General features: G+C 70.7%; 112 protein-coding genes and 1 tRNA gene (2 of these 113 cut by a window edge). 49 read left to right on the top strand and 64 right to left on the bottom strand.

Annotation, left to right across the window (positions count from 1 at the left end):
- Together nagA and ACFVJQ_RS18245 are read left to right on the top strand one after the other, a co-directional pair.
- On the top strand, positions 1-910 hold the 3' portion of the coding sequence (gene nagA, locus ACFVJQ_RS18240) for an N-acetylglucosamine-6-phosphate deacetylase (protein ID WP_385511272.1). Its footprint begins 197 nt before the window's first position; the window shows 910 of its 1107 coding nt (coding positions 198-1107); its start codon lies off the left edge, out of view; the stop codon is at positions 908-910.
- Between the two features lie 129 nt (positions 911-1039).
- Positions 1040-1969: a 1-phosphofructokinase family hexose kinase gene (locus tag ACFVJQ_RS18245; protein ID WP_385784987.1), complete on the top strand. Its 930-nt coding sequence runs from the start codon at positions 1040-1042 to the stop codon at positions 1967-1969.
- Positions 1970-1984: 15 nt separating this feature from the next.
- Here the strand turns inward: ACFVJQ_RS18245 and ACFVJQ_RS18250 are convergent, their stop codons facing one another.
- A complete protein-coding gene (locus ACFVJQ_RS18250; protein ID WP_385784990.1) occupies positions 1985-2905 on the bottom strand; it encodes a CBM35 domain-containing protein in 921 nt (306 codons plus the stop codon).
- Positions 2906-3023: 118 nt separating this feature from the next.
- Complete coding sequence (cdgB, locus tag ACFVJQ_RS18255) at positions 3024-4676, bottom strand: diguanylate cyclase CdgB (RefSeq protein WP_385511136.1); 1653 nt, start codon at positions 4674-4676, stop codon at positions 3024-3026.
- A gap of 293 nt (positions 4677-4969) precedes the next feature.
- Between cdgB and ACFVJQ_RS18260 the strand changes: the two genes are divergently transcribed.
- Entirely contained in the window at positions 4970-5575 is a 606-nt protein-coding gene (locus tag ACFVJQ_RS18260; protein WP_385784993.1) for a flavin reductase family protein, read from the top strand.
- Positions 5576-5591: 16 nt separating this feature from the next.
- Here the strand turns inward: ACFVJQ_RS18260 and ACFVJQ_RS18265 are convergent, their stop codons facing one another.
- Both ACFVJQ_RS18265 and arfB read right to left on the bottom strand, forming a co-directional pair.
- A complete protein-coding gene (locus ACFVJQ_RS18265) occupies positions 5592-6434 on the bottom strand; it encodes a sigma-70 family RNA polymerase sigma factor (RefSeq protein ID WP_385784996.1) in 843 nt (280 codons plus the stop codon).
- Positions 6435-6533: 99 nt separating this feature from the next.
- The gene (arfB, locus tag ACFVJQ_RS18270; RefSeq protein WP_385511139.1) at positions 6534-6971 is read right to left on the bottom strand and encodes an alternative ribosome rescue aminoacyl-tRNA hydrolase ArfB; all 438 of its coding nucleotides are present in this window, start codon (positions 6969-6971) and stop codon (positions 6534-6536) included.
- A gap of 160 nt (positions 6972-7131) precedes the next feature.
- Between arfB and ACFVJQ_RS18275 the strand changes: the two genes are divergently transcribed.
- Entirely contained in the window at positions 7132-7707 is a 576-nt protein-coding gene (locus ACFVJQ_RS18275; RefSeq protein ID WP_129802063.1) for a TerD family protein, read from the top strand.
- A 78-nt stretch (positions 7708-7785) separates the two neighbouring features.
- Here ACFVJQ_RS18275 and ACFVJQ_RS18280 read toward each other — a convergent pair whose 3' ends face one another.
- Entirely contained in the window at positions 7786-9192 is a 1407-nt protein-coding gene (locus tag ACFVJQ_RS18280; RefSeq protein ID WP_385784999.1) for a M1 family metallopeptidase, read from the bottom strand.
- A 38-nt stretch (positions 9193-9230) separates the two neighbouring features.
- Between ACFVJQ_RS18280 and ACFVJQ_RS18285 the strand changes: the two genes are divergently transcribed.
- Positions 9231-9731 carry a hypothetical protein gene (locus ACFVJQ_RS18285; RefSeq protein WP_385511142.1) on the top strand — a complete coding sequence of 167 codons (501 nt, stop codon included), beginning with the start codon at positions 9231-9233 and terminating at the stop codon, positions 9729-9731.
- 44 nt (positions 9732-9775) lie between these two features.
- On the opposite strand, the gene ACFVJQ_RS18290 is transcribed toward ACFVJQ_RS18285, so the two are convergent.
- The gene (locus ACFVJQ_RS18290; protein WP_385511143.1) at positions 9776-10477 is read right to left on the bottom strand and encodes a pentapeptide repeat-containing protein; all 702 of its coding nucleotides are present in this window, start codon (positions 10475-10477) and stop codon (positions 9776-9778) included.
- A gap of 151 nt (positions 10478-10628) precedes the next feature.
- Here ACFVJQ_RS18290 and ACFVJQ_RS18295 point away from each other — a divergent pair, with 151 nt between their 5' ends.
- The 4 genes from ACFVJQ_RS18295 to ACFVJQ_RS18310 all read left to right on the top strand — a co-directional run bounded on the left by ACFVJQ_RS18295 (position 10629) and on the right by ACFVJQ_RS18310 (position 15307).
- Positions 10629-11798, top strand: coding sequence for an FAD-dependent oxidoreductase (locus ACFVJQ_RS18295; RefSeq protein WP_385785003.1), 1170 nt, complete (start codon positions 10629-10631; stop codon positions 11796-11798).
- A gap of 56 nt (positions 11799-11854) precedes the next feature.
- On the top strand, positions 11855-12826 hold the full coding sequence (locus tag ACFVJQ_RS18300) for a zinc-binding dehydrogenase (protein ID WP_385511146.1): 972 nt from the start codon (positions 11855-11857) through the stop codon (positions 12824-12826).
- 65 nt (positions 12827-12891) lie between these two features.
- Complete coding sequence (locus ACFVJQ_RS18305; RefSeq protein WP_385511148.1) at positions 12892-14394, top strand: MFS transporter; 1503 nt, start codon at positions 12892-12894, stop codon at positions 14392-14394.
- A 34-nt stretch (positions 14395-14428) separates the two neighbouring features.
- Positions 14429-15307, top strand: a complete 879-nt coding sequence (locus tag ACFVJQ_RS18310; RefSeq protein WP_385511149.1) for an aminoglycoside phosphotransferase family protein — start codon at positions 14429-14431, stop codon at positions 15305-15307.
- Here ACFVJQ_RS18310 and ACFVJQ_RS18315 read toward each other — a convergent pair.
- On the bottom strand, positions 15304-17028 hold the full coding sequence (locus tag ACFVJQ_RS18315) for an HEXXH motif domain-containing protein (RefSeq protein ID WP_385511151.1): 1725 nt from the start codon (positions 17026-17028) through the stop codon (positions 15304-15306). The two genes, ACFVJQ_RS18310 and ACFVJQ_RS18315, sit on opposite strands and share 4 nt — an antisense overlap.
- A gap of 10 nt (positions 17029-17038) precedes the next feature.
- On the bottom strand, positions 17039-17209 hold the full coding sequence (locus ACFVJQ_RS18320; RefSeq protein WP_224736703.1) for a hypothetical protein: 171 nt from the start codon (positions 17207-17209) through the stop codon (positions 17039-17041).
- 186 nt (positions 17210-17395) lie between these two features.
- On the opposite strand from ACFVJQ_RS18320, the gene ACFVJQ_RS18325 reads away from it, so the two are divergent.
- From ACFVJQ_RS18325 to ACFVJQ_RS18340, 4 genes are all read left to right on the top strand, one after another.
- Positions 17396-17698 carry a trypco2 family protein gene (locus ACFVJQ_RS18325; RefSeq protein ID WP_224736702.1) on the top strand — a complete coding sequence of 101 codons (303 nt, stop codon included), beginning with the start codon at positions 17396-17398 and terminating at the stop codon, positions 17696-17698.
- Between the two features lie 5 nt (positions 17699-17703).
- Complete coding sequence (locus ACFVJQ_RS18330; protein ID WP_385785009.1) at positions 17704-18810, top strand: trypsin-like peptidase domain-containing protein; 1107 nt, start codon at positions 17704-17706, stop codon at positions 18808-18810.
- A 131-nt stretch (positions 18811-18941) separates the two neighbouring features.
- A complete protein-coding gene (locus ACFVJQ_RS18335) occupies positions 18942-19127 on the top strand; it encodes a hypothetical protein (RefSeq protein ID WP_385511155.1) in 186 nt (61 codons plus the stop codon).
- A gap of 14 nt (positions 19128-19141) precedes the next feature.
- Positions 19142-20965 carry an HEXXH motif domain-containing protein gene (locus tag ACFVJQ_RS18340; RefSeq protein ID WP_385785012.1) on the top strand — a complete coding sequence of 608 codons (1824 nt, stop codon included), beginning with the start codon at positions 19142-19144 and terminating at the stop codon, positions 20963-20965.
- A gap of 63 nt (positions 20966-21028) precedes the next feature.
- Here the strand turns inward: ACFVJQ_RS18340 and fxsT are convergent, their stop codons facing one another.
- The 3 genes from fxsT to ACFVJQ_RS18355 all read right to left on the bottom strand — a co-directional run bounded on the left by fxsT (position 21029) and on the right by ACFVJQ_RS18355 (position 26951).
- A complete protein-coding gene (gene fxsT / locus ACFVJQ_RS18345; protein ID WP_385511157.1) occupies positions 21029-24865 on the bottom strand; it encodes an FxSxx-COOH system tetratricopeptide repeat protein in 3837 nt (1278 codons plus the stop codon).
- Positions 24866-25275: 410 nt separating this feature from the next.
- A complete protein-coding gene (locus ACFVJQ_RS18350; protein ID WP_385511159.1) occupies positions 25276-26751 on the bottom strand; it encodes a hypothetical protein in 1476 nt (491 codons plus the stop codon).
- A 126-nt stretch (positions 26752-26877) separates the two neighbouring features.
- Positions 26878-26951 (bottom strand) — tRNA-Thr (locus ACFVJQ_RS18355).
- Between the two features lie 217 nt (positions 26952-27168).
- On the opposite strand from ACFVJQ_RS18355, the gene ACFVJQ_RS18360 reads away from it, so the two are divergent.
- The 3 genes from ACFVJQ_RS18360 to ACFVJQ_RS18370 all read left to right on the top strand — a co-directional run bounded on the left by ACFVJQ_RS18360 (position 27169) and on the right by ACFVJQ_RS18370 (position 30010).
- On the top strand, positions 27169-28305 hold the full coding sequence (locus ACFVJQ_RS18360) for an ABC transporter ATP-binding protein (RefSeq protein WP_385511160.1): 1137 nt from the start codon (positions 27169-27171) through the stop codon (positions 28303-28305).
- A gap of 216 nt (positions 28306-28521) precedes the next feature.
- Complete coding sequence (locus tag ACFVJQ_RS18365; RefSeq protein WP_385511161.1) at positions 28522-28977, top strand: hypothetical protein; 456 nt, start codon at positions 28522-28524, stop codon at positions 28975-28977.
- A gap of 301 nt (positions 28978-29278) precedes the next feature.
- A complete protein-coding gene (locus tag ACFVJQ_RS18370; RefSeq protein WP_385511163.1) occupies positions 29279-30010 on the top strand; it encodes an NDP-sugar synthase in 732 nt (243 codons plus the stop codon).
- Positions 30011-30088: 78 nt separating this feature from the next.
- On the opposite strand, the gene ACFVJQ_RS18375 is transcribed toward ACFVJQ_RS18370, so the two are convergent.
- The 6 genes from ACFVJQ_RS18375 to ACFVJQ_RS18400 all read right to left on the bottom strand — a co-directional run bounded on the left by ACFVJQ_RS18375 (position 30089) and on the right by ACFVJQ_RS18400 (position 36544).
- Entirely contained in the window at positions 30089-31837 is a 1749-nt protein-coding gene (locus ACFVJQ_RS18375) for a DoxX family protein (protein ID WP_385785018.1), read from the bottom strand.
- A 118-nt stretch (positions 31838-31955) separates the two neighbouring features.
- On the bottom strand, positions 31956-32894 hold the full coding sequence (gene rlmB, locus ACFVJQ_RS18380) for a 23S rRNA (guanosine(2251)-2'-O)-methyltransferase RlmB (RefSeq protein ID WP_385511166.1): 939 nt from the start codon (positions 32892-32894) through the stop codon (positions 31956-31958).
- A gap of 85 nt (positions 32895-32979) precedes the next feature.
- Positions 32980-34380 (bottom strand): cysteine--tRNA ligase, encoded by a 1401-nt coding sequence (gene cysS / locus ACFVJQ_RS18385; RefSeq protein ID WP_385511167.1) that lies wholly within the window; start codon positions 34378-34380, stop codon positions 32980-32982.
- A 156-nt stretch (positions 34381-34536) separates the two neighbouring features.
- Positions 34537-35031, bottom strand: a complete 495-nt coding sequence (ispF, locus tag ACFVJQ_RS18390) for a 2-C-methyl-D-erythritol 2,4-cyclodiphosphate synthase (protein ID WP_385785022.1) — start codon at positions 35029-35031, stop codon at positions 34537-34539.
- Positions 35021-35761 (bottom strand): 2-C-methyl-D-erythritol 4-phosphate cytidylyltransferase, encoded by a 741-nt coding sequence (gene ispD / locus ACFVJQ_RS18395; protein ID WP_385511170.1) that lies wholly within the window; start codon positions 35759-35761, stop codon positions 35021-35023. Before ispD ends, ispF begins: the two co-directional genes overlap by 11 nt.
- Positions 35762-36061: 300 nt before the next feature.
- On the bottom strand, positions 36062-36544 hold the full coding sequence (locus tag ACFVJQ_RS18400) for a CarD family transcriptional regulator (protein ID WP_003953493.1): 483 nt from the start codon (positions 36542-36544) through the stop codon (positions 36062-36064).
- Between the two features lie 584 nt (positions 36545-37128).
- On the opposite strand from ACFVJQ_RS18400, the gene ACFVJQ_RS18405 reads away from it, so the two are divergent.
- A complete protein-coding gene (locus tag ACFVJQ_RS18405) occupies positions 37129-37827 on the top strand; it encodes a DUF461 domain-containing protein (RefSeq protein WP_385785025.1) in 699 nt (232 codons plus the stop codon).
- Positions 37828-37899: 72 nt separating this feature from the next.
- Here the strand turns inward: ACFVJQ_RS18405 and ACFVJQ_RS18410 are convergent, their stop codons facing one another.
- Both ACFVJQ_RS18410 and ACFVJQ_RS18415 read right to left on the bottom strand, forming a co-directional pair.
- Positions 37900-38580, bottom strand: coding sequence for a response regulator transcription factor (locus tag ACFVJQ_RS18410; RefSeq protein ID WP_129798507.1), 681 nt, complete (start codon positions 38578-38580; stop codon positions 37900-37902).
- Complete coding sequence (locus ACFVJQ_RS18415; protein ID WP_224734861.1) at positions 38577-39839, bottom strand: cell wall metabolism sensor histidine kinase WalK; 1263 nt, start codon at positions 39837-39839, stop codon at positions 38577-38579. The genes ACFVJQ_RS18410 and ACFVJQ_RS18415 overlap by 4 nt, the downstream gene beginning before the upstream one ends.
- 237 nt (positions 39840-40076) lie before the next feature.
- Here ACFVJQ_RS18415 and phoU point away from each other — a divergent pair, with 237 nt between their 5' ends.
- From phoU to ACFVJQ_RS18430, 3 genes are all read left to right on the top strand, one after another.
- On the top strand, positions 40077-40754 hold the full coding sequence (gene phoU / locus ACFVJQ_RS18420) for a phosphate signaling complex protein PhoU (RefSeq protein ID WP_385511173.1): 678 nt from the start codon (positions 40077-40079) through the stop codon (positions 40752-40754).
- 125 nt (positions 40755-40879) lie between these two features.
- A complete protein-coding gene (locus ACFVJQ_RS18425) occupies positions 40880-41041 on the top strand; it encodes a hypothetical protein (protein ID WP_385511174.1) in 162 nt (53 codons plus the stop codon).
- A gap of 114 nt (positions 41042-41155) precedes the next feature.
- Positions 41156-41404 carry an SCO4226 family nickel-binding protein gene (locus tag ACFVJQ_RS18430; RefSeq protein WP_224734858.1) on the top strand — a complete coding sequence of 83 codons (249 nt, stop codon included), beginning with the start codon at positions 41156-41158 and terminating at the stop codon, positions 41402-41404.
- 393 nt (positions 41405-41797) lie between these two features.
- On the opposite strand, the gene ACFVJQ_RS18435 is transcribed toward ACFVJQ_RS18430, so the two are convergent.
- Together ACFVJQ_RS18435 and ACFVJQ_RS18440 are read right to left on the bottom strand one after the other, a co-directional pair.
- Positions 41798-41947 carry a hypothetical protein gene (locus tag ACFVJQ_RS18435; RefSeq protein ID WP_385785030.1) on the bottom strand — a complete coding sequence of 50 codons (150 nt, stop codon included), beginning with the start codon at positions 41945-41947 and terminating at the stop codon, positions 41798-41800.
- Between the two features lie 136 nt (positions 41948-42083).
- Positions 42084-42845, bottom strand: a complete 762-nt coding sequence (locus ACFVJQ_RS18440; RefSeq protein ID WP_224734856.1) for a phosphoglyceromutase — start codon at positions 42843-42845, stop codon at positions 42084-42086.
- A gap of 167 nt (positions 42846-43012) precedes the next feature.
- Between ACFVJQ_RS18440 and ACFVJQ_RS18445 the strand changes: the two genes are divergently transcribed.
- Positions 43013-44272 (top strand): MDR family MFS transporter, encoded by a 1260-nt coding sequence (locus ACFVJQ_RS18445; RefSeq protein ID WP_385785033.1) that lies wholly within the window; start codon positions 43013-43015, stop codon positions 44270-44272.
- Positions 44273-44278: 6 nt separating this feature from the next.
- On the opposite strand, the gene ACFVJQ_RS18450 is transcribed toward ACFVJQ_RS18445, so the two are convergent.
- Entirely contained in the window at positions 44279-44755 is a 477-nt protein-coding gene (locus tag ACFVJQ_RS18450; protein ID WP_385785132.1) for a DUF2000 family protein, read from the bottom strand.
- Here ACFVJQ_RS18450 and ACFVJQ_RS18455 point away from each other — a divergent pair.
- Positions 44754-45587 carry a helix-turn-helix domain-containing protein gene (locus tag ACFVJQ_RS18455; RefSeq protein ID WP_385511179.1) on the top strand — a complete coding sequence of 278 codons (834 nt, stop codon included), beginning with the start codon at positions 44754-44756 and terminating at the stop codon, positions 45585-45587. The two genes, ACFVJQ_RS18450 and ACFVJQ_RS18455, sit on opposite strands and share 2 nt — an antisense overlap.
- 32 nt (positions 45588-45619) lie before the next feature.
- Here the strand turns inward: ACFVJQ_RS18455 and ACFVJQ_RS18460 are convergent, their stop codons facing one another.
- From ACFVJQ_RS18460 to mshA, 3 genes are all read right to left on the bottom strand, one after another.
- Positions 45620-46426 (bottom strand): hypothetical protein, encoded by an 807-nt coding sequence (locus ACFVJQ_RS18460; protein WP_385511181.1) that lies wholly within the window; start codon positions 46424-46426, stop codon positions 45620-45622.
- 96 nt (positions 46427-46522) lie between these two features.
- Complete coding sequence (locus ACFVJQ_RS18465; protein WP_385511182.1) at positions 46523-47026, bottom strand: YbjN domain-containing protein; 504 nt, start codon at positions 47024-47026, stop codon at positions 46523-46525.
- A 14-nt stretch (positions 47027-47040) separates the two neighbouring features.
- Positions 47041-48381: a D-inositol-3-phosphate glycosyltransferase gene (gene mshA / locus ACFVJQ_RS18470; RefSeq protein ID WP_385511183.1), complete on the bottom strand. Its 1341-nt coding sequence runs from the start codon at positions 48379-48381 to the stop codon at positions 47041-47043.
- A 278-nt stretch (positions 48382-48659) separates the two neighbouring features.
- Here mshA and ACFVJQ_RS18475 point away from each other — a divergent pair, with 278 nt between their 5' ends.
- From ACFVJQ_RS18475 to ACFVJQ_RS18485, 3 genes are all read left to right on the top strand, one after another.
- A complete protein-coding gene (locus tag ACFVJQ_RS18475) occupies positions 48660-49451 on the top strand; it encodes a class I SAM-dependent methyltransferase (protein ID WP_385785038.1) in 792 nt (263 codons plus the stop codon).
- 208 nt (positions 49452-49659) lie between these two features.
- Entirely contained in the window at positions 49660-50739 is a 1080-nt protein-coding gene (locus tag ACFVJQ_RS18480) for an NlpC/P60 family protein (protein ID WP_385785041.1), read from the top strand.
- Between the two features lie 309 nt (positions 50740-51048).
- Positions 51049-52410, top strand: coding sequence for a PP2C family protein-serine/threonine phosphatase (locus ACFVJQ_RS18485; RefSeq protein WP_385511187.1), 1362 nt, complete (start codon positions 51049-51051; stop codon positions 52408-52410).
- A 90-nt stretch (positions 52411-52500) separates the two neighbouring features.
- On the opposite strand, the gene ACFVJQ_RS18490 is transcribed toward ACFVJQ_RS18485, so the two are convergent.
- The 3 genes from ACFVJQ_RS18490 to ACFVJQ_RS18500 form a co-directional block, all read right to left on the bottom strand.
- Positions 52501-52839, bottom strand: a complete 339-nt coding sequence (locus tag ACFVJQ_RS18490) for a DUF2516 family protein (protein ID WP_224737277.1) — start codon at positions 52837-52839, stop codon at positions 52501-52503.
- A gap of 149 nt (positions 52840-52988) precedes the next feature.
- A complete protein-coding gene (locus ACFVJQ_RS18495) occupies positions 52989-53666 on the bottom strand; it encodes a hypothetical protein (protein ID WP_385785044.1) in 678 nt (225 codons plus the stop codon).
- Positions 53667-53748: 82 nt separating this feature from the next.
- Positions 53749-54258, bottom strand: coding sequence for a helix-turn-helix domain-containing protein (locus ACFVJQ_RS18500; protein ID WP_129798526.1), 510 nt, complete (start codon positions 54256-54258; stop codon positions 53749-53751).
- A gap of 397 nt (positions 54259-54655) precedes the next feature.
- On the opposite strand from ACFVJQ_RS18500, the gene ACFVJQ_RS18505 reads away from it, so the two are divergent.
- Positions 54656-55537 carry a GNAT family N-acetyltransferase gene (locus tag ACFVJQ_RS18505; protein WP_385785047.1) on the top strand — a complete coding sequence of 294 codons (882 nt, stop codon included), beginning with the start codon at positions 54656-54658 and terminating at the stop codon, positions 55535-55537.
- 147 nt (positions 55538-55684) lie between these two features.
- Here the strand turns inward: ACFVJQ_RS18505 and ACFVJQ_RS18510 are convergent, their stop codons facing one another.
- Positions 55685-56518, bottom strand: a complete 834-nt coding sequence (locus tag ACFVJQ_RS18510) for an NAD(P)H-binding protein (RefSeq protein WP_385785135.1) — start codon at positions 56516-56518, stop codon at positions 55685-55687.
- Positions 56519-56714: 196 nt separating this feature from the next.
- Positions 56715-57110 carry a winged helix-turn-helix transcriptional regulator gene (locus ACFVJQ_RS18515; RefSeq protein WP_385511276.1) on the bottom strand — a complete coding sequence of 132 codons (396 nt, stop codon included), beginning with the start codon at positions 57108-57110 and terminating at the stop codon, positions 56715-56717.
- A gap of 78 nt (positions 57111-57188) precedes the next feature.
- Here ACFVJQ_RS18515 and ACFVJQ_RS18520 point away from each other — a divergent pair, with 78 nt between their 5' ends.
- Complete coding sequence (locus ACFVJQ_RS18520; RefSeq protein ID WP_385511192.1) at positions 57189-58130, top strand: NAD(P)-dependent oxidoreductase; 942 nt, start codon at positions 57189-57191, stop codon at positions 58128-58130.
- A gap of 11 nt (positions 58131-58141) precedes the next feature.
- On the opposite strand, the gene ACFVJQ_RS18525 is transcribed toward ACFVJQ_RS18520, so the two are convergent.
- Positions 58142-58624, bottom strand: coding sequence for an HAD domain-containing protein (locus ACFVJQ_RS18525; protein ID WP_385785050.1), 483 nt, complete (start codon positions 58622-58624; stop codon positions 58142-58144).
- A gap of 215 nt (positions 58625-58839) precedes the next feature.
- On the opposite strand from ACFVJQ_RS18525, the gene ACFVJQ_RS18530 reads away from it, so the two are divergent.
- Positions 58840-59697, top strand: coding sequence for a nitroreductase/quinone reductase family protein (locus ACFVJQ_RS18530; protein ID WP_385785052.1), 858 nt, complete (start codon positions 58840-58842; stop codon positions 59695-59697).
- Between the two features lie 48 nt (positions 59698-59745).
- Here the strand turns inward: ACFVJQ_RS18530 and ACFVJQ_RS18535 are convergent, their stop codons facing one another.
- On the bottom strand, positions 59746-61968 hold the full coding sequence (locus ACFVJQ_RS18535; protein ID WP_385785055.1) for a phosphotransferase: 2223 nt from the start codon (positions 61966-61968) through the stop codon (positions 59746-59748).
- Positions 61969-62151: 183 nt separating this feature from the next.
- The gene (locus ACFVJQ_RS18540) at positions 62152-63078 is read right to left on the bottom strand and encodes a winged helix-turn-helix domain-containing protein (protein WP_385785139.1); all 927 of its coding nucleotides are present in this window, start codon (positions 63076-63078) and stop codon (positions 62152-62154) included.
- Positions 63079-63223: 145 nt separating this feature from the next.
- Here ACFVJQ_RS18540 and ACFVJQ_RS18545 point away from each other — a divergent pair, with 145 nt between their 5' ends.
- Entirely contained in the window at positions 63224-63406 is a 183-nt protein-coding gene (locus ACFVJQ_RS18545) for a hypothetical protein (RefSeq protein ID WP_385511196.1), read from the top strand.
- On the opposite strand, the gene ACFVJQ_RS18550 is transcribed toward ACFVJQ_RS18545, so the two are convergent.
- Together ACFVJQ_RS18550 and ACFVJQ_RS18555 are read right to left on the bottom strand one after the other, a co-directional pair.
- Positions 63397-64146: an HAD family hydrolase gene (locus tag ACFVJQ_RS18550; RefSeq protein WP_385511198.1), complete on the bottom strand. Its 750-nt coding sequence runs from the start codon at positions 64144-64146 to the stop codon at positions 63397-63399. The genes ACFVJQ_RS18545 and ACFVJQ_RS18550 overlap by 10 nt on opposite strands.
- Complete coding sequence (locus ACFVJQ_RS18555) at positions 64146-65024, bottom strand: GntR family transcriptional regulator (RefSeq protein WP_385511199.1); 879 nt, start codon at positions 65022-65024, stop codon at positions 64146-64148. Before ACFVJQ_RS18555 ends, ACFVJQ_RS18550 begins: the two co-directional genes overlap by 1 nt.
- A gap of 159 nt (positions 65025-65183) precedes the next feature.
- Between ACFVJQ_RS18555 and ACFVJQ_RS18560 the strand changes: the two genes are divergently transcribed.
- A complete protein-coding gene (locus ACFVJQ_RS18560) occupies positions 65184-65372 on the top strand; it encodes a hypothetical protein (protein WP_385511200.1) in 189 nt (62 codons plus the stop codon).
- Positions 65373-65410: 38 nt separating this feature from the next.
- Here the strand turns inward: ACFVJQ_RS18560 and ACFVJQ_RS18565 are convergent, their stop codons facing one another.
- A complete protein-coding gene (locus ACFVJQ_RS18565) occupies positions 65411-66319 on the bottom strand; it encodes a FadR/GntR family transcriptional regulator (protein ID WP_385511280.1) in 909 nt (302 codons plus the stop codon).
- Positions 66320-66482: 163 nt separating this feature from the next.
- On the opposite strand from ACFVJQ_RS18565, the gene ACFVJQ_RS18570 reads away from it, so the two are divergent.
- Positions 66483-66668, top strand: a complete 186-nt coding sequence (locus tag ACFVJQ_RS18570) for a hypothetical protein (protein WP_385511202.1) — start codon at positions 66483-66485, stop codon at positions 66666-66668.
- Positions 66669-66857: 189 nt separating this feature from the next.
- On the opposite strand, the gene ACFVJQ_RS18575 is transcribed toward ACFVJQ_RS18570, so the two are convergent.
- Together ACFVJQ_RS18575 and ACFVJQ_RS18580 are read right to left on the bottom strand one after the other, a co-directional pair.
- Complete coding sequence (locus ACFVJQ_RS18575) at positions 66858-68108, bottom strand: GNAT family N-acetyltransferase (protein WP_385785061.1); 1251 nt, start codon at positions 68106-68108, stop codon at positions 66858-66860.
- 118 nt (positions 68109-68226) lie between these two features.
- Positions 68227-68844: an aerial mycelium formation protein gene (locus ACFVJQ_RS18580; RefSeq protein ID WP_385785064.1), complete on the bottom strand. Its 618-nt coding sequence runs from the start codon at positions 68842-68844 to the stop codon at positions 68227-68229.
- A 169-nt stretch (positions 68845-69013) separates the two neighbouring features.
- On the opposite strand from ACFVJQ_RS18580, the gene dtd reads away from it, so the two are divergent.
- On the top strand, positions 69014-69439 hold the full coding sequence (gene dtd / locus ACFVJQ_RS18585) for a D-aminoacyl-tRNA deacylase (protein ID WP_129798541.1): 426 nt from the start codon (positions 69014-69016) through the stop codon (positions 69437-69439).
- 147 nt (positions 69440-69586) lie between these two features.
- On the opposite strand, the gene ACFVJQ_RS18590 is transcribed toward dtd, so the two are convergent.
- From ACFVJQ_RS18590 to ACFVJQ_RS18620, 7 genes are read right to left on the bottom strand one after another with little or no spacing between them, the layout of a single operon-like run.
- Positions 69587-70552: a YgfZ/GcvT domain-containing protein gene (locus ACFVJQ_RS18590; protein WP_385511206.1), complete on the bottom strand. Its 966-nt coding sequence runs from the start codon at positions 70550-70552 to the stop codon at positions 69587-69589.
- A 10-nt stretch (positions 70553-70562) separates the two neighbouring features.
- Positions 70563-71003, bottom strand: coding sequence for a Fur family transcriptional regulator (locus ACFVJQ_RS18595; RefSeq protein ID WP_385511207.1), 441 nt, complete (start codon positions 71001-71003; stop codon positions 70563-70565).
- Positions 71004-71034: 31 nt separating this feature from the next.
- Positions 71035-71610, bottom strand: coding sequence for an FABP family protein (locus tag ACFVJQ_RS18600; RefSeq protein WP_224735953.1), 576 nt, complete (start codon positions 71608-71610; stop codon positions 71035-71037).
- Positions 71611-71655: 45 nt separating this feature from the next.
- Complete coding sequence (locus ACFVJQ_RS18605) at positions 71656-71790, bottom strand: hypothetical protein (protein ID WP_263494624.1); 135 nt, start codon at positions 71788-71790, stop codon at positions 71656-71658.
- A 56-nt stretch (positions 71791-71846) separates the two neighbouring features.
- A complete protein-coding gene (locus ACFVJQ_RS18610) occupies positions 71847-72695 on the bottom strand; it encodes a hypothetical protein (protein ID WP_385511210.1) in 849 nt (282 codons plus the stop codon).
- Positions 72692-73522 (bottom strand): hypothetical protein, encoded by an 831-nt coding sequence (locus tag ACFVJQ_RS18615; RefSeq protein ID WP_385511211.1) that lies wholly within the window; start codon positions 73520-73522, stop codon positions 72692-72694. Before ACFVJQ_RS18615 ends, ACFVJQ_RS18610 begins: the two co-directional genes overlap by 4 nt.
- Positions 73519-74250, bottom strand: a complete 732-nt coding sequence (locus ACFVJQ_RS18620) for a hypothetical protein (protein ID WP_385511212.1) — start codon at positions 74248-74250, stop codon at positions 73519-73521. The genes ACFVJQ_RS18615 and ACFVJQ_RS18620 overlap by 4 nt, the downstream gene beginning before the upstream one ends.
- A gap of 102 nt (positions 74251-74352) precedes the next feature.
- Between ACFVJQ_RS18620 and ACFVJQ_RS18625 the strand changes: the two genes are divergently transcribed.
- Positions 74353-74715, top strand: a complete 363-nt coding sequence (locus ACFVJQ_RS18625; protein WP_385265833.1) for a DsrE family protein — start codon at positions 74353-74355, stop codon at positions 74713-74715.
- On the opposite strand, the gene ACFVJQ_RS18630 is transcribed toward ACFVJQ_RS18625, so the two are convergent.
- From ACFVJQ_RS18630 to ACFVJQ_RS18670, 9 genes are all read right to left on the bottom strand, one after another.
- A complete protein-coding gene (locus tag ACFVJQ_RS18630; RefSeq protein WP_385511213.1) occupies positions 74709-75095 on the bottom strand; it encodes a VOC family protein in 387 nt (128 codons plus the stop codon). The genes ACFVJQ_RS18625 and ACFVJQ_RS18630 overlap by 7 nt on opposite strands.
- 10 nt (positions 75096-75105) lie before the next feature.
- A complete protein-coding gene (locus ACFVJQ_RS18635) occupies positions 75106-75366 on the bottom strand; it encodes a DUF3099 domain-containing protein (protein ID WP_129798550.1) in 261 nt (86 codons plus the stop codon).
- An 88-nt stretch (positions 75367-75454) separates the two neighbouring features.
- Positions 75455-75742 (bottom strand): DUF1416 domain-containing protein, encoded by a 288-nt coding sequence (locus tag ACFVJQ_RS18640; RefSeq protein ID WP_010351646.1) that lies wholly within the window; start codon positions 75740-75742, stop codon positions 75455-75457.
- A gap of 53 nt (positions 75743-75795) precedes the next feature.
- Complete coding sequence (locus ACFVJQ_RS18645; RefSeq protein ID WP_385511215.1) at positions 75796-76635, bottom strand: sulfurtransferase; 840 nt, start codon at positions 76633-76635, stop codon at positions 75796-75798.
- 124 nt (positions 76636-76759) lie between these two features.
- On the bottom strand, positions 76760-76840 hold the full coding sequence (locus ACFVJQ_RS18650; RefSeq protein WP_350310325.1) for a putative leader peptide: 81 nt from the start codon (positions 76838-76840) through the stop codon (positions 76760-76762).
- 199 nt (positions 76841-77039) lie between these two features.
- Entirely contained in the window at positions 77040-77771 is a 732-nt protein-coding gene (locus ACFVJQ_RS18655; protein WP_385511216.1) for a DUF2993 domain-containing protein, read from the bottom strand.
- A gap of 99 nt (positions 77772-77870) precedes the next feature.
- Positions 77871-79043, bottom strand: a complete 1173-nt coding sequence (locus ACFVJQ_RS18660; RefSeq protein WP_385785073.1) for a hypothetical protein — start codon at positions 79041-79043, stop codon at positions 77871-77873.
- An 8-nt stretch (positions 79044-79051) separates the two neighbouring features.
- Complete coding sequence (locus tag ACFVJQ_RS18665; protein WP_129798554.1) at positions 79052-79306, bottom strand: MoaD/ThiS family protein; 255 nt, start codon at positions 79304-79306, stop codon at positions 79052-79054.
- A 68-nt stretch (positions 79307-79374) separates the two neighbouring features.
- Positions 79375-80238, bottom strand: a complete 864-nt coding sequence (locus ACFVJQ_RS18670; protein WP_385511218.1) for an alpha/beta hydrolase — start codon at positions 80236-80238, stop codon at positions 79375-79377.
- 165 nt (positions 80239-80403) lie between these two features.
- On the opposite strand from ACFVJQ_RS18670, the gene ACFVJQ_RS18675 reads away from it, so the two are divergent.
- The 6 genes from ACFVJQ_RS18675 to ACFVJQ_RS18700 all read left to right on the top strand — a co-directional run bounded on the left by ACFVJQ_RS18675 (position 80404) and on the right by ACFVJQ_RS18700 (position 85984).
- Positions 80404-81183 (top strand): response regulator transcription factor, encoded by a 780-nt coding sequence (locus ACFVJQ_RS18675; protein ID WP_385511220.1) that lies wholly within the window; start codon positions 80404-80406, stop codon positions 81181-81183.
- A gap of 84 nt (positions 81184-81267) precedes the next feature.
- Positions 81268-82290, top strand: coding sequence for a LacI family DNA-binding transcriptional regulator (locus ACFVJQ_RS18680; RefSeq protein ID WP_385511221.1), 1023 nt, complete (start codon positions 81268-81270; stop codon positions 82288-82290).
- Positions 82291-82426: 136 nt separating this feature from the next.
- On the top strand, positions 82427-83455 hold the full coding sequence (locus ACFVJQ_RS18685) for a S1C family serine protease (RefSeq protein WP_385785078.1): 1029 nt from the start codon (positions 82427-82429) through the stop codon (positions 83453-83455).
- 53 nt (positions 83456-83508) lie between these two features.
- Positions 83509-83715 (top strand): hypothetical protein, encoded by a 207-nt coding sequence (locus ACFVJQ_RS18690; protein WP_385511223.1) that lies wholly within the window; start codon positions 83509-83511, stop codon positions 83713-83715.
- 113 nt (positions 83716-83828) lie between these two features.
- Positions 83829-84563, top strand: a complete 735-nt coding sequence (locus tag ACFVJQ_RS18695) for a response regulator transcription factor (RefSeq protein WP_385511225.1) — start codon at positions 83829-83831, stop codon at positions 84561-84563.
- Positions 84560-85984, top strand: a complete 1425-nt coding sequence (locus ACFVJQ_RS18700; protein WP_385785082.1) for an ATP-binding protein — start codon at positions 84560-84562, stop codon at positions 85982-85984. The genes ACFVJQ_RS18695 and ACFVJQ_RS18700 overlap by 4 nt, the downstream gene beginning before the upstream one ends.
- 329 nt (positions 85985-86313) lie before the next feature.
- On the opposite strand, the gene ACFVJQ_RS18705 is transcribed toward ACFVJQ_RS18700, so the two are convergent.
- Positions 86314-86661, bottom strand: coding sequence for a DUF6247 family protein (locus ACFVJQ_RS18705; RefSeq protein ID WP_385511229.1), 348 nt, complete (start codon positions 86659-86661; stop codon positions 86314-86316).
- Positions 86662-87003: 342 nt separating this feature from the next.
- On the opposite strand from ACFVJQ_RS18705, the gene ACFVJQ_RS18710 reads away from it, so the two are divergent.
- Complete coding sequence (locus ACFVJQ_RS18710; RefSeq protein ID WP_385785142.1) at positions 87004-89064, top strand: pectinesterase family protein; 2061 nt, start codon at positions 87004-87006, stop codon at positions 89062-89064.
- 92 nt (positions 89065-89156) lie between these two features.
- Here ACFVJQ_RS18710 and ACFVJQ_RS18715 read toward each other — a convergent pair whose 3' ends face one another.
- Both ACFVJQ_RS18715 and ACFVJQ_RS18720 read right to left on the bottom strand, forming a co-directional pair.
- Complete coding sequence (locus ACFVJQ_RS18715) at positions 89157-90368, bottom strand: DUF2993 domain-containing protein (protein WP_385511231.1); 1212 nt, start codon at positions 90366-90368, stop codon at positions 89157-89159.
- 58 nt (positions 90369-90426) lie between these two features.
- Entirely contained in the window at positions 90427-92235 is a 1809-nt protein-coding gene (locus ACFVJQ_RS18720) for a bifunctional metallophosphatase/5'-nucleotidase (protein ID WP_385785087.1), read from the bottom strand.
- A 145-nt stretch (positions 92236-92380) separates the two neighbouring features.
- Between ACFVJQ_RS18720 and mshD the strand changes: the two genes are divergently transcribed.
- The 6 genes from mshD (at position 92381) to ACFVJQ_RS18750 (ending at position 98836) form a co-directional block, all read left to right on the top strand.
- Entirely contained in the window at positions 92381-93310 is a 930-nt protein-coding gene (gene mshD / locus ACFVJQ_RS18725) for a mycothiol synthase (RefSeq protein ID WP_385785090.1), read from the top strand.
- Positions 93311-93416: 106 nt separating this feature from the next.
- Positions 93417-95774 carry an RNA degradosome polyphosphate kinase gene (locus tag ACFVJQ_RS18730; protein ID WP_385511236.1) on the top strand — a complete coding sequence of 786 codons (2358 nt, stop codon included), beginning with the start codon at positions 93417-93419 and terminating at the stop codon, positions 95772-95774.
- A complete protein-coding gene (locus ACFVJQ_RS18735) occupies positions 95755-96897 on the top strand; it encodes a CHAD domain-containing protein (protein WP_385511238.1) in 1143 nt (380 codons plus the stop codon). The genes ACFVJQ_RS18730 and ACFVJQ_RS18735 overlap by 20 nt, the downstream gene beginning before the upstream one ends.
- A gap of 24 nt (positions 96898-96921) precedes the next feature.
- On the top strand, positions 96922-97347 hold the full coding sequence (locus tag ACFVJQ_RS18740; RefSeq protein ID WP_385511240.1) for an NUDIX hydrolase: 426 nt from the start codon (positions 96922-96924) through the stop codon (positions 97345-97347).
- A 387-nt stretch (positions 97348-97734) separates the two neighbouring features.
- Positions 97735-98574 carry a hypothetical protein gene (locus ACFVJQ_RS18745; RefSeq protein WP_385785094.1) on the top strand — a complete coding sequence of 280 codons (840 nt, stop codon included), beginning with the start codon at positions 97735-97737 and terminating at the stop codon, positions 98572-98574.
- A gap of 85 nt (positions 98575-98659) precedes the next feature.
- Positions 98660-98836, top strand: coding sequence for a hypothetical protein (locus ACFVJQ_RS18750; protein WP_224735933.1), 177 nt, complete (start codon positions 98660-98662; stop codon positions 98834-98836).
- Between the two features lie 8 nt (positions 98837-98844).
- Here the strand turns inward: ACFVJQ_RS18750 and ACFVJQ_RS18755 are convergent, their stop codons facing one another.
- Positions 98845-99192 (bottom strand): metal-sensitive transcriptional regulator, encoded by a 348-nt coding sequence (locus ACFVJQ_RS18755; protein WP_385511242.1) that lies wholly within the window; start codon positions 99190-99192, stop codon positions 98845-98847.
- 212 nt (positions 99193-99404) lie between these two features.
- Between ACFVJQ_RS18755 and ACFVJQ_RS18760 the strand changes: the two genes are divergently transcribed.
- Positions 99405-100025 (top strand): DUF47 domain-containing protein, encoded by a 621-nt coding sequence (locus ACFVJQ_RS18760; RefSeq protein ID WP_053759661.1) that lies wholly within the window; start codon positions 99405-99407, stop codon positions 100023-100025.
- A 7-nt stretch (positions 100026-100032) separates the two neighbouring features.
- Positions 100033-101031, top strand: a complete 999-nt coding sequence (locus tag ACFVJQ_RS18765; RefSeq protein ID WP_385511244.1) for an anion permease — start codon at positions 100033-100035, stop codon at positions 101029-101031.
- A 556-nt stretch (positions 101032-101587) separates the two neighbouring features.
- On the opposite strand, the gene pstB is transcribed toward ACFVJQ_RS18765, so the two are convergent.
- From pstB to pstS, 4 genes are all read right to left on the bottom strand, one after another.
- Complete coding sequence (gene pstB, locus ACFVJQ_RS18770) at positions 101588-102364, bottom strand: phosphate ABC transporter ATP-binding protein PstB (RefSeq protein WP_224735258.1); 777 nt, start codon at positions 102362-102364, stop codon at positions 101588-101590.
- Positions 102365-102410: 46 nt separating this feature from the next.
- A complete protein-coding gene (pstA, locus tag ACFVJQ_RS18775; protein WP_385511246.1) occupies positions 102411-103469 on the bottom strand; it encodes a phosphate ABC transporter permease PstA in 1059 nt (352 codons plus the stop codon).
- A complete protein-coding gene (gene pstC / locus ACFVJQ_RS18780) occupies positions 103466-104473 on the bottom strand; it encodes a phosphate ABC transporter permease subunit PstC (RefSeq protein WP_385511283.1) in 1008 nt (335 codons plus the stop codon). The genes pstA and pstC overlap by 4 nt, the downstream gene beginning before the upstream one ends.
- 104 nt (positions 104474-104577) lie before the next feature.
- On the bottom strand, positions 104578-105702 hold the full coding sequence (gene pstS / locus ACFVJQ_RS18785; RefSeq protein ID WP_385511285.1) for a phosphate ABC transporter substrate-binding protein PstS: 1125 nt from the start codon (positions 105700-105702) through the stop codon (positions 104578-104580).
- 450 nt (positions 105703-106152) lie between these two features.
- Between pstS and ACFVJQ_RS18790 the strand changes: the two genes are divergently transcribed.
- The gene (locus ACFVJQ_RS18790) at positions 106153-107712 is read left to right on the top strand and encodes an FAD-binding oxidoreductase (protein WP_385785100.1); all 1560 of its coding nucleotides are present in this window, start codon (positions 106153-106155) and stop codon (positions 107710-107712) included.
- Positions 107713-107735: 23 nt separating this feature from the next.
- On the opposite strand, the gene ACFVJQ_RS18795 is transcribed toward ACFVJQ_RS18790, so the two are convergent.
- Together ACFVJQ_RS18795 and ACFVJQ_RS18800 are read right to left on the bottom strand one after the other, a co-directional pair.
- Complete coding sequence (locus tag ACFVJQ_RS18795) at positions 107736-108440, bottom strand: phosphatase PAP2 family protein (RefSeq protein ID WP_385511249.1); 705 nt, start codon at positions 108438-108440, stop codon at positions 107736-107738.
- 198 nt (positions 108441-108638) lie between these two features.
- A protein-coding gene (locus ACFVJQ_RS18800) for an NlpC/P60 family protein (RefSeq protein WP_385511251.1) crosses the window boundary here: on the bottom strand, positions 108639-109494 show its 3' portion. 173 nt of this gene lie beyond the right edge of the window; the window shows 856 of its 1029 coding nt (coding positions 174-1029); its start codon lies beyond the right edge, outside the window — the gene reads right to left on this strand; its stop codon occupies positions 108639-108641.

Below are 109494 nucleotides of genomic sequence, written 5' to 3' on the forward strand. Positions count from 1 at the left end.
CACCCACCGGCTGCACGGCACGACCACCCTGGTCGCCTCCACGGTCACCGGCGACATGGACTTCCTCACGCGTCGGGCGGGCCTGCTCTCCGAGCTGGCCGAGCAGGGCGAGATCGCCGGGATCCACTTCGAGGGGCCGTTCATCTCCCCGTGCCGCAAGGGCGCGCACTCCGAGGAGCTGCTGCGCGACCCCGAGCCTTCCGAGGTCCGCAAGCTGATCGACGCGGCGCGTGGCAGGGCGAAGATGCTCACGCTCGCCACCGAACTGCCGGGCGGCATCGACTCCGTACACCTCCTGGCCGATCACGGCGTCATCGCGGCGATCGGGCACACGGACGCGACGTACGAGCAGACGGTGGAAGCGATCGACGCGGGCGCCACGGTCGCCACGCACCTGTTCAACGCCATGCCCGCGCTCGGCCACCGCGCCCCCGGCCCGATCGCCGCCCTGCTGGAGGACGAGCGGGTGACCGTCGAGCTCATCAACGACGGCACGCACCTGCACCCGGCCGCCCTGGAGCTGGCGTTCCATCACGCGGGCCCGGAGCGGGTCGCGTTCGTCACGGACGCGATGGACGCGGCCGGCTTCGGCGACGGCCGCTATCTGCTCGGCCCGCTGGAGGTCGAGGTCAGCGACGGCGTGGCGCGCCTGGTGGAGGGCGGCTCGATCGCCGGCTCCACGCTCACCCTGGACCGCGCCTTCAAGCGGGCGGTGACCATCGACCGGCTGCCGGTGGAGCACGCGGTGGCAGCCCTGTCGGCCAACCCGGCGCGGCTGCTGGGCCTGGACGACCGGATCGGCTCCCTCGAGCCCGGCAAGGACGCCGACCTGGTGCTGCTGGACGCCGACTTCGAACTCAAGGGCGTGATGCGGCAGGGAGAATGGGTGGTTGAGCCCCAACTGCCCTGATACATCAGCCAGTAGAGAGCCGGCCGAAGAGACGGTGGCCGACCGGACGACTGTGCCGACCGCCGTCTCTTTGGCATGATCGACCCCCGGAGAACGACAAGCGCATTCACTCGGGGGAGGTCGGCCCAGGTGATCCTCACGGTCACGCTGAACACCGCTCTCGACATCACCTATCGCGTACGGTCCCTGCGGCCGCACACCACCCACCGGGTCTCCGAGGTGACCGAACGCCCCGGCGGCAAGGGCGTCAACGTCGCCCGCGTCCTGGCCGCGCTCGGTCACGAGGTGACGGTCACCGGCTTCGCCGGCGGCAGCACCGGACGGATCGTGCAGGACGCGCTGACCGCCACGCCGGGTGTGGTCGACGCGCTCGTCCCGATCGGTGGCACGACCCGGCGCACCATCGCCGTCGTGGACGAGCGGACCGGCGACACGACCCAGCTCAACGAGCCCGGCCCGGCCATCGCACCGGCCGAGTGGTCCGCGTTCCTGGAGGCCTACGAGGACCTGCTGGCGCCGGCGAGCGCGGTGGCCCTGTGCGGCAGCCTGCCGCCGGGTGTGCCGGTGGGCGCGTATGCGGGCCTGATACGCACCGCGCGTGCGGCGGGCGTGCCCGTGCTGCTGGACACCAGCGGCGAGCCGCTGCGCCGCGGGGTGGCCGCCCGCCCTGACGTCATCAAGCCCAACGCCGACGAACTGGCCGAACTCACCGGCTCCCACGAGCCGTTGCGCGCCACCCAGGACGCCCGCCGACGCGGCGCCCACGCGGTGGTCGCCTCCCTCGGCCCGGAGGGCCTGCTCGCCCTGACCCCCGAGGGCCGCTGGCGCGCCACCCCACCGACCCGCGTCCACGGCAACCCGACCGGCGCCGGCGACTCCGCAGCCGCGGGCCTGCTGTCGGGCCTGGTCGACCACCTCCCCTGGCCGGACCGCCTGACCCGCGCCACCGCCCTCGCCGCGGCGACGGTCCGCGCACGGGTGGCGGGCGAGTTCGACCAGGGCACGTACGAGGAGCTGCTGGGGCGGGTGGCGGTGATCGGGGAGGTCAGCGCGGCGTGAGGGTCAGCCGTTGGACTACTCGACCCAGCCCTTGACCAGCCACACCTGGTCGAGGTTGGCGTCGCACTGGTTGCCCTGCTCGCACGAGATCTTGATGGTGTTCGTGCCCTTGTTGAGCTGGACGTAGTTGTAGGTCCGCGTCCAGCCCTTCTCGTAGTCGCCTTCGGGGGCCTTCGCGTAGTTCTCCATGTCGACCGGCGTGCTGGCGGCCGTGCCGTTGACCGTGAGGGTCGCGTTGGCGTCCTTGCCGGGCACGCCGTAGCCGACGTACAGCGTGTACTTGCCGGACTCGGGAATGCCGTTGACGGCCCAGGTGACCGAGGCGCCGACGGCGTTGAAGCCGGTCACGTAGACACCGCCGTCCGCCTTGGCGCCCTTGATGTCGGAGGCGGTGGTGGCGCCACCGCCGAGCTGCAGGGCCTTGGCGTCGACGGCGGGCAGCTCCTCCTCGCTGCCCGCGCTGCTCTCGCTCGAGGGGCTCGACTCCGCGCTCTGGGAGGCCGACGGGGTGGTGGTGGGCTGGTCGCCGCCCGCCGCGTTGTCGTCGTCGCCGCCGAGCATCGCGACGCTGATGCCGATCACGACGGCGGCGACCACCGCGATCGCGCCGATCAGCAGGCCCTTGGTGTTGGGGCCGCGGCCCCGGCCGCCACCGCCGCCCGGGGCGGACTGCGTCTGGACGGTGGGGGCGCCGCCGGGGAACGACTCGGGCGCGGCGTAGTGCGGGTTCGGCTGGCCGTACGCGCCCTGCTGCTGCGGCGGCACGGTCTGCTGGCCGTAGGGCCGCTCGCCGACCGTCCGCACCCTGCTGACCGAGTTCGGGTAGCCGTAGCCGCCGGACGGCGGCTGGGCGCCGTTTGCCTGACCGTCGGCGTACAGATAGCCGAACGGGTCGTCGTCCTCGGGCGTGCTCGCGCCGTTGTTGCCGGGCGTCATCCCTAGGTCTCCTCAACAGGTGCGGAACGGATGCGGTACGTGGTGAGAATGGCGAGCCTACCCGCTCGCCGTGGCCCAAACGGGTGACCAGGATCGCATCATTCCGCAGACCTGCGGTTCATCCCGCACGCCGATGCTGTTTGGGACGAGACCGTTTCTCGACGTACATCCGTTCGTCAGCGGATTTCAACACTTCGTCCGCCGTCATGCCGCAGTGCGCCCATCCGATGCCGAAACTCGCCCCGACCCGGACGGCCCGTCCCTCGGCCCGGATCGGCTGGATGATCTCGTTCCGTAGCCGTACGGCGAGGTCCTGGGCGTCGGCCCGGCCGAGGCCGTCGGCGAGGATCACGAACTCGTCGCCGCCGAGCCGGGCGACGGTGTCGCCGTCGCGGACGCCGTTGCTGAGGCGGCGCGCGACCTCGATGAGCACCGCGTCGCCCGCGTTGTGCCCGAACCGGTCGTTGATCGACTTGAAGCCATCGAGGTCGCAGAAGAGGACCGCGAGCCCCTTGGTGCCGTCGTCGTGTTCACCCTCGGGGGCGATGGTGTGGACGTGGTGGTCGTAGACGTCGTACGCGTCACGGCGCGCCGGGAAGTCGAAGCCGGCGTCGTAGGCGGGGTGGCCGTAGGCCGCGTCCTGGGAGTCGTGGACGGCGGGCAGGCCGGACTGCGGGCGCTGACAGAGACGGGCGGAGAGGCGGGAGCGCAGCTCGGCGGAGTTCGGCAGGCCGGTGAGGGAGTCGTGGGAGGCGCGGTGGGCGAGCTGGAGCTCGCGGCGCTTGCGCTCCTCGATGTCCTCGACGTGGGTGAGCAGAAAGCGGGGGCCGTCGGCGGCATCGGCGACCACGGAGTTGCGCAGGGACACCCAGACGTAGGTGCCGTCGCGGCGGCCCAGGCGCAGCTCGGCGCGGCCACCCTCGGCCGAGGTGCGCAGCAGCGTGCCTATGTCCTCGGGATGGACGAGGTCGGAGAAGGAGTAGCGGCGCATCGCGGAGGCGGGGCGGCCCAGCAGGCGGCACAGGGCGTCGTTGGTGCGCAGGATCCGGCCGTGCTGGTCGCCGCCCATCTCGGCGATGGCCATGCCGGAGGGGGCGTACTCGAAGGCCTGCCGGAAGCTTTCCTCGCTGGCCCGCAGGGCCTGCTGTTCGCGTTCCAGGCGGACCAGGGCGCGCTGCATATTCGCGCGTAGACGAGCGTTGCTGATGGCGATGGCGGCTTGGAAGGCGTACATCTGGAGCGCCTCGCGTCCCCATGCGCCGGGGCGGCGGCCGTTGCGCGGCCGGTCCACGGACAGGACGCCGATCAGTTCGCCGGAGGACGGGCCGCCCTGGGCGCCCGGCGCGTACATCGGGGCGAACAGCCGGTCGGAGGGGTGCCACTCGTCCTCGAAGCGGGGGGCGGGGCCCTCGGTGTACCACTGCGGGACGTCGTCGTCGTCGAGGATCCAGCCCTCGGTGTGCGGGATGAAGATCAGGTCGCCCCAGGTCTCGCCCATGCTCAGCCGGCGCTCCCACGACTCGCGGGAGCCGACCCGGCCGGTGATCAGGGCCTCGGCGGCGGGGTTGCCGGAGAAGGCGGCGACGACGAGATCGCCGTCCGGGCGGACGAGGTTGACGCAGGCCAGCTCGTAGCCCAGGGCGGTGACGACGCCGTCCGCGACGGTCTGCAGGGTGTCGGCCAGGCTGCGTGCGGTGTTCATGTCCGCCATGACCTGGTGCAGCTGCCGCAGGGACGCAAGGCGGACATACGGCTCCGACTCGGTCTCCATGCTCGCCCTCCCCCCGAGACCTCGCAGCGAATCAAGGGTTCTCTTCGGCGTATCGTCCTTCAGCTTCCCGCCACTGAATCACAGCGCGCTGCCCACTCGGTACACAGGGTCAACAATTAATGCCCCTTGTGACTCAAGTCACAGTAGAACGTGAACAATTGAGTGGGGTTTCTGTGTTTTTCCCGTGCGTTTACCGAACGCAAGCTTTGTAGCGGTGTCCATCGCTGGTCCTACGACCGCGCTCGGGCTGAGGTCCGATGCGGGGGGCACGCACCGGAGACTAGCGTTTCGGTGTGCTGAACACCCGCCGCCCCGCTCCACCCGCCGCCCTGCCCGCCCAGCCCGCCCCCGCGGCCGATGCCGCCGGGCATGCTGTGGGGGTGAGCAACGACGAGTTCAGGGCGGCCATGTCCCGGCTGGCGGCCGGTGTGGTCCTGGTGACCGCGAAGGAGCCGCCGCTCGACCCGGACGACCCGCAGGCGCCGGATGGTGAGGACGTCGGCATGACGGCGACGGCCTTCATGTCGGTGTCCCTGGACCCGCCGCTGGTCCTGGTCAGCCTGCGCGAGGGGTCCCGCATGGACGACCTGCTCGCCGAGCAGCCCCTGTGGGCGGTCTCGGTGCTCTCCGAGAGCCAGCGCCACATCGCCGGCCGCTTCGCCATGAAGGGCCGCATCAGCGACCGCCTGCTCTTCGAGGACATCCCCTACGTCCGCGGCGAGGCCACCGGGGCGCCCCTGGTCGGCGGCGCCCTGGCGACCCTGGAGTGCCGCACCGAACAGCGCGTCACGGCCGGTGACCACACGCTGGTGGTGGGCCGCGTCCTGACGGCCCGCGTCCCGAGCGCGGACGGCGGGCCGCTGACGTACTTCAAGGGGCGGTACCGGCAGCTGGGGTAGCTCAGCTGCCGGTGGACTACTCCAGGGTGATGTCCAGCCGGGACAGGTCTGCCGGGTCGGTGACGCCCTCGATGACGGCGATCCGGTCCCGTACGAACCTGAAGATCGTCGCCCGCTCGACGCGTCCGTCGGCGGAGAGCACCACCAGCCCGGCGGCCCCGTCGACCAGAGCGGGCCGCTCGGTCCGGCCGAGGCGGGCGTAGCTGATGGCGCCCGAGGCGACCGCCGCCGCCCCGGTGTTCACACCGGCCTCGGAGCGGACCACCACATCCGGGTCGAGCACCTCCAGCAGCCCGTCGAAGTCCCCGCCCCGCGCCGCGGCGAGAAAGGCGTCGACGACCTGCCGCTGCCGTACGAGATCGGCCTCGGGCGCCGGAGCGCCCTGCACCCGGCGCCGGGCCCGGCTGGCCAGCTGCCGGGCCGCCGTCGGCGTACGGCCCACGATGGCGGCGACCTCCTCGTACGGCACGGCGAACATGTCGTGCAGCACGAAGGCCAGCCGCTCGGCCGGGGTCAGCGTCTCCAGGACGACGAGCAGCGCGACGCCCACCGAGTCGGCGAGCAGCGCGTCCTGCTCGGGGTCGACTCCGGCGGCGGGGACCGGCGCGCCCGCGTCCAGCGACTCCTCCGCGCGGGACTTGCGGGAGCGCAGCATGTCCAGGCACACCCGGCCCACCACGGTCGTCAGCCAGCCGCCGAGGTTGCCGACCTCCCGGGTGTCGCTGCGGCTCAGCCGGAACCAGGCCTCCTGCACCGCGTCGTCGGCCTCGGCGAGCGAGCCGAGCATCCGGTAGGCCACGGCACGCAGATGCGTGCGGTGTGCCTCGAAGCGCTCGGCGAGGAGGTCGTTGTCGCCCATGGGTCCTGTCACCAGCCCTCGTAGCGGTCCATCGTCAGTGGCCTTTCACTGCGGCCTTCACCGGCTTGACGGATCCCGCGGAGGAAATGTGACAGCGCCCTACCCCCAGTCGCGGCCCGACCGCCCCCGCTTCGTCTCCGAGCGCTGCTTCTTCTCCCGCAGCCGGCGTTCGTTGATGCCGCGCGGTATGCGTGTCGGCTTGCGGGGCTTGGGCGGGGGCGCGGTCGCCTCGGCGAGGAGGGCCGCGAGGCGTACGGCGGCGGTCTCGCGGTTGCGCCACTGGGACCGGTGCTCGGAGGCCCGGACCGCGATGACGCCGTCGACCAGGCGTCCGGCCAGCCGCTCCAGTGCGCGTCGCTTCCACACCTCGGGCAGCGCCTCGGTCGCGGCGAGGTCGAAACGCAGTTCGACCTGGGAGTCACTCGTGTTGACGTGCTGCCCGCCCGGCCCCGAGGAACGCGAGAAACGCCACTGGAGCTCGGCCTCGGGGAGCGAGACGGAGCCTCGGATGAGGTAGGGACCGGACATGGCTGACATGTTCCCGCCTGGAGTGGGCGCGAGTCACGCGAATATCGCCGAAGGTAAAGAAAGTAAAGAGCCGGGAACCCGTGGCACCTCCCTCCGCGTTCATAGGGGTAGCTGTAGCTTCAGTACCGCACACGCATAGCGCACGCATCGAGGGAAGGAACTCCCGACCATGGCTGTAAGCCTGTCCAAGGGTGGCAACGTCTCGCTCACCAAGGAGGCTCCGGGCCTGACCGCCGTCACCGTGGGCCTCGGCTGGGACGTCCGCACCACCACCGGCACCGACTTCGACCTCGACGCGTCCGCGATCGCGGTCAACACGCAGGGCAAGGTGTACTCCGACCAGCACTTCGTCTTCTTCAACAACAAGCAGACGCCGGACCAGACGATCGTCCACACGGGCGACAACCTCACCGGTGAGGGCGCCGGCGACGACGAGCAGATCAACGTCAACCTGGCCGGCCTCCCGGCCGACATCGACAAGATCGTCTTCCCGGTCTCCATCTACGACGCCGAGACCCGCTCGCAGAACTTCGGCCAGGTCCGCAACGCTTACATCCGCATCGTCAACCAGGCCGGCGGCACCGAGATCGCCCGCTACGACCTCTCCGAGGACGCCGCCACCGAGACCGCCATGGTCTTCGGCGAGCTGTACCGCAACGGCGCCGAGTGGAAGTTCCGCGCCGTCGGCCAGGGCTACGCCTCGGGCCTGGTGGGCATCGCCCAGGACTTCGGCGTGAACGTCTGAGTTCCGCCCGCACAGTGACGTGGCCCCCGGCCGGGAAACGGCTGGGGGCCACGCTGCGTACCGCACCCGGTGTGCGCGTCAGGCGCGGTCCGGTTTTCCCTCGCCGTACAGCCAGTCGTCCCAGACGCGGCCCAAGTCCTTGCCGGGGGCTTTCCTCTCGACGTACGCCGTGAAGTCCTCGGTGTCCGCGGTGCCGTGGCGGTGGGCCGTCGCCCAGCCCCGGATCAGCTTGTGGAACGCGGCGTCGCCGACGGTCTGGCGGATCTTGTGCAGGACCATCGCGGCGCGGTCGTAGACCGGCCGGCCCGAGATGCGCGCGGCATCGGGCGGGTCTGCGGGCGGGAACGACCAGATCGCCTCGTTCTCGACCGGGTTGTCGTAGTAGTCGCCGGCGTACAGGGCGTCGAAGATCTGCTGAGCGGTCTCACCGCCGTGGTCCTCCTGCCAGAGCCATTCGGCGTAGGTGGCGAAGCCCTCGTTGAGCCACATGTCCTGCCAGGTCCTCGGGGAGACGGAGTCGCCGTACCACTGGTGGGCGAGTTCATGGACGAGGAGCCGGATGTCGGGGGCGCCGGGGAAGACCGGGCGGCTCTGGGTCTCCAGGGCGTAGCCGGCGTCGCCGACGCGCTCGACGATCGCGCCGGCGGAGGAGAAGGGGTACGGGCCGAAGAGGTCCTCGGCCCAGGCGAGCACGTCGGGGATGCGGGCCAGGACCGCGCGGCTCGCCGACGTCTCGGCGGGGTCGACGGCGGTGTACACGGGCAGGCCGTCGTAGGTGGTGGAGCGGGTGATGTCGTAGCGGCCGACGGCGAGGGTGACGAGGTAGCTCGCCATCGGGGCGGTGGTGCGCCACGTGGAGGTCGTACGGCCGCCAGTGGTCGTCTCGCTCGTCAGCTCCCCGTTGGAGACGGCCCGCAGACCCTTCGGGACGGTGACGGCGAGGTCGTACGTCGCCTTGTCGGAGGGGTGGTGGTTGCCGGGGAACCAGGCCATCGAACCGGTCGGCTGGCCGAGGGCGAGCGCGCCGTCCGCGGTGGGCAGCCAGCCCTCCTCGGAGCCGTCCGGATCGGTGATCGTCACGGGGGTGCCCGAGTAGCGGACCGTCACACGGAACGTGCGGCCCTCGGCGAGGTCGTCGCGGGGGCGGATCGTCAGCTCCTGGCCGGTGCGGTTCCAGCGGGCGGTGCTGCCGTCGACGGTGACCTTCTCGACGTCCAGGCCTTTGAGGTCGAGGTTGAAGGCGGAGAGGTCCTGGGTGGCACGGGCGGTGATCACCGTGCGGCCGGTGAGGTGGCGGGAGGCGGGGGTGTACGCCAGGGTCAGGTCATGGTGGGTGACGTCGTAGCCGCCGTTGCCGGCCTTCGGGAAGTACGGGTCGCGGACGCCGGAGCCGCCCGGGGTGCCCTGGGCGCCGCCGGTTCCGCACGCGGGCGCGGTCAGGGCGAGGACGAGGACGGCCGGGACAACGCGGGCGAAACGGGACACGTCCGGGATCCTATGAGGGGCGTGACACCATCGCCTACGTGCTCGACATCGGCTATGCCCTCTCCAACCGGTTCCCGGACCCTCCCCAGACCGACTACCGCCACGCGGACGTACACGCCCTGCGCTACGACCTGTTCTGCGGTGACGTCTATCTCGCCGACACCAAGACGGACCGGGAGCTGTCCACAGCCTGGGGATGGGTGCCGGTGCTCGACTTCGCGTGGGCGCTGTGCGACATCGTCGAGCAGCTCGACCGCGATCCGGCGGGCTCCCGCGCCGCCCGGCCGCAGCGGGCGGAGCTGGACTTCACCGAGTCCACCGACCGGATGCTGTTCGAGCGCCGCTTCGGGTGGGTGGACATCGAGTCCGACTGGATGCCGGCCGAGGAGCCGCCGCTCACCTTCTCCCATGCCGAGCTGCGGCGGGAGGCGCGGGACTTTCTGCACGATCTGATCGCCGACCTGTGCGATCTGCACGAGTCCCTCGCGGACAATCCCGTGATCTGGTCGTTGCAGGCGCGGTTTCCGAGGGTGCGGTGAGTTTTGTGGCGGGGGGCTGACAGTGCCTGGCCGGCGGTGACCAGTCACTCCACCCGGATCCCCGCCTCCGCCGCCAACACCGGCGCCAGGTCCAGCAGTTGCCCCGTACTGATCACCGCCCCCGACAGCCGGTCGACTCCCCGGGCGATCTCCAGCGGAGCCGCCCCGCGCAGGTCCACGTCTCTCAGCGTCGCCGCGCTGAGGTCGGCGGCTCTCAGCGCGCAGTCCACGAACTCGACGCGGGTCAGTTCCGCGCCCCCGAAGTCGGGTTCCACCAGGACGCAGCCCTCGAAGACGACATCCTTGAGCCGGGCCCGGCGCAGATTCAGGTAGTCGATCTTGCCGCCGCGGATCAGGACGCGTTCCAGGGCGGCGCCGTGCAGCTGTACGCCGCCCAGGCGGGCGTCGGTCAGTTCGACATCGCGCAGGGTGGACTCCGCCAGGTCGGTGCCGACGCCGCGTGGGGCGGTGAGGACGGAGTCCAGGATGCGGGCGCGATACAGCCGCGTCTCGTCCAAGGCGCACGCCGTGAGCGCGCAGTCCATGAAGCGGGCGCCACCGCCGTCCTGACCGGCGAAGTCCGCGTCCCGGAACTCCAGCCCGTCGTAGTCCCCGTCCGGCTCCACTCCACCCCCGTCGTACGGCTCCAGCTCCGGCAGCCGCACCTCCGGCCGCCGCGCCGCCCGCACACCGGACCCACCGCTCCCACCGGCTCCGCCAGCCCTACCCGTCCCTGTCCTCGCCATGGCCCCATGCTGCACCCCGCCACTGACAATCGGCGTGAGCTGGGAAAACCTCACCTCGCCGACACCACCCGACCTCCCGATGTCACATTCGCGGCCCCTCGATCCGTCGTACTCGTGAAAGAGGCGACCCGAGCAGAGGGAGACCCCACTCATGCACCGCATCACCGTCATCGGCGGCGGTTTCGCCGGACTCACCGCAGCCATCACCGCCGCCGAGGCGGGCGCCAAGGTCACCGTGTACGAAGCCCACCACACCCTGGGCGGGCGGGCCCGGACCGCCGAGGGCCCGTACCGCACGAACGAGGGCCCGCACGCCCTCTACAACGGCGGCCCGCACTGGGCGTGGCTCAAGCAGCGGGACCTCATCGGCCCCCTGGCGACCATCCCGCCCCTGGAGGCCGCCAGGCTGCGGCTGCGCCACCGGGGCGCCCTGCGCCGTACTCCGCCGTTCGCCATGCTCAAGCTGCTGCGCTGCAGCGCCCGGCACGCCCCCGTCGACGTCGACTTCCTGACCTGGGCCACGGAACAGGCGGGCGAGGAGGGTGCACGGGCCGCCGCCCACTACGCCGCCGTCGCCCTGTTCCACCACGACCCCGGCGCGCTGTCCGCGGCGTTCGTCCAGGAGCGGCTGCGCCGCGCCGCCAAGCTGCCGCCCGAGGCGCACTATCCGCGCGGCGGCTGGGCGAACGTGATCGACCGGATGGCCGCCCGCGCCTGGAATCTGGGCGTCCGGATGGAGACCCTGTCCCGCGTCGACACCCTGCCCACCGACACGCCGGTCGTCGTGGCCACCTCCCTGGACGCCGCCCGCCGCCTTCTCGGCGACGCCTCCCTGACCTGGCCGAGCGGCCGTACCGCACTCATCGACCTCGCCGTGCGCACCCGGCGCGGCGACGCCTTCGCGGTGTCCGACCTGGACACGCCCGGCTGGCTCGAGCGCTTCACGGCGCAGGACCGCACCCTCGCCCCGGCGGGCGAGCAGCTGATCCAGGGTCAGATCCCGATCGCCCCGCACGAGTCCCGCGCCGACGGCATCGCCCGCGCCGAGCAGCTTCTCGACCTCGGCTTCACCGGCTGGCGCGAGCGCGTCACCTGGCGGCGGGAGGCGGTCGCGAACGGCCGTACCGGAGCCGTGGACCTGCCCGGCACCACCTGGCGGGACCGGCCCGCCGTGGACCGCGGCGACGGCGTGTACCTGGCGGGCGATCAGGTCGCCGCGCCGGGTGTGCTGTCGGAGGTGTCCTTCAACAGCGCCCTGACCGCGGTGTCGCTGGCGCTGGGGCAGCGCGGCCGGCAGCCGCTTGACCTCAAGCACGCTTGAGGCTGAAGGGTGGGGGCGCACCACAGAAGGACACGTCTTGAAAGGCAGGACCTCATATGCGCGCCATCCGCCTCCACGCCTTCGGCCCGGCCGAGAACCTCACCCTCGAAAAGGTCGAGGACCCGGTGCCCGGCCCCGGCCAGGTCCGCATCGCCGTCGCCGCGGCCGGCGTGCACTTGCTGGACACGGCGATCCGGGCGGGCCACCCGGGCCCCGGCCCCGCCCCCACGCTGCCGACCGTGCCCGGCCGTGAGGTCGCCGGCGTCGTCGAGTCCCTCGGCGAGGGCACGGACGAGGCCTGGCTCGGCAAGCGGGTCGTCGCCCACCTCGGCTTCGTCCCCGGCGGCTATGCGGAACTCGCCGTCACCGGCGCCGACCGGCTGCACGAGATCCCGGCGAACCTCGACTTCGCGCAGGCCGTCGCCATGATCGGCACGGGCCGTACGACGATGGGGATCGTGCAGTTCGCCGAGCCGGGCCCGGACGACGTGGTCGTGATCCCGGCCGCCGCCGGCGGCATCGGCACCCTGCTCGTGCAGTACGCCAGGAACGCCGGCGCCACCGTCGTCGGCCTCGCCGGTGGCCCGGAGAAGACGGCCCGGGTCGCCGCGAACGGCGCCGACCTGGCCGTCGACTACAAGGACCCGGCCTGGCCCGAGAAGGTCCAGGCCTACGACGGCAAGGTCACCGTCGTGTACGACGGCGTCGGCGGCGACACCGCCCGTACGGCCGTCGGCATGCTCGCCCCCGGCGGCCGGCACATCGTGTTCGGCTGGTCGGCCGAGGGCATCCAGGGCGGCGAGCCGCTGGTCGTCGAGGGCGTCACGGAGCAGGTCCTCGGCCCGGTGATGCTGGAGAAGGCGGGCGGCCCCAACCCCCTGCGCACCCTCGAGCTCCGGGCCCTCACCGAGGCCGCCGAGGGCCGTCTCGTCCCGGCCGTGCACCGCTTCCCGCTCGCCGAGGCGGCGGCCGCGCACCGGGCCCTGGAGACCCGCGGGACGACCGGCAAAGTCGTCCTGGAGCCATGACACGGCACCACCAGACCTTGGTGCAATACACCACAAAACACCCCGGTTCATGGTCTTCTGGCCGGATGAGTGCCTCCCGGACGGCTGAAGCCGGCGCATCCGTGGACCCCGACCCCCGCCGCTGGTGGGGGTTGATGGTGATCGCCCTCGCACAGCTGATGGTGGTCCTCGACGCCACCATCGTGAACATCGCGCTCCCCTCCGCACAGCGCGACCTGGACATGTCCGACGGCAACCGCCAGTGGGTCATCACGTCCTACACCCTGGCGTTCGGCGGTCTGCTCCTGCTCGGCGGCCGCGTCGCCGACCTGGTCGGCCGCAAACGCACCTTCGTCATCGGGCTCGTCGGCTTCGCCACCGCCTCCGCGTTCGGCGGCGCCGCCGCGAACGCCGGCATGCTGTTCGGCGCCCGCGCCCTCCAGGGCGTCTTCGCCGCGGTCCTCGCCCCCTCCGCGCTGAGCCTGCTCACCACGACGTTCACCGACCCCCGGGAACGCGGACGGGCCTTCAGCATCTACGGCACCCTGGCCGCCAGCGGCTCCGCGATCGGCTTCATGGTCGGCGGCCTGCTCACCGAGTACCTGAACTGGCGTTGGTGTCTCTACGTCAACGTGCCCATCGCGGTCATCGCGGTCGCCGGCGCCTTCGCCCTGCTCCAGGACAGCCCCGGCCACGCGGGCGCCCGCCTGGACGTGCCCGGCGTCCTGCTGGGCTGCGGCGGCCTGGTCGCGATCGTGCACGGCTTCGGCCAGGCGGAGTCCCGAGGCTGGTCGGACCCCATGGTCCTCGGCCTGTTCGCGGGCGGCGCGGCCCTCGTGGCCGTCTTCGTGTGGTGGCAGACCAGGGCGCCCGTACCGCTGCTGCCCCTGCACATCATCAAGGACCGCAACCGCGCGGGCTGCTACCTGACCATGATGCTGGCCGTCATGGGCATGTTCGGCATGTTCCTGTTCCTGACCTACTACCTGCAGACCGTCCTCGACTACACCCCCGTGCAGACGGGTCTGGCGTTCCTCCCGCTCACGGCGTCGATCCTCATCGGCTCCACCCAGATCGCGGCCCGCCTGCTCCAGCACGTGCCGCCCCGCCTGCTCCTAGCCCCCGGCATGGTCCTGGCCGCCTCCGGGATGCTGTACCTCACGCGGATCACCGTGCACTCCGAGTACGCCACCGACATCCTGCCCGCACTGATCCCGATGGGCCTCGGCATGGGCCTGACCTTCACGCCGGTCTTCTCCACGGCAACCGCCGGCGTCGCCCCGCACGACTCGGGCGTCACCTCGGCCGGCGTCAACACCGCACAGCAGGTGGGCGGTTCCATCGGTACGGCCCTGCTCAACACCATCGCCACCACCAGCAGCACGACCTACCTCGCCGCACACCTCACCGGCCCCGCCCAACGCGCCGAGGTGATCCGCGAGGGCATCGTCCACGGCTACACCGTCGCCATCCGGTGCGCCGTCGGCATCATGCTCCTGGCCGGCCTGGTGGCAGTCCTGATGATCACAGCGAAGGCCCCGAAAAGCCGTGCGGCGGCCCAGCCCCCGATACCGGAGTCGGTCGCCTGACCCGACCGCCCCACAGCAGCGTTAGGGTCGGACGGTGATCGAGATTCCGGACGAACTGGCGGCGGCGCAGGCGAAGTTCAACGGCGAGGCGGGCCGGGACTTCATCGCCCGGCTGCCGGAGCTGGCGGCCGCCTTCCTGGACCGCTGGGAACTGGGCCTCGACGGCACTCCGATGCACGGTGTGGCCGCCCTGGTCCTGCCGGTGCTCCGCGCCGACGGCACCCCGGCCGTGCTGAAGCTGCAACTCCTGGACGAGGAGAGCGAGGGCGAGCCGGTCGCGCTGCGGGTGTGGGACGGCGACGGGGCGGTACGGCTCCTCGACCACGACCCGGACACCGGCACGATGCTCCTCGAACGCCTCGACCCCGCCCGCATGCTGTCCCACGTCCCCGACACCCGCGAGGCCGTCCTGGTCATCGCCCGCATGCTGGCCCACCTGACCTCCGTACCGGCACCGGACGGCATGCGGCGGCTCGGTGACATCGCGCGGGCGATGCTGGAGCAGACGCCGTGGGCGCTGAAGCGGATCCCGGACCCGCAGGCCCGCCGCCTGCTCGCCGGCTGTGCGGCCGCCGTGCGGGAGGTCGTCGACGAGCCCGGCGACCGGCTTCTGCACTGGGACCTGCACTACGAGAACGTCCTCGCCTCCGACCGCGCCCCCTGGCTCGCCATCGATCCCAAGCCCCTCGCCGGCGACCCCGGATTCGACCTGTTGCCTGCCATCGACAACCGCTTCGACGCCGCCGACATCGACTGGCGTTTCGACGCGATGACCGACGTCATGGAGCTGGAACGGGCGCGGGCCCGGGCCTGGACGCTGGGGCGGGTGCTGCAGAACTGCCTGTGGGAGATCGAGGACGGCCGACCGCTGGAGGAGGAGCAGCTGGAGATCGCACGCCGACTGCGCGGTTAGGCCGCGTCCGGCGGGAGCATGCGGCCCAGCTCCAGCGGGTCGGCGCGTCCGTCGAGTTCGGTGTGCAGGGCCGCGGCCAGCTCCGGTTGGGCGAGCAGTCCCTCGCCGGCGGGGTCCCCTTCGGCCCGGGCGGCGAGTCCCAGCCCCACCCAGGTCTCCGGGTCGCCCTCGCCGCGGACGATGCGCGCGTGGCAGGCGCGCAGCGCCTCGGCCGTACGGCCCGTGACGAGGTCGATGTCCTCGGGCCGCGCCCCGCTCACCGTGGCACCGGGGTCGTCCCGCAGCCGCTCGAACCCGGCCGGGTCCGCCAGCAGCCACCTCGCCAGCACCGCCCGCGTGTCGAAGCCGCGCACCGGCCGCCCGGGGACGAGCGCCGGCCCGTGGCCCGGCGCGACGGGCGGGGCCACGTGGGGCCAGGCCTCCGTAAGGGACCGGACGGTGCCGCGGTCGGGTCGCAGGTGGTACGCCCGCCAGGTCGCGCGGTGGTCCGCGATCGCCAGGTCGGCCGCGGCGCGGGCCCGCCCGTCCACCGGCTCCGCGAGCCACGGCTCCAGCCGCCCGGCGAGTTCGGCCACCAGGCGCCGCCCCAGGTCGGTGAGCCCGTTCGACCGGCCGATGGTGCCCAGTGCGTGCGCCGTCTGGGCGCGCCACAGCGCGTACTCGAACCGCCCGAGCGGATGGTCGCGCCGCCGCCAGAAGGCGGTGACTCCGAAGAACGCGTACACCCCTTGGAGCAGTCCGCCCAGCGGCCGGGGGTCGTCCCGCCAGGGGGCGTAGTACAGCCGGGCGTCCTGGTCCTCGTACAGGGTGAACAGGTGCATGAACGCGCTGAGTTTGTTGTGCTGGAACTCGTGCACCAGCGTCGAGGCGAACTGCTCGCCGTCGTCGGGGACCGACGCCACCGCCGTGCCGAAGGCGTCGCCGGAGGAGGCGCTGTGCGGCCGGAACCGCTCGGAGCGCGGGCGGGGCACGACGGACACCAGTCCGTCGGCCAGCGCCCGGGCCTCGTCGCGGTCGGTGGCGTGCAGGATGTCCCAGGCCGAGCCGAACAGCTCCTGCCACTCGGCGGCGGAGTCGAGCGGCTCGGGAACGCCGGGCGTGCGCAGGGCGCGATAGGGGTCGATGTCGTCCAGGAGCAGCGTGCGTCCGTCGGCGCGCAGTTCGGCCGGCGCGTGCCAGTCCGGTCCGCCCAGTCGGCGGCCCGCGACCCGTACGTCCCCGTCGTGGGCGGAGACCTCGGCGACGGTCCAGTCCGGACCGCCGGGCACCCGCATGGCCCCGAGCGCGGGCAGCACGGCCCAGCCGTGCCGGACCGGGATGCCGGTACGGAACTCCAGGCCGGCGCGGACCGCCGCGCTCGCCGCGAGTGCGTGCAGATGCCCTGTCTCCGCCCACAGGGGCGCGTGGTGGTCGGCGGTGCCGCGCAGCCGACGCAGTGTGTGCGCCGCCCACATGCCGACGGCCGGGTAGGACAGCAGCCGCTCCACCTCCGGCGCGGCCACGGTCCAGGCCCGCGACAACAGCCGCCAGCCCTCGGCGAGCGGAGGCAGCGGACCGGTCGGCGCCGTCGCCGCCGCGTCCAGCAGCGCCCGTACGACGAGCAGCCGCCAGCTGCGCTCGCTCGCGCGCAGGGCGTCCACCGTCGCGGGGCCTCCCCCGCCGCCCAGCAGTTCGTCGAACGACTGCGGTGACAGGACGTGGGGCCGGGCCGTCTGGTGCATGGGAGGGTGCCTATTCGTCGCGCTGTGGGTTGTAGCCGCCGAGGCTGCCGGCCGGGTCGTCGATACGGCTGAGCAGGCGCCGCATGGAACCCTCGGCGGACGGCAGGTCCAGGGCCGGCCAGAGGTCCAACGGGACGCCGCTGAGATCGATCAGCTCCGACTCGACTCCGGACTTCTCCATGACGCCGTCCCCATGACAGTGGAAGTGAGTGATGCGAACAATGCCTGATATATGCCGCTATCTTACGGTTTCGACACTTTCCAGGCCGCTGGATGACCCTAATGCATCCGCGGCGTCACACAGATCCAGGAATGCGGAATGCACCCGGATCGAGTGAAGGAAGGGCGGCCCGGGTAGGGACCGGACGTGATTGAACTCGCCGAGCTGATAGAGGAGTTGCGCCGCGAACTGACCGCGGCACGCACCGCCGCGCAGGGGGAGGACCTGTACTTCGAGGTGGGCCCGGTGGAGCTGGAGGCGGCCGTCGTCGTGGAGCGGTCCGCGACGGCGGGCGGGAAGATCCGCTTCTGGGTGGTGGAGACCGGCGCGGACGGCCGGATGGCGGACAGCGTCACCCACCGGGTGAAGCTGACGCTCGATCCGCGCACCCGCAGCGGCGGCGGACGTGCGCCGTGGGTGGGCGACGACGAGGCCGAGGGCGAGCGCTGAGCGGGGTGACTCGAGCGCGTCGCGGACTGGAGCCGGCACGGGTGGCGGAGGTGCTGGTGCGCCGTCCCGAGGGCCGCGGCGCCGGACGCCGGGGTTCCGGCTACCGCGTCGGCCCGTCGTACGTCCTCACCGCCGCGCATGTCGTCCGTACCGCCGATGCGGAGCGGCCCCAGGTGCACGTACGTTTCGAAGCCGGCCGCCCCGACGAGTGGACCGCGCCCGCGCGCGTGGTACTGGCCTCCGAGAGGGCCGACGTGGCGCTCCTGGAGCTCACCGGGCCCGTGCCGCCCGGTGTCCACGCGGCCGGGACCGAGCCACCCGCATACGGTGCCGTACCCGACACGGACGAGCTGCTGCCGTGCAGCGCGCTGGGCTTCCCGCGGTTCAAGCTACGCGAGGACCGGATGCGGCGGCTCGACGACGGCTCGCCCGCCCAGTACCGCGACTCCTGCCACGCCACCGGGATGATCTCGGTGCTGTCCAACCGCCGCGAGGGCACCCTCGAACTCGCGGTCACTCCACCGGAGTCGGACCCCGAACCCGACCGCTCCCCCTGGGCGGGCATGTCCGGCGCGGCGGTCTGGCACGACGGCACGCTCATCGGGCTGGTCAGCGCCCACCACCGCTCGGACGGCCTGGGCCGCCTCGCCGCCGTCCGCGTGGACCGCTGGTACGAGCTGCTGCCGAGAGCCGACTTCACCCTGCTGCACCGGTACGCCGGACTGCCCGCGTCACCACCCGAGCCGGCCGTCCTCGCACCCGGCATCGCGGGCCCCGGCAGCCTGGCGCACCTGCCGGACGACCTGCCGCTGCGGGAACTCGACGGACTGGTGAGCGCGTTGACCGCACTGCCCACGGTGAGCGACCGCACCACCCTGGCGCTGGTGCTGGGCAGCATCGATCCGGTGATCGCGGCCATGAGCCCCCGCTCACCGGCGCTGCGTCCGGACGTGTTCGGGATCCTGCGCACCTGCCTGCGCTATCGCGGCACGTTGGACCAACTCATGGAAGCGATACGGTTGATGGAGGGCGACTCCGCCGGAGTGGCCCGTATGAACAAGGAGGCGGTGGAGCTGTCCCGGCGCCACCGCGGCGGTGATGACGACCGCTGACCTGATATCGCAGCACCGCGCGCATGTGGTGTTTCATCCAGGCTACGGCGGGCCATTATCAGGGGGATGTGAGCAGCCCGCATCCGCAATTGCAGCCGGGGGGAAGGGGTTTGGCCGTCATGGAGCCGTCTGTGGCCGCCGTCGAGTCCAGCCTTGTCGATCTCGCGGGGGTGTCTCTTGAAACACTGCGCTCCATTGACAGTCGATTTCTCGCCGCGTCCCTCGAGGAGCTGCAGCACGGGATCGACCACCCGATGGCCAGCGTCTCCGGCTTCGGAGAAGGCGGAGGAGGAGGCGGCGGGGGGCGTTTCGACTGACGACGGGGCCGCCCATGCGCGCTGAGCCGTCTCTGCCGCATCATCGTGTCCCGCCCGGCAGCCTCGCCGAACTGACCCGCGGCGAGGGCGGACCGGCGACCGTGGACCTGCTGACCGCGGCCGAACGCAGCCGCCGGCTGCTGCTCTTACGGATGCTCGACGACGCCACGGACCTGGGTCCGGCGTGGGATCTGCTCAGCGCCGCTCAACGCCGCGCCCCCGCCGTCGTCGACGAGCTGCTCATGTATCCGCAGACCGGGATGTGGCTGGCCACCGCACTGCGCCGGCTGCGCGCGAGCACCGCGGAGAAGGACGAGCCGCCGCTGCCGGTGGTACTCGGCCATGTCCGCGCACTGGCCGCCGCGGCTGGGCTACGCGCGGAGCTCGACTTCACCGTCGAGGTACCCGTCCGGCACGGCCGGGTTCCCCTCCCCACCCTGGGCTGCGCGGAGCTGCCCTCGGCCGAGCCGTGGACGACGGCCACCGTGCGGGCCGAAGCCGGACGTGCCGTGGTCGAGACGCCGGGGCACACGGTCGCCGTACCGCTGCCGCCCGGCTCGGTGGGGCGGGGGTGGCATCCGGTGCGCCGGCTCGCGGTCGGCCCGGCCGAACTGCGGCTGGAAATCGTGCTGGACGACGTGGATCCGTACCGGACGTATCCGCAGCCGACCGAGCCGCGCCCGCTGCCCGAGGAGGCCGCGGCGCAGTGGCGGCAGATGCTGGAGCAGGCCTGGGGGGTGCTGCTGCGGGACCAGCCCGAGACGGCCGCCGCGATGCGGCGGGGCGTGTTCTCCCTGAGTCCCACCCCGGCAAGGGAAAGCTTTCGGCCACGCAGCGTGTCGTCGAGGGATGCGTTCGGCGGTATCGAGGCCTCGGAACCGGACGACGCCGTCCAGCTGGCCGTCACGCTCGTGCACGAGTTCCAGCACACCAAGCTGGGCGGGCTGCTGCATCTGACACCGCTCGTGACCCAGGGCGCCGACAGCGGTACGGAACTGTGGTACGCGCCCTGGCGGGACGACCCCCGCCCGCTCGAAGGGCTCCTTCAGGGCATCTACGCATTCGTGGGCATCACCCGTTTCTGGCGTGCCCACCGCCGGGCCGCCGGTGCGCGGACCGCCACGGCGCACTTCGAGTTCGCGCTGTGGCGAGCCCACGTGAACACGGCGGTGGAACAGATCCACCGTCATCCACGCCTCACCCCGCTCGGTACCACCCTGCTGGACACGCTCCGCGACCGCTGCACGGAGTGGCTCGCCGAGCCCGTACCGGAGGACCACCTGGCGTCGGCCCGGCTCTGCGTCACCGACCACGTGGCGCGCTGGCGGGCGCACCATCTGCGGCCCGCCCCGGCAGCCGTGGACGAGGCCGTACGGGCCTGGCTGGCCGGCGAGAGCGGACCGCCCGGCGCCCTGGCGGCCGAGCCCGAGGTGGTGCCCGATCCCTCCGCACGGTGGCTGGACTGTCTGGCGATGCTCATCCGCCACCGCCTCACCGGCGCGGACGACGACCGCTACTCCGAGGAGCCCGAAAAGGCCGCCGCACGGGTCACCGGAGCACTGGCCGGCGACGCCCTGCTGGCCGCCGGCGACGCCGCCGCGGCCCGTCAGGCATACGTGGCCCATCTGGCCGTGGAACCCGGACGGGCCGGCATCTGGGCGGGCCTCGGCCGGGCGCTCGCCGCGTCGGACACGCACCCGATCGCGGCCCACCTGCTGAGCCACCACCCCGAACGGGCCCGCGCGGTGCACGAGGCCCTGCTCCGCGTCACCGGCACCGCACCGGACCCCGTCCACCTGGCCACGTGGCTCGGCTCGCCCCCGTCCGAAGCGCACTGACCGGACACGGCGGTGCCGCCCTTCCCCGGGAAGAGCGGCACCTCGGGCCGTACGCCCGTCACCTCACAGCGGCATCGGGTCGATGTCGCAGTTGGCCCGCTCCCGGGCCCGTGCCTGGAGCGTCGCCGGGTGAGGACCGGAGTCGGTGGAGCGCATCCGGGGTTCGTCCAGGACGCGCTCCATGCGGGCCAGGACATCCGCGTGCAGCGCCTCGCCCTCCGCCTCCCGGCCGACGGCGATGAGGTCCAGGGCGAGGTTGGCGCCGCCCACCAGCGTGGTGGGGTGGTCCTCGCCCAGGCGCTCCAGGCACAACGCCCTTGTCCTCTCGCCGAGTTCACGGGCCTCGTCCGCCCGCCCCAGCGCGCTCAGATCGCTCGCCAGGTTGATGGCACAGGCCAACGCGATCGGATGGCTCTCACCCAGGCGTTCGGTCAGCAACCGGAGCGCCTCCTCGTCGCGCTGCCTGGCCTCCTCGACCCGGCCCAGCAGACGGTAGGTCACCGCCAGGTCGATGTCGGCCGCCAGGACGTGCGGATGATCGCTGCTGAACAGCCGGCCGAACCGCTCGCACGCCCGCTCGCCGCGGTCGCGGGCCGCCTCCAGCTCGCCGTTGTGCCGCAACGCCACCGCCAGGGCGAGCGCGGCCGTCAGGGACTCCGGGTGGGTGTCGCCGTAGCGGCGGGTGAACTGGTTGAACGCGTCGCGCGCCAGTTCCAGCGCGGTGGCGTGGTCGCCCTCCTTGCGGCAGGACTCGCTCAGTTGCCGGAGAGCCTGGATGGTCGTGGGGTTGCCCGGCCCGAAGATGCTCCGATAGCCGTCGACGACCGCCTGCTGCAGGGACCGTGCGCCGATGTAGTCACCGGTCTCACGGACGTCGATGGCGATGCTCGCCTCGGTCAGCAGCGACTGCTGGTGTTCACGGCCGAACAGCCGCGTTTTCATCGTGTGCGTGTGCCGGTCCAGTTCCAGCGCGCGCTGGAACTCGCCGACGAGCCGGAGGCTCACCCCGAGGTTGTGGGCGGTGGCCAGCGTGGCGGGATCGTCCTCGCCGAAGGCACGGCGGGCCCGGTCGTAGGCCGTCTCGTCCAGTTCGGCGCCGGCGGCGAAGTCTCCCTCGACCCGGCGTACCGCCGCCTCCAGGTTCATCGTCTCCAGCGCGTCCTCCCGGGTGTCCTCGCGGTCCGGGGGCGCCGTGCGGGCGTAGACGTCCTTGAGCCGGGCGGCGATCCGGGCCGCGTCGTCGTACCGGCCCACCTTCAGGTAGAGGAAGCCGAGCCACCACCCCATCAGGAGGGTCTGCTGGTCCTCCTCGCCGAACAGTCGCTGCCAGGTCTCCCAGGCCTGCTCGGTGAACTCGCGGGCGACCTTGTGGTCCCCCCAGTACCAGAGGTATCGGGCGATGTTCCGCACGAGCTGGCGGACCCACGGCTGGTCGGACTCGACCGCGCCGGAGGCGATGACATGGCCGTAGAGCTCGGCGTAGCGCGGCCAGTTGGAGGCCTGGTTGGGTGCCTTCGGGTCGGCGGCGGCCAGGAGTGTGTGAGCGCCGTTCCGCATGCGTTTCTGTTCCTCGGCGGTCATCCGGTTGATGAGCACCGCCTGCACCAGGCGGTGCATCTCGATCGAGTTGGTCCGATGGTCTATGCGGGCGAGGGAGTACCGGTTGATCTCCCTTATGGCCCGCGCGAGCCGCATCGGATCGTTCAGCGCTCGGTCGAGTTCCGGGTCGATGGTGCTGCCGCCGAGGCCGGAGAAGATGGAGCGTGAGATGGGGTCCGGCGCGAAGTAGGAGCAGAGCTGGAGCAGGCGCAGAGCGGTGAGGCTGCGGGTCTCGAGATGGTCGAGGGAGACGTTCCACGCGGCGGCGACCGGGAGCTGGTAGTCCGGCGGCGGGGACACCTCGAGGAGCTCGCTGCGCTTGTGCTCGAACAGCCGCAGGTACTCCGACACCGGCATCCCGGTCTCCGCCCGCCAGGCCGCGGCCTGTTCCAGGGCGAGCGGGAGGTCACCCAGGGCGTCGGCGAGGCGGTCCGCCTCGGCGTCGTCGAGGTCGTCGGGGCCGGAGCGGCGCAGCAGCTCCTTGCTCTCCTCGCGGGTGAACACGTCGACCTCCAGCGACGGTCCCACCACGCTCCAGCGGCGGTTGCGGGAGGTGACGAGGATGGTGCCGCTGCCCCCGGTGGGGAAGTAGTCGCGGACCCGCTCGGGACTGTCGGCGTTGTCGAAGATCAGCAGCCAGCGGGAGTACGGCCGCCCCTCGCGCAGCGCCTCGCGCACCGCGGGTCCGGCGATGTTGGCCTCGGACGTGGTGACGAGGCCGAGCCGCTGGGCGAGTTCCACCAGGGCCTGGCCGATCTGGCCGGGGCGCTCCGCGGGGATCCACCAGACGATGTCGTACTCGGACTGGTGCCGGTAGGCGTACTCGATGGCCAGCTGGGTCTTGCCGACACCGCCCATGCCGTGGATGGCCTCCGGCAGCACGGTCGTCGTCGTGCCCTCCCCCAGACGCTCGCTCAGCCGTTCGAGCAGATCCACGCGACCGGTGAAGTTCGGGTTGCGTGGGGGGATGTTGCCCCAGATGCGCGGCTGCGTCGAACGCCCGCTCTCCACCGCGGGCTCCTGCTGCGTGGTGGACATGGCCGTGGCTCCTTCTGCAGTTGTCTCGTGCGCGCGAGGGGCTGTGTGCCCGGGGCGTGGGCCCGCGCCTTTGCGCAGGCTAACGGTGTTCTTGCGGTCGTAATCGCGCAGCGCGCGGGCGAGTCGCTCGGCTTGTGGCAGGAAGCGTCCGGACAGAGCACGCAGCGCGGCCAGTTCGACCCGCAGGAACGCCACGTTGTGCCGGGTCACCGGCGGGACACGGGCCGCCTCGAGCGGATCGCCGGCCGGCTCGGTGCTCTGCGGGGCGAGCAGCGCCCGTACGTCGTGCAGCACCCGGACGGTGTCACGACGGCGGGACAGCGCCAATAACTCCTGGCGGTTGTCCGCACCGAAGGTGAAGGCCACGCCGGCCGCGCGCTCGGCGTCGCCGCTCGCCGGCCGCACCAGTCCGCTCATCAGCAGCTCGGTGAGGTGGGCGGGCCCGGCGCCCGGCACCGACGCGGTGAGCGCCGTCATCACCGGCAGCGTCAGCGGGGCCGCCGCCAGCCGGGTGGCGAGCGCGAAGGCGGTGGGCGAGGCGGCGGCGCGGAACTCCGAGACGCGCTCCCGGGCGGGGACGGCGCTGTCGGGGTCGGGGACGTCGTGGATCCAGGGCACCGCCCGCGCGGCGTCCGCCCGCCGCTTCCAGTCACGGGCCCGGACGCCGGACATCTCCGTCCACCCGGACGCACGCCCGGCCACCAGGCCGACCCAGCAGGACAGGGAACGCTCGGTCGGTTCCAGGACGGGGACCGGCACCACACCGGCCCGGGCGGCCGCGTCGTCGACGGGTTCGAGGGGGGAGGTGCGCAGCTCCCACCGCAGGGAGTCGTTCGGCGCCCAGGGGTGTGCGGCGCTCAGGCGCATACGGTGCACGTCCAGGCCGGTGCGGAACCACAGCCGCTGCGGCAGCAGATGCAGCACGGCGAGCGGCTCGGACCGGCCGAGTTCCCGCAGCAGCGGCAGCACCGCGCCCGCCCGCCAGCCCGCGGCGAGGCCGTCGGTCAGCACCAGCACCACCCGGTACCGGGTGTCGTTGGGGGGCAGGTGATCCAGCCGGATCCTGGTCGGCTCGGTGTCGTCCGAACTCAGGAGCCGCACGGTGGTGATCGGGCCCAGCCGCTCCTGACGGGCCAGCCCGTCGGCCAGCCGGGCGATCGTCGCCGCCCAGACGCTCATGCTCACGTGGTCGTCGACGACGAGCAGGACGGCCGTGCGGTCGGCCGGGTCCGACGGCTCCAGTCCGCTCAGGGCATGCAGCACGCCCTCGAATGACGTGTCGTCAGAAGCCGGTAGGAATACGGGTCGTGGGCCGTCGTCACGCTGCATAAGCGCCCTCGGAGGGTCCAGTGCTGCCCGAGCACGGGGGGAGGGCGGAGGAGGAGTCCCGCAGTCCGCGGGCATGCGTGACATCCACGTTGCCAAGCCTGGCAGTGGTCTGCTTGCGGTGCAAGACGGGAGTCCACCGGGGGGATGACGGGAGGGATCACAAGTCGACTGTCGGGAACGCGCCCCCGGTGGTGTGGAGTACGCAGGACGTCCGCTGGGGCCGTCTCGACCACCAGCGTGACACCCCGTCAACCCCCCGCGCAAGACCGTCGCAATCCGTTCCCCCATCGGTAATCGCCCCACGATCGGCCCGGCCTGTTCCTCGGTCCGCAGACTCATGGCCCCTACCCCGGCCCGGGCGGCCCCGGCTTGCGGTCGGGGTCGTCGAGCAGAATGGCCAGGTGGCGGCCCACGTGCTGGTCCCAGCCGTCGGGGCCGAGCGCCAGGGCCTCTTTGCGCCACTTTCCGATGCGTTCCGCGAGACTTCCGAGCCCCCGGTCCTGCAGTATTTCGCCGATGGCGTCCTGGAACGACGGATCCGAGCAGTCGCTGCGATGCCAGACCATCGCGGGTACGCCGGCCCGCAACCCGGCCAGGACCTCCCGCCGGCCGGTGCCCGAGTCGTCGCCGGGCGGCTCGCTGAGCACCAGGCAGACCGCGTACCGGTCCTCCTTCAGCTCACGCTCCAGATGGAAGAAGTACGCCTCGTCCTGCTCCGGACGGCTCCAGTGCGGATGACTGTCCGCCGGGCGCTCCCGAAGCTGGCGCCACTTGTTGTGCCAGGGCCGGTGCCACGCGGCCCGCTGCAAGCGCTCGAGGCTGCGCACCACCACCGGGTAGTCCAGCGCCAGCGGGGTGGGCGAGTCGGACTCGGACTCCTTCGGCCACCACTCGACGGGCTCGTTCAGCAGCTCCCACGGCAGGATGAACTCCAGGAGGACGGGCTGCCGCAGGTCGGCCCATCTCTCCTCGACCTCCTCGATCAGCCCCTCCACCGCGCCGGGCAGCTCCTCCCGGCGCAGATGGACGGTCTCGCCGCGCACGGGGTGCCAGCCCTCGGGGTCGGACTGGCGCCAGTGCGACAGGTAGAAGCGGTCCGCCTCGACCCGGTCCGGCTCGAACTGGATCATCAGATACGCGGGGACGAGCGAGGGCGCGGCCTGCGGGAACTCCGAGTGCTGCCACTCCGCCAGTGCACCGTCCAGCCGCAGGGCGTGGGCCTGGCTGCGGGTGAAGCGGCGCAGCACCTCGGCGGCGTCGGCCCGGCTCTCCGCCACCAGCCGGTCGGCACACAGCGCGAGGAAGGCCATGCTGGGCGGGAGTTCACCGTTCGGGGAGTTCTCCCCCGCCAGCCGCAGGAAGACCTGCCACCCGGTCCGGCACCAGGAGGGCAGTTCCTGCACCCGGGACCGGCTCGCGCGGCGCGCCATGGTCGCCAGGTCCGGGGAGTTCATCGACAACAGGACGGGCCGTAACGGACGCAGATCGGCGTTGTTGAAGAAGTCGACGGCCTCCCACTCGTCCACCAGCGGCCACAGAGTGGCGACCGTCGCCGACTGCTGCTCCACGTACTCCAGCGAGCGCACCAGACAGGCCAGCCCGTCGCCGACCTCGGTGCACGCCTTGACGATCTGCAGCAGCCAGGGCCGCAGCCGGTCCCCGCCGAACGGCTCCACGGGCGAGGCCAGCTCGGCCGCGAGCATCTCCCGCCAGATCTCACGGCTGCTCGCCTGGTTCACCGTGGCCGAGCCCTGCAGCGCGTCCACGATGGAGACGACCAGCTCGTTGCGGACCCGTTCCGGACTGCGCCCGTTCTTCACCCCGTTACCTCCAGACAGCCGGCGCGGTTCCCTGATGGTGCCGACCAGAGTACGGCCGTGGAGCGGGGCAGTGCAGGGGAAAGCGCGGGTCACCGGCACGGTCGGCCCGGGACCCGCACTGTTCGGAGCCCCCTGTCGGATTCGAACCGACGACCTTCGCTTTACAAGAGCGGCGCTCTGACCAGCTGAGCTAAGGAGGCCTGCACGCGCGCGTGACGTACGTGCCTGTGCAGTGTACCCAGGTCCCGGCCGGACCCTGTCGAAAATTTCCGCGAAGTTCACAGCGCCCGGGCTACTGACAGAACAGGTGAACGGCAGGTACCGTCCTGAGCCAGTTCACTCCCGTGGACTACACCACCACCTTCCTACAACGGATCGTCCGGCACGTTCCTGCCGGTAGAAGGGGGCCCATTCACCATGGCCACTGTCTCGTTCGACAAGGCGACCCGGATCTACCCGGGTTCCACCAAGCCCGCCGTCGACGCACTCGACATCGAGATCGAGGACGGGGAGTTCCTCGTCCTGGTCGGTCCGTCCGGTTGCGGCAAGTCCACCTCCCTGCGGATGCTCGCGGGCCTGGAGGACGTCAACTCCGGCGCCATCCGCATCGGTGAGCGCGACGTCACGCACCTGCCGCCCAAGGACCGGGACATCGCCATGGTGTTCCAGAACTACGCCCTCTACCCGCACATGACGGTGGCCGACAACATGGGCTTCGCGCTCAAGATCGCCGGCGTCAACAAGACGGAGATCCGGCAGAAGGTCGAGGAGGCCGCGAAGATCCTCGACCTCACCGAGTACCTGGACCGCAAGCCGAAGGCGCTCTCCGGTGGTCAGCGCCAGCGTGTCGCCATGGGCCGCGCCATCGTGCGTGAGCCGCAGGTGTTCCTCATGGACGAGCCGCTGTCCAACCTGGACGCCAAGCTCCGCGTCTCCACCCGTACGCAGATCGCCTCGCTGCAGCGCCGCCTCGGCATCACCACCGTCTACGTCACCCACGACCAGGTCGAGGCCATGACGATGGGCGACCGGGTGGCCGTGCTGAAGGACGGTCTGCTCCAGCAGGTCGACTCGCCGCGCAACATGTACGACCGTCCGGCCAACCTCTTCGTGGCCGGCTTCATCGGCTCCCCGGCGATGAACCTCGTCGAGGTCCCGATCACCGACGGCGGCGTGAAGTTCGGCAACAGCGTGGTGCCGGTCAGCCGCGAGGCGCTGAAGGCCGCCTCCGACAAGGGTGACCGCACCGTCACCGTCGGTGTCCGCCCCGAGCACTTCGACGTGGTCGAGCACAACGGCGGCGCTGCCTCCGCCCTGTCCAAGGACACCGAGGACGCCCCGGCCGGTCTCGCCGTCTCCGTGAACGTCGTCGAGGAGCTCGGCGCCGACGGCTACGTCTACGGCAGCGCCAAGGTCGGCGACGACCTGAAGGACCTGGTCGTCCGCGTCAGCGGCCGCGCGGTCCCGGAGAAGGGCGCCACGCTGCACGTCGTGCCGCGGCCGGGCGAGACCCACGTCTTCTCGACCTCGACGGGCGAGCGGCTCTCCGACTGACGAGCACCAAGCACCCATCCCGGGTAATTCACCCAGGTTGACGAAAAGGGCCCCGCTGCCTGCAGCGGGGCCCTCTTTCTTGTCGACAAATACCCCGGCACACCGGCTCATTTCGAGCAGCGTGCGTCAACCCCGCACCAAAAAAAGGCCCCACTTCATCCCCCGAACCGGTGACCAAATGTCGCCATATCATTACCGGGCGCTACCCTCACTCGCGTGAAGCACTCCACCACCCAACCCACGCGACGCGGCCAGGGCCCCGCCCGCCGGATCGGCCGCACCCTCGCCCTCGTTCTGCCCGTCGTCCTGGTGCTCTCCGGGACCCTCGCGGTCACGCGGGTCAACTGGTCGGGGAACCCCGAGAGCTCGGTGCTCACCGCCTCGGACGTCTCGGCCTCCGGCGCCACGTCGCGCACCGCCACCCGCGCCCCGCACGAGGTGCTGCGCGACCAGCTCCTGACCGAGCTGCAGGAGCAGAACCCCGGCGTCGCGCTCACCCACCTCCAGCAGGCCGTCGACGAGCGCCCCTCGCTCGCCGGGCACTGCGCGTCCATCGCCCGCGCCCTGGGCCGCGCCGCGGTCCGCATCTACGGCCCGACCCGAGCCCAGTCGTACGCCCGCCCCGTCTGCGACACCGCCTTCGCCTCAGGCGTCCTGTCCTCCAACGTCTGAGCGCTCCGCAGAGGGCGCTGTCCGACCGCAGCCGACTGCGCCCGACCTGCTTCAGCCACCCTTCACCGCAAAGACGGGAAAGCCGCCTGACCACGGAAGCGGGTCGGGGCGGTGTGGCGCAGTCCGCCGCTCAGCCGGTCCCCACGTCGGCCCCCTGTGGCAACAGGCAGAGGGGCGCAACCCGCGGCGGACTCGCCACACCGCACCGACCCCGACCCACCCACCGGCACCAGGCACAAGCCCCACCCACCGGCACAAGCCCCCGCCCAACCGCCGGAGGCACCCGCGTACAGTGCCGGGCATGACTGATCCGAACGTCCTGTCGCGGCCCGTCCAGGCGGTCATCCTGGCCGGCGGTCAGGGCTCCCGGCTGCGCCCCTACACCGACGACCGGCCCAAGCCGATGGTCGAGATCCCCGGCACAGGGACGCCGATCATCGGCCACCAGCTGGCCTGGCTCGCCGAGGAGGGCGTGACCGACGTGGTGGTCAGCTGCGGCCACCTCGCCGAGGTCCTGCAGGAGTGGCTGGCGTCCGCCGATCTACCGGTGACGGTCACGACCGTCGTCGAGACGGAGCCGCTCGGCCGCGGTGGCGGCCTGAAGTACGCCGCCGCTCGTCTCCCGCACCCCGACCGGCCCTGGTACGCCACCAACGGCGACGTCTGGACCCGCTTCTCGCTGCGCGACATGGCCGACTTCCACACCGAGCGCGACGCCGTGGCGACCCTCGCTCTGGCCCGCCCACGCCTCCCCTGGGGCGCGGTGCAGACGGACGGCTTCGGGCACATCACGGACTTCATCGAGGCCCCGCCGACGACGTACGAGATCAACGCGGGCGTCTACGTCTTCTCTCCCCAGTTCGCCGCGATGCTCCCCGAGCGCGGCGACCACGAACGCACCACGTTCCCCCGTCTGGCCCGGGAACACCGCCTGGCCGGCTTCCCGATCCCGCAGGGCGCCTACTGGCGTGCCATCGACACCGCGAAGGACCTCACGGAGGCCGCGAAGGAGCTGGCCGCACTGGGCCGTTGAGGAGAGGCTGCGAGCACGTACGACGGGGTCCCGCACGGCACACCGTGCGGGACCCCGTCGTCGTACGACCGCCGTGACCTAGCCCAGCAGACCGCCCACCAGTCCGGGCTCCCCGGAGGACGAGGACCCTCCGCCGGAGGAGCCGCCGGTACCGGTGCCGCCCGGGGCGCCCGTGCCGCCGGTCGAGGCTCCGGCGGTCGGGCCGGCGCTGGTGCTCGGGGCCTGGTCGGCCGGGGCGGGCTGCTGCGGCGGGGCCCCTCCCCCGGTGCCCTGGGTCTGGCTGGGCGATCCGCCGGTGGCGGTGCCGCTGTCGCCGGTGGCGCCGGGCGTGGTCGCGGCGCCTGCCGTGGGGGCGGCCGAGGTGGCGCCCGGGGTGGTCGCGGTGCCGGCCGTGGCCGACGGGGTGGTGCTCTCCCTGCGCTCACCGGGCTTCGACGGCAGCGGGGAGCCGGGCAGTTCGTTGCGCGGGGCCTCGCCGGGGCCGGGGACGACGACCCGGTCGGCGTCGCGGACGGCACCGCCGAGCAGCGAGCCGGTGAGCAGGGTCAGCCCGGTGACGACAGCGGTGACGAGGACGCCGCGGCGCAGGACGTAACGGCGCAGCTCCCAGATGTCGGAGCGGGGTCCGAGCCGGCGCCAGGCGAGTGCGGCCAGCCGGCCGTCGACGGAGTAGACGGGCGCGCCTGCGATGATCAGCGGCGACCAGGCGGCGAGGTAGATGATGTCGGGGGCGTCGTAGGCGGGGACGCTCTTCCAGCTGACGGTGACGAGGAGCGCGGCGGACAGCAGCGCACCGCCGACCGCCGCGACCCGCTGCCAGCACCCCAGGACCGTGAGAACGCCCACGATGACCTGGGCGAAGGCGATCAGCAGCCCGGAGCCGACGGGATGCTGAAGGGCGAACTGACGCAGCGGCTCGGCGACTTCCCAGGGATGCAGGGTGTTGAGCCACCTGACCATGGACCCGCGCTCGCCGCCGTCGAAGAAGACGGGGTCGCAGAGCTTGCCCATGCCGGCGTAGATCGAGATGCAGCCGAGGAAGACCCGCAGCGGGAGGAGGACGACGCCGAGGTTCATCCGGCGGCCGGGGTAGTACGCGTGCCGTGCGGGGTCGTCGCCCTGGCGGCGGGTGCGCGTCCCGGTGGTGTCCTCACCGGCGGCGGTGTCGTCGTAGCCGTCGTAACCGCCGTACTCGTCACGCCCGTCGTAGCCGTCGTAACCGTCGAACTGCTCGCCCCCGTGGGCCGGTTCGTCGTAGGCGCTGCCGACGGTGCGTGCGTGCGGCAGCAGACGCGTCCCGCCGGTACCGGGGGTGCGCTGGGCGCCGATGACGGGGGTCTCGACGGTCTGGTCCAGCTCGTCGTAGTCGGCGTATCCGCTGTAGTGACCACCGCCGTATCCGGCATCGACGTCGATACGCGGGATGACCTGGGTGGCTCCGGCGTCGACGGCGGACTCCTCCGGATGGCGGACGCCCGCACCGCGCACGGCCTGGAGCAGGCGGTGGGCGCCGGTGTCGTCCGGGGCGGACCTGCCGCTCCAGACGACGGGACGGCGACGGGCGGCGCCGGCCGTCCGGTCCGCTCTGCCCACCGTGCCGACGACGGGTGTGCGGGCGGTGTCCGCGGCGGCGCTCAAGTGCCGTGCGACGCGCGGGGATTGGACGCGCCCCGAGGATGCGCCCAACTGCACGCGGAAGCTCGCATGGTTGACGATGATCTGCGCCGGATCGCTCGGCACCTTCACCATGCTCAGCGCGGGAGCGTCGTCGAATCCCGACGAGCGGTCCCCCGTGGGTGTGCGGGGTGTTCTGGTGTCCACACTCATCTAACCGAGTGACGTGTGATTAGGACACTGCCTTGACTCGCCGGAAGTGTCCGGACCGCGTCAAGCTTGTCCGGACCGCCCGGAACACCCCGCGTGGGTGACTACGAAGAACAGTTGTTCACGACCGTCGGCGGGCCGCCTCGTACAGCACGATCCCCGCCGCCACACCGGCATTGAGCGACTCGGCCCCGCCCGGCATCGGAATCCGCACCCGGAAGTCGCAGGTCTCCCCGACGAGCCGGGACAGGCCCTTGCCCTCGCTGCCGACGACGATGGCGACGGGGCCGCCGAGGGCGTCCAGCTCACCGAGTTCGACGTCCCCGTCGGCGGCGAGTCCGACCACGACGATGCCGGCCTTCTTGTACGCCTCCAACGCGCGCGTGAGGTTGGTGGCGCGCGCGACCGGCGTACGGGCGGCCGTACCGGCGGACGTCTTCCAGGCGCCGGCGGTCATGCCGGCCGCGCGCCGCTCGGGCACGACCACGCCGTGCCCGCCGAACGCGGCGACGGACCGCACGACCGCGCCGAGGTTGCGCGGGTCGGTCACCCCGTCGAGGGCGACGATCAGCGGGTCCTCGCCCTCGTCCGCGGCGGCGTCGGCGAGGTCCTCGGGGTGGGCGTACTCGTACGGCGGGACCTGGAGCACCAGGCCCTGGTGGTTGAGCCCGTTGGTCATGCGGTCGAGCTCGGGGCGCGGCGCCTCCATGAGGTTGATGCCGCCGCGCTCGGCGGCGAGCTGGAGCGCCTCACGGACCCGCTCGTCACTGTCGATGAACTGCTGGACGTACAGAGTGCTGGCGGGCACGCCCCCGCGCAGCGCCTCGACGACCGGGTTGCGGCCGACGACCAGCTCGGACGCCGCCTTGCCGCCGCGGCGCTGCGGCGTACGGCCCTGCGCGCGACGGGCCTTCGCAGCGGCGGCCCGCTGCTTGGCGTGGCCCTTGCGCATCTCGGCGGGGGGCGTCGGCCCCTTGCCCTCGAGGGACCGGCGCCGCTTGCCGCCGCTGCCGACCTGCGCGCCCTTCTTGCCGGACATGCGGCGGTTGTTCGCGGCCATGACCTACCTGTCTGTGTGATGCGGTGGAGTACGTACGTCAGTGCAAGTGTGCCGCCCGAGTGGCCGGGCGGCACATCCTGGGTGGTCAGCGCGGACCGAGCGTCCAGCGCGGTCCCTGCGGGCTGTCCTCGACGGCGAGGCCGGCCTGCTTGAGCTGGTCGCGGATGGCGTCCGCGGTGGCCCAGTCCTTACGGGCGCGGGCCGCCTCACGCTGGTCGAGGACGAGCCGTACGAGGCTGTCGACGACGCCGTGCAGGTCCTCGCTGCGCTCACCCTCACCGGCCCACTGGGCGTCCAGCGGATCGAGGCCCAGGACGCCGAGCATGGCGCGGACCTCGGCGAGGCGGGCGACGGCGGATTCCTTGTCGTCGGCGGCCAGCGCGCTGTTGCCCTGCCGGACGGTGTTGTGCACGACGGCGAGCGCCTGCGGCACGCCCAGGTCGTCGTCCATCGCCTCGGCGAAGGAGGGCGGCACCTCGGCGGCGGGCTCGACGGGGCCGCCGGCCAGCTCGACGACGCGCTGCACGAAGCCCTCGATCCGGGCGAACGCCGACTCGGCCTCGCGCAGGGCGTCCTCGCTGTACTCGATGGTCGAGCGGTAGTGCGGGGTGCCCAGGTAGTAGCGGAGCACGATCGGGCGCCACTGCTTGACCATCTCGGACACGAGCACCGAGTTGCCCAGCGACTTGGACATCTTCTCGCCGCTCATGGTGACCCAGGCGTTGTGCAGCCAGTACCGGGCGAAGTCGTCGCCGAAGGCCTTGGCCTGGGCGATCTCGTTCTCGTGGTGCGGGAAGATCAGGTCCAGGCCGCCGCCGTGGATGTCGAAGGCGCTGCCCAGGTACTTGTGCGCCATGGCCGAGCACTCCAGGTGCCAGCCGGGGCGCCCGCGGCCCCACGGGCTCTCCCAGTCGGGCTCACCGGGCTTGGTGGCCTTCCACATGGCGAAGTCACGCGGGTCGCGCTTGCCGGTGATGCCCTCCTCGGCGGGCTGGCGCATCTCCTCCAGGTCCTGCCGGGACAGCTCCAGGTAGGCGGGCCAGGACCGTACGTCGAAGTAGACGCTGCCGTCGGCCTCGTAGGCGTGCCCGCGCTCGATGAGGCCGCGCATCATCTCGACCATCTCGGTGATGTGACCGGTGGCGCGCGGCTCGTACGTCGGCGGCAGGCAGCCGAGCGCGCGGTAACCGTCGTTGAACGCGCGCTCGTTCTCGTACCCGATGGACCACCAGGGGCGGTTCTGCTCGCCCGCCTTCCAGATGATCTTGTCATCGATGTCGGTGACGTTGCGGACGAACGTCACCTCGTAGCCCCGGTACTCGAACCACCGGCGCAGGATGTCGAAGTTGAGCCCCGACCGGATGTGCCCGATGTGCGGGGCCGCCTGCACGGTGGCGCCACACAGGTAGATCGAGACACAACCCGGCGTGAGCGGGGCGAAGTCACGGATCTGCCGGGCGCTGGTGTCGTACAGGCGAATAGTCACGAGTCCAGGGTAGTCGGCGGACGGGTGTGCCCTGCGACGTTCACGCCACAAACCAGCGCCTCCGGCGTTCAAAACAGCCCCTCCGGCGTTTGAGGCGCGGGGGTCCGGGGGCGGAGCCCCCGGAGGACGGGACGGGTAGGGGCGGCGGGGGCGAAATCAGCCCGTCCGCACCACCAGCGCGGTGGCCACCGCCATCAGCCCTTCGCCCCGCCCCGGGAAACCGAGTCCGTCGGTCGTCGCGCCGGACACCGAGACCGGCGCCCCGGCCGCCTCCGACAGCACCTTCTGCGCCTCCTCCCGCCGCTTGCCGATCTTCGGCCGGGACCCGACGACCTGCACCGCGATATTGCCGATCCGGAACCCCGCCGCACGCACGATCCGCGCCGCCTCCGTCAGCAGCACCACCCCGGACGCCCCGGACCACTCCGGCCGTCCGGTCCCGAAGTGCTGCCCCAGGTCACCGAGCCCGGCGGCGGAGAACAGCGCGTTGCACGCGGCGTGCGCCACGACGTCCGCGTCGGAGTGCCCGGCCAGGCCCGGCCCCTCGCCCTCCCACTTCAGGCCGGCGCACCACAGCTCGCGGCCCTCCTCGAAGGCGTGGATGTCGGTGCCGATGCCGACCTGAGGAAGCAGCGGTGCCTCAGAAGCCATCGGTCAGCCTCCGGCGCGCCAGGACCGCCTCCGCCAGCAGCAGGTCCAGCGGGCGGGTGACCTTGAAGGCCTCTTCGTGCCCGGGTACGACGACGACCTGTTCCCCGAGCTGTTCGACCATGCTCGCGTCGTCGGTGACGTTGTCGGTGACCGTCTCGTGGGCACGCAGCAGGATCTCGCGGTCGAAACCCTGCGGTGTCTGCACCGCACGCAGCCGGGCCCGCGCGGGCGTGGCCACCACGGGCTCCGGCGCACCGGGGGTCTCGGCGGGCTCGACCTCCTTCACCGTGTCCGCGAGCGGCAGGGCCGGCACCACGGCCGGCGCACCGGCGCGCACCGCCTCGATCACGGCGTCCACGGTGTCGACCGGCACCAGCGGCCGGGCGGCGTCGTGCACGAGGACGATGTCGTAGCCGGGTGGCAGGGCGTCCAGGCCGAGCTTCACGCTCTCCTGGCGGGACTGCCCGCCCGGTACGACGAGGAAGTCGGTGCGCTCGGGCAGCGCGTGCGCGTCGAGCAGTGACTTGACCTCGGCGGCTCCGTCGGGCGGGGCCACGACGACCACGAGGGAGACGGCACGGGACGCGGCCAGGGCGCGTACCGCGTGGATGAGCATGGGGGTGCCGTTCAGGGCGCGCAGCGCCTTGGGGGCGCCCGGGCCGAGGCGTACGCCCCGGCCGGCGGCGGGAATCACCGCGGCGGTACGCGAAGGGCGCGAATCGTCAGACATCGGTTCCTGTCAGGTTTGTGTGCTCGGCCTACTTGGGTATGGCCTCAGCGTGCCGGGCGCACAACGGCTTGACAGGACCCTTCCGTGACCCTCGTCGAGCCTCCTGCTCGAGCCCGGCACGCACAGTACCGGGGGGAGATTTCCTCGGCGTATGGCGTACGGCGTCTGGTGTATGAGCATGCCCGGCCGGGGTGCGAACATGCCGCAGCGCCCGGCGACAGCAATACGTCATCGGGCACCACGGCATTTCGACGTGCCGGCTTTTGATGTCCACAGCGGCAGCGGGCCTGCTGCCTCGCGTCAGGAGGCGAGTACCTCGTCGAGCAGGGCCTCGGCCTTGTCCTCGTTGGTGTTCTCCGCGAGAGCGAGCTCGCTCACCAGGATCTGGCGAGCCTTGGCGAGCATGCGCTTCTCGCCGGCGGAGAGTCCACGCTCGCGCTCACGACGCCACAGGTCACGTACGACTTCCGCGACCTTGATGACATCGCCGGAGGCGAGCTTCTCCAGGTTTGCCTTGTAACGACGAGACCAGTTCGTGGGCTCCTCGGCATACGGCGCGCGCAGCACCTCGAAGACCCGGTCCAGCCCGTCCTGACCGACCACATCACGTACGCCGACGAACTCCGCATTGTCCGCTGGCACACGCACCGTCAGGTCACCCTGGGCGACCTTCAGCACCAAGTAGGTCTTGTCCACGCCTTTGATCTGGCGAGTTTCGATGGCCTCGATCAGCGCGGCCCCGTGATGGGGATAGACCACGGTGTCGCCAACCTTGAACGTCATGTGACAGGTACCCCTTCCGTGGCTATCCAGGGTAACACGGAAACGGCAGCTTCTGAATGGCGTTTTCGCAGGTCAGGGCATATCTCGGGGCTTGACAACAGCAACAGGAACGTGCTTCGCCGGGCCTGCGGAACAAAGTATTCGCAGGTCGGAGCGGCTCTCCGGGGCGGGCGAAACGTGCACGTTACGCACCTCCGACGACTCCATCAACCGGCTGAACATCCCTAAATGTCCGGTTCCAAACGCTCGACTTCCGCTACTCCGTTCGGCGTCCGGGGGCCACTGTGAGACGAATCCGGAATTGATCACGACACCCCCGGCGCGACCGTGCCGGTGATCAATTCCGGGCCGGCCACGCATTCCTTCACCCACATTTCGCGAAGGCTTATGTGAATGCCGTACGAGCGCGTCACACCCCAGAACAGGACACCCGGCCGTACGCCCTGCCGAGCGAAGCCGGGCGACCGCGGGGGAGGGTCGGGTGCGGCCGCGCGGGAACGGCTCGGTAACCTGGGGCCGCTGACAGCCACTTAGGGCGGCTTTACAAGGAAAGCTGCCCCTGCGTTCAAGGAGTTGCCGCCGCCGTGAGCAGCAGCCTTCGACGCGGCGCCCTCGCCGCCTCCGCCATCGCGTTCTCGATCGCCTCGCTCGCCGCCTGCGGCGCCGGCAACAACTCCCAGACACTGGAGATCAAGCCGGACAACGCGGCCACCAGCGTCGGTGACATCAAGATCCAGAACGCTGTGGTCATCACCCAGCCCGACCCGGAGGCGACCGGCCCGGCCGTCATCTCCGCCACCGTCTTCAACAGCGGCAGCGCCGCCCAGACGCTGGACTCCATCACCGTCGACGGCGTCGGCACCGCCAAGATCTCGCCCGCGACCGGCAGGGGCGCGCTGTCCGTCCCGGCCGGCGGCTCGGTGATCATCGGCGGCAAGAACAACGCCTCGGCCGTGCTGAGCAACGCCGAGGGCGTCACCGACGGCGACGCACAGAAGGTCACCTTCTCCTTCAGCCGGACCGGTGACGTGAGCCTGCGCGCCTTCGTCGTCCCGGCCGAGAGCTACTTCACCTCGTGGGGCCCGACAGAGGTGCCGGCCGCGCCCGGGGCTTCGGCCTCCACGAGCGAGGAGCCCGCCGAAGGCACCGAGGGTGCGTCGGGCTCGCCGAACGAGACCGGGTCCGCCACCGGCACGCCGGCCGACCCGGAGTCCGGCACCCCGACCGACGCGGCGTCCGCGTCGGTGACGGAGTCGCCCGCGGAAGAGGACGCCGGTCACTGAGCAACGCCGTACCGCAGAAGGGCGGGACCTCACCGGGAGGTCCCGCCCTTCTGTGCGTATGCGCTGTGCGGTTTACGGCTCGAACTTGTAGCCGAGGCCTCGCACCGTCACCAGATACCTCGGCGCGCCCGGATCCGGCTCGATCTTGGCGCGCAGTCGCTTGACGTGGACGTCGAGGGTTTTGGTGTCACCGACGTAGTCGGCACCCCAGACGCGGTCGATGAGCTGCATACGGGTCAGCACGCGGCCGGCGTTGCGCAGCAGCATCTCCAGCAGGTCGAACTCCTTCAGCGGCAGGTCGACCTTGGAGCCGCCGACGGTGACCACATGGCGGTCGACGTCCATACGGACCGGGCCGGCCTCCAGCGCGGCCGGGGCCACCTCCTCCGGCTCGCCGCGGCGGCGCAGCACGGCACGGATGCGGGCGACCAGCTCGCGGGTGGAGAAGGGCTTGGTGACGTAGTCGTCGGCTCCTATTTCGAGACCGACCACCTTGTCGATCTCGCTGTCCTTGGCGGTCACCATGATGACGGGGACGTTGGAGCGGCCGCGCAGCTGGCGGCACACCTCGGTGCCCGGCAGCCCGGGCAGCATCAGGTCGAGAAGGACGAGGTCGGCGCCGTTGCGCTCGAACTCGTCGAGTCCGTCGGGCCCGGTGGTCGCGACGGCGACCTCGAAGCCCTCCTTGCGGAGCATGTATGACAGAGCGTCGGAGAAGGACTCCTCGTCCTCGACGACGAGCACTCGGGTCACGGAAGGACCTCCGGGGCAGGAAGTGATTCGTACGGGGGTGTGTCGGGGGACGAGTCGGCGGACTGCCCGGCCTCGTCGGGAGCGGGGTGCTGGTGCGCCCGGTCGCGGGCCTGGCCCGCCTCCGGCAGCCGCAGCGTGAAGGTGGAGCCCTGTCCCTCCGAGCTCCACACCGTGACCTCCCCGCCGTGCGAGGCGGCCACGTGCTTGACGATCGCCAGCCCGAGGCCCGTACCACCGGTGGCACGGGAGCGGGCCGGGTCGACTCGGTAGAAGCGCTCGAAGATGCGCTCCTTGTCCTTGTCGGAGATGCCGATGCCCTGGTCGGTGACGGCGATCTCGATGATGTCCCCGCCGGAGCCGTTCACCCGGCGGGCGGCGATGCCGACGCGGGTGCGGGCGGGAGAGTAGTTGACGGCGTTCTCGACCAGGTTGCCGAGGGCCGCGGCCAGCTTGCTGCGGTTTCCCCAGACATGCAGGTCGGCGGTGCCGCCGGCGGCCATGGTGATCTGTTTGGTGCCCGCCTGGTGGCGGCACCGGTCGATGGCCTCGGCGACCAGCTCGTCCACCCGGACCGGCTCGGCGTCCTCCAGCGGGTCGTCGTTCTGGACCCGGGAGAGGTCGATGAGCTCCTGCACCAGGTTGGTCAGCCGGGTCGCCTCGATCTGCATCCGGCCGGCGAAGCGCTCCACGGCCTCGGGGTCGTCGGAGGCGTCCATGACGGCCTCGGACAGAAGGGAGAGCGCCCCGACGGGAGTCTTGAGCTCGTGGCTGACATTGGCGACGAAGTCGCGTCGTACCGCCTCTATCCGGCGGGCCTCGGTGAGGTCCTCGACCAGCAGCAGCACCAGCCGGGAGCCCAGCGGGGCGACCCGGGCGGAGACGGCGAGGGCCTCGCCGCGGCCGCTGCCGCGCCGGGGCAGGTCCAGCTCCACCTGGCGTATCTCACCGTCGCGCCGGGTGTCGCGGGCCATCTGCAGCATGGGGTCGACGGCGAGCTTGCCGCCGCGGACCAGTCCGAGGGCGTACGCCGCGGAACTGGCCTTGACGACGGCGTCGGCCTCGTCCAGGACGACGGCCGAGGAGCGCAGCACGGACAGCACCGTATCGACGCCGGGCGGAAGCACCGGGTCGGTGTGCAGAGAGGTCCGGGTGGGGCGCTTCAGGTCGCGTTCGCTCCAGCGGAACGCCAGCATGGCGATGACACCGGTGAGCACACCGGCGATCGCTGCCGCTGCGGCGACCGCCGCGTTCACGTCCATGCATCCAGGTTAGGCATGCCCTAATGGTTGCCCACAGCCGTCCGGGTGCGAGCTCGAACACTCGTCGCCCAGAGTTCACCTTGGAGCCAGTGGTGGTTCATTTGAGAGGGCGGAAACGGACGCGTAGGGACCGGAACGTGGGAGCGTGGGGTTCGTAAGACCGGCTTTCACCACGGGCCACCGGCCCTCTGAATCCCCGAATGAATCCCCCCAGAAATCGCACGAGAGGGAACCCTGATGCGGGACGCGTACCACGAGGAACTGGACTCGATCGGCGACAGCCTGGTCGAGATGGCCCGGCTGGTCGGGTCGGCGATCGGGCGCGCCACGACGGCCATTCTCGATGCCGACCTGAAGCTGGCCGAGAACGTGATCGAGGCCGACAAGAAGGTCGACGAGCTCCAGCACGACCTGGAGGCCCGGGCGATAGCCCTGCTGGCCCGCCAGCAGCCGGTGGCCACGGACCTCCGGATAGTGGTCACCTCGCTGCGCATGAGCGCCGACCTCGAACGCTCCGGCGATCTCGCCCAGCACGTGGCGAAGCTCGCCCGGCTGCGCTTCCCGGAGCGTGCCGTCCCGCACGACCTGCACGCCACGATCCTGGAGATGGGCCAGCTCGCGCAGCGCCTGATGGCCAAGACCGCCGAGGTCCTCGTCACCAAGGACATCGATCTGGCGATGCAGCTGGAAACCGACGACGACGCGATGGACCTGCTGCACCGCACGCTGTTCCAGCACCTCATCGACGAGCGCTGGAAGCACGGCATCGAGACCGCGGTCGACGTCACGCTCCTCGGCCGCTACTACGAGCGTTTCGCCGACCACGCGGTGGCCGTCGCCAAGCGCGTGGTGTTCCTGGTCACCGGCGAGCACGCGGACGAGCTCCAGCCCGAGATCCACGTCGAAGGGGCCTGAGCGACGGGCGCGCGAAACCCCTGACCGGGCCGGGCCGCAGCGTGCGCGAGCCACAGTGCGCCGTTGATGCGCCCGGCAAAGGGGGCTGCAATGGGCTGACAGGCACCAGCCTTGAGGAGGGACCCATGGCCGAATCCCCCAGCACGCCCGGTACGACGCCCGACCCCGCCCAGGAACGCCCCAGCGAACAGCCCGCCGAGATCAACAGCCTCACGCTCATCGGCGCGTGCGGCTGCGGCTCGGGCTGCACGTGCGGCTGCCAGCAGGGCAATCCCTGCCAGTGCTGACTCCGCTCCACGACGCCTGAGGGCCCCCGGCGCCGGCGCCGGGGGCCTTTCGCGTCGACCTTGCCTGCGACACGGGCGCAGCATGGAGTAAGGACGGGAAGGAGGTGCGAAGCCATGGCTGAGTTCATGGACGTCCACCACGACATGCGGGGCATCACGGCCGACCAGCTGCGCCAGGCCCACCAGGCCGACCTCGCGATAGAAGGGGAAGAGGGCGTGCACTTCAAGCAGGCCTGGGCGGACCCGGACTCCGGAGTCGTCTACTGCCTGTCCGAGGCCCCCTCGGCGGAAGCGGTCCAGCGCATCCACGAACGCGCCGGTCACAAGGCGGACGAGATCCATCCGGTACCGCTGACGGTCTGACCCCGACGCCACGGCAACACCACCGGCCCCTGCCCGCGACTACCCGCCGACAGGGGCCGAGGGAGATCGACCGATCGGGTTGAGTTGCCTGCCCGAGGGGCTGTCGGCCTTCCTGCCGAGCCGTTCTCCGCACAGGGTGTGATCATGAAGACGCCACGAGTGCACTGTTTGCACCCATCCCTCGCGCGCTCGGCAGCTGCAGCCATCATCAGTGTTGCGGCAGCCCTGACCTCCGCCTCAGCCGCCGCGGCCGATCCGCCGGCCGGCCAAGAGAAGTCGTCCGGCCAGCAGAAGTGCGAAGTGATCGACAAGCAGGAGCCCGGCCTCGAACAAGGCCTCCTCTGGGCTCTCGTGTTCGGGTTCCAGGACACCACAGAGCGGCAGGACACCTGCTCACCTCAGTCTGACGGTCACATGCGGGGCGCTGACGGTCACATGCGGGACGCTGACGGTCACATGCGGGACGCTGACGGTCACATGCGGGACGCTGACGGTCACATGCGGGACGCTGACGGTCACATGCGGGACGACGATCCCGGTCATCACATGCACGGTCCCACTCACCTCGGCGTACCCGGACCCCTGGGCGGATCGTCCCGTTGATGCGGGAGCAGGCGATAGCTCTCGAAGAGCCCCCTGCCTGCAGAAACGCGCAGGCAGGGGGCTTACTTGAGCGGGGTTACTTCTTCTTGCCCTGGTTCTTGACCGCTTCGATCGCCGCCGCAGCCGCCTCGGGGTCGAGGTACGTGCCGCCGGGGTTGACCGGCTTGAAGTCGGCGTCCAGTTCGTAGGACAGCGGGATGCCGGTCGGGATGTTCAGGCCCGCGATGTCCGCGTCGGAGATGCCGTCGAGGTGCTTGACCAGGGCGCGCAGGGAGTTGCCGTGGGCGGCGATCAGGACCGTGCGGCCGGCCAGCAGGTCGGGGACGATGCCGTCGTACCAGTACGGGAGCATGCGGACGACGACGTCCTTCAGGCACTCCGTGCGCGGGCGCAGCTCCGGGGGGATGGAGGCGTAGCGCGGGTCGTCCGACTGGGAGAACTCGGCGCCGTCCGCCAGCGGCGGGGGCGGGGTGTCGTACGAGCGGCGCCACAGCATGAACTGCTCCTCGCCGAACTCGGCGAGGGTCTGCGCCTTGTCCTTGCCCTGGAGGGCGCCGTAGTGGCGCTCGTTCAGCCGCCAGGAGCGATGGACCGGGATCCAGTGGCGGTCGGCGGCCTCCAGCGCGAGCTGGGCGGTGCGGATGGCGCGCTTCTGGAGGGACGTGTGGACCACGTCGGGCAGCAGGCCGGCGTCCTTGAGCAGCTCACCGCCGCGGATCGCCTCCTTCTCGCCCTTCTCGTTGAGGTTGACGTCCACCCAGCCGGTGAACAGGTTCTTCGCGTTCCACTCGCTCTCGCCGTGGCGGAGGAGGATCAGCTTGTACGGTGCGTCGGCCATGGCTCTGAGCGTAATCGAATGCTCTGATCGCTTGCGCGCCCGGCCGAGGCGTGGACGGTTGACGGGATCTGTTAATTGAGTGGCCGCCCCGGACCCCGCCTTCGTAAGGTCTGCCTACCAGAAGGGCCACTTACACCCGAGCCGCTTACGTCCGTGGGGGATCCTCGATGTCACTCGCCAGCCTGAGACGCGCCGCCACAGAGACCGTCTCCGGGCTCCCCCGCGAGTTCTGGTGGCTGTGGACCAGCACCCTCGTCAACCGGCTCGGCGGCTTCGTCGCCACCTTCATGGCGCTCTACCTGACCCTCGACCGCGGATACTCCGCCTCGTACGCCGGTCTGGTCGCGGCGCTGCACGGACTGGGCGGCGTGCTGTCCTCCCTCGGCGGGGGTGTGATGGCGGACCGGCTGGGGCGGCGGCCCACCCTGCTCGTCGCCCAGGCGTCCACCGCCGTGTCCGTGGCGCTGCTCGGGTTCGTGCACCATCCGGTGGCCATTGCCGCCGTCGCGTTCCTGGTCGGTGCCGCCTCCAACGCCTCGCGGCCGGCCGTGCAGGCGATGATGGCCGACATCGTGCGGCCCGAGGACCGGGTGCGGGCCTTCTCCCTGAACTACTGGGCGATCAACCTCGGCTTCGCCGTGTCCTCCATGGCGGCCGGTTTCATCGCCGAGGTCAGCTATCTCGCCGGCTTCCTGCTGGAGGCCGGGATGACCATGGCCTGCGCGATCGTCGTGTTCGTCAAGCTGCCCGAGTCCCGGCCCGTCCAGACGGTCGCCGCGGCCAAGGAGGAGGCCGTGGGGCTCGGGACCGTGCTGCGCGACGGGCGGTTCATGAGCGTCGTCGGGTTGTCCTTCCTGGTCGCGCTGGTCTTCCAGCAGGGCTCGGTCGGTCTGCCGATCGCGATGGGCGAGGCCGGGTTCGCGCCCGCGGACTACGGCATGGCGATCGCCGTCAACGGTGTCCTGATCGTCGCCTTGCAGATCCCGGTCACGCGGTTCATCGAGCACCGGGATCCGCGTCGGCTGCTCGTGATCTCGTCCCTGCTCGCCGGCTACGGGTTCGGGCTCACCGCCTTCGCCGGGTCCGTCGGGGTCTTCGCGCTCACCGTCTGCGTGTGGACCCTGGCGGAGATCGTCAACGCGCCCACGCAGACCGGTCTGGTCGTGCGCCTGTCGCCGGTGCACGGCCGCGGGCGCTACCAGGGCATGTACACCATGTCCTGGTCCGTCGCCGGCCTCGTTGCACCCCTGATGTCCGGCTTCGTCATCGACCGGTTCGGCGCCGAGTGGCTGTGGGGGCTGTGCGCGGCCGTCGGCACGTCGGCGGCCCTCGGCTACAGCGCCCTGATGCGCCGCCTGCCGGCCGAGGACACGCCGGGCGGCCCCACGGCGCCGACCACCGCGAAGCCCGAGGTCAGCGCCGCATGACGTCCCTCAGGGATGCATCCGTGCGCCCTTGAGGGCCTTGTCCACGGCGTTGCGGGGTCCGTACACCGCGAGCCCCACCAGGTCCAGCTCCGCCGTCGGTACGGCCCGTACGGCCGACCGGTTGTCGCGGTCGTTGCCCGTGGTGAAGAGGTCCGAAGTGAAGACCGCGCGCGGGAGGGCGCGGGACAGCACGCGCACGTGCGCCGCGGCGAGGGTCTCCTTCGTGCCCTCGAAGACCAGCACCGGCTGGCGGAACATGGACAGGTACGGCACGCCGTCGGCGTCCTCGTACGGCTCGCCGATCACCTCGGGGACGGCCGTACCGAGGCCGCTGACCAGGAAGGCGGTGACGTTGAGCCGCTGCCAGGTCTCCAGGTCCTCCCGCAGCAGGACGGCGATCTTGGTGTCGAAGCGGATGGGTTCGGTGGTCATGGGACGAGACTGCCGACCGGCGTACGACGCCGTCTTGTACGTTCTTTGCATGGGCACCGGCAAGGGCTCGGCCGAGCAGCAGGACGTCTCCGCCTGGCGCCCGCGCGTCAGGGGCGTCGTGGAGGTCTTCCACGCCCACTTCACCGAGTACGCGTATCCGATGCACGTCCACGAGGCGTGGACGCTGCTCATCGTCGACGACGGCGCCGTACGGTACGACCTGGACCGGCACGAGCACGGCACCCCGCACGACACGGTGTCCCTGCTGCCGCCGCACGTCCCCCACAACGGCTCCGCCGCCACCCCGCACGGCTTCCGCAAGCGCGTCCTGTACCTGGACGGCACCCGGCTGGGCGAGGATCTGATCGGCCCGGCGGTGGACTCCCCCGATCTCCGTGACCCCGTACTGCGCCTGCGCGTCGGCCAGTTGCACACCGCGCTCTCCCGCCCCGGCGACGAACTGGAGGCGGACAGCCGGCTGACCCTCATCGGGGAGCGGCTGCGCGCGCACCTGCGGCCGGCGGACATAGCCGTGGCCGACACCCGCCGCCCCGACCCCTCCCTCGCCCGCCGGCTGCGTGAACTCCTCGACGAGCGCGTCGTGCAGGGCGTCACCCTCGACGAGGCGACCGGGCTGCTGAACGCCCATCGCGCCCATCTCGTACGGGCGTTCAGCACCGCGTACGGCATCGCCCCGCACCAGTACCTGATGTCCCGCCGCGTCGACCGTGCCCGCCGGCTGCTCCTCGACGGACGGCCGCCGGGCGAGGTCGCAGCGGTGACCGGCTTCTACGACCAGTCCCACCTCACGCGGCACTTCCGGAAGTTGGTGGGGGTGCCGCCGGGGCGGTACGCGAGGACAGCCAAAAGGCAATGGTGGTGAGGACGGCCGGAAAAATGAGCGGCAGAGCCTCGTCAGACGACGTCGACGTAGTCGCCCTTGGCCGTCGCGCCGCCCGTCGTGGCCGTCTCACCGAAGGTCCAGCGCCAGTAGCCGTCGGCGGAAGCCGTGACCGTGGTCTTCAGATCACCCGTGGAGCCGGCCCGCACGTACTTGACCGTCGTGTACGTGCTGGTGCCCGCCTTGCGGAACTGGAGCTTGGCCAGCTTGTCGCCGTAACCGACGTACGCGTGCTTCGCCCAGTCCGCGCGCGTCGCCTTGCCCGTCACGGTGATGGTCCTGCCCTTCGCGACCGGCTCGGGGGAGGCGTTGACGGTGGCCCGCGCCGCGCGCTTGACCTGCACGCTGCCGAAGCCGGTCAGGTACTCCTCGGCCTTGATCTTGGTGTCCGACTCGTCCCACAGGCGCGCGGCGACGGCGATCTTCCAGCTCGTGGCGTCGTTGTTGGAGTCCAGGGTGTAGCGCGGGTCGATGTACAGCTCGCCGTCACAGTCCCCGGAGGTCGGGCTGTCGTCGTACGTCGTGACGCTGGCCATGTAGATGCCGCCGTGGTCGGCGCCGGCGGCGGCCGTGGTGTCGTGGTACAGGTAGGGGTGCGCGTCGATGGTGGTGGGCGTGTAGCCCGAGGGCCAGGTCACGCGGAAGCTGACGCTGGGGAACTTCTCCTCGCTGATGCCCACGACGACGGGCTTGCCGTTGTTCACGACCATGTCGGTCACCGTGATGCCGGTGTCCGCCGCCTCCGCGGCCGGTGCGGTGAACGCCACGAAGGCGAGCGCTCCCGCGAGCGCGGCCGCAGTGCCGGTTCTGCCTGTGCGCATGCACAACCTCTTTGCTGGTAGGGCCTGACAGCGACTGAGACTGCGGCAGGTCCACAGAGGTTGTACGGATGCCTGCGCTACGTCCGTCCCTGGGATCTACCCCTGGGGACGCCGCGTGAGATGCGCGAAGGCGTCCAGGTTGCGCGTCGACTCCCCGCGTGACGTCCGCCACTCGTACTCCTTGCGGATCGCCGACGCGAACCCCAGTTCCAGAAGCGTGTTGAAGGCCCCGTCCGCCGCCTGAAGGACCTGGCCGAGCAGCCGGTCGATCTCGTCCGCGGTGACGGCGGGCAGGGGCAGCTTGCCGGTGACGTAGACGTCGCCGAGCGGGTCGACGGCATAACTCACGCCGTACAGCTTGAGGTTGCGCTCCAGGAGCCAGCGGTGGACTCCCGCCTCGTTCTCGTCCGGGTGGCGGATCACGAAGGCGTTGAGGGAGAGCGAGTGCCGGCCGACGATCAGGGAGACCGTCGTCGACAGCTTGCGGGTGCCGGGCAGCTTCACGACGTAGTGGCCGGACCCGGGACTCTCCCACTCGAGCTCGGCGTCCTTGAGCACGCCCTCGATGACCTCTGCCGCCTGCTGCTCTGCTGCCGCCATGGTCGGAGCCTACGTCAGCCGTGCAGGGCGCGGGCGCGGCGGCGGTGGGCGTGCAGTGCGGCCGTGTAGACCTCGGCGGTGGCACCGGCCGAGGCGTCCCAGCCGAAGGAACGGGCGTGCTGGGCGGCGGCTGCCCCCATCCGGGCGGGCAGCTGCGGGTCGTCGGCGACATCACGCAGCACGCGCGCGTACGCGGCCGGATCGTGCCCCTGGACGAGGAAACCGGTCTGTCCGTCCCGTACGGCCACCGGAAGGCCGCCGACCGCGGCGGCCAGCACCGGTGTACCGGCCGCCTGTGCCTCTATGGCGACCAGGCCGAAGGACTCGCTGTAGGACGGCATGACCAGCACCGACGCGGCCCGGAACCAGTCGGCGAGCTGGTCCTGGTCCACGGGCGGGCGGAACCGCACCACATCCGCGATACCGAGGCGCGCGGCGAGCTTCTGCAGGCCCTCGGGCTTGGCCAGGCCGCTGCCGCTGGGGCCGCCGACGACCGGCACGACGATGCGCGAGCGCAGGTCGGGTCGCTCGTCGAGCAGCACGGCCACCGCGCGCAGGAGCACGTCAGGGGCCTTGAGGGGCTGGATGCGGCCCGCGAAGAGGGGGATCAGGGCATCCTGCGGGAGGCCCAGCCGGGCACGTGCGGCCGCGCGGCCGTCGGCCGGGTGGAACCGGCCGAGGTTCACGCCCGGATGCACCACGGCGACGTCGGCGGGGTCGGCGGAGTAGTGCCGTACGAGCTGGTCGGCCTCCTCGGCGGTGTTGGCGATGAGCCGGTCGGCGGCGGCGACGATCTGGGTCTCGCCGATGACCCGGGCAGCGGGCTCGGGGGTGTCGCCGTCGGCGAGGTTGGCGTTCTTGACCTTGGCCATGGTGTGCATGGCGTGCACCAGGGGAACGCCCCAGCGCTGGGCGGCGAGCCAGCCGACGTGGCCGGAGAGCCAGTAGTGGGAGTGCACGAGGTCGTAGTAGCCGGGGCGGTGGCCGGCCCAGGCCTGCATCACACCGTGCGTGAAGGCGCACAGCTGCGCCGGGAGGTCCTCCTTGGCGAGCCCCTCGTAGGGGCCGGCGTCGACGTGCCGGACGAGGACGCCGGGGGCGAGTTCGACCGACGGCGGAAGGGCGGCGGTCGTGGCCCGGGTGAAGATCTCGACCTCGATGTTGATCGCGGCGAGGCGCTGGGCGAGCTCCACGATGTAGACGTTCATGCCGCCGGCGTCGCCGGTGCCGGGCTGGTGGAGCGGGGACGTGTGCACGGAGAGCATGGCCACCCGGCGCGGGCGGCGGTGCCCCAGCCGAAGCCGCGGCGGCGCCGCCGGGGAGCGGCGACCGAGCCTGCTGACGTATTGGCTCACGTCGCGTTCCTCCTTGCCGCGGGCACGCCTCGGGGAGGACGTGCGGGGTCCCCGAAGGGAGGCAACACCGGAGGGGGCCGCTCCATTTCCGCGCGAGGCGTTTTTGCCAAATCATTACCGCTTGTCGCTCAACCGTTCGATGGATGTGACGTGCACTGGCGAGGCCGGCACCAACGCCGGGCAACCAGAAACCCCCGACCACTTACCCTCGACGCATGACGCCCCGCGCAGCGACCCTCCCCCACTCTCGGCTTCGCTCGAGCGGGGGGACCCCCATCGTGGGAACGGTGACGCGCGGGACGACCAACCCCAACCGCCTCCGCCGTATGGACCGCTGGATCGCAGCGACGCACGGCGCCGCCCTCCGCCGCGCCGCCGACCCCGTCGCCGTCGACCTCGGCTACGGCGCCGCCCCCTGGACGGCCGTGGAACTGCTCACCCGCCTGCGCGAGACAGCGCCACGCGCGCGCGTGGTGGGCGTCGAGATCGAGCCGGCCCGGGTCACGGCGGCACAGCCGTACGCACGCGACGGCCTCGTCTTCCGGCACGGCGGCTTCGAGATCCCGGTCCCGCAGCGGCCGCACCTCATCCGCGCGGCCAACGTCCTGCGGCAGTACGACGAGGCGGAGGTCGCCGGCGTGTGGGCGCGGTTGTGCGCCCGGCTCGCACCCGCCGACCCGGCGACCGGTGCGCGGGGCGGGCTGCTGGTCGAAGGGACCTGCGACGAGATCGGGCGGCGGCATGTATGGGTGGCCCTCGGTCCCGAGGGCCCGCGCACGGTCACCTTCGCGACCCGGCTGGGCTCCCTGGAGCGCCCCTCGGACCTGGCGGAACGCCTGCCCAAGGCGCTGATTCACCGCAACGTCCCCGGCGAGGCGGTGCACGCCTTCCTGCGCGACTTCGACCGCGCCTGGGCCGCCGCCGCGCCCTACGCCTCGTACGGGGCCCGGCAGCGCTGGATCCGGGCGGTGCGGGACCTGACGGCCGACTGGCCGGTGACGGACGGGCCGGCTCGCTGGCGGCAGGGCGAAGTGACCGTGCGCTGGGCGGCGTTGGCACCCAGGATGTGATCGCTCTCCCCCTCGTTCCCCACGCGGACCCACACGGGCCGGGGACGCGGAACGATCTCGGTGAGTCGTTCGTCACAAAGGGCGGGGAGATCGTCGCACGACGGGCGGAACGGGGGAGGGAGTTACTGCCTCTGTCGTTTTGCGCCGCGGCATGGCACGATCCCCGACGTCCGAAGTTACTGACGGTTCATCAGTTTGGGGGCTGGCTATGGGTACGGGCAAGCGCAGTCTGATCGCGGCGGCCGTGACCGTGGTCTGCGCGGTCACCGTGCTGGCGGCGCCCGGCACGGCGTTCGCGGCTCCGACTCCCACCCCGTCACCCTCGTCGACTTCCTCAACCCCGGTGTCCACCGAGGAACTTGAGACCGTCCGTAAGAAACTCGACAAGCTCTACCGGGCGGCGTCCTCCGCCACCGACGCCTACAACGCGGCGGAGGAGAAGGCCGAGCAGCAGTCCGCCGAGATCGTCGCCCTGGCCAAGAAGATCGCCAAGGGGAAGGAGAAGCTCCGGGAGTTGAAGAAGCGCGCGGGCGCCGCAGCCGCCGCCCAGTACCGCACCGGCGGCCTCCCGCCCGAGGCCCAGCTGATGCTGAGCGACGACCCGGACGAGTTCCTCGACGGCACCGGCCGCGTCCGCCAGGGCGAGCGCGCCACCAGGCACCTCATCGATGAAATGACCCGCACCCAGCAGGACTTGGAGCTGTACGCCAAGGACGCCTCCGCCCAGTGGGCGAAGCTGGAGGCCAACCGCAAGGCGAAGGCCGCCGCCCAGAAGAAGATCGAGAAGCAGATCGCGGCGGCGGAGAAGCTGGAGTCCCAGCTGGAGAAGGAGGAGCTGGAGCGCCTCGCCGAGCTCGAGGAGCAGGCCGCCTACGAGGCACAGACCACCTGGCTCAGCTCCGGCATCCTCGACGAACTGCACGGCACCGCCACCCAGCAGGGCAAGAAGGCCGTGGAATTCGCGACGGCCCAGATCGGCAAGCCGTACGAATGGGGCGCCGAGGGCCCCAAGACCTACGACTGCTCCGGACTGACCTCACAGGCGTGGGCGACGGCCGGCAGTGTGATCCCGCGCACCTCGCAGCAGCAGTGGAAGCAACTGAAGCGCATCGACATCGAGGACATGCGCCCGGGCGACCTGATCATCTACTTCGACGACGCCAGCCATGTCGGGATGTACGTGGGCGACGGCGCGATGGTGCACGCCCCACGACCCGGGCGGACGATCACGATCGCCGGGGCCGGGTCGATGCCGATCCTGGGAGTTGTACGGCCGGACGCGGGCTGAGAGGACGTACGGCGGACTCGGGCCGAGGGACGTACGGCGGACGTATCGCCACCTCGTGAACTGGACCACGTGACCCACCCCACCTCGCTCCGCCCCCCAAACCCCCGGCGGACGTGACCTTCGTCATCCCCAGCAGCGCACCAGCCTGCCCAACTGCGGTATAGAACGCGGCATATGACAGTGGCCGCATCCGGAGCGGCGTGGCTCACACCATTCCTTTGCGGCGCCGACACCCGCTATGGTCCCGGTCGGTGGGTCGAGGTCCCTCGCCCCGCCGTGCCCTCGGGGGGAGGGAAGGAACTCAGGACAATGCCCGTACCCGTACCGCGGCAGAGAGCGATCCCGGCCGTGGAAAGTGGTCAGGCGCAGGCCGCGTCGACAGTCGGCGGCCACTCCGGTGCTTCCGGTGCATCCGGCGCAGAGACCGCATACAAGGAAAAAACCGCCGAGAACACCAAGAACACCACCAGCACCCTCGTCAGCTCCGACACGACCAGTACCAACCTGACGCTGCTGCTGATCGAGGACGACCCCGGCGGCTCGCCGATCGTGCCCGAACTGCTCGATCAGGCCGGCAAGCCGATCCGCGTCCGCACCGCCCGCAACCTCACCGAGGCCGAGCGGCTGCTCACCGACGATGTCCACTGCATCCTGCTGGACCTCGCGCTGCCGGCGCCCGGCCGGGCGGACGACAGGGACGACGAGCTGTCCGTGCTGCGCCATGTGCTGGAGCTCGCGCCCCGGCACGCCGTCCTCGCCCTCACCGCGTCCGGTGACGCCGAGCGCGGCGCCGAGGCGGTGCGGGTGGGCGCCCAGGACTACCTGTTCCGCGACGAGCTGGACGGCCGCCTGCTGAGCCGGGCGATCCGTTATGCGGTGGAGCGGAAACGTTCCGACACGGCCGAGCGGCGGCTCGCCGAGGGCCGGATGCGCGCCCAGGAGAACCGCCGACTGGAGCGCGGGCTGCTGCCCACGCCGCTCCTCGACGGCTCCCCGCTGCGCTTCGCCGCCCGCTACCGCCCCGGCCGCTCACGCGCCCTGCTCGGCGGCGACTTCTACGACGTCGTGCGCACCCCGGACGGCACCGTGCACGCCATGATCGGCGACGTCTGCGGCCACGGCCCGGACGAGGCGGCGCTCGGCGTGGAGCTGCGCATCGCCTGGCGTGCGCTGACGCTGGCCGGGCTGTGCGGGGACGAGCTGCTCGGCACGCTGCAGCAGGTGCTGGAGCACGAGCGCTCGGACGACGAGATCTTCGCGACGCTGTGCACGGTGGACATCGCGCCGGACGGCCGCCGCGCGGGCCTGTGCCTTGCGGGGCACCCGGCTCCGCTGGTCGCCCGCCCTGGCCGGCCCGCCCGGCTGCTGCCGTACGACAACAATGGCCCCGCCCTCGGACTGCTGCCGGGTGCCCGCTGGCCGCGGATGCAGGTGGAGCTGGGCCGGGAGTGGAGCCTGATGCTCTACACCGACGGTCTGATCGAGGGCCACATCGGCCAGGGCCGCGAGCGGCTCGGCCAGGACGGCATGGTCGAGATGATCCGCCGCCAGCTGGCCCAGGGCCTGAGCGGCGAGGAGCTGCTGCGGGCGGCGGTCAACGAGGTCCGCCAACTCAACGGCGGCGAGCTGGCGGACGACGTAGCGGTACTGCTGCTGGACCGGGTGCCGTAGCCTCCGGCGGTCATGGCGCGGTGGGCCATGGTGCCGTCCGCCGTCGTACGACCGGCGGCCTGTGCTGCCGACCGTCGCCGTACGCCCGTATCACCGCCCGCCGTTGTACGGCCCGTACGGCCCGTCGCTGCTGGAGCCTCTGCGAGCGCGGCCGCCGCCGGGCAGGCCGCGCAGGGCGGGGCGTACGTCGACCATGTACACGATGGTCGCGATGAGCCCGATGATGGGCAGGAACGACAGGATGTTGAAGATCAGGTTCACCACGAAGGCGAGCCCGAGGATGATCAGCCAGAACGGCTTGGTCTGCTTGTCGGCCGCGCGGTAGGCGTCCTCTCGGCGCGTGGCCGCGTCGATCAGCGCGAAGCCGCTGAAAAGGATCAGGGCCAAGCTCAGCAGCCACATGAACCCTGCGAACCCCTGCAACAGCACAACGTCCACCACCCGACTCGGCTAGTCCTACGCGGTCACCGTACCCGCAACCGCAGGCCCGTTACCCGAAGAACGGGCCGGGCACCCCAGGAGTGCCCGACCCGTTACAGGTCACCCGTTCGTGTCACTCAGCGTGATCGCGGACGGTGTCACTTCGCCGGCGGCGTGGTCTTCTTCGCCGTCGGCTTGCGGGCCGGGGCCTTCTTCACCGCGGTCTTCTTCGCCGGGGCGGCCTCGGTCCCGGCCGCGGCCTTTGTCTCGGTCCTGGTCTCGGTCTTGGCCGCGGCGGGCTTGTCCTCCTTGACCTCGACCGGCTCGGCCTTCGGCTCGACGGCCACGGCCAGCTCCTCGATCTCCTCGGCCGCCTCGCCGCGCCAGGTCTTCACGGCCTGCTCGCCGTGCTCGGCGACCTTCTCGTAGGTCTCACGGGCCTTCACGGCGTACTCGGCGGCCACGCCGACGCCGCGCAGGGCGAGGTCCTGGGCGGTCTCGCCGAGCTTCTTCAGGTCGGCGTCGATCGTGCTGCCGAGCTTCTTCAGGTCCGCGTCGAGGGAGCCGAGAAACTCGTTGACCTTGTTCTGGAAGGTCTCCTGCGTCTCCTTGACGCGGGCACCGGCCTCCTTGGCGCGGGCGCTGGCCTTCTCCTGGACGGCCTTGGGGTCGGTGTTGCGGACGGCCTCGATACGGGCCGGGGCCTCGGCGCGCAGCTGCTCGACCAGCTCCGGCACCTTCCTGGCCTGCTGGAGTGCCAGGTCGGCGGTGCCGGCGGCGAAGTAGAGCGGCCTCGGGTCGCTGAGGGTCTTGCGCAGGTCGTCGGTGATGGCCATGGTGCTGGTCCTCCCGGTGGCTTTCTCTTGAGGGTTTGGGGTCCCGCAGCCGGTCAGCCGCCCGGCCGGGCGTTCCGCTCGCTCAACCGGCGGTCCGCCGCTGCGGGTCGGCGTCGCTGCCGTCGGCCGTGCGGGGGCCGCGTACGCCGGTGTCGCTGTCGTGGGCGTCGCCCCGAACGTCATCGTCCTGAACGTCATCGACCTGAACGCCGTTGTCCTGAAGGTCCTCGCCCGGAACGCTCTCGAAGCCGTTCTCCTTGCGAAACGACTCGTACACCTGGAGCAGCACCTGCTTCTGCCGCTCGTTGAGGGTGGGGTCGGCGAGGATGACGGCGCGCGTCTCCACCTCGTCCCGGTCCCGCTCGGCGTCGAGGATCCCGGCCCGCACGTACAGCGTCTCGGCGGAGATCCGCAGCGCCTTGGCAACCTGCTGCAGCACCTCCGCGCTCGGCTTGCGCAGCCCGCGTTCGATCTGGCTCAGATACGGATTGGACACCCCGGCGGCGTCGGCGAGCTGCCTGAGCGACAGCTGCGCGTTGCGCCGCTGCTCGCGCAGGTACTCACCGAGATTGCCGACGTTGAGCGTTGCCATACCTCCACCTTGCCGCGCCGCGCTAACAATTGCAAGCACCCCGCTTGCAAAAGTGCGCCAAGCCCGGCTGTCAGCGACCTCCCCTGCAATCGCCCGCTGTCCGTTCCCGGTATATCTGCGGCTTCCCACTGGATCTGCCTGGTGAAGCTGGATCTGCCTGGTGAAGTGAGCGGGTCCCGGACGAACTGCGCAGCAAGCTACCCTCCGCCAGGCCATCTCTCCGCGGCATTCGGTCGCGACCAGCGGTGCCCTGTCTGCTCAACCGAGCCGTCTGACCTTCTGTCCCAGCGAACCGAGGCGCGGGGCTGAGCCCGGCCTGGTCCCGAGACCCAACGTGTGCTTCCTCGCCCTGGCGGAAAACCGTTGGGCGCTTCTACAGCACGGGGAATCATGAAGCATGCGACCGGATGACTGGCACCTCACCGAAGACGTCGACGACTTTCTCGTCCGAGCCGGAGACTTTCTGCGCTCTCGGCCCGGCCCGCACGTCATGCAGCTGACCTGGGCCGAGAGAGTGCGAGCGCGTGGGGCGGACGCATTCGGCACCGAAGCGCCCGTCTTCGGCGTGCTGGAGCGAGCGGGCGAGGTCCACGCCGCCTTCTACCGCCTCCCGCCCCGCGCTCTGGTCCCCACCCCGCTCACGCCCGAGCAGGCCGACACCCTCGCCGCCCGCCTGGCCACCCTCGGGCACTCCCTTCCCTCCGTCAGCGCGGACCACAGCACGGCCACCGCTTTCGCCGAGGCCTGGCAGCGGCACACCGGCGCGACGCCGAAACTCCGCGACACGCGGCTCCGCCTGTACCGCCTCGGCACGCTCATCCCACCGGAGCCGATGCCGGCGGGCCGGGGCCGCGTCCTGGGCGAGCAGGACCTTGAGCAAGTCATGTTCTGGTGTGGCGAGTTCGCCAAGGCCGTCGGGGAAGACGTCTCCATCGACGCCGACACGTGGGCCGGCACCCGCTTCGCCGACAAGCGCTACACGCTCTGGGAGACCCCGGACGGCACTCCCGTCTCCATCGCGGGCATGAACCCGAGGATCGGCGGCCAGGTCCAGGTGGACATCGTCTATACCCCAGCCCCCCTGCGCGGTCGCGGCTACGCGGGCGCCGTGACGGCGGAGGTGAGCCGGGCCGCGCTGGCCGCGGGCGCGAGGGACGTCGTCCTGTTCGCGGACCTGTCCAACCCCACCAGCAACGCCCTCTACCAGCGCCTCGGCTATCGCACGCTCACCGACTGGGCGGCGTACGAATTCTCAAGCGCCGCACCGGAAGTCAGTTAAGAACCAACGAACTTGGGGGGCAGGACACCAGCAGCAAGATCACACGAGGGGCTGGTCGATCACGGCCCGGGAGCGGTGGCGATGCCGTTGAGACAGGACAGTGGCTGCCCGCGCGGGTTGCTGTCCTGTCCCGGTGAACATGCGGTCTCAGCGGAAGGCGGCACCATTGTCCGACGCCCACTGCTGGAACGATCTGGCCGGGGAGCCGGTGACCCCGTGAACGGTGTCGCGCACCTTCAGCAACTCGTCATTGACGTCCCCACCCATCAGATCGAGGACCGCATCCGCAGTCTCGCCACCCATGAAGGAAGCCATCTGCCGGTGGGCCTCCTCCCGGTTGATCTCGACGAAGGAAACCTCCCGCCCCAGAACCGCGGCAATGGCCGCGACCTGCCGTCGGACCGTGATGCATTCCGGTCCGGTCAGTGCATACGTTCGTCCCCTGTGGCCCGGCTCGGTCAGCGCCACACGGGCCACCGCCGCGATGTCCGCAGGGTGGATGGTGGGAAGCCCGATGTCTGCATACGGCGCTCGGACCACCCCCAGCTCTCGAATCGACTGCGCCCACCACAGGGTGTTCGAGGCGAACTGCGTCGGCCGCAGGATTGTCCAGGCCAGGCCGCTGTCCTTGAGCAACCGCTCGACGGCCAGGTTCTCGCGGGCCGCGGGCAGGTGTGGATGAGTCTGGACCGTGATCGACGACACGAGCACCACATGCTCCACGCCTGCCTGCCGGGCAGCCGCGAGGACATCCGCTTCCGCACCCATGCCCGACAGCAGGAACAGCGAACGCACTCCCTCCAGCGCGGCCTTCAGTGAACCTGCCTGTGCAAGGTCGCCCTCAACGGCTTCGATCCCCTCAGGGAACGAGACCTGTCCCGAAGCACGAGTCAGACCTCGCACAGGTGCGGCACCGGACAGGTGCAACTCCCTCAGCAGAGCACTTCCGATATTCCCGGTTGCGCCGGTCACGAGGATCATCGTCATCTCTTCCTGTCGCCATCCGTTGATCACGTCCAGGGCACGCTAGAACCTCAACTCCGCTTGAGATCAAGGAAAGCGGGTCAGCACGACGGAATACCCACTTTTTTGTGCGTACTTGGCAGCGCCGGACCCTGGGGAGAGGCTGGTCGCAGGTGGTCGGAAGGCCGCCGGAGAGCGAGGAGAGGGTGGTGAGTCAGGAGGCCGACCGGGCGGCCTCGGTTTCGATCTCGGTTTCAGCCCCGGCGCGGGTTTCGGCTTCGGCGAGTTTCTCCAGGCGGCGGTGGCCCCAGGCGGACAGGGGCGCCAGGGCCTCGGCGAGGTCACGGCCGAAGTCGGTCAGGGAGTAGACGGTCTTCAGGGGCAGCACGTCGTGCACCTCCCGGTGCACCAGCCCGTCCGTCTCCATCTCCCGCAGTGCCTGAGTCAGCACCTTCTCGCTGAGGCCCGGCAGCTTCCGGCGCAGTTCGGCGGGGCGATGGGGCCCCGACTCCAGGAGCCAGAGCAGGGCGGTCTTCCACTTGCCGTCGATCACGACGATCGCGGCGGTCACTCCGCAGACGTTCAGGTCACGGGCACGGCTGCGCATCATCATCGTCCTCATCGTCCTGGTCGTCACGGAATGTCGATGTCGTTCCAGTCAGCATGGAATGTCGGCAATGTCATACGCATGTTCGCGTCACAGGTCGCATGTCCACATCGCAAGCTCAAGAGGAGTCGCATCATGTCCACGTACACAGACCAGTCTGCCGTCACCGTCCTCGGACTGGGCCCGATGGGCCGGGCCCTGGCCGGTGCCTTCCTGGACGCGGGGCTGCGGACCACGGTCTGGAACCGCACCCCCGGCCGGGACGGCGAACTCGTCGCCCGCGGGGCGCTCACGGCGCAGTCTGCGGAAGAGGCGGCCGCCGCGAGCGAGCTGATCGTGGTCTGCGTGGTGAACTACGACGCGGCGGACGCCATCCTGCGCCGCGACCCCGTCGCCGCCGCACTCAAGGGACGTACCGTCGTCAATCTCAGCGCCGACACCCCCGACCGCGCCCGCGACACGGGCGAATGGGCGGCTCGGCACGGCATCCGCTACCTGGACGGCGCGATCATGACGCCCACCACCACCATCGGCACGCCCGACGCGGTGTTCCTGCACAGCGGACCCGAGGAGCTGTACCGGGCGCACCGGCCGGTACTGGACGCCCTCGGCGGCACCCACACCCACCTCGGCGAGGACATCGGCCGGGCCGCCGCGTACGACATCGCGCTGCTCGACATCTTCTGGACGGCGATGGCCGGCTACGCGCACGCACTGGCGATCGCCCGGGCGGAAGGCATCACCGGGCGGGAGCTGGCCCCCTTCGCACAGGGCATCGGCGCGATCCTGCCGCCGCTCTTCGCGGAGTTCGCGGGCGACGCCGACGACGGCAGGTACTCCGGCGAGCTCAACCCGATCACCTCCGCGGTGTCCACCATGGCCCACGTCATCCAGGCTTCCGAGGCCCACGGCATCGATGCCGGCGTGATGCGCGCGGCCGAGGGCCAGGCCCGCCGGGTGATCGGCCTGGGCCACGGAACGGACGGGTACATCCGCGTCACGGAGCTGCTCGGCCGACGCTGAGCGAACCGCTGTCAGCGGCGGCCCAGCCACCCCTCCACCACCCCGAAGTCCGCGTCGGTCAGCCCGTACCGGTGGTCGACGCGGTGCAGCAGCGCCCGTTCGACGTGGTGGGCGGCCACCCAGTCCCGGTCGGCGGCGGTGATCTCGTCGTCCAGCCAGACGAAGGGGCGGCCCGCCGCCCACGCGGCGACGGTCCGCGTCTTCCAGTGCAGCGGGCCCGGCCCCTCCGCCTCGTCCGGCCAGTGCACCACCGGCAGCGGCGGCAGGCCGAGCCAGGGGGCCACGCACCCGTTGGCGTCGTCGAGCCACGTCGTGGCCCACACCAGCTCGCATCCGAGGGCCAGCAGCCGGGGCCCGAGCGCCGGGTCGATCCTGGCCAGCAGGGGATGCGCGGCGGCCTCGGCGGTCAGCTCGAAGGGTGTCTCGTACACGGGGTACGGGTCCACCGCCCCGAACGGGAGCAACGTCCCGTCGATATCCAGGAAGAGGAGCATCACGTCCTACGCTACTGTTCCCCCATGACTGCCGGGTTTGCGGCCAAGTGCCGTGAGCGAGTTGGGTACCCGGCCTCCGAGTGAGGTCGGGGCGGGCGAGGAGCCCGCCGTTCTTTCTCTGCGCAGACGTCCCCTGCGGACACGTCCTCCGCGGATGCGTCCTGCGCATACGTCTCAGAAGACCGACGACGGAGAAAGAACACAGAAGGAAGCGAATGCCCAACGACACCATCAACGACTTCAACCAGCAGGTCATCGAGGAGTTCCGCGCCCACCAGGGCCGCGTCGGCGGCCACTTCGAGGGCTCCCGGCTCATCCTCCTGACGACCACCGGGGCCCGCTCGGGTGCCCCGCACACCACCCCCGTCGGCTACCTTCCCGACGGCGGCGAACGCATCCTGGTCATCGCCTCCGCCGGCGGCGCGCACCGGCACCCCGCCTGGTATCACAACCTGGTCGCCCACCCCGAAGTCACCGTGGAGAGCGGCGCGTTCACCTACCAGGCACGGGCCGTGGTACTCGAGGGCGAGGAGCGCGACCGTGCCTTCGCGCGGGCCGTCGAGGCGGACCCGGGCTGGGCGGCGTATCAGGAGAAGACGCGGCGGGTGATACCGGTCGTGGCGCTGTACGAGATCGCCGGCGACGGTCCCGTGGAGATCAACGCCGATTCCATGGGCGAGGCGATCAAGGTCGTCCACGACGCCTTCCGCCGGGAACTCGCTCTGATCCGGCAGGAGATGAGCGCCACGGACGGCAACAGCCCGCAGCTCGGCGCACAGCTGCGCGTCAACTGCCTCACCTTCTGCCACGGCCTGCACAACCACCACACCAGCGAGGACATCGGCCTGTTCCCGTTCCTGGCCGACCGCCATCCCGCGTCCGCCCCCACGCTGGAACGGCTGCACGAGGAGCACGGGCGGATCGCCGAGCTGGTCGAGGACCTGCGCCGGGCGGTCGCCACGGAGGACCCGGCCGTCGCACGCGCCGAGGTCGAACGCCTCACGGCTGAGCTGGAGGCGCATCTGGCATACGAGGAGGAGCAGTTGATCCCCCTCCTCGACGCCGCCGCCTGACCGACGGCGGGCGCCTGCACCGCACACCGCAGGCGCCTGTCACCCGCGTCAGGACAGGGCGCGGGTGAGATAGGGGTTGACCGCCGACCGGACGGGCAGGCCCAGGGAGGCGGTGGCCGCCGCCAGGGTCATCGCGTACGAGTCCACGGCCCGGCGGACGTTGGGGGCGTCCAGGCTGGCGCCGGTCACCAGGCGGTCGAGGTCGACGTACGCCGACCGTACGATCTCGATCCACCGGTAGACCGGCCAGTCCTTACGCCAGTCACGGGTGTACTCGACGGGCAGCCGGCCCTCCCAGCGCCGGAACATGCGTTCCCGGATCTCCGGACGGGTCGGGGTGAGGTGCATGTGCCGGACCAGGTCGTAGAGGGGGTCGCCGACCAGGGCCATCTCCCAGTCGATGATCGTCAGCGCCAGGTCGTCGTTGCGGCGTACCAGGTTCCACGGGTTGAGGTCACCGTGCAGCAGCGTGGGCCTGCGATGGGTCACCCGGTTGCGGGACAGGATCTCCCGCAGTCGGTTGGCCTCGGGCAGCCCGAGCTCCCTGGCCAGCTGCTGCGACTCCTTCGGCAGGTCACGGACCAGGGCGACGAGCTGATCGCACAGCCAGGCGTGGAACCCTCCCTCGCCGGCGGTCCGGTCGACCTCGGTGTAGTCCACGCGGGTCAGCGCGCAGAGCTGGTCCGCCAGCCGGTCCGCCTCGTACGGCCGCAGGCCGTCCACCGGGTGCTGGGGCGGGGGAACGAGATCACCGGAGTCGGCGTAGGGCCCGACGTAGGTGTGGATGGCGAACGGCTCACCTCGGTAACTCCTGCCGAGCGCGAGTGCCCTCGGCGCCGCCACCTCGGCCCCGGACCGCTCGATGGCGCGGAGCACGGCGTGCTCGCTGAGGTAGCTGGGCTCCCGCCGGCACACGTTCGCCACCTTGCGGCGCACCACCACGGGGAAGTCGACGCCCTGCACCCAGACCACGGAGTTGAGGTGCGCGGTGCCCTTGAAAACCCGGCTGGCCGGTGCCGCGCCCTCCTCGCGCAGGGCCTCGGTCACGGCCTGCGGCGGAAAGTCCGTGCGCACGGGCATGCGCGGATCCGGTTCCCACTCGACGACGTGGGGCACCCGGCCGGGAGCGCCTGCGGGGGTCCGTGAGGCACGCCACCGGTAGAGGATCGACGCGATGTCCTCCAGGCTCGGCACGGCGCTGAGCCCGAGGGGCTCCTCCGCCGCCACGAGCGCGCTGTGCACGGCCGCCGAGGCATCGTCGAGGCTCTTCTGGTCGAACGAGCCCTCCAGGGCCTTCGCGGCCCGCATCACGTCCGGGTAGACGGACTGCGCGCGCTCGAAGTCGAGGTAGTGGCGCAGGTCCTTGGCCAGACCGTTGACGGCCGCCGGACAGGTCCGCCCCATCGCGACCGCCCATGCCTCGATCACCTCGGCCCACTGGAAGGACGGATACCGCATGCGTACGAGGTGGGTCGCGAGGTCGTGCAGGGGATCGCCGTAGGTCGCCAGTTCCCAGTCGACGCAGATCAGGGGCGGATCACCGTCGTACGTCACGATCAGGTTGTCCCGGTGCAGATCCGCGTGGAGCAGGCTGTACGGCCGCCGTGCCATGGCCGGCACCCGCCCGCCCAGTCGGATCAGCGCGTCCTCCGGGATGCCGAGCGCCGTGAACAGTCCACCGAAGGCAGTCCAATTGGGCTGCCGGATCTGCCGGTCCGCGAGCAGCGCCAGGGTCCGAAGGAAGTCCCTGCGGTCCGAGCCGTTGCCGGGCCACCGTGGCGGGAGGGGCGGCATGGCCCGTCGGCGCACCCGCGTCATCTGGGCGAGCAGTTCGGTCAGCGCTCCTATGAGCAGCGGATCGACGGGCTTGCCGTAGTCGCAGACGCTGGACAGGGGCACGCCGTCCGCGTAGCTGTGGATCTCGAAGCCGTCGCCCTTGGCCAGGCACTGCGGTACGTGGGGCAGCACGCTCCCGACGGCACGCAGGATCCGCGCCTCGTCCTGCCAGGTCCGGATCACCACGGGCAGCGCGTCCCGGCGCCGGATCCGTACGGTCACGCGGGTGCCGGGTTCCCGGCCCAGCAGGCGTGCCACATGCTCCGGCAGCGGCACCAGGTGGTTGCGGTTGTGGTGCCCGCTGCTCAGGCGGCCGTGCGCCTCGGCGCTCGCCACGAACTCCCGCAGGACCGCGTCGGGCGCAGCGACGGCCGTGCGCTCCCCGAGGACGGTTCGAGGAACAGGAGGTGCGCCCACTGGCCGCTCCGGGGTCATTTGCACAGGATGGACGGGTACGGCAATCGCTCGATCTCAGTACACACTCGTCACGGCCGGGAGCACGGATTCAAGTGAGCACAATGGGTGGTGTACCACTCGTCCGCGTGACGGCCGTTCGACGTGCCGGTCCGCCTTCTCATACGGGCGAACGGGAGCGGTTGCTCACACGACCCGGGCATGCTAGCGCACGCTTGTGCCAGGCTCCGCACCGAGCAGCTCCCAGACGGAGCTGAACCATGCGCGCATGCTGGTGACGAAGACCGACCCCGATGAGTTCGGATCCACGTCCTGCACATGGTGGGTCAGCGTGGCGCCGAGGCCCAGCACGTCCAGCGCGGTGACCTCCTCGCCCGTCTCCAGCAGCAGCTGACGCTCCACCACCTCGTAGAGCCCGTGCAGCACCTCGGCGTCGTTCAGTACGTACAGCTTGAAGGCCGGCGTCAGGGGCGCGTGCCGGATCTGCACGTCGACGGACGGCACCAGCTTCTCGGTCCGCAGCTCCTCCAGTACGCCGCGCAGGGAGTCGGTGTGGCGGTCGGTGATGGTGTTCAGGCGTTGTCGCAGGCGCACGTCGCCCGGGTTGCCCTTGACCCGCGGATACGGCAGCGGAAGGTCCCTCTCGGGCAGCAGCATGCGCAGACCGATGTGCTGGGGTGCGATGAAGCCGCCGCGGATCCGTTCCGCCTGGAGCCGGATGTGCGCGTCCAGGGACTCGGAGGTCAACGTGTAGACATCGAGGGTCACTTCCGGCTGCTCGAAGGCCTCGCTGATGAGCGGGCCCAGGGTCACGCCGCCGCGCGTGCGGGTCGCCTTGGCCGTCGAGGACTGTATGCGCTGTGCCTTGACCACCCGCGATCCGCTGCCCTGCCGGGACTCGATCCAGCCCTCGTCGGCCAGCTCGCGCAACGCCCGTTGGACAGTGTCCCGGGAGACCCCGAACTCCTCGGCGAGGTCGCGCTGGGACGGCAGGAAGGAGCGCAGCGGGTACCTCCCGTCCGTCATCCGGGCCCGCAGCGCGTCGGCGACCCTCTGGAACTCCCTGCCGCCGCCCTCGCCGGTACCGTGCTGCTGCTCGTCCACCTGTTGACCGTACCGCTTGCCGTCCATCAGCACACCAATTCCGGCCAACCAGCCTTCTGTGTCGGCCGGTTGGTTAACCGATCAGACGGACCGGGGAAACCCTACTCAGCCAACCAGTCCAATTGGACTGACAGTTGAGCACTTCACGGCAGGCGGAGGGGAGGTGGAGGGCATGCTTCTGTACCACACACTTGGGGGGCTCCTCAGGGTCGGCGGCGGCCTGTTCGCGCAGGAGACAGGTGGCGCGGTGGCTCTGGGGCTGCTGTTCCTGATCGGCGTGGGCATCCGTGCACGGCACAGCGGTCTGGCGGTCGGGGGCGCGGTGGCGCTGGCGCTGCTGATGACTCAGGCCTGACCGCGCACCGCATCCAGCACGGGTTGCAGGGAGCGGACGACGAGTGTGGCGCCGGCGTCCTCCAGTAGCTTCGCCTTGGGCCGGTTACGCGCGTAGCCGAGAAACGGAACCTCGGCCCTGCGGGCGGCTTCCAGGTCCGAGGGGGTGTCGCCGATCATCAGGGCGGCCGAGGGAGCCGCGCCCACCGCGCGCAGGGCGCGGACGAGGCAGTGCGGGTCGGGTTTGAGGCGGCTGAGGTCCTCGGTACGGCCGTAGATGTGCGGCGCGAAGCATCCGATGAGGCCCCGTTCCTCCAGGTACCTGCTGATCACCCGGGGGGAGTTGTTGGAGGTGATCGCCAGCCGGGAGCCCACAGCCGTCCAGGTGTGTATCAGCGGATCGGCGTAGGCGGTGGGCATGGCGGAGGAGGCTGCTTTGAGTTCCTCATGGGTGAGGCGTTCCTCCAACTCGGCGACCAGGTCGCTGCCGGGGTGCCGCCGGTCGACCGCGCGCAGCACGGCGTGCGGGTCCAGGGACTCGCGTTCCTGCTCGGTCAGCAGGCCGTGCAGGCCCCGACCCTCGAGCCAGTCCACCAGATCGCTCGCCACCCGTTCCGCCGAGTGCCCTGCGAAGAGCCGGCAGATCGGCCCGTCGAAGTCCCAGAGCACCACACGTGCACGTGTGATCAGTTCCCGCAGTCCATCGGTCTCGTTCCCGGTCTGAGATGTCACCGCATCAGTCTGCGTCGTATCAGAAGTCACTAGGAGAGTGTCAGGTCCGTCGTGATGGTTTCCCAGAGGGCGTCGAACCACTTCTGGGATTGCTCCACGAACGCCGCGTCCCGGCTGGCGGCATGCTGCTCGAAGGAGAAGAGGAGGGATTCGGTGCCCAGGACGTCGTACATGTCCAGAGGTCCGGTCCCGTCGTCCTCGGCGCGGCGCGTGACCATGTAGTACGCGATCAGCGCCTCCGTGCCGTTGAGGAGGTACAGCTTCACCGGCGGGGTGAAGGGCAGCGCGCGGAAGGTGACGCGTACGTCGATGCCGTGCGAGGCGCGCAGGGAGCGGAGGTTGTGCTGAAGGACGTGGCCCTGGGCGTTGCGCTGGGCGAGCCAGCGTTGGTGGACGGGGTCGTCGTCGCCGCCGCCCTCGACCGAGATCGGGAAGGCCAGGTTGATGTCCCGCGAAGGCAGCAGGATGCGTACGTCGATGGACTCGGGGTGGACGCGGCCCTCGTGGATGGCACGGACCGAGTCGCCGAGTGCCAGCATCAGGGTCTCGGCGGTCAGGCAGGCGGCGTCGATGCGCACCCTGCGGGCCGCGAAGGCCTCCGTCAGGCGCGGAGCCAGGCCCACCATCGTCGGCTGGGGTTCGCTCCTCGTCGGGGACGGTTCCGCGATGCGGGGTGGGCTGCCCTTGCTGACGTTGGTGAGGAGGCCGTCCTCCTGGAGGGCCCTCAGGGCCTGACGGACGGTCCCGCGTTCCACGCCGAACTCCTCGGCGAGTTCGGCCTGGGTGGGCAGGCGGTCGCCCGCCTTCAGGTCGCCGGTGCGGATGCGTTCCCGCAGGGTGTCGGCGATCTCCTGGGCCGCGAGCCTTCTCATGCCGTTCACTGCCACGTTCTCCTGGGTCACGACCAAACGCTACAACTCAAAGCCATCTAAGGGCACTTGTTTGGAAGTTGTTTATAGCTAGTAGCCAAGTGGGGACAACTTATACAGAGTTGGCTGCCAACTTAGCGCTAAATGGCTTGAGTTGGCGGAGGATTTGCCTCCTCAACGCCCGAAGGGGGAACCATCGTGCCTGCCCTCGCCCTCCTCTCCGCCCTCTTCGTCGTCGGCTTCGAGCAGATGGTCGAAGTGAAGTACGGTGCCGCCGGCGTCATCGGTCTGCTCCTGCTCACCATAGGCATCAAGGCGAAGAGTCCGGCCGTCAGCTCCGTCGGGGCGGTCGTGCTCGCGCTTCTCCTGACCGGCCCCGCCATGTGAACGACCGGCGCCCGGCAGGAGGTGACCCCGGGAGACGCTCAGCTCGTGAGCACCAGCTCCGAACTGATCGTCTCCCACAGCGCGTTGAACCACAGGTGCGACTGCTCGACGAACGTCGTGTCGCGCAGGCCCGCGCCCTGCTCGAAGGCGAACAGCATCGACTGGGTGCCCTCGGCGTCGTAGAGCTGAAGCTGTTCGTGGTCGATCTCCTCCTCGCGCCGCCGGAGCGTGTAGTACGCGAAGAGCGCCTCCGTGCCGTTGAGCAGGTACAGCTTCACCGGCGGCGTGAACGGCAGCGCACGGAAGGAGACATGCACGTCGATGCCGTGCGAGGCGCGCAGGGCGAGCAGGTTGTGCTGGAGGACCTGGCCCTGGGCGTTGCGCATCGCGAGCCAGCGCTGGTGCAGCCGGTCGGCGTCGGCGGGGTCCACCGGCGCCGGGAAGGCGAGGTCGATGTCCCGGGACGGCAGCAGGACCCGGACGTCGACCTTGGCCGGTTTCAGCTGTCCCGCGTGGATCCGGCGCAGCGGCTCGCCGATGGAGAGCGTGAGGGATATCGATGTCAGGCACAGGGCGTCGATCTCGACGTGCGGGGCCGCGAAGGCGGCCGCTATGCGGGGCGCGAGGGCCACGGTGGTGGGCTGCGGCGGGGCTCCCGGGCCGGCCAGCGCCCGGTCCGGGTCGGGCGCCACGGTCGCGGGGCTCCCTTTGGACACGTTGGTGAGCAGCCGCTCCGCCTGCAGGATGCGCAGCGCCTGCCGGACCGCCGCGCGCTCGACACCGAACTCGTCGGCCAGCTGGGCCTGGGTGGGCATGCGCTGGCCCGGCTGCAGCACCCCGGACCTGATCCGGGCGCGCAGCACGTCCGCCACGTCACGGTGTGTCTTCTGGGGCGGGTGTGGCCTCTTCCGCCCATTGACGGAGGCGTGTTCCGGCTCCACAACCAAACAGTACAACTTCCCGCCATCTTCCGGCAGTTCATAAGTAGGTGGTTATGAGACGCTTCCAAGTGGAGATAAGTACAGTGAAGTTGGTCGCCAACTTCAACAACATGGTCAAACTACCCGGAGGTTGGCCACCAGGGTCGAACAGTCCCGAAGGGGGGACCGTATGCCGCTCATCGCCCTCGTCATCGCCGCCCTGGCCATCGGAGTCGAGCAGTTCGTCCAGTGGAAGTTCGGCCCCATGGGCATCATCGCCCTCGTCGCGCTGACCCTCGGGGTCAAGGCCAAGAACACCATGCTCGGCGGCATCGGAGCGGTGCTCCTCGTGGTGCTGCTCTCCCAGTCCGGCTGACACCCAGGATCCGGCTGGCCGGGCTCCCTTCCGGAGGGGAGCCGGGAGCCCGGTCAGTCTGCACAGTCACAACTGAACAGCGACAACCGAACAGCGGAACAAGCACACCGCACAGCCACAACTGAACAACAACCACAACTCAACAGCACGCTACGGATGAGTCCACCCGCCGTCGGCAGAAGGGAGCACTCAGAACAGGTCCGGGCACCAAGGCCGCCTGGACGTGCGCAGCAGGGCGTCGGCCGATCGGGCGGCGCCCGCTCGTGCTTCCCGCACCCGGCCCAGCGTCGCGAGCCGCACCGCCGACTCGTCCCCGAGCCACAGCGCCGCCAGGTCGCCGACGTCCAGCGTGAGGTCGGCGCTCTGTGTGGTCGGCGCACAGGACGCACCTGCCGCAGACGCCTCGAGCCGGTACCGTCCGCCCGTGAGCCCTCCAGCGTCGACCACCTCCAGCACCAGCGAGCCCTCCCCCTCGTACGTCCGCGCCTGAAGCGCCCGTACGACGTCCAGGATCCGCACCCACAGCCAGTCGGCCTGCGTGGTGACACGGGCGGCACGCGGGTCCGGCAGGTAGAGCGGCAGCAGGTCGTCCGGGGCCCGCCAGCCGGTCTTCACCTGGGTGATCCAGTCGATCGAGCAGAGGTAGTGCCACAGGGCGCGCTCGGCGGCCGGGGTCACCGCGATCAGCCAGTTCACGTCGGCGGTGTCGTGCGGCTGCTTGCCGTGCCAGTTGTCGTCGGCCTCGTAGGACACCATGCCCTCGACCTCGCCGGTGGCCGAGCGGTGGACGGCGTAGAAGGGCTCGGTCCAGGACCCGTTGTAGCGCAGGGCGCCGGTGTTGTACCGCCACCACAGCTCGCCCCGGCTGACCGCGCCGGGCTGGGCGCGGCGCAGCCGTTCGTGCAGTTCGGGGCCGAGCTTGCGGATGTCCTCACCGTCCACGACGTCGATCCGGCCGCCGGCCTCCGGGCCCGACCAGCGGGGGTCGAGGCCGGTGCGGGGCACGTCGATGGTCCACTCGGTCGTCCAGGTGGCCGGTCCGAAGCCGTAGCGGCCGTAGATCGGGTACTCGGCGGCGATCAGGGTCGCGACGACGTCCCCGCGTTCCTTCGCCGCCGCCAGGTCCTGGGTCATCATGCGGCTGAGGAGGCCGCGGCGACGGTGCGTGGGGGTGACGGTGACATTGGATATGGCGTCGGCGGGTACGGCGGCGCCGCCCACGGCCGTGAGTTCCTGCGCGAAGGACCGGAACGTCGCGACACACCGCTCGCCGTCGAACGCACCGAGCAGCCTGCCCGGCACGAACTGGTGACGGCGGGCCTGAAGTTGCTCTTCCGTCAGCGTCGGCTCCCGCAGGAAGCCGACGTTCAGGGCGCGATGCCAGTCCTCGAAGTCGGATTCGGTGATCGGGCGTACGGCAAGGTCGTCGCGGCGGCTCATGGGGCCACCGTAGGCGTACGCGGGTCAGGGTGTCGCGGGGATTTAACGGGGGGTGGGCGGACCAGAAGACCGCCCGAGAACCGCCCGTGTCTCCCCCACCGGCCCGCGTGCCCGGGCGTCACATCAGCAGGTCGTCGACCTGCGCCTCCCCCTCACGGTAGCGGCGGGCGATCTCCGCGCTGCAGCCGTCTGCCGTCCGCTGCAGCCGCTGCCTGCGCCGGGACACCTGCTGCTCGTAGCGCACCAGCCGCCCCATCGCGGTGGTCAGCTCCAGGTCCGTCCGTGCATCCAGGGCCGACAGCTCGACCTCGGCGAGCATCTCGGCGGCCAGCCGCCGGTACTCCTCGCTGTGCGGGGTGCCCAGCGTCACATGGCGGGCGGAGGAGCGGTGCCGGGCGGGGGCGTCGGTGAGGATCTCCGAGAGCCGCTCGACGACGGACGCCTCGCCCGCCTCCAGCAGGGGCTTCGGCCCGCGTCGCGTCAGCTCCGCGCGCAGGATGTCGATCCGCCCCTGGAGCAGCCGGCGTACGTAACTGAGATCGGCCTCGTCGCGCTGGGCGTCCCGGCGCAGGATGCGTAGTTCGGGCAGGCTGAGCGCGGTCAGATCGTGCTCGGGCGGATCCGGGGGCAGCTGCGGGCTGTCGGTGCGCTGCACGGGCGGCCGGAGTGACTCTCCGCCTCCCGCCTGGGTCAACGAGACAACCACAGGTGGCTGCCCGGTACTCGGTGTGCTCATGTGCCTCTACCGTCCCCTCAACCGGCTGTTGCCACATCGTGCCACCCCAAGTGGCCCGTATGGGACTTAGTGCCCCCGAACGGCCCCAGATGGGGGGTTAGGGATCAAAAAGAGAGCTGGTACGGACCATCTGCGAAGCCGGATGGCGCACCCCGGCATGATTGGTCGTATGCGTGCAGTGGTGCAGAGGGTGGACGGCGCGAGCGTCGTCGTGGACGGCGAGACCGTCGGAGAGATCATCGGTGAGGGGCTGTGCGTCCTGGTGGGGGTGACCCATGAGGACACCAAGGAGAAGGCGGCGCAGCTCGCTCGCAAGCTCTGGTCGATCCGGATGCTGCACGACGAGAAGTCGTGCAGCGACGTCGACGCTCCGCTGCTCGTGATCAGCCAGTTCACCCTGTACGGCGATGCCCGCAAGGGGCGGCGGCCCACCTGGAACGCGGCGGCGCCCGGCGAGGTGGCCGAGCCGCTGGTCGACGAGGTGGTCGCTCAGTTGCGGGGGCTGGGGGCGACCGTGGCGACGGGGCGGTTCGGGGCGCGGATGCGGGTGTCTTTGACGAACGACGGGCCGTTTACGGTGCTGCTGGAGATGTGAGCTGCGCGGTGTTGTGGCTGGAGCGGGTGGGGTGCGCAGCCCGGCGCCTGCGGGGTGCCGCCCGCGCCCACCCCTGCCGCCCTGGGGGCACCTCCCAGGCCCTCAAGGCACTGGGGGAGGCACGACTGCCCGCGGGCTACTGGGGTGCTACGGCTCGACGACTACCTCCTGGGCCGCCGCCGTCGTGTCGGCCACCAGCCGTGCGTCCACCGGGACGTTTCGCTTCACCAGGGCGAGGGCGATCGGGCCCAGTTCGTGGTGGCGTACGGACGTCGTGACGAAACCGATCTTGCGGCCGTCGGGGCCGTCGTCCGCGAGGCGCAGCTCGGTGCCGTGCGTCGGCAGGTGCACCTCGCTGCCGTCCAGGTGCAGGAAGACCAGCCGGCGCGGCGGCTTGCCCAGGTTCTGCACCCGGGCGACGGTCTCCTGGCCCCGGTAGCAGCCCTTCTGGAGGTGCACGGCGGTGCCGATCCAGCCCAGCTCGTGCGGGATCGTGCGGTGGTCGGTCTCGAAGCCGAGCCGCGGCCGGTGCTGCTCGACGCGCAGCGCCTCGTACGCCAGGATCCCGGCCGGGGGACCGGCCTTCTCGGCGTACGACTCGAGGTCCGCGCGCGGCAGGAACAGATCACGCCCGTACGCCGTCTCCCGTACGACGGTGCCCTCCGGCACCTCGGTGATCGAACCGGCCGGCAGGTGCAGGACCGCGAAGTCGGCCGTCCGGTCGGCGACCTCGACCCGGTAGAAGAACTTCATCGACTCCAGGTACGCGATCAGCGCGTCCTGGGTGCCGGGTTCGATGTGCGCCCAGACGGTCTCGCCGTCGTCGACGAGATACAGCGCGTGCTCGATGTGGCCGTGCGCGGACAGGATCAGCGCCTCGGTGGCCTCGCCCGCGGGCAGCTCGCTGACGTGCTGGGTGAGCAGCAGATGCAGCCAGCTCAACCGGTCCTCGCCGGACACGGTGACGACTCCGCGGTGCGAGAGGTCGACGAAGCCGGTGCCGCCGGCGAGGGCGCGCTGCTCGCGGAACAGGTCGCCGTAGTGGGCGGCGACGCCTTCGTCCACACCCTCGGCGGGGACGGCGCCGGGCAGGGACAGCAGGGGGCTCTTCATACGCCCAAGCCTACGACTCGGTAGATGAACTCCTCGCAGCCGAGCAGTCCTTGCACCGGCCGAAGATCGCGAAGTGCTTCATGTCGGTGTCGAAGCCGAAGCGGTCCCGCAGCTTGGCGGTGAAATCGGCGGCGACCTCCACATCGGCCTCGATGACGTTCGTGCAGTCGCGGCAGACGAGGTGGAGATGGTGATGCCGGTCGGCCAGGTGATAGGTGGGCGCACCGTGCCCGAGATGCGCATGGCTGACCAGCCCGAGCTCCTCCAGCAGCTCCAGCGTCCGGTAGACCGTGGAAATGTTGACCCCCGACGCCGTCTTCCGTACTTCCACGAGGATGTCGTCGGGAGTCGCATGCTCCAGGTTGTCCACGGCTTCGAGCACGAGCTGCCGCTGCGGCGTCAGCCGGTAGCCGCGCTGCCTCAGGTCACTCTTCCAGTCGGTGCTCACCACACTGGAAGTCTAGAGCCAGATGAGGAAAGGCCTACTTGAAGAAGGCGATGCCGTCGTCGGGGAGGTCGTCCGGCAGGGCCTTCGCCCAGCGCTCCACGTCCTCCGGGGTGACGACCTTCTTCAGCTGGGCCGACATGTACGGCCGCAGCTCGACCTCGGGGGTCTGCTTCTCGCCGACCCACATCAGATCGCTCTTGACGTAGCCGTACAGCCGCTTGCCGCCGCTGTACGGGCGGGACGCGGCGGTGCGTGCGACCGCGTCCGTGACCAGGTCGATCTGCGGCTTCTGGTCGGCCAGCTCGCCGTACCAGATCTCGATGACGCCGTCGTCGCGGGTCATCGTGACCTCGACCTTGCGGTCGGCGTCGATCCGCCAGAAGCCGTGCTCGGACTCCAGCGGCCTGACCTTGTTGCCCTCCTGGTCCAGCACCCAGGTGTGGGAGCGGTACTCGAGGAAGTCCCGGCCGTCGTGCGTGAAGGTGACCTCCTGCCCGAAGTTGCACTTCTCGGCGCCGGGGAAGTCGTGCACGCCCGCGCCCGCCCAGTTGCCGAGCAGGAAGGCAAGCGGGACGAGGTCCTTGTGGAGGTCGGACGGGATCTCGATCATGATCAGCTCAGAAGTCTCGTACGTCGGTGATGGCTATGGCGATGGTCAGCGCTGGCCCTGGTACAGCTTCTTCACGGCCAGACCGGTGAAGGCGAGGACGCCGACGCAGACCAGGACCAGAAGGACTTCGAAGAAGACGATCACGGGATGCTCCTTGGTGAGCGGAGGTGCGTGTTGCACGGGGCCGGGCCCCAGCTTACGCGGGTGGGGCCCGGCGCTCCCTGTGAGGTACGCCCTCAGCCGAGCAGCTGGCCCTGCAGGACGACCGTCTGCTGGAAGGGGACGGCCGGCACACCGCCCTTCCGGGACTGCACGATCACCGCGTAGACGTCGCCCGCGGAGAGGTAGGCCTGGCGGACCTGCTGGGCGCCGTACGGCTTCGGCTCGAAGTAGGCGGTGCGCGCGATCCCGGCCACGGCAGCCGGCTCCGGGAACTCCTCGTCGTAGGCGGCGTCGTGGGCGCCGCGCAGCGGATAGGTGGGAGTGGTGAACGCGACGGCATCGCTCGCGATCTCCTGCTCCACCATCTGCGCCGTGCCGAACTGGAGCAGGTAGACCCGGGTCCGGGTGCCGTCCGGCGAGATCCAGCCGCGGGCGGCGATGTGCCGCAGGCCGGAGTCGACCAGCTTCTGCCGCAGCGCCTCCCGGTCCTCCTCGACCGCGTACTCCGCCAGGTAGTCCTTCGTCGCCAGCCAGCCGTCCGAGCCGCGCAGCGCCTTGTCCTCCCTCGCCCCGGCGGGCGCGGGCAGCACGAGGGCGCGCAGATCGGCGTGGTGGGCACCAGTCATGTTGCCGTCGGCGAGGGGCCGGGGGCTGCCGGAGGGCAGCGGCGGTCTGGTGAGCTCGGGATAGGCCCAGCGCCCGTCCGACTCCGTGGCCAGGCCCGGGACGTCCGTGCGCTCCATACCCGCGATCCCGTACGCCGTGGCCGTGCCGACGGCCGCGAACACGGCCACGGCGGCGGTCCAGCGCCCTACGGCCCGCAGGACGCGGCGGTCCCGGGGCGCCGGGGCCGGGGCCTCGGGGGGCTGCGCGGGCGGCGCGGGGTCGGTCAGCTGCTCGGGCTCGGTGGTCTGGTCGTTCATATGGCCTTCCCCGGCTCGGCGATCCGGTCGAGTTGGGTGCGCAGGAACTGGGCGACTCCGTCGGTGTCGAGCGGCTTCGCGCCGTCCGCGGTGGCGGTGACCAGGACGTCACCGACGTAGGCGGAGCAGAAGATCATGTCGAGGTCCTCGTGATCGCCCTCGGGTGTCCGGAAGCACTCGGCCTCCTCATGGCCCTTGATCTTGGGCCCCTTGCGGCCGCCCAGCAGGCCGAGGAGCTCGCGCTGGGACCTGGAGATGTCACGGACCGCGGTCCTGTTCTCCATCTGGGCGAGCTGGACGGTCACCTCGAAGATGCCGTCGCGCCAGTAGCGGCCCGGGTCCTGGCTGAAGTAGCTGCGCATCGCCATGCCCTTGATGCGCTGCCGGTCGATCTGCTTCTCCAGCTCCTTGCGCACCGAGCGGGGCAGCCCGCGCAGGGACTCCTTGCGCAACGCCGTGGCCTGGGCGCCGTTGAGCTGCGCGTCGGCGCCGAACTCGCCGATGTCGGGGCCAGGAGCCCAGCCGTCGGTGCCGTAGGGCACGAGCACGCCGGCCAGTCCCTTGGCAACCGGCGCCTTCTTCTCCTCGGCCGTGGCCTTCGGGAACTTCCAGCGCGGGGCGCCCGCGTCCCGGTCGGCGTCTCGCACCGTCACGACGGTCGCGCCCACGCCGGCGATCAGCGCTCCGGCGAGCAGCAGGCAACCGGCGACGGCCGCGATACGCCCGCGCCGCACGGGGTTGCGGACCGGCGTGCCCGCCGCATCCTGCTGCTGCGTCTCCTGCTCGCCGGTCTCCGGCCGCTCCTGTGGTGATTCGGTACCGCTCACAGCCGCTCCATCTGCCGCTCGGCCAGGTCCAGGATCGTCTTCTTGGCGATCGGCCGGTCGCCGTAGATCCAGATCTCCATCGCGATGTCCCCCCGCCAGGCGTGCGCCTCGGCGCTGTACAGCGGCTCGTATCCGGGCTCGGTGTCCGGCCGGGGGTGGACGTAGGCCATGCCGTCGCCGCTGCCGGGGATGCTCCAGCTCTCGGTGTCCGGGGCGCTCTCGGCCCAGCCCTGATGGTTGTTGACGGAGTCGACCGCCGCCAGGGAATCCTCCTGACGGAACTGCACCAGCCGGATCTCCACGTTGTACGAGCTTCCGACCTCCCAGCCGACGGCAGCCGCCCGGCGGAACTCGTCCGCGACGAGATCGTCGAACTTCTCGCCCGGCGCGGTGAAGCTGTCTGCGTATGCCGCAATGTCCATCCAGCCGTCGGACGCCAGCCAGTCGGCCTCCTTCGTCCCGGCCGGCTTCTTCAGCAGCAGCTTGCGCAGGTCACCGTCGGTGCGCACCTTGCGGTCCTGCGCAGCCGACAGCGGCTCGGGGGCCGGACCGGTCGCCTGCGCCATCACCGGCTGGGACAGCGGCGGCAGCCTCGTCGGCTCGCGGTCGGCCTGGACGAGGTAGCCCGCGCAGGTGCCGGCGACCAGGCCGAGCGCGGCGGCACCGGTGAGGAGCAGGGCGGTGCGCCCGCGCCGCCGCGGCCGGGGTGGCTTTTCGGGATCTTCCAAGACGTCCCCCCACAGAACGTGAAGCGCGGATTCCGTATCCGCGCGCACAGGAGACTCACGGCCCGCGCAGGGAGTTGCATCCGCGTTGATTACGATTCGGCCATGGCGAAGAAGCTCGTGATCAAGGTGACGGCGGGGGCCGATGCCCCCGAACGCTGCTCGCAGGCGTTCACGGTGGCGGCGGTGGCCGTGGCGAGTGGCGTGGACGTCTCCGTGTGGCTGACCGGCGAGTCCGCGTGGTTCGCCCTGCCGGGCCGCGCGGCCGAGTTCGAACTGCCGCACGCGGCGCCGCTGCCCGAACTGATCGAGTCGGTCCTGGTGGGCGGTCGGCTGACGCTGTGCACCCAGTGCGCGGCCCGCCGCGACATCACGGAAAAGGACGTCATCGAGGGCGTGCGGATCGCAGGCGCGCAGGTGTTCGTGCAGGAGTCCCTCGCGGAGGACACCCAGGCGCTGGTCTACTGACCGCTCTCGGTCCACAGGCAGAAGGGGTGCCCCGCCGGGTCGAACAGCACCCGTACGTCGTCCTGCGGCTGGTACGCCGCGAGCGTGGCCCCCTCGGCCAGGGCGCGCCGCGTCTCCCCCTCCAGGTCGCCGACCTCGATGTCCAGGTGGAGCATCATCTGCTGGTCGCCGGGGTTCCTGGTGGGCCAGACGGGCCGGACGTACTCGGGTTCGGTCTCGAAGGCCAGGGCCAGGCCTTCGGTGCCGGGCGGCGGGCCGATGAGCAGCCAGTCGGGCTCCTCGGCACGCACCTCGTAGCCGAGCAGCCGCAGGTAGAAGCCCGCGAGTTCATGCGCGTCGTGCGCGTCGAGCACCACGGTGGACAGCCTCGTAGGCGACATGCACGTCTTCCTACCGCGGCCGCTTCTTGCCGTCCAGCTCGTCCCACCACTCGTCGGACTGCGGGTCCCCGGAGGGGTCGTCCCACCAGCGGTCCTCCGGACCGCGGCGGTTGGCGATCATCGCGGCGACGGGCGGGATGACCATGGCGACCACGCACATGGCCACGGCGGCCGCCGTCGACCACAGACGCACGACACCCCACGCCAGGACGAAGAGCGTGAGGCACGTTCCCATCATGGCGAAGTAGACGTGACGCCGCCGTGCGTACATGACTCCAGGGTAGGTCCGTAACGCGCCGAAGGGCCGCAGCCCAAGTGTCCAACCCGGGGGCCGCGGCCCTTCGTCGTACGGGGTGCCGTCAGACCGCGATCGCGACCTCCGCCAGGCCGCCCTGCTGGGCGACGACCGTGCGGTCGGCGGTGGCGCCGGGGACGAGGGCGCGGACGGTCCAGGTGCCCTCGGCCGCGTAGAAGCGGAACTGACCCGTCGCGGAGGTGGGGACCTCCGCCGTGAACTCGCCGGTCGAGTCCAGGAGGCGGACGTAGCCGGTCACCGGCTCACCGTCACGCGTCACCTGGCCCTGGATGGTGGTCTCACCGGGCTTGATCGTCGAGGCGTCGGGGCCGCCGGCCTTCGCTCCACACATGTCGTTTCTCCTGAAGAGGTCCAGAAAGGCCTGGAAAGGTCGGTCGGGGTCGGTTACTTGTTGGCGCCGAGCTCGATCGGCACGCCGACGAGGGAGCCGTACTCGGTCCAGGAGCCGTCGTAGTTCTTGACGTTCTCCACGCCCAGCAGCTCGTGCAGGACGAACCAGGTGAGGGCCGAGCGCTCACCGATACGGCAGTAGGCGATGGTGTCCTTCGCCAGGTCCACCTGCTCGTCGGCGTAGAGCTCCTTGAGCTCCTCGTCCGACTTGAAGGTGCCGTCGTCGTTGGCGTTCTTCGACCACGGGATGTTGCGGGCGGTCGGGACGTGACCCGGACGCTGCGACTGCTCCTGCGGCAGGTGCGCCGGGGCGAGCAGCTTGCCGGAGAACTCGTCGGGCGAGCGGACGTCGACCAGGTTCTGCGAACCGATGGCGGCGACCACGTCGTCACGGAAGGCGCGGATCGAGGTGTCCTGCGGCTTGGCCTTGTAGGTGGTGGCCGGGCGCTCCGGGACCTCCTCGACCAGCTCGCGGGCGTCCAGCTCCCACTTCTTGCGGCCGCCGTCGAGCAGCTTGACGTTCTCGTGGCCGTAGAGCTTGAAGTACCAGTAGGCGTACGAGGCGAACCAGTTGTTGTTGCCGCCGTAGAGGATCACCAGCGTGTCGTTGGCGATGCCCTTCGCCGAGAGGAGCTTCTCGAAGCCCTCCTGGTCGATGAAGTCGCGGCGGACCGGGTCCTGGAGGTCCTTGGTCCAGTCGATCCGGATGGCGTTGCGGATGTGGTTCTTCTCGTAGGCGGTGGTGTCCTCGTCGACCTCGACAATGGCGATGCTCGGGTCGTCCAGGTGCTCCTGCAGCCAGTCGGCGTCTACCAGGACGTCGCTGCGGCTCATGCTCTTTCTCCTCCGGGGCAGTTGCGGCGGGGCGTGCGAGTGCGAGGGTGCGCTGATGCCGGTGCCGGCGCGGCGCACGGATGCCCTGAGCAGGGCAGGGGAACGCGGAAGTCGGGGCTTCCGCTCAGAAGGTGCGACAGAGCATGGCGGCAACGCGGCACAGGTCTACTGCCCGCCGCTTGGTGAGATCCGCCTGTCGCTTCATGGGCTCGATCGTAGGGACGGATCAGCGGGCGTGTCACCGGCATGTCGTATTCTGAGACACGATCGTCCGGGATGTGGGATCAGATGTGCGCCCGGGCCGCCGCGGAGCGGCGTCCGGGCGCGGGGACGCCACCCGGCAACTGCCGTACGGACACGACTGTCTCGTCTTTCGGACAGCCCGGTCCGCCACCCGCCGTGTTCTACCCGGCGAGCCGGACGTTCGAACCCTGCACCGTGATCTCGACACCGTTCTGAGCCGCCTCGACCTTGTCGAGCTGGATGCCGCCGGGGAGGTCGTCGATGGCCTGCTGGAAGTCGGTGATCTCGCGGACGGAGTTCTCCGCGAGGTCGAGGCCCGCCAGGTCAGGCAGGGAGTCGGTGCGCACGTCGACGGTGTCGCCGTTGACGCTGACCGTACTGAGCAGGGAGAGCTGCCTCGTACCGATGACGGGGGCGTCGACCTCCAGCCCGACCTTGATCTTGCCGTTGCCGCCGTCGGAGAGGCTCACCACGCGGGCGGTGACGCCGGGGGCGACCTCCGTGGGCTCGGACTTGGCAGCCTTGAGCAGCTCGTCGTAGGCGATGGTCGCCGTACCGGTGGCGGAGGCGGCCGTGGCGGAGCTGTAGTCGCCGGAGAACTCGACGCCCTTCATGTTCGCCGTCAGGTCGTCGATGCGGATCCGCTCACCGTCGCCCGCGGCCGCCTCGTAGTCCTTGATGCCGACCTCGACGTCGTCCAGCGTGCTGCCGGCGACCTGGGTGAGGAACGGGAAGCCGTTGATGGACACGTCCGGGGTGGCGGCCAGGTTCTCGGTGGTCTTCAGCCGGTCCGCGACCTCGCCCTCGGCGAAGTTCACGGCGAGGCGGTCGGCCGCCACGAACAGGCCGCCGAGGACCACGACGACGATCAGAAGTATTCGCAGCGCGCGCATGTTCCCCCACCTCGGCGGTCTTCAGGTCGGGGGTCACGGTAACCCGCCCGGGAAGGCCCACCGCGGAATTGTCGATCACCTGTGACAACAGGCCGTGCCTCAGACCAGCGCCCGCCCCAGCACCCACACCACCGGTGCCGCCACGCTCAGCGGCAGGGCGACGCCCGCCGTGAAGTGGACGAACCGGGACGGGTAGTCGTAGCTCGCGACCCGGTGGCCGATCAGCGCGCAGGCCGCGGCCGCCGCGCCCAGCAGCGCGCCCCCCGTTCCCACGTCGGTCATGCTGCCCACCGCGATACCCGCACCGGCCGCGGCGAGCAGCGCGACGACCACGGAGGCCGGCGTGGGCAGCGGCAGCGCGCGGGCGAGAACCGCCACGGCCACCGCGGCGGCCCCGACCATGACCGCGTCCGGCTCGGCGGCGAGGTAGCCGCCCGCGACGATGGCCAGCGCGGCCGAGACGACCGTCGCCATCAGGCCGTACATCCGCGTGTCGGGGTCGGCGTGCGAACGCAGTTGCAGGACCAGCGTCAGCAGGACCCAGACGCCGAGGGTGCCCAGGATCGCGGCGGGCCCCTGATCGCGGCCCGCGACGAGCAGCGCCACGTCGGCGGTCAGCGCGCCCGCGAACGCCAGCGCGATGCCCTGCCGGGCCGGCCACATGCCGTTCAGCCGGAACCAGCCCGCGGCGGTGACCGCCTGCAGGACGACGAGCGGTACGAGCAGGGCGTACTCGCCGAGCGCCGCCGTGCCGGACAGCAGCAGACCGAGCAGCGCGGTGAGCGCGGCGGGCTGCATGCCGGGCTCGATGATCGGGGAGCGGCCTTCGAGGCGGGCGCGCTGGGCGTCGGTGATGCGGGCGTTCCCGGCGATGGTGGCGGGGCCGTAGGCGGGGCCCGTGGAGTCGGCGGCGGGCGGCGCGGGCGCCGGTTCGGGCGCCGTGGGCCGGTCCGGCCGGTCCCATCCGGCGTTCGCGCTCTGCGGGGGCAGGTACTGGCCGGTGCTCCCGTACGCGGGCGACTGCGGGGGCAGGTACGCCGTCTCGGCCGGGTCGACGGCGGCGACCGGCGGGTGCACGTCCGTCTCCCAGGTCTGCCCCTGCCACTGCTGCGTGTACTGCTGGGCGGCCTGCGGATCGTCGTACGACTGCGGGTGCCCGGGCCACGCCTGGGGGACCTGGGGCTGCGGTGCCTGCTGCTGGTACGGGTCGTAGCCCTCGTACCGGCCGTCGTAGGAGCCCTCGTACGGGCCCTGATACGGCTGGTTGCTCATCGGTGTGGTCACCCTCCTGCGAACGGCGGGAGCACCTCGACCGTGCCGCCCTCGGCCAGCCGTACCGTCTCATGCCCGCGGGTGCCCACGGGGTCACCGTCGACGAGGAAGGAGCATCGCTGCAGGACGCGCGTCAGTTCACCGGGGTGTCGTTCACGCACGGCGTCGAGCGCCTCGGCGAGCGTGGCCGCGTCGTACGGCTCCTCGGCGATCCCGGCCGCGGCCTTCGCGGCGGCCCAGTAGCGCACCGTGACCTTTGCCATCTCGTTCCTCTGGTCCAATCGGCGGTGTTCACCGCTTGTCCTGTCGTTCGGCGGTGAACACCGCAAGGCTAGCCCGCCCTGCCGACAGCCCAGTCCCCGATACGGGCGAGCAGTTCGTCGGCGGCTGCGTTCTCGGCGTGGCCCATGCCGGGCTCCAACCAGAGTTCGCCGTGGTCGCCGGCGGCCGCGGCCAGCATGTGGGGGTGGTCGACGGGGAAGTAGCCGTCGCGGTCGCCGTGCACGATGAGCAGCGGGGTCGGTGCTATCCGGGGAACCGCCTCGACCGGGGACAGCGGGACCGGGTTCCAGTCCCGGTGGTGGATGCGCGTACGGAAGCCGTAGCGGCCGACCAGCCGGCCCGCGGGGCGGGTCACCAGCCAGTGCACGCGCCGCATGGGCGCCGTGCCCCGGTAGTACCAGCGGGCCGGCGCGCTCACCGACACCACCGCGTCCGTGCGCCCCTCGCGCTCCCCGCCGTGCAGCGCCGCGTGCCGCAGCACCACCGAGCCGCCCATGGAGAAGCCGACGGTCACCACACGCGCGTGCCCGAGCCGGCGCGCCCAGGTCACCGCGGCCGCCAGGTCGAGCACCTCACGGTCGCCGACGGTCGACCGTCCGCCCGACGCCCCGTGCCCCCGGAAGGAGAAGGTGACGACGGCGCCGTACCGGGCGAGGGCCCGCGCCACCCGCCGGACGTGCGGCCGGTCCGCGTCCCCGGTGAAACCGTGCGCGACGACGAACACCGGATGGCCGAACGGGGCCGTAAAGGTTTCGTATACGACGTCACCCGGGTCGTATACGGCGTCGATCGTCACACCGTCGGCGGTGCGCAGAAACGTCCGCAATGGTGCGGGTCTGCTCACCCCCGGCGTCTCATACTTCGGACGAACGGTGCTGGATCGTGCCACATGACCTGCCGGACCGTTGCTCATGTGGGCTATTCTGCTGGGCAGAGGACTCGGGCAGCGTAGCCCCCGGGTCCTTTTGTGCTTTCGGAAGCGTTGTATACGAAGCGGGAAACCGCAGGTGTACGGGGCCCCGGGATCGCAGCGCAGTACCGCAAACGTCCTCGCAGGGACCGAGGAGGAACCAGACGTATGAGTTCTCTGCTGCTCCTGACCAACGCTCTCCAGCCGTCGACGGAGGTGCTGCCCGCGCTCGGCCTGCTGCTGCACAACGTGCGCGTGGCTCCGGCGGAAGGGCCCGCCCTCGTCGACACCCCGGGTGCCGACGTCATCCTGATCGACGGCCGCCGTGACCTGCCGCAGGTGCGCAGCCTCTGCCAGCTGCTCCGTTCCACGGGCCCCGGCTGTCCCCTCATCCTGGTCGTGACGGAGGGCGGGCTCGCCGCCGTCACCGCGGACTGGGGCATCGACGACGTCCTCCTCGACACCGCCGGCCCGGCCGAGGTCGAGGCGCGGCTCCGGCTCGCGATGGGCAGGCAGCAGATCGTCAACGACGACTCCCCGATGGAGATCCGCAACGGCGACCTGTCGGTGGACGAGGCGACCTACTCGGCCAAGCTCAAGGGCCGCGTCCTCGACCTCACCTTCAAGGAGTTCGAGCTCCTGAAGTACCTCGCGCAGCACCCCGGCCGGGTCTTCACCCGCGCCCAGCTGCTGCAGGAGGTCTGGGGCTACGACTACTTCGGCGGTACGCGCACGGTCGACGTCCACGTACGACGGCTGCGCGCCAAGCTCGGACCCGAGCACGAGTCGCTGATCGGGACTGTCCGGAACGTCGGTTATCGATTCGTTACGCCGGAGAAGGTGGACCGCGCCGCGGAGGAGGCGAAGGCCAAGGCGGCCCAGCCAAAGCCGGAGGATGCGGACGAGACGGCCCAGTTGAGCGCCGCCGAGGTCCCGGCCGACCTCTAGCAGGCGCGCGAACGGCTCGGGGCGGGCGCGGGGACGCCCTCGTACGCCCTGCCCAGAGCCGGTCCATCCGCGTAGACTCCGCGCGTGGCCAAGGTGACTCGGGACGACGTAGCACGACTGGCGGGAACGTCCACCGCCGTAGTCAGCTATGTCATCAACAACGGACCCCGGCCGGTCGCCCCGGCCACGCGCGAGCGTGTCCTCGCCGCCATCAAGGAGCTGGGCTACCGGCCCGACCGGGTGGCGCAGGCGATGGCCTCGCGGCGCACGGACCTCATAGGCCTGATCGTGCCGGACGCCCGCCAGCCCTTCTTCGCGGAGATGGCGCACGCGGTGGAGTGGGCCGCGTCCGAGCGCGGAAAGATGGTGCTCGTCGGTAACTCCGACTACGTCGGCGAGCGCGAGGTCCACTATCTGCGGGCCTTCCTGGGGATGCGGGTCTCGGGCCTCATCCTCGTCAGCCACGCCCTGAACGACCTGGCGGCCGCCGAGATCGACGCCTGGGACGCCCGGGTCGTGCTGCTGCACGAACGCCCCGAGGCCATCGACGACGTCGCCGTCGTCATGGACGACCTCGGCGGCGCCCAGCTCGCCGTCCGCCATCTGCTGGAGCACGGCTACCCCTACGTCGCCTGCATGGGCGGCACCGCCGAGACCCCCGCGGTCGGCGACCCGGTCTCCGACCACGTCGAGGGCTGGCGGCGCGCGATGGCCGAGGCGGACATCCCGACCGAGGGCCGCCTCTTCGAGGCGCCGTACAACCGCTACGACGCCTACCAGGTCGCCCTGGAGATCCTCTCCGGCCCGAACCGTCCGCCCGCGATCTTCTGCTCCACCGACGACCAGGCGATCGGCCTGCTGCGCGCGGCCCGCGAGCTGCGCATCGACGTCCCCGGCGAGCTCGCGGTGGCCGGCTTCGACGACATCAAGGAAGCGGCCCTGGCCGACCCGCCCCTGACGACGATCGCCTCGGACCGCTCGGCCATGGCCCGGGCGGCGGTGGATCTGGTCCTGGACGACGAGCTGCGGGTTGCGGGATCGCGGCGGGAGCGGCTGAAGGTGTTCCCGTCGCGGCTGGTGGTGCGTCGGTCGTGCGGATGTGAGTGAGCGCTTTCGGCGCTGTATGAGCCGTCTCTGAGAGACCTCGCCGAGCTGCGAGAAGCCTCTTTATATCGGACATACGAGGTTCTGTCGGGCTTCTCAGGGAGCACTCAGGGAGCTCTCATCGTCGGGCGGCAAGCTCATGAACATGACCGAGAGCCTCCGCCCCAGCGGCGAGTACGAGAACCCGTACCAGGGCAACCAGCAGTACGCCTCCTCTCCCGTGAACCCCGAGTGGCCTCCCCCGCCCGCGTACGAGCCGACGGCGCTCCTGAGCGAGCCCGTCGCCGCCCCGCCGAAGCGGGCCAGGCGCACCCGCGGCCCGGTCGCGCTGATCGCCGCCGTGGCGATCGTCGCCGCGGCCATCGGCGGCGGCACGGCGTACGGCATCCAGGAGCTGACCGGCGGTTCCGACACCGTGGCCGCCAGCAGCACCAGCACCAATGTCGTGCCGGCCGGCCAGAAGGGCACGGTCGCCGGGGTCGCCAAGGCGGTCAGCCCGAGCATCGTCGAGATCAACGCCACCTCGAACGCCGGATCGTCCACCGGTTCCGGCGTGATCATCACCGGCGACGGCGAGATCATCACCAACAACCACGTGGTCTCCGGCGCCTCGCAGGTCAAGGTGACCACCAGCGACGGCAAGGAGTACACCGCCCAGGTCGTCGGCACCGACAGCAGCAAGGACCTCGCCCTGATCAAGCTGGAGGACGCCTCCGGCCTGCAGGCGGCCACCCTCGGCAACTCCGACGGTGTGCAGGTCGGCGACGAGGTCGTGGCGATCGGCTCGCCCGAGGGCCTGACCGGCACGGTGACCAGCGGCATCGTCTCGGCACTGGACCGGGATGTGACCGTCTCGACGGACGAGGGTCAGCAGCAACAGCAGGGTGGCGGGGGCTGGCCGTTCGAGTTCGGCGGCCAGGAGTTCAACGGCGACACCGGCTCGTCGACCACGACGTACAAGGCGATCCAGACCGACGCCTCGCTGAACCCCGGCAACTCCGGCGGCGCGCTGATCGACATGAACGGCAACATCATCGGCATCAACTCCGCCATGTACTCGGCGGCGGGCTCCTCCTCCGACGCGGGCAGCGTCGGCCTCGGCTTCGCCATCCCGATCAACACCGTCAAGTCCGACCTGGCGAAGCTGCGGGCGGGCTCCACCGAATGAACCGCTGAACGAGAGACGCGCGACGCCAGACTCGGAACGAGAGGGAGTACGTCATGATCAAGCAGGTTTCGCACAACGTGACCGGTGTCGGCGCGGCCGACCTCACCCTGGCCCTCGGCGTGGCGTACGAACTGCACGCGCCGACGGCACCGACCAGGGCGCCGGAGGTGGCCCCGCAGATGATGGGCCTGCGCACCACGACCGCCCGCCCGCACCGCCGCAAGGTGGCGCTGAACCGTCTCTCGGCGATGCGCGGCTGATCTCCACCCAGCCGTCCTCTCTCCTACGCGCCGACCGGGAGGCATGCGAGGCTGAAGGCGTTCATCACGTCCAGTCTGCCGCCCGTCCCACCGCACCCAAGGAATCCCAGCCCATGAGCCCCGCCGAAGGCGACCGTGACCCCCAGCGCATCCTCATCGTCGACGACGAGCCGGCGGTGCGCGAAGCACTCCAGCGCAGCCTCGCCTTCGAGGGCTACGACACTCAGGTCGCGGTCGACGGCGCGGACGCCCTGGAGAAGGCCACCGCCTACCGGCCCGACCTGGTGGTCCTCGACATCCAGATGCCCCGCATGGACGGCCTGACCGCCGCCCGCCGCATCCGCGGGGCCGGTGACACGACGCCCATCCTGATGCTGACGGCCCGCGACACGGTCGGCGACCGGGTCACGGGGCTGGATGCCGGGGCGGACGACTACCTGGTCAAGCCCTTCGAACTGGACGAACTCTTCGCCCGTATCCGCGCGCTGCTGCGGCGCAGCTCGTACGCGGCGGCGGTGGGGGCCGGGACGTCCGAGGACGAGGCGTTGGCCTTCGCCGACCTGCGCATGGATCTGGCCACGCGCGAGGTGACGCGGGGCGGGCGGCCGGTGGAGCTGACCCGCACCGAGTTCACGCTGCTGGAAATGTTCATGGCCCACCCGCGCCAGGTCCTCACCCGTGAGCAGATCCTCAAGGCGGTGTGGGGCTTCGACTTCGAACCGTCGTCGAACTCGCTGGACGTGTATGTGATGTACCTGCGCCGCAAGACAGAGGCGGGGGGCGAGCCGCGGCTCGTGCACACGGTGCGTGGGGTGGGCTATGTGCTGCGGCAGGGCGGCGCGGAGTGAGGAAGGCGGTACGGCGGCTGCGGTCACTGCCGATTCGCTCGCGGCTGGCTCTGCTGGTGGCGACCGCGGTGGCGGTGGCGGTGGCGGCGGCGTCCGCCGCGTGCTGGTTCATCACGCGGGCGCAGCTGAACTCGCAGTTCGACACGACGTTGCGGCACACGCAGGTCGACGGCCGCTATCTGCGCAGCATGCTCGACGCCTGCACGTCCGACGGCACGGCGACCGTCGGGTCGCTGCCCGGGTACCTCGTGCAGGTCGTGACGGCCGACGGCTCCACCTGCCGGCCGTCCTCGGACGCCGAACTGCCCGTCTCCGCCGAGGACGTGGCGGTCGCGGCTGGCGAGCAGCGTGCCGCCCTGCACACCGTCACCGACGGCAAGGGCGTGGAGCGGCGCGTCTACACCTACGTCCCCGGCCCTGGCCCGGCCACCATCGGCCTGGAACGCTATGCGGTCTCGCTGGCCCAGCCCACGAGCACGGTCGACAAGCCGCTGACGACGCTGGCGTGGGTGCTGCTCGTCGTGTCCGGCATCGGCGTCGTCGGCGCCGGGGCCGCGGGCCTGTGGGTCGCCCGGACGGGCCTTCGCCCCGTCGACAAGCTCACCGAGGCCGTGGAGCACGTCGCCCGCACCGAGGACCTGACCATCCGTATCCCGGTGGAGGACGACAGTGAGGACGAGGTCGCCCGCCTCTCCCGCTCCTTCAACTCGATGACATCGGCCCTGGCCAGCTCCCGCGAACTGCAACAGCAGCTGATCGCGGACGCCGGTCATGAACTCCGTACGCCCCTCACCTCCCTCCGCACGAACATCGAACTGCTCACCCGCAGCGAGGAGACGGGCCGCCCGATCCCGGAGGCGGACCGCAAGGCTCTGCTCGCCTCGGTCAAGGCGCAGATGACGGAACTGGCCGCGCTGATCGGCGACTTGCAGGAACTGTCGCGTTCGGAGGGCCAGCGGGGCGAGCGCGTTCAGGTGCTGTCGCTGGAGGAGACGGTGGAGTCGGCCCTGCGCAGGGCCCGTCTCCGCGGCCCCGAGCTGACGATCACGGCGGACCTGGAGCCCTGGTACGTACGGGCGGAACCCGCGGCTCTGGAGCGTGCGGTGGTCAACATCCTGGACAATGCGGTGAAGTTCAGCCCGGAGGGCGGCACGATCGAGGTGCAGCTGAGCGAGGGCGTCCTGACCGTCCGCGACCACGGCCCCGGCATCCCCGAGGACGAACTCCCCCACGTCTTCGATCGGTTCTGGCGGTCCCCGAGCGCACGGGCGCTGCCGGGCTCGGGCCTCGGTCTGTCGATCGTGGCCCGCACCGTGCAGCAGGCGGGCGGCGAGGTCACGCTGGCCCGGGCGGAGGGCGGGGGCACGGTGGCGACGGTACGGCTGCCGGGGGCGCCTACGGCTCCGCCGGAGGTTCCGTAGGAGGTTCGTAAACCTGCCAGAAGACCTCCACCACGACGATCTGCGGATCCTCGATACGCCGCTTGAAGGTGTAGATCAGCCAGCCTTTATAGCTGTCGAAGTACAAAATGCGCGGCCCCTGGGGATCCGTGGACCATACCGGTTCAACACTCATGGTCTCCGGTAGGTCGGCATCGGCATCGACCCCCGGAAATACGGGTCCTTCGCCGTGACCAGCTCAGCGCGGACCTCGTCAACCATCTTCCGCACGTGCTCCGGCAGTGAGTCACGGTAGGCGAGGGCATCGAGCCGCCAGTCCATCTGCCAAGGCGGCCCCATGAACCCGCCGGTCACTCGCCGGGCTCCAGTTCCCGCGTCCTGTAGCGGATCTTCGACACCTCTTCGAGGAGGACCTGAGCCTCAGCGAAGTCGGCGGTTTCTGCCGCACGGCGGTGCAGATCTCTCACGTGAGCGTCGAGCCCAGGATCACGGGCAATCGCGTACTCGCACCACCAGCGAGCCACGAAGGCGGACACAGGACCAAGATCGTATGTGTCGGCGATCGCGCGCTTCCAGTGCTTGTCGAAGTCAGGGAGGAGCTGGGGCGCGTCCTCGGCGATGGCCCTGCGCAGCGCCTTCGGGGTCCGCTCGGGCATGGGAGGAATGACCGAATCGCGTTCCGCAGCGTGAGCAGCCATGACCGATGTCCTCCTTCGACGCGCCGTGTCTACGACCATAACGGGCCTCGCACCTTTCACATCAGTCGTTCGCGTCCTGGTCATTCATTCGACCGGATGATCAACCATGCAGGCAGCTCAGTCCCGAAGCCGGGCATCCCGGCAGGCGTCACTCGAAGGTGTGCAAGCCCGCCCCCTCCCATGACGGCCTCCACGAACGACCCCCACGAAACCGGCGAAGAAGCGGGCGGCCCGAACAGCACGCCGGTCACCCCATCAGGGCGGACGCACAGCGGCAACCTTCCCTGCCCCGGCGGCAACTACGCGGCGACCATCCCCCTCCGCACGGAACGGATCCCGCACATGAGTGACAACCGCGGCAAGCCCCGCCACCGCAAGCGCAGAACTGCACTCGTGATCGGCGTGCCGGCCACCCTGGCCGCCGCCGGAACACTCGCCTACGGAACCGTCTTCGGCGTCTTCGGTGACGACGCGCAGCCCACCGCGCAGGCCGCCGCCCCCGCCTGGGCCACCGCCACTGCCGACGGCTTCGCCTCCGTCAACTCGCTCGGGCAGAACGGGACGTACGGCGGACGGGACGGAAAGACCGTCACCGTCACGACGCTTGCCGAGCTCGAGAAGTACGCCACCGCCGCCGAGCCGTACGTCATCGTCGTTGCCGGCACCATCACCATGAATCCCGTCGGGAAGGAGATCAAGGTCGCCTCCGACAAGACCATTGTCGGGGCAGGGACCTCCGGGCAGATCGTCGGCGGCGGGTTCTTCCTCGGCACCGGCGTCCACAACGTGATCATCCGGAACCTGACGATCCGGGACTCGTACCAGGGCATCTGGAACGACAAGGACCATGACTTCGACGCCATTCAGATGGACGGTGCGCATCATGTCTGGATCGATCACAACGATCTGCGGCACATGGCCGACGGTCTCATCGACGTCCGCAAGGACAGCACCAATGTCACCGTCTCCTGGAACAAGCTGAGCGACAACAACAAGACCTTCGGCATCGGCTGGACCGAGAACGTCAGGACCGACATCACGATCCACCACAACTGGATCCGCGAGACCGAGCAGCGCAACCCGTCCACCGACAACGCCGCCCACGCCCACCTCTACAACAACTTCCTCGAGGACGTCCCGAACACGGACATCAACTCCTCGTACGGCAACTACTCGCGCGGCGGCACGAAAATGGTCCTGGAGAACAGCTACTTCCAGGGCATGAAGAACCCGGTCATCAAGGACAGCACCGCGGCTCTGGTGCAGCGCGGCAACGTCTTCTCCGGCACCTCGGGCCGTAACGAGAGCGGTGGCACGGCCTTCGACCCGAAGACGTACTACCCCTACACGCTGGACAAGGCGGCGGATGTGCCGTCGCTGCTCAAGGCCGGGGCCGGGCCCAGCGGTTCGATCGGTACGACGAGCACCGCCAAGGTTGCTGCCGCCACGACCCTCACCGTCGCCAAGGACGGCTCCGGACAGTACAGGACCGTCCAGGCCGCCGTGAACGCCGTGCCCGCGAACAACGCCTCCCGCGTCGTCATCGCCGTCAAGCCGGGCACGTACCGCGAGACGGTCAAGGTGCCGTCGAACAAGCCGCACGTCACCCTCCAGGGAACCGGCGGCAGCCGTAAGGACACGGTGATCGTCTACAACAACGCCGCGGGCACCCCCAAGCCGGACGGCTCGGGCAACTACGGCACGTCGGGCAGCGCCACCGTCGCCGTCGAGGCCGATGACTTCCAGGCCCGCAATCTGACGATCTCCAACGACTTCGACGAGGCCGCCAACCAGTCGCTCTCCGGCCACCAGGCCGTCGCCCTGCGCACCGCCGCCGACAAGGTTCTGCTGGACGGCGTCATCGTCACCGGCGACCAGGACACCCTGCTCCTGGACACGGCAGCCAAGGACAGGCTCGGCCGCGTCTACATGACCAACTCCTACGTCACCGGCAACGTCGACTTCATCTTCGGCCGCGCCACCGCCGTGATCAACAAGTCCGTCATCACGCTCAGGAAGCGCTGGGACGGCACCTCGCTCGGCTACGTCACCGCTCCCAGCACGCCCGCGAACCGCAAGGGCATCCTGATCGCCAACTCCACCGTGAACGGCGACGTGTCGGCCGGCAGCTTCTACCTCGGCCGCCCCTGGCACGCCGGCGGGGACGCCTCCCTCGACCCGCAGACCACCGTCCGCAACACCAACCTCAGCGCCGCGGTCAAGTCCACTCCCTGGACCGACATGAGCGGTTTCTCCTGGAAGGACGACCGCTTCGCCGAGTACAAGAACACGGGCCCCGGCGCAGGTCCGGCAAGCAGCAACCGGCCTCAGCTGACCGACGCCCAGGCTTCCGGTCAGGAGATCGGTGACTGGCTGGGCAACTGGACGCCGACCGCTTCCTGACCCCTCCGACTCCCTTCCCTCCCGGCCGGCCCCGGCCCCGATCGCAGAGGCAGTCGATCCGGGCCGGGGCTTCGCTCACCCACCGGCCGCCATTACGGGCCGAACGCCAGCCCCTCCCCGGCGAGCCGCACCCTGATCCCGTCCTCCTCCACCCGTACGTCCCGCAGGCGCAGCTCGCCCTGCGGCAGCTCCGGCAGCCGGAAGCCGAGGGAGAGCCGGTCGGCGAGGACCGGGCGGGTCAGGCGGGAGAGGGCGTCGAGGAGGGCCGTGTCGAAGCCGAGGCGGTCCAGTACCCCGGGGTGGGCCAGGGCCAGGTCGAGGAGGTTGACCCGCATGGCCTGGTGGACGAAGCGCTCGGAGCCGGTCAGCTCGGCGAGCCGGTCGGCGTCGCTCAGGGCCTCGCGGACCGTCGCCTCGGGCACCCCCATGCGCTGTACGACGGACGGCACCGTCAGCAGCGCCCGCACCTTGCGGGTCTCGCGGGCGAGGTCGGCGGCCGACTTGGGCGTCAGGTGCAGGCCCTCCGAGGCGCGGGCACCGGGCCGGTACGTCGCCAGGTCCCCGATGTCCAGACGTATTCCGCCGATCTGCGTGTCGATGCCCTGGTCGCCGTCGCGCCCGATGCGGACGTCGGCCCGCAGCCGCAGATCGTGCCCGGCGACCGGCAGCGTGCCGCGCGCCGAGACGCGGTCGCGGCCGACGCCGGTGAACGTCACCTGGGACGCGCCGAGTTCACGGTTCAGGTCGGCGAAGGAGAGCAGGACGTCGCCGTTCAGCTCGGGGACCCGGGCCCCGCGTATGGAGGTCGGTCCGTCGCCGTCGAGCCGTACGTCGTGTGCCGTGGCCGACACCGCGGCCAGCGTGACCCGGTCGGCCGCCACGTCCGGGACGGTCACCTTCACCGAGTCCAGGCGGCCGTCGACGAGCTGGGGCAGGAAGGGGAAGCCGCCGATCTCCACCTCGGGTGCCGCGGTGAGGTCCATGCGGTCCTTGAGGGCGTCCGCCGCGCGGCGCTCGGCGTAGAGCAGGGCCCAGCGGTCGGCGAGGGTGAGGAAGGCGGCGAGGGCCGCCAGCCCGACCACCGCCTTCAGCGCGAACGGCAGACCCGCGAGGCGGCCCCGCCGGCGTCGTCGGCCGTTACGGCGGTGGTTGGGCGGGGCCCACTCCTCGTCCTCCTCATGGGAGGGGTCCTCTCCGGAGGGATCCTCTTCGAGGAACTGCTCGAGAGGGCCGTCATCCAGAGCGCCGAGCTCTTCGTACGGGTTGAAGCGGGAATGCGTCGCTATGTGGTGGGGGGTACGCATCGATCCATCCGAACATGCGTACCGACCCCACCCGCAACCTCTTCCGGAGGTGTGCGATCTAGCTCACGATCGTGATCCGGTTCGCCGCCGGCGGCGAAATCGGGTTCGCGGCCGAGGAGTTGGCGGTCAGGTACTGCTCCAGTACCGCCAGGTCGTCCGCGCCGACCAGGTCGTTCGTGCCCTGGCCCAGCGTGGGGATGCCGTCGCCGCCGCCCGCGAGGAAGCTGTTCGTCGCGACGCGGTAGGTGGCCGCCGGGTCGATCGCGGCGCCGTTCAGCCTGACCGAGTCCGTCACCACACGGTCCGCGCCCGACTTCGTCAGGTCCAGCGTGTACGTCAGACCGGCCGACGGCTGCAGGATCTTCGGAGCCGCCTCGTTCGAGCCGCTGACCTGCTCCTTGAGGATCTGGATCAGCTGGGCGCCGGTGAAGTCCTGAAGGTTCACCGTGTTGGAGAACGGCTGCACCGTGAAGCCCTCGGCGTACGTCACCACGCCGTCGCCCTCACTGCCCTTCGCCGTGTAGGTCAGCCCCGCTCGCACGCCGCCCGGGTTCATCAGCGCCAGGTCGGCCTCCGGGTCGAGCTCCTTGGCGTACGCCAGCTGCGCGTCCGCGATGAGGTCACCCATGGGGGACTCGGTGCCGGTGCTGGGGATGTCGGCGGAGATGTAGCCGATCGCGCGGTTGCCGATGGGCGCCGCGAGGGTGTTCCACTTGCTGATCAGCTCGGTCATGTCGGGCGCCTTGGGGACGTCCCGGGTGACCACGTGATTCGCGGACTTCACGGCCGTACGGGCGATGTCACCCGTGAAGCGGTCGTACGTCAGCGTCGTGTCCGTGTAGAGGCGGCCGAAGGAAGCCGCCGAGGTGACCGTGCGCGGCTTGCCCGACGGGTCGGCGATCGTGCACGCGTACGCCGCGTGGGTGTGGCCGGTGACCAGCGCGTCCACCTGCGGCGTGATGTTCTTGGCGATGTCGACGATCGGGCCGGAGATGCCGTCGCCCGCGCCGGGCGCGTCGCAGTCGTAGTTGTACGCCGACGAGGCCGGGGCCCCGCCCTCGTGGATCAGCGCGACGATCGACTTCACGCCCTGGCGCTGGAGCACCTTGGCGTACTTGTTGATCGTCTCGACCTCGTCCTTGAACTTCAGGCCCTTGACCCCCTCGGCGGAGACGACGCCCGGGGTGTCCTCCAGGGTCACGCCGATGAAGCCGACCTTGACGTCCTTCTTCTTCCACACCCAGTAGGGCTTGAGGATCGGCCTGCCGGTCTTCTCGTCGAGGACGTTCGCCGCGAGGTACGGGAAGTCGGCGCCCGCGAACTCCTCGTCCGTGTAGCAGCCGTCCGTCGGGTGGCAGCCGCCCTTCTGCAGGCGGGCCAGTTCCCTGGCACCCTCGTCGAACTCGTGGTTGCCGACGGATGTGACGTCCAGTTCGAGCTTGTTCAGCGCCTCGATGGTGGGCTCGTCGTGGAAGAGGCCCGAGATCAGCGGGGAGGCGCCGACCATGTCGCCGCCGGCCGCGGTGATCGAGTACTTGTTGCCCTCGCGCGCCTGGCGCAGATGCGTGGCGAGGTACTCCACGCCGCCCGCGTTGATGGTCTCGGTCGTACCGTCCTCGTGCACCTCGGTGACCCGGCCGGAGGAGCCGGAGGGCGGCTCGAGATTGCCGTGCAGGTCGTTGAAGGACAGCAGCTGCACATCCTGGTAGCGGCCGGGGCGGTCACCGCCCTTGCGGCTGTCGTCGGCGCTCGCCGTCGACGGCAGTGCGGCCGCCAGCGCGCCGACCGTGGCGAGTCCGGCGGCGGCCGCGAGCAGCCGGGTCGTACGGCGTCTGCGGCGGTGGTGCGGCTGAGGTGTTGCCGGCATGCGTCCCCCCTGTGGGTCGTCCGAGGCCATGGCGTGATCGCCCGCAGCCTAGAGTCAACGCGCGTAGCGCGACAGGGGGTTAACGGTTACATCCTGGTTTCTCCCTGCCGACACTTTGCCGGGCCCGCCCTTTACCCTCGTAGGCATGACCAGCGACGACAGCGACCGGCAGGCCGGCCACTCCCGATCCATCGAGACCCACGCCGTGCTCGGCCCGGAGCAGACCGAGGCGGTACTCGCCCTGCTCGCCGAGGCCGCGCGGAGCGACGGCCAGCAGGCGGTGTCCGAGCAGGGCCGGCTGCAGCTGCGCGGCGGGGAACGCGAGGGCGTGTCCCATCTGCTGCTCACCGTCGGCGGCGAACTCGTCGGCTACGCCCAGCTGGAGGACACCGACCCGGTGGAGGCGCCGGCCGCCGAACTGGTCGTCCACCCCTCCTACCGCGGTCACGGACACGGCCGCGCCCTCGGCTCGGCGCTGCTCGCCGCGTCCGGCAAGCGGCTGCGGGTGTGGGCGCACGGCGGCCACTCCGCCGCCCGGCACCTCGCCCAGGTCCTCGGTCTCACCCTGTTCCGCGAACTGCGCCAGATGCGGCGCCCGTTGGCCGGCCTCGACCTGCCCGAGCCGACGCTGCCGGACGGCGTGACCGTGCGCACCTTCGTGCCCGGGCGGGACGACGCGGCCTGGCTGGCCGTCAACGCCGCCGCCTTCGCCCACCATCCCGAGCAGGGCTCCCTCACCCAGCGGGACCTCGACGACCGCAAGGCCGAGCCGTGGTTCGACCCGGCGGGCTTCTTCCTCGCCTTCCGCGGCGACGAACTCGTCGGCTTCCACTGGACCAAGGTCCACGCCCAGGAGCAGCTCGGCGAGATCTACGTCCTCGGCGTCGCCCCCGCCGCCCAGGGCATCGGCCTCGGCAAGGCCCTCACCGCCGTCGGCCTGCGGCATCTGGCGGCGCAGGCCCTGCCGACGGCGATGCTGTACGTCGACGCGGACAACAAGGCGGCGGTGGCGGTGTACGAGGGGATGGGCTTCACGACCCACGAGACGGACCTGATGTACCGGACGGAGACCTGACCGAACACCGCCCCCGCCGCCGTGGACGCCCGGGAGCCTCCCCCCGCTATCCCGCACGTCATGTCTCCGTAACCATCGATTCAGACGGGCTTGCGACGCTCGGCCAATGACTCCCGCCGTGCCAGAGCCTTCGCCGCCCCCCGAGGGGCCCGCGGTGAACGGGGCCGCCGCCACGCTCCCGCGCGCTCGCTCCGACGCGCCCGTTTCGCCCACGGCGCGGAACAATGGGGCCATGAGCCAGCAGAACGCCCCGGCACAGGTCCAGCACGCACAGCCCTCCGTGGGCTCCATAGCCGCCCACCGCCCGCACACGGTGTCGGCGACTGTCTCCGACCTGGAACCCGACATCGATGCCGACCTCGACGTGTACGAGGACGCGCAGATCGACGGCGTCCAGCTGCCGCAGGGCCGGTTCCTCGACCGGGAGCGCAGCTGGCTGGCGTTCAACGAGCGCGTCCTGGAGCTCGCCGAGGACCCGAACACGCCCCTTCTGGAGCGGGCCAACTTCCTCGCGATCTTCGCCAGCAACCTGGACGAGTTCTTCATGGTCCGGGTGGCCGGCCTGAAGCGCCGTATCGCCACCGGCGTCGCCACCCGCTCCGCCTCCGGGCTCCAGCCCCGTGAAGTGCTGGAGATGATCTGGGCCCGCTCCCGCGAGCTGATGGCCCGGCACGCCGCCTGCTACCACGAGGACGTCGCCCCCGCCCTCGCGGAGGAGGGCATCCACCTGGTCCGCTGGAGCGAGCTGACCGAGAAGGAGCAGGCGCGCCTCTTCACGCTCTTCCGGCACCAGATCTTCCCGGTCCTGACCCCGCTGGCGGTCGACCCCGCGCACCCGTTCCCGTACATCTCCGGCCTGTCCCTGAACCTGGCCGTCGTCGTACGCAACCCGGTCAGCGGCCACCGGCACTTCGCCCGCGTGAAGGTGCCCCCGCTGCTGTCCCGCTTCCTGGAGAGCTCCCCCGGCCGGTACGTCCCCATCGAGGACGTCATCGCCGCGCACCTCGAGGAGCTGTTCCCGGGCATGGAGGTGCTGGAGCACCACGCCTTCCGGCTGACCAGGAACGAGGACCTCGAGGTCGAGGAGGACGACGCCGAGAACCTGCTCCAGGCCCTGGAGAAGGAGCTCATGCGGCGCCGCTTCGGCCCGCCGGTGCGCCTGGAGGTCGAGGAGTCCATCGACCGTGAGGTGCTGGACCTGCTGGTCCGGGAGCTGAAGATCAGCGAGGCCGAGGTCTACCCGCTGCCCGGCCCCCTGGACCTCACCGGCCTCTTCCGCATCCACAGCCTCGACCGTCCCGAGCTGAAGTACCCGAAGTTCGTCGCCGGCACCCACCGCGACCTCGCCGAGGTCGAGTCGGCGTCCGCGCCCGACATCTTCGCCGCCCTGCGCGCGAGGGACGTGCTCCTGCACCACCCGTACGACTCGTTCTCCACGTCGGTGCAGGCCTTCCTGGAGCAGGCGGCCCAGGACCCGGACGTCCTCGCCATCAAGCAGACCCTGTACCGGACCTCCGGCGACTCCCCGATCGTGGACGCCCTGATAGAGGCGGCCGAGTCCGGCAAGCAGGTCCTCGTCCTGGTGGAGATCAAGGCCCGCTTCGACGAGCACGCCAACATCAAGTGGGCGCGCAAGCTGGAGGAGGCCGGCTGCCACGTCGTCTACGGTCTGGTCGGCCTGAAGACCCACTGCAAGCTGTCGCTCGTCGTCCGCCAGGAAGGCGACACGCTACGGCGGTACTGCCACGTCGGCACCGGCAACTACCACCCGAAGACGGCCCGCCTCTACGAGGACCTCGGCCTGCTCACCGCCGACCCGCAGGTCGGAGCGGACCTGTCCGACCTGTTCAACCGGCTGTCCGGCTACTCCCGCCGGGAGACCTACCGCCGTCTGCTGGTCGCCCCCAAGTCGCTGCGCGACGGCCTGATCGCGCGGATCAACAAGGAAGCCCAGCACCACCGTGCCGGACGGCACGCCTACATCCGCATCAAGGTCAACTCGATGGTCGACGAGGCGGTCATCGACGCCCTGTACCGCGCGTCGATGGCGGGCGTGCCGGTCGACGTCTGGGTGCGCGGCATCTGCGCGCTCCGCCCGGGCGTGCCGGGCCTGTCGGAGAACATCCGGGTCCGCTCGATACTCGGCCGCTTCCTCGAACACTCCCGGGTGTTCGCCTTCGGCAACGGCGGCGAACCCGAGGTGTGGATCGGCAGCGCCGACATGATGCACCGCAACCTCGACCGCCGTATAGAGGCCCTGGTCCGGGTCGTCGACCCGGCGCACCGCGCCGCGCTCAACCGGCTCATGGAGACCGGCACGTCCGATTCCACCGCCTCCTGGCACCTGGGCCCGGACGGCGAGTGGACCCGGCACGCGACGGACGGTGACGGCGGGGCCCTGCGGAACATCCAGGAGATGCTCATAGACGCCCGGAGGCGCCGGCGTGGCACAGCAACACCTTGACCCGACGGACCCCGTGGCCGGTCCGGTGACCGGGGACGCTCTCGCGGGCTACCTGCGGGCCCAGGCCACGGAGTTCCTCCGTGCGCTCCGCCAGCACCGGGAGACCGGCGCCGGGGGAAACCACAACGGTACGGAGGAGACCGTCGACGCGGCACGCGCCCTGCGCCGCTCGGCCCGCCGTATCAGCGGCAGCCTGCACACGTTCCGTCCCCTGCTGGACACCGACTGGTCGGAGGGAATGCGCCCCGAACTGGCCTGGCTCTCCGGCACGCTGGCCTTGGAACACTCCTACGCGGCCCGCCTGGACCGCCTGCTCCAGGCCCTCCACCGCCTGTCGGGGGCGACGTTCCCGGCGCAGACGGCGACGGCGGCGAAGGACGCAGCCGCGGCAGCCGATGCCGCAGCTGGCGTAGCTGCGGGCAGTCGTGCCGCTGGGACGGCACGGGTGGGCGCAGCGGCACCCGGCAACGCCGGCCCCCCGACGCCCACCCCGGAACGCGGCAACCTCACAGTAGGCGCAGCCAAAGCAGGCGCCCTACTCGAACGCCAGCTCACCCTCGCCCGAACCCGAGCCCACTCCAGCGCCCTCCAGGCCCTCGGCTCCAGCCGCTTCCACGCGGTGGCCGACAAGGTCGCCGTCCTGGCCAGCGAGGTCCCCCTCACCCCGACCGCCCCCACAGCCGACCTGCGCCCGCACGCAGCCGCGGCCGAGGAGCGCCTCACCGACGCGGTGGCCGCCCTCCCGCTGATCACCGCCGGCCACCCCTACAACGCGGAGGCGCTGATCCACGGCCTGTCCCCGGACCCGTCCCCGCACCCGCAGGACGCCCCCTGGCACCAGGTCCGCCTGCTGCTGCGCCTGCACCGCTACGCCCGCGAGGTGCTGGACGGGGAGAACGCCCCGGTCGACGTCCGTCTGCTGGCCGCCGGCCAGGCCCTCAACCGGCACCGTGACGCCGCGGAGGCGGCAGCGGCAGCGGCAGCAGCGGCCCGTACGCCGCGCATCGCCCCGGCGACGGCGTACGCGCTCGGCGTGCTGCACGCCGACCAGCGGCACGAGGTGGAGGCGGCGCGGTTCGCGTTCCAGCAGTCGTGGCAGAAGCAGACGGTAGGCACGTCCTGACCCGAGGGGGGCGGTGAACGGCAGGTGACCGGTACGAAGGACAACACGCCCGTCCTGGCAGCCGGCTGCGTCCTGTGGCGCCGCTCCCCCATCGACGGCCAACTGGAGATCTGCCTGGTCCACCGTCCCAAGTACGACGACTGGTCCCACCCCAAGGGCAAGCTGAAGCACGGCGAGGATTCGCTGGCCGGCGCGCTGCGCGAGGTCGGGGAGGAGACCGGCTACGCCGCCGCGACCGGCGCCGAGCTGCCCACCCTGTACTACCTCGCGAACGGCCGCCCCAAGCAGGTCCGCTACTGGGCGGCCGAGGCCGTCTCCGGCAGCTTCACCCCGACCACGGAGGTCGACCGCATCCTGTGGCTGACTCCCGACGCGGCCCGCCGCCGCCTGACCCAGCCCCGCGACAGCGAGCTGGTGGACGAACTCCTGGCCACCATGCGCCCCGCCTGAAGCCGCTCACCGCTCACCGCTCACCGTCAGGATCCGGCCACATGCCCCGACGCGTCCGTACGGGCCTTGCTTCTCGCCCGGCGGGCCGGCCCACGCCAGCCGCAGCTGCACCGGGCCACACAGAACGGGCCTTGCTCGACCGTCGTCGTGCGGTGCTCCGGATGATCGTTTCCGGGATCGGACCGGCCCTGCTGCGTCACGCGACAACGTTACCCAGCCCAGGTGAACAGCTCGTCAGCCTTTGGGTAAGGGTCTTCTGCGCCCGCGCCAGAAACCGCCGTCGAGCACCCCCACGACCCCACCGGCCGCGTGACGGCTCAACCTACCCGTCGTTAACCGGAACGACAGGGGGACAGTGACGGACGTACGGCTGGGGGTAGGCAGGCGATGGCGGAGCGGCAGCAGGGCAGGGCGAGCGGGACGGTCGTCGCGGCGGGGCTGATGGCCTGCGTCTGCCTCGGCGGTACCGGATGCTCCGGCAGCGGCGCGGCCGCGGACAACGCCCACCCCGCCGACCCGGTCCGCACCCTGCAGAACGCCGCCGACGCACTGCGGGACGCCGGCAGTTCCAAGGCCCGTACCTCCATGGAGATGGCCACCGGCGGCACCCGCGTCACCATCCGCGGCGAGGGCACGTACGACTACACCCGGCAGCGCGGCCGCCTGAAGGTGCTGCTCCCCCAGGACCCGGCCGGCGAGCAGGAGCACCGCCCGATCACCGAACTCCTCGCCCCCGGCGCCCTGTACATGAAGAACCGCGGCGCCGGCGTCCCCGCCGACAAATGGGTGCGCGTCGACACGGCCACCCTCTCCGACGGAAACCTGGTGACCGGCGGCGCCACCGATCCCTTCGCCGCCGCCGAGGTGCTGCGCGGCGCGCGCTCCGCGGAGTACGTCGGCCGGACCGAGATCGCCGGCACCGAGGTCAGCCACTACCGCGGCACCGCCGACCTGGCCCGGGCCGCGCAGAATGCCTCGGCCGGGAGCAAGGAATCCCTCCAGGCGGCGGCGAAAGGGTTCGCCACGGCCGAGGTGCCGTTCGACGTGTACCTCGACGACCAGGGCCGCATCCGCAAGATCCGGCACCGCTTCAGCTTCGTCAACGGCCACCACAGGACCCCCGTGGCGGTCTCGTCGACGACCCTCCTCTACGACTTCGGGGCCCCCGTCGACGTACGACTGCCGCCCGCGGAGCACATCTACGCGGGCCGGATCGCCGAGGAGTGACCGGCGCGAACTAGCCCGTCCGTGCCATGCGCGTTGTGTAGGCCGCTCCCTACTCTAGGAAGTCGGTGACGGCAGAGAAGAGGTGATGCACGTGGCTCCGGTCGGCGGTACGGCAGTTCAGGACCACGTGGCCCTCGCCGAGATAGAGCTGTGCGGAGAGCTGATCATCGCGGCCTCGGCAGCGGACGACAGGCTGAGCCTGGAGAGCATCGACGAGGTCCTGCGAGTGGCCGAAGAACGCGCGGCGGCGTCCAACACCTGAGCGAGAGCTCACGTCCGCAGCAACCGCCCGATGGCCTTCGTGGCCTCCTCCACCTTGGCATCGATCTCGCCACCGCCCTTGAGGGCGGCATCGGCGACACAGTGGCGCAAATGCTCCTCCAGCAGCTGCAGCGCGAAGGACTGCAGAGCCTTGGTGGACGCGGACACCTGCGTGAGTATGTCGATGCAGTAGACGTCTTCATCGACCATCCGCTGCAGCCCCCGGATCTGCCCCTCGATCCGGCGCAGCCGCTTCAGATGCTCGTCCTTCTGCTTGTGGTACCCGTGAATGCCACGGTCGTGGTCGGTCACCACGCTCTCGGAGGGCACCCCGGAGCCGGTCTCGGTGGTCGTCATGGCGTCCTCCATCCACATACCCCTACTGGGTATATCGTACCGAACTTTGCTGGGTATAGGCCTCTTGGCCGCTGCCCGGACCGACCCCCCGAACCGCCCCCGTACAGACGAACTATTTTCATGGGCGACACTGGAGGACGGCCCATTAGCCGTGGCCGGATGATGCACCTAGCATCAGCCTGACCGAAACCGAAGCACTTAGAGGAACCCACGTGCGCTTTCGTCTGACCCCCAGGGAGACGAGCTTCTACGACATGTTCGCCGCATCCGCGGACAACATCGTCACGGGCTCCAAGCTCCTGATGGAACTGCTCGGGGCGGACGCTTCCGCCCGGGCCGAGATCGCAGAGCGTATGCGGGCAGCGGAACACGCCGGTGACGACGCCACACACGCGATCTTCCACCAGCTGAACTCCTCGTTCATCACGCCCTTCGACCGCGAGGACATCTACTCCCTCGCATCCTCCCTCGACGACATCATGGACTTCATGGAGGAGGCCGTCGACCTGGTCGTCCTCTACAACGTCGAGGAACTCCCCAAGGGCGTGGAGCAGCAGATCGAGGTGCTCGCCCGCGCCGCCGAGCTGACGGCCGAAGCAATGCCCCATCTCCGCACGCTGGACAACCTCACCGAGTACTGGATCGAGGTCAACCGCCTCGAGAACCAGGCCGACCAGATCCACCGCAAGCTTCTGGCCCACCTCTTCAACGGCAAGTACGACGCGATCGAGGTCCTGAAGCTCAAGCAGATCGTCGACGTCCTCGAAGAGGCCGCCGACGCCTTCGAGCACGTGGCGAACACGGTGGAGACCATCGCCGTCAAGGAGTCCTGACCCGTCCATGGACACCTTCGCCCTGGTCGTGACCATCCTGGTCGCCCTCTTCTTCACCTATACCAACGGCTTCCACGACTCGGCGAACGCGATCGCCACATCCGTGTCGACGCGCGCGCTGACCCCGAAGGCCGCCCTGGCCATGGCCGCGGTCATGAACCTGGCCGGTGCGTTCCTGGGCAGCGGCGTGGCGAAGACGGTCAGCGAGGGCCTGATCGAAACCCCCGAGGGCTCCACGGGGATGGGCATCCTCTTCGCCGCCCTCCTCGGCGCGATCACCTGGAACCTCGTCACCTGGTACTTCGGCCTGCCGTCCTCCTCCTCCCACGCCCTGTTCGGCGGCATGGTGGGCGCGGCACTGGCCGGCGGCACACAGGTCTACTGGGACGGCGTCCTCGAGAAGGTCATCATCCCGATGTTCGTCTCCCCCGTGGTCGGTCTCGTGGTCGGCTACCTGGTGATGACGGCCATCATGTGGATCTTCCGCCGGGCCAACCCGCACAAGGCCAAGCGCGGTTTCCGCATCGCGCAGACCGTCTCCGCGGCCGGTATGGCCCTGGGCCACGGCCTCCAGGACGCCCAGAAGACCATGGGCATCGTCGTCATGGCCCTGGTCATCGCCGACGTCGAGGACTACGGCGACCCGATCCCGATCTGGGTCAAGATCGCCTGCGCGCTCATGCTCTCTCTCGGCACCTACGCCGGCGGCTGGCGCATCATGAGGACACTCGGCCGCCGCATCATCGAACTGGACCCCCCACAGGGCTTCGCCGCGGAAACCACCGGCGCGTCGATCATGTTCACCACGGCGTTCCTCTTCAAGGCGCCCATCTCCACGACCCACGCCATCACCTCCGCCATCATGGGCGTCGGCGCGACGAAGCGGGTGAACGCCGTGCGATGGGGTGTCGCCAAGAACATCGTCCTCGGCTGGTTCATCACGATGCCGGCAGCAGCGATCGTCGCGGCGCTGGCCTTCGGCCTCGTACACCTGGCGTTCCTGTAACCCCTGGCGGCGTTGCGCTGGGCCGGGGGCGCGCGCAGCCCGGTGCTTACGGGGGAGCCGCCCGCGCCCACCCGTGCCGCCCTGGGGGTCCCCCTCTGGGGGAGGCACGACTGCCCGCGGACTGACGGGGTGGTGGCGGCCCGCGCACACCCACAGCCGGACGTCGACGCGTCCGCGGACTGACGGATCGGGGCCGCAGTCGCGTACGGCGGGAAGGGGACGTGTCGGGGGGTGTCCGCCCGCAGCGGATGCCGGAAACGACCGGTTCCCAATCCAGGAAACCCACCGGCAGACCGAGGACGGACACCCCCCGGCGCGGCCCCGACCCACAACGAAACCGCAGGCGCAACCCCCACCCCCACCCACCCGCACAGGCCGCCGCAGGCATCCGCACCACCCACCCGCACAGGCCGCTGCAGGCATCCGCACCACCCACCCCCCACAGGCCGCCGCAGGCACCCGCACCCCCAAACGAAAGGAACCCGCCCCCGGAAGCCAGGGGCGGGCCCTTTTGTCCCCGCGGTGGCACCGCCATGCAGCACCGCGAGGGGTCTGATCAGCCGAACCGGCCGGAGATGTAGTCCTCCGTGGCCTGGACCGACGGGTTGGAGAAGATCCGCTCCGTGTCGTCGATCTCGATCAGCTTGCCGGGCTGCCCGACAGCAGCGAGGTTGAAGAACGCGGTCCGGTCGGAGACCCGCGCAGCCTGCTGCATGTTGTGCGTCACGATGACGATCGTGAACCGCTCCTTCAGCTCACCGATCAGGTCCTCGATCGCAAGCGTGGAGATCGGGTCAAGGGCAGAGCACGGCTCGTCCATCAGCAGAACGTTCGGCTCCACAGCAATCGCCCGCGCGATGCACAGCCGCTGCTGCTGACCACCGGACAGCCCGGACCCCGGCTTGTTCAGCCGGTCCTTCACCTCGTTCCAGAGGTTCGCACCCTTCAGCGACTTCTCGACGATGTCGTCCAGCTGCGACTTCTTGTACGAGCCGAGCAGCTTCAGACCGGCCGCGACATTGTCGTAGACGGACATCGTGGGGAACGGGTTCGGCCGCTGGAAGACCATGCCGACCTCACGCCGCACGGACACCGGGTCGATCCCGGCGGCGTACAGGTTCTCGTCGTCGAGCATGACCTTGCCCTCGACGCGCCCACCCGGAGTCACCTCGTGCATCCGGTTCAGCGTGCGCAGGAACGTGGACTTGCCGCAACCGGACGGCCCGATGAAGGCCGTAACGGACCGGGGCTCGATGGTCATCGAGATGTCCTCGATGGCCCGGAACGAGCCGTAGTAGGCGCTGAGGCCGCTGACATCAATGCGCTTGGCCATGAAAAATCACTGCTTCTTTCGGGAAATCGGTCGCTGAGTGGCCGCGTCAGCGACCGGTCTTCGGAGCCTTCCAGCGGGCGATGCCGCGGGCCAGCAGGTTCAGGATCATCACGAAGGCGATCAGCGTCAGGGACGCCGCCCAAGCGCGGTCGTACGCCGGCTCGGCACCCGCGCTCTGCGAGTACTGCTGGTAGATGTACAGCGGCAGCGAGGCCTGGGCCCCTTCAAACGGGTTGTTGTTGATGAACGGGTTACCGAACACCAGCAGCAGCACCGGAGCGGTCTCACCGGCGATACGGGCGATCGCCAGCATGATGCCGGTGGTGATACCGCCGATCGCGGTCGGCAGGACGATCTTGAGGATCGTGCGCCACTTGGGCACGCCGAGCGCCAGCGAGGCCTCGCGCAGCTCGTTCGGGACGAGCTTGAGCATCTCCTCGGTGGAGCGGACCACGACCGGCATCATCAGGATCGCCAGCGCGAGCGAGCCGGCGAAGCCGAAGGGCTGCATCTCGAAGATCAGCATGATGCTGAGGATGAACAGACCGGCGACGATCGACGGGATACCCGTCATGACGTCGACGAAGAAGGTGACGGCCCGGGCGAGGTTGCCGCGCCCGTACTCGACCAGGTAGATCGCGGTGAGCACACCGATCGGCGCGGCGATCAGCGTGGCGAGGCCGACCTGCTCCAGGGTGCCGATGATGGCGTGGTAGATACCGCCGCCCGGCTCCCGGTCGCCGACGACGCCCATCGAGTGGGTCAGGAAGTAGACGTCGAGGACCTTGACGCCGCGCTCGACGGTCGCCCAGACCAGCGAGGCGAGCGGCACCACGGCGAGCAGGAAGGCGACCCAGACCAGGGAGGTCGCGATGCGGTCCTTGGCCTGCCGCTTGCCCTCGACCATCGAGGCGATGGCGTATGTGCCGAGGACGTAGAGGATCGCGGCGATCAGGCCCCACTGGATCCGGCTGTCCAGCCCGCCCACGACACCGATGCCGACGGCAACGGCGAGGGAGCCCGCGGCGATCGCCCACGGGAACCACTTGGGCAGACTGGCGCCGCGCAGGGTCGTGGGGCGCTTGTCGGTGAGGACGGTGCTCATGCGTTGGCCCCCGAGTACTCCTTGCGGCGGGCGATGATCATGCGGGCCGCGCCGTTGACCAGCAGGGTGATGACGAACAGGACCAGACCGGAGGCGATGAGCGCGTCACGGCCGAAGGTGTCCGCCTCGCCGAACTTGGCAGCGATGTTCTGGGCGAACGTGCCGCCGCCCGCGTCGAGCAGGCTGGCGTGGATCAGGAAGTCCGGCGACAGGACCGTGGCGACGGCCATCGTCTCGCCGAGCGCGCGACCGAGGCCCAGCATCGAGGCGGAGATCACGCCGGAGCGGCCGAACGGCAGCACCGACATGCGGATGACCTCCCAGCGCGTGGCGCCGAGGGCCAGGGCCGCCTCCTCGTGCATCTGCGGAACCTGCTTGAAGACCTCACGGCTGACGTTCGTGATGATCGGCAGGATCATGATCGCCAGCAGGATGCCGACAGTGAGCATGGAGCGGGGGGGACCGCCCTGCCAGTCCAAGATGCCGGTCCAGCCGAAGTAGTCGTCCAGCCAGCCGAACAGGCCCTCCATCTGCGGTACGAGGATCAGGGCGCCCCACAGGCCGTACACGATGGACGGCACCGCGGCGAGCAGGTCGATCACGTAGGCGATGGGACCGCTCAGCCTGCGCGGGGCGTAGTGCGTGAGGAACAGCGCGATGGCGACCGCGATCGGGACCGCGATGACCATGGCGATGATCGAGGAGATCACGGTGCCGTAGGCCAGGACGGCGATACCGAAGACCGGCGGCTGGGTGCCCGTGTTCCACTCGAAGGTGGTCAGGAAGTTGCCCTCGTCCTTGCTGATGGCGAGGACGGCCCGGTAGGTGAGGAAGCCCGCGATCGCGGCCATGATCGCCAGCAGCAGAATGCCCGAGCCGCGGGACAGACCGAGGAAGATCCGGTCTCCGGGTCGGGTGGCGCCGCGGGCGGCGCGCTTGCGCTCGGCCTCACTGGGCTGGGACGTGGGGGGAGGTGCTGCAGTGTTCTGTGTCGTTATGTCCATCGGGTTCTCCGGTCTGCGGAGCCGTATGGGCATACGGCTCCTGGCGGCGGTGCACCGGACGGTGCGGGCCCGGTCCCGTTGCGGGACCGGGCCGCACACTCAGGTCAGCTCAGGCCCTCGATGGTGGTGCGGACCTTGGCGATGATGTCGTCGGGGATCGGCGCGTAGCCGGCGTCGGCCAGCAGGCCCTGGCCGTCCTCGCTGGCGATGTAGTTCAGGAACGCCTTGGTGGCGGGCAGGGTGTCCGCCTTGTTGCCCTTGTCGCAGACGATCTCGTAGGTGACCAGGGTGATCGGGTAGGCACCCTCGGCCTTGGTCTTGTAGTTGATGTCGAGCGCGAGGTCCTTGCCCGTGCCGACGATCTTGGCGTCCGCGATGGCTTTGGTGGCACCGTCGGTGGAGGCCTTGACCGGCTCGCTGGCGCCGGTGTCGATGGCGACGACGTCCATGCCCTCGGCGTAGGACAGCTCCATGTAGCCGATGGCGCCGGAGGTCTGCGAGACCTGCTGGGCGACACCGGAGGAGCCGGACGCGGCCTGGCCGCCCTCGGCCTGCCAGGCCTTACCGCCCTCGTACTTCCAGTTCTCCGGGGTGGTGGCGATCAGGTACTTGGTGAAGTTGTCCGTGGTGCCGGACTCGTCGGAGCGGTGGAACGGCTGGATGGCCAGGTCGGGCAGCTTGGCGTCGGGGTTCAGCTTGGCGATCGCCGAGTCGTTCCACTTCTTGATCTTGCTGTCGAAGATCTTGGCGAGCGTCGGGGCGTCCAGCACCAGGTTGTCGACACCCGGGACGTTGTACGAGACCGCGATCGGGCCGCCGACCATCGGCAGGTCGATGCCCTGGCCGCCGGAGCAGACCTCCTTGGAGGCCGCGATCTCCTCGGAGTCCAGCGCGGAGTCGGAACCGGCGAAGGCGACCTGGCCCTGGGTGAACGCGGTGATGCCGGCGCCGGAGCCGCCACCCTTGTAGTTGATCTGCACGCCGTTGCACTGCGCGGTGAACTGCTTCACCCACGCGTCGATCGCGTTCTTCTGCGCGGACGAGCCGTCGGCCAGCAGCTGGCCCTTGGCGTCGCCACAGTCGATGTTGCCGGCCTGGGCGGTGTTGGTGGCACCGTCACCGCCGTTGCTGCCGGTGTCGTCGGAGCCGCACGCCGTGAGGGCCAGGGCGCCGGAGACGGCGAGAGCACCGAGGGTGAGGGCCCGCCGGTTCATGCGCTGAAGCTTCACTTTCGGGAGTTCCTTCCAGGAGCCGCCGTCCTGATCGGCGGCGTGCGAAGTCTGGGTGATGCGCACGCACGCTCGGGGTGCGCCCGTCATCGTCACGGCCGAAATTAGGCAGAACAGGTGAAGCCGCCTATGGCCGTAAGTGAACGGAGGGTGAACCCCTGCGGTCGGTGTGGTTAGGTCACGGAATGCTCACGGGGAGAACACGCCGAGGTTCCGGCAGGTCGCCCATCAGGGGCGACGCCTACCGAAGCAGCACGAACCGGAAGCGGCACTTCGCACGAAGGTACACGATTTCCACGGAACAGGGCATCGTGGACAGCTGCCATAGCTGCGGGCAGTCGTGCCTCCCCGCAGCGGCACCCCCGCAACGCAGAGCGGTCCGGCATCCCTGGAACCCCCGCGCCGGCGGACCCGTCTCGATGGACGAAGACGGCGGCAGCGGGAGGCACCATGGAGCGGCGGACGTTCATCGGCGGCGGGGCAGCCGCGATCGTGGGGGTGGCGTCGGCAGCATGCACCGGCGGCACGGGACCCGCCAGGGCCTCAGCCACCGCCGACCGGCCGACCACCTCCCGTACGCCGGCCCGCACCACCGCCACCACGGCCGCCGCCTGGACCGCCCTGGCCCGCGACCTGGACGGCACCCTGATCCGCCCCGGAAACGCCTCCTGGGCGACGGCCCGCCAGCTCTACAACACCCGTTTCGACACCCTGAAGCCCGCCGCGGTCACCTACGTCGCCCACGCGGACGACATCCGCACGGCCCTCGCCTACGCCCGCGCCCACGACATCCGCGTCGCCATCCGCAACGGCGGCCACTCCTACGCGGGCTGGTCCTCCGGCAACGGCCGGCTGATCGTCGACGTGTCCAGGCTGAACCGCGTCCGCGCGAGCGGCGGCACGGCGGTCGTCGGCGCCGGCGCCAAGCTGATCGACGTCTATCGCGCGCTCGCCGCCAAGGGCGTGACGATCCCGGCGGGCTCCTGCCCGACGGTCGGCGTCTCCGGCCTGGTGCTCGGCGGCGGACACGGCGTCGTCTCCCGGGCGTACGGCCTGACCTGCGACAGCCTCACCCGGGCCAGGCTCGTGACGGCGGACGGCAAGCAGCTCACCGCCGACGCCGACGAGCACAAGGACCTCTTCTGGGCCCTGCGCGGCGCGGGCAACGGCAACTTCGGCGTCGTGACGGAACTGCACTTCCGTACGCACCCCGCCCCGCAGGCGGTCTCGGCGTACCTGAGCTGGCCGTGGGCCAGGGCGGCCGCGGTGGTGAAGGCCTGGCAGGAGTGGGGCCCGGACCAGCCCGACGAGATCTGGTCCTCCCTCCACCTGGCGAACGCCGCCGGTGGTACCCCGACCGTCTCCGTCGCTGCGTTCTCCCTCGGCACCTACGGCGAACTCCAGAACGCCGTCGACCGCCTGGCCGCCCGGATCGGCTCCCCGGCGAGCAACGTCTCGCTGAAGCGGCGCTCGTACGAGGAGTCCATGGAGGTCTACGCCGGCTGCTCCTCCTTCGCGACGGACGCGCAGTGCCATCTGCCGGGCTCGACGCCGGGGCGCTCCCCCGAGGGTGCGCTGGGCCGCGAGACGTACGCCGCCCGCTCCGACTTCTTCGACCGCTCGATTTCGGCCACCGGCATCCAGACGCTCCTGTCGCAGCTGACGTCGGTGCGCGGCGGCTCGGGCAGCATCGCCCTGACCGCACTCGGCGGCGCGGTCAACCGCGTCTCCCCGACGGCGACGGCCTTCGTGCACCGCCGTTCCCGGATGCTGGCCCAGTACATCGCCGCCTGGCGCGCGGGCACGTCCGGCTCGACGGCCCAGTCCTGGCTGACGTCGGCGCACCGGTCGATGCGCCCGTACGCCTCGGGCGCGGCCTACCAGAACTACACGGACCCGACCCTGACGAACTGGCGGGAGGCGTACTACGGGGATGCGGCGACCCGCCTGACGAAACTGAAGCGGATCTACGACCCGAACCGGGTGTTCACGTATCCGCAGGGGCTGTGAGCCCGGTGCCCGTCAGGAGCACCTCACGCCGCCAGGTCCCGCTCCTCGGAGTCGGCCGGCTCCTTGCGGGTGCCCGGGATGAGGGTCTCCCGGCCGGCCACCGAGGAGCGGCGGCGGATCAGCCGGCCGGCCCGGGGCGACCGCTCGACGGCCTTCATGACCGGCGTGAGCAAAGCCATGGCGAGCGGCGACAGCAGCAGGGCGACCGCCGTGCCGAGCGCGAATCCGCCGATGACGTCCGTCGGGTAGTGCACGCCCATGTAGACCCGGCAGAACCCTTCGAGCAGGGCGAGCCCGATGCCGACGAGCCCGAACTTCCGGTGGGCGACGAAGAGACCGACGCCCATGGCCATGGTGATCGTCGCGTGATCGCTCACGAACGAGAAGTCGGTCTTGCCGGAGACGAGGACGTCCAGCCCTTCATGGTTGACGAAGGGCCGGGGCCGTTCCACGAACCCCCGTATCGGCACGTTCACCAGCACGGCGATGCCGGCCGCCAGCGGCGCCCACACGAGCGCGGCGACGGAGGAGGCCGCCTCCTCGCCGCCACGTCTACGGACGGACCACCAGGACCACACCACGAGCAGCACCATGGCGAGCAACAGCCCGTACTCACCCACGAACTCCATGATCCGGTCGAACCAGGACGGTGCGTCCTTGGCCAGGCCGTTGATGTCGTAGAGCAACTCGACGTCAGGGTTCGACCCGGATTGCGCGAGTCCAGCCATGGTGCAGCGGCCCCTTCGTCGTCGTCTCCGCGGGCACAGGTGCGTGCGCCGCTCTGCCACCCCCGTGGTGTGTAGATCCGCGTGGCTCGGCTACGTCAACAGGAACGCACGACTCCCCTCACTGCGTTCCACACTCCACTGAATGATCACGCAGACGTTATCGAAGAGAGACTCATCATCGCAGCTCAGGGGGGAGGTTTACGTTCGGTTCGCCCCGGATCCGGCGGCGGCCGGGAGCGCTTTTGCGCCATCTTCGGTGACCCGGGTGGCACCGAAGTAGTCAGGGGTGTCGATCGGGTCGAACCGGATGACAGCCCCCGGCCTCGGGGCATCGATCATGTACCCGCCCCCGACATAGATCCCCACATGCCGAATGGCCCGCGAATTGGTGAGGTCGTCCGAGAAGAACACCAGATCCCCCGGCAGCAGCTCCTCACGCGACGGATGCGGCCCGGCGTTGTACTGATCATTGGCGACCCGTGGCAGCGTGATCCCCACACTCTCGTACGCGGCCTTGGTCAGCCCCGAGCAGTCGAACCGTCCGCCCTGCTCCGCCGTACCGTTGCCGCCCCAGAGGTACAGCGTGCCGAGCTTCTCCTGCGCGTAGTGGATGGCACCGGCGGCCTGCTCGGAGGGATCGACCCGCCCGACGGGCGCGGCGAAGCTCTGCTCGAGGGTCGTGATGGTCTTCACGTAGTTCTGGGTCTCCTTGTACGGCGGCACGCCCCCGTACTTGATGACCGCATACGCCCCCGCGTTGTAGGCGGCGAGCATGTTCTTCGTCGCGTCCCCCGGCACGTCCTTCACATACGAGGCGAGCTCGCAGTCGTAGGAGGCAGCCGACGGAATCGCGTCGTTGGGATCCCAGACGTCCCGGTCCCCGTCCCCGTCGCCGTCGATCCCGTGCGTGGCCCAGGTGCCCGGGATGAACTGCGCTATCCCCTGCGCCTGCGCCGGGCTCTGGGCCCTCGGATCGAACCCGCTCTCCTGATACAACTGCGCGGCGAGCAGCGCCGGGTTGATGGCGGGACACTTGTTGCCCCACTTCTCCACG

The sequence above is a fragment of the Streptomyces sp. NPDC127197 genome, from assembly GCF_042672405.1.
Taxonomy (GTDB): Bacteria; Actinomycetota; Actinomycetes; order Streptomycetales; family Streptomycetaceae; genus Streptomyces; species Streptomyces flavusporus.

What these genes read in the sequence shown, in the direction of transcription:
- ACFVJQ_RS18650 (WP_350310325.1), bottom strand. Translation starts at nt 76,840, where the DNA reads ATGAAGCGACAGGCGGATCTCACCAAGCGGCGGGCAGTAGACCTGTGC.
- ACFVJQ_RS18685 (WP_385785078.1), top strand. Translation starts at nt 82,427, where the DNA reads ATGAACATGACCGAGAGCCTCCGCCCCAGCGGCGAGTACGAGAACCCG.
- pstB (WP_224735258.1), bottom strand. Translation starts at nt 102,364, where the DNA reads ATGGCCAAGCGCATTGATGTCAGCGGCCTCAGCGCCTACTACGGCTCG.
- ACFVJQ_RS18600 (WP_224735953.1), bottom strand. Translation starts at nt 71,610, where the DNA reads ATGATCGAGATCCCGTCCGACCTCCACAAGGACCTCGTCCCGCTTGCC.
- ACFVJQ_RS18445 (WP_385785033.1), top strand. Translation starts at nt 43,013, where the DNA reads ATGTCACTCGCCAGCCTGAGACGCGCCGCCACAGAGACCGTCTCCGGG.
- ACFVJQ_RS18450 (WP_385785132.1), bottom strand. Translation starts at nt 44,755, where the DNA reads ATGCAAAGAACGTACAAGACGGCGTCGTACGCCGGTCGGCAGTCTCGT.
- ACFVJQ_RS18545 (WP_385511196.1), top strand. Translation starts at nt 63,224, where the DNA reads ATGCTTCTGTACCACACACTTGGGGGGCTCCTCAGGGTCGGCGGCGGC.
- ACFVJQ_RS18705 (WP_385511229.1), bottom strand. Translation starts at nt 86,661, where the DNA reads ATGGCTGCTCACGCTGCGGAACGCGATTCGGTCATTCCTCCCATGCCC.
- ACFVJQ_RS18540 (WP_385785139.1), bottom strand. Translation starts at nt 63,078, where the DNA reads ATGGACGGCAAGCGGTACGGTCAACAGGTGGACGAGCAGCAGCACGGT.
- ACFVJQ_RS18720 (WP_385785087.1), bottom strand. Translation starts at nt 92,235, where the DNA reads ATGCCGGCAACACCTCAGCCGCACCACCGCCGCAGACGCCGTACGACC.
- ACFVJQ_RS18530 (WP_385785052.1), top strand. Translation starts at nt 58,840, where the DNA reads ATGCCCAACGACACCATCAACGACTTCAACCAGCAGGTCATCGAGGAG.
- ACFVJQ_RS18520 (WP_385511192.1), top strand. Translation starts at nt 57,189, where the DNA reads ATGTTCGCGTCACAGGTCGCATGTCCACATCGCAAGCTCAAGAGGAGT.
- ACFVJQ_RS18675 (WP_385511220.1), top strand. Translation starts at nt 80,404, where the DNA reads ATGAGTTCTCTGCTGCTCCTGACCAACGCTCTCCAGCCGTCGACGGAG.
- ACFVJQ_RS18795 (WP_385511249.1), bottom strand. Translation starts at nt 108,440, where the DNA reads ATGGCTGGACTCGCGCAATCCGGGTCGAACCCTGACGTCGAGTTGCTC.
- ACFVJQ_RS18695 (WP_385511225.1), top strand. Translation starts at nt 83,829, where the DNA reads ATGAGCCCCGCCGAAGGCGACCGTGACCCCCAGCGCATCCTCATCGTC.
- ACFVJQ_RS18765 (WP_385511244.1), top strand. Translation starts at nt 100,033, where the DNA reads ATGGACACCTTCGCCCTGGTCGTGACCATCCTGGTCGCCCTCTTCTTC.
- ispF (WP_385785022.1), bottom strand. Translation starts at nt 35,031, where the DNA reads ATGGCTTCTGAGGCACCGCTGCTTCCTCAGGTCGGCATCGGCACCGAC.
- ACFVJQ_RS18525 (WP_385785050.1), bottom strand. Translation starts at nt 58,624, where the DNA reads ATGCTCCTCTTCCTGGATATCGACGGGACGTTGCTCCCGTTCGGGGCG.
- dtd (WP_129798541.1), top strand. Translation starts at nt 69,014, where the DNA reads ATGCGTGCAGTGGTGCAGAGGGTGGACGGCGCGAGCGTCGTCGTGGAC.
- ACFVJQ_RS18750 (WP_224735933.1), top strand. Translation starts at nt 98,660, where the DNA reads ATGCACGTGGCTCCGGTCGGCGGTACGGCAGTTCAGGACCACGTGGCC.
- ACFVJQ_RS18300 (WP_385511146.1), top strand. Translation starts at nt 11,855, where the DNA reads ATGCGCGCCATCCGCCTCCACGCCTTCGGCCCGGCCGAGAACCTCACC.
- ACFVJQ_RS18460 (WP_385511181.1), bottom strand. Translation starts at nt 46,426, where the DNA reads ATGCGCACAGGCAGAACCGGCACTGCGGCCGCGCTCGCGGGAGCGCTC.
- ACFVJQ_RS18455 (WP_385511179.1), top strand. Translation starts at nt 44,754, where the DNA reads ATGGGCACCGGCAAGGGCTCGGCCGAGCAGCAGGACGTCTCCGCCTGG.
- phoU (WP_385511173.1), top strand. Translation starts at nt 40,077, where the DNA reads ATGCGGGACGCGTACCACGAGGAACTGGACTCGATCGGCGACAGCCTG.
- ACFVJQ_RS18435 (WP_385785030.1), bottom strand. Translation starts at nt 41,947, where the DNA reads ATGACCGGGATCGTCGTCCCGCATGTGACCGTCAGCGTCCCGCATGTG.
- ACFVJQ_RS18265 (WP_385784996.1), bottom strand. Translation starts at nt 6,434, where the DNA reads ATGGGCGACAACGACCTCCTCGCCGAGCGCTTCGAGGCACACCGCACG.
- ACFVJQ_RS18250 (WP_385784990.1), bottom strand. Translation starts at nt 2,905, where the DNA reads ATGACGCCCGGCAACAACGGCGCGAGCACGCCCGAGGACGACGACCCG.
- ACFVJQ_RS18580 (WP_385785064.1), bottom strand. Translation starts at nt 68,844, where the DNA reads ATGAGCACACCGAGTACCGGGCAGCCACCTGTGGTTGTCTCGTTGACC.
- ACFVJQ_RS18315 (WP_385511151.1), bottom strand. Translation starts at nt 17,028, where the DNA reads ATGCACCAGACGGCCCGGCCCCACGTCCTGTCACCGCAGTCGTTCGAC.
- ACFVJQ_RS18305 (WP_385511148.1), top strand. Translation starts at nt 12,892, where the DNA reads ATGAGTGCCTCCCGGACGGCTGAAGCCGGCGCATCCGTGGACCCCGAC.
- rlmB (WP_385511166.1), bottom strand. Translation starts at nt 32,894, where the DNA reads ATGGCCGCGAACAACCGCCGCATGTCCGGCAAGAAGGGCGCGCAGGTC.
- ACFVJQ_RS18655 (WP_385511216.1), bottom strand. Translation starts at nt 77,771, where the DNA reads ATGCGCGCGCTGCGAATACTTCTGATCGTCGTCGTGGTCCTCGGCGGC.
- ACFVJQ_RS18440 (WP_224734856.1), bottom strand. Translation starts at nt 42,845, where the DNA reads ATGGCCGACGCACCGTACAAGCTGATCCTCCTCCGCCACGGCGAGAGC.
- ACFVJQ_RS18485 (WP_385511187.1), top strand. Translation starts at nt 51,049, where the DNA reads ATGCCCGTACCCGTACCGCGGCAGAGAGCGATCCCGGCCGTGGAAAGT.
- ACFVJQ_RS18375 (WP_385785018.1), bottom strand. Translation starts at nt 31,837, where the DNA reads ATGAGTGTGGACACCAGAACACCCCGCACACCCACGGGGGACCGCTCG.
- ACFVJQ_RS18505 (WP_385785047.1), top strand. Translation starts at nt 54,656, where the DNA reads ATGCGACCGGATGACTGGCACCTCACCGAAGACGTCGACGACTTTCTC.
- ACFVJQ_RS18645 (WP_385511215.1), bottom strand. Translation starts at nt 76,635, where the DNA reads ATGAGCCGCAGCGACGTCCTGGTAGACGCCGACTGGCTGCAGGAGCAC.
- ACFVJQ_RS18575 (WP_385785061.1), bottom strand. Translation starts at nt 68,108, where the DNA reads ATGAGCCGCCGCGACGACCTTGCCGTACGCCCGATCACCGAATCCGAC.
- ACFVJQ_RS18320 (WP_224736703.1), bottom strand. Translation starts at nt 17,209, where the DNA reads ATGGAGAAGTCCGGAGTCGAGTCGGAGCTGATCGATCTCAGCGGCGTC.
- ACFVJQ_RS18510 (WP_385785135.1), bottom strand. Translation starts at nt 56,518, where the DNA reads ATGATCCTCGTGACCGGCGCAACCGGGAATATCGGAAGTGCTCTGCTG.
- ACFVJQ_RS18495 (WP_385785044.1), bottom strand. Translation starts at nt 53,666, where the DNA reads ATGGCCATCACCGACGACCTGCGCAAGACCCTCAGCGACCCGAGGCCG.
- ACFVJQ_RS18400 (WP_003953493.1), bottom strand. Translation starts at nt 36,544, where the DNA reads ATGACGTTCAAGGTTGGCGACACCGTGGTCTATCCCCATCACGGGGCC.
- ACFVJQ_RS18570 (WP_385511202.1), top strand. Translation starts at nt 66,483, where the DNA reads ATGCCGCTCATCGCCCTCGTCATCGCCGCCCTGGCCATCGGAGTCGAG.
- ACFVJQ_RS18745 (WP_385785094.1), top strand. Translation starts at nt 97,735, where the DNA reads ATGGCGGAGCGGCAGCAGGGCAGGGCGAGCGGGACGGTCGTCGCGGCG.
- ACFVJQ_RS18370 (WP_385511163.1), top strand. Translation starts at nt 29,279, where the DNA reads ATGACTGATCCGAACGTCCTGTCGCGGCCCGTCCAGGCGGTCATCCTG.
- ACFVJQ_RS18465 (WP_385511182.1), bottom strand. Translation starts at nt 47,026, where the DNA reads ATGGCGGCAGCAGAGCAGCAGGCGGCAGAGGTCATCGAGGGCGTGCTC.
- ACFVJQ_RS18730 (WP_385511236.1), top strand. Translation starts at nt 93,417, where the DNA reads ATGACTCCCGCCGTGCCAGAGCCTTCGCCGCCCCCCGAGGGGCCCGCG.
- ACFVJQ_RS18340 (WP_385785012.1), top strand. Translation starts at nt 19,142, where the DNA reads ATGCGCGCTGAGCCGTCTCTGCCGCATCATCGTGTCCCGCCCGGCAGC.
- ACFVJQ_RS18670 (WP_385511218.1), bottom strand. Translation starts at nt 80,238, where the DNA reads ATGAGCAACGGTCCGGCAGGTCATGTGGCACGATCCAGCACCGTTCGT.
- ACFVJQ_RS18535 (WP_385785055.1), bottom strand. Translation starts at nt 61,968, where the DNA reads ATGACCCCGGAGCGGCCAGTGGGCGCACCTCCTGTTCCTCGAACCGTC.
- ACFVJQ_RS18665 (WP_129798554.1), bottom strand. Translation starts at nt 79,306, where the DNA reads ATGGCAAAGGTCACGGTGCGCTACTGGGCCGCCGCGAAGGCCGCGGCC.
- cdgB (WP_385511136.1), bottom strand. Translation starts at nt 4,676, where the DNA reads ATGGAGACCGAGTCGGAGCCGTATGTCCGCCTTGCGTCCCTGCGGCAG.
- ACFVJQ_RS18415 (WP_224734861.1), bottom strand. Translation starts at nt 39,839, where the DNA reads ATGGACGTGAACGCGGCGGTCGCCGCAGCGGCAGCGATCGCCGGTGTG.
- ACFVJQ_RS18275 (WP_129802063.1), top strand. Translation starts at nt 7,132, where the DNA reads ATGGCTGTAAGCCTGTCCAAGGGTGGCAACGTCTCGCTCACCAAGGAG.
- pstC (WP_385511283.1), bottom strand. Translation starts at nt 104,473, where the DNA reads ATGGACATAACGACACAGAACACTGCAGCACCTCCCCCCACGTCCCAG.
- ACFVJQ_RS18660 (WP_385785073.1), bottom strand. Translation starts at nt 79,043, where the DNA reads ATGAGCAACCAGCCGTATCAGGGCCCGTACGAGGGCTCCTACGACGGC.
- ACFVJQ_RS18295 (WP_385785003.1), top strand. Translation starts at nt 10,629, where the DNA reads ATGCACCGCATCACCGTCATCGGCGGCGGTTTCGCCGGACTCACCGCA.
- ACFVJQ_RS18480 (WP_385785041.1), top strand. Translation starts at nt 49,660, where the DNA reads ATGGGTACGGGCAAGCGCAGTCTGATCGCGGCGGCCGTGACCGTGGTC.
- ACFVJQ_RS18710 (WP_385785142.1), top strand. Translation starts at nt 87,004, where the DNA reads ATGAGTGACAACCGCGGCAAGCCCCGCCACCGCAAGCGCAGAACTGCA.
- ACFVJQ_RS18360 (WP_385511160.1), top strand. Translation starts at nt 27,169, where the DNA reads ATGGCCACTGTCTCGTTCGACAAGGCGACCCGGATCTACCCGGGTTCC.
- ACFVJQ_RS18590 (WP_385511206.1), bottom strand. Translation starts at nt 70,552, where the DNA reads ATGAAGAGCCCCCTGCTGTCCCTGCCCGGCGCCGTCCCCGCCGAGGGT.
- ACFVJQ_RS18500 (WP_129798526.1), bottom strand. Translation starts at nt 54,258, where the DNA reads ATGGCAACGCTCAACGTCGGCAATCTCGGTGAGTACCTGCGCGAGCAG.
- ACFVJQ_RS18430 (WP_224734858.1), top strand. Translation starts at nt 41,156, where the DNA reads ATGGCTGAGTTCATGGACGTCCACCACGACATGCGGGGCATCACGGCC.
- ACFVJQ_RS18790 (WP_385785100.1), top strand. Translation starts at nt 106,153, where the DNA reads ATGGAGCGGCGGACGTTCATCGGCGGCGGGGCAGCCGCGATCGTGGGG.
- ACFVJQ_RS18715 (WP_385511231.1), bottom strand. Translation starts at nt 90,368, where the DNA reads ATGCGTACCCCCCACCACATAGCGACGCATTCCCGCTTCAACCCGTAC.
- ACFVJQ_RS18690 (WP_385511223.1), top strand. Translation starts at nt 83,509, where the DNA reads ATGATCAAGCAGGTTTCGCACAACGTGACCGGTGTCGGCGCGGCCGAC.
- ACFVJQ_RS18635 (WP_129798550.1), bottom strand. Translation starts at nt 75,366, where the DNA reads ATGTACGCACGGCGGCGTCACGTCTACTTCGCCATGATGGGAACGTGC.
- arfB (WP_385511139.1), bottom strand. Translation starts at nt 6,971, where the DNA reads ATGTCAGCCATGTCCGGTCCCTACCTCATCCGAGGCTCCGTCTCGCTC.
- ACFVJQ_RS18630 (WP_385511213.1), bottom strand. Translation starts at nt 75,095, where the DNA reads ATGTCGCCTACGAGGCTGTCCACCGTGGTGCTCGACGCGCACGACGCG.
- ispD (WP_385511170.1), bottom strand. Translation starts at nt 35,761, where the DNA reads ATGTCTGACGATTCGCGCCCTTCGCGTACCGCCGCGGTGATTCCCGCC.
- pstA (WP_385511246.1), bottom strand. Translation starts at nt 103,469, where the DNA reads ATGAGCACCGTCCTCACCGACAAGCGCCCCACGACCCTGCGCGGCGCC.
- mshD (WP_385785090.1), top strand. Translation starts at nt 92,381, where the DNA reads ATGACCAGCGACGACAGCGACCGGCAGGCCGGCCACTCCCGATCCATC.
- ACFVJQ_RS18625 (WP_385265833.1), top strand. Translation starts at nt 74,353, where the DNA reads ATGGCGAAGAAGCTCGTGATCAAGGTGACGGCGGGGGCCGATGCCCCC.
- ACFVJQ_RS18640 (WP_010351646.1), bottom strand. Translation starts at nt 75,742, where the DNA reads ATGTGTGGAGCGAAGGCCGGCGGCCCCGACGCCTCGACGATCAAGCCC.
- ACFVJQ_RS18610 (WP_385511210.1), bottom strand. Translation starts at nt 72,695, where the DNA reads ATGAACGACCAGACCACCGAGCCCGAGCAGCTGACCGACCCCGCGCCG.
- ACFVJQ_RS18515 (WP_385511276.1), bottom strand. Translation starts at nt 57,110, where the DNA reads ATGATGCGCAGCCGTGCCCGTGACCTGAACGTCTGCGGAGTGACCGCC.
- ACFVJQ_RS18425 (WP_385511174.1), top strand. Translation starts at nt 40,880, where the DNA reads ATGGCCGAATCCCCCAGCACGCCCGGTACGACGCCCGACCCCGCCCAG.
- ACFVJQ_RS18755 (WP_385511242.1), bottom strand. Translation starts at nt 99,192, where the DNA reads ATGACGACCACCGAGACCGGCTCCGGGGTGCCCTCCGAGAGCGTGGTG.
- ACFVJQ_RS18290 (WP_385511143.1), bottom strand. Translation starts at nt 10,477, where the DNA reads ATGGCGAGGACAGGGACGGGTAGGGCTGGCGGAGCCGGTGGGAGCGGT.